This window comes from Pseudomonas sp. B3G-3 (assembly GCF_028640915.1).
Lineage (GTDB): Bacteria > Pseudomonadota > Gammaproteobacteria > Pseudomonadales > Pseudomonadaceae > Aquipseudomonas > Aquipseudomonas chlororaphis_I.
The window spans coordinates 111461-224601 of the sequence record NZ_JAQZAB010000064.1; the positions used below are offsets into that span (position 1 = coordinate 111461).

Genomic DNA, 113141 nt, shown 5'->3' on the forward strand with positions numbered 1-113141 from the left:
GAATGCTGATCAGGTGGATCAGGGTCAGCGTCAGGCCAATGGCAATCGGGGCAAAACCGGCTGGCGCGCGCTTGGCGGTGGCGCCCAGGATGATCAGGAGGAACATCGCGGTGAGCACGACTTCGGTCAACAGCGCAGCGAACATCGAGTAGCCGCCAGGGGAGTGTTCACCGTAACCGTTGGCTGCGAAGCCCGCCGAAGCGTCGAACCCGACCTTGCCGGAGGCGATCAGGAACAGTACGCCACCTGCGGCGAGTCCACCGAGCACCTGGGCGACGATATAAGGCAGCAGTCGGCTACCCGGAAAACGCCCGCTCAACCACAGGCCAACCGAGACCGCGGGGTTGAGGTGAGCCCCGGAAATCGGACCCAATGCGTAAGCCATAGTCAGGACGCTCAGGCCAAAGGCCAGGGCTACCCCCAGATAACCGATCCCGAATTGCGGAACGCCGGCCGCCAGCACGGCGCTCCCGCACCCGCCCAGGACCAACCAGAACGTACCGAAAAACTCAGCGCCGAATGTCTTCATCAGAGGCCTTCACAGATAAAAAATGAGGAATTGTTTGTTGGCTGGCGGCGCCGTGGGGCCGCGCGGGAGAGGAGGGATGACACATCCCTGTGTCGGAGCATTACGTCCTGAGGAGGCACTCCCTGTATTCCCCTGTACTGCAAACCGAAGACAAGCCCCGGCCTGACGTCCGCCAATCCGGCGGTTGACACTCCCTGTGTCGGAGCACTTCCGATTGCCCCTGTGTGCCACTCAGCGACTACGAATTTACCGGCATGCCGTGGAGGCCGGGCCGGTTTGCAATATTTGTTCAGAATTGTCTGATCTAGAACACCCAACGCTGCTGCTCCTGATAGACCATAGGCTGCGCCGTCTGTGTCTGTGGCGCGCTGATCGGGGCGAAGCCCTGGGAGTCGCTGAACCCGATAGTGGTTACGGACGGGCTGAAATAACGCTGCACCGGCAAGGCATAGTCCGAAGACGGCAGCGCAGGCTGCTCCGCGGTCGACCCCAGGCTCAGGCAAGCCGCGAGCATCAGAGTGGTAAATCGAGCCAGGTCCGCTGCCTGCGCAATGCCTGCGTAGAGCAACCGCCCCTTCCCCAGGATGTTCCCCATAGTTCTTTTCCTTGCACGTTCGAGCCGGTATCGTTCTGCAACGAATGCAGGCCGGATGGACAGTGCTCCTGTCGGCTACCGGCTATATGACATCAGCGTACCGAGCAAAGGTGTGAACCAGAGCAATTCGCCACAATTGTTCAGATTCGTCTGATCAGCCTAAACTCAGCGCCAGGAAAGGCCTCAAATAAAGCCATCAGCATTCTCTCGCGATAAAAGGAACTGCCCCGCATGCGTGTCGCAATACTGGATGACGAGCCCGCCGAACTGGCGCGGGTGGAACAGACACTGCGACAGATCCCCGGCCCCGGGGAACAACCATGGACGCTGCACAGCTTCGAGCGTGGCGAGGACCTGCTGCGGCAGCTGCGGCGCGAAACCTTCGACCTGCTGATTCTTGACTGGCAGTTGCCGGACCTCAGCGGACTCTCGTTGCTGCGCTGGACCCGCGAGCACATGGAGGCGCCACCGGCGGCCATCATGCTCACCAGCCGCGATGCCGAGAGCGATATCGTCCAGGCCCTGAATACCGGGGCCGACGACTATGTGAGCAAACCTTTCCGCCCCAACGAACTCAAGGCACGGGTGACCGCTGTCCTGCGTCGCCACGGCTTGCAGCGCTCGGCGGCCGTCGAGGTACAGACCTTCAACGACCTGGCCTTCGACGACGCCGAGCTGACCGTGACCCGCGCCGGCAACCCGATCAGCCTCACCGAACGCGAATACCGCCTGGCCCGCTGCCTGTTCGCCAACCTGGGTCGGCCGCTATCCCGGGAATACCTTTATGAGCGTTTCTGGACCCATGAGGAAATCGTCTCCTCCCGCCCCCTGGACACCCACATCTACCGCCTGCGCAACAAGCTGGGGCTGACCGCGGATCGTGGCTGGCAGCTGCTGACCATCTATGGTTATGGCTATCGCCTGGAAAGTGTTTCGGCGGCGGAGTAGAACGCCCCTTTTAGCCGGGCAATAAAAAAGGCCAACGCTGAGCGTTGGCCTTTTTTATTTCGGCGATGCAACCCGGATCAGAAGTCCAAGTTGGATACCGCCAGGGCGTTGCTTTCGATGAAGTCGCGACGAGGCTCGACCGCATCACCCATCAGGGTGTTGAAGATCTGGTCGGCGCCGATGGCATCTTCAATCGTGACCTTGAGCATACGGCGTACGCTTGGGTCCATGGTGGTTTCCCACAGCTGATCCGGGTTCATCTCGCCCAGACCTTTGTATCGCTGGATGGTGTGGCGCTTGGTGCTTTCGGTCATCAGCCAGTCCAGGGCTTCCTTGAACTCGGTCACCGCCTTCTTGCGTTCGCCACGCTGAATATAAGCGCCTTCGTCCAGCAGGGAGCTCAGTTGAGCGCCGAGGGTAACGACGGTCTTGTAGTCATTGCTACCGAAGAAGTCGCGGTTGAAGGTGACGTAGTTCGACAGGCCGTGGGAGATCAGTTCGACCTCTGGCAGCCAGACATTACGTTCACGGTCTTCACGCAGGCTGGCCTTGTAGACCAGGCCGGACTTCTCGACGGTGCGCAGGCGGACTTCATATTGGGCCAGCCAATCCTGCATGGCCGCGTGATCGGAGAGTTGCTCCAGGCTCACGGCCGGCAGGTAGATGAAGTGCTCGGTCAGTTCCTGAGGGTACAGGCGCGACAGACGCTTGAGGGTTTTCATGACCATGCGGAAGTCGTTCACCAGGCGCTCCAGCGCCTCGCCGGAAATGCCCGGTGCTTCTTCGTTCAGGTGCAGGCTCGCATCTTCCAGGGCCGACTGCGTCATGTACTCTTCCATGGCGTCGTCGTCTTTGATGTATTGCTCTTGCTTGCCTTTCTTGACCTTGTACAGCGGCGGTTGAGCGATGTAGATGTAGCCACGCTCGATCAGCTCCGGCAGCTGACGGAAGAAGAAGGTCAGCAGCAGGGTGCGGATGTGCGAACCGTCGACGTCGGCGTCGGTCATGATGATGATGTTGTGATAACGCAGCTTATCGATGTTGTACTCTTCGCGGCCGATGCCGCAACCGAGTGCAGTGATCAAGGTGCCGACCTCTTGCGAGGAAATCATCTTGTCGAAGCGCGCTTTCTCGACGTTAAGGATCTTGCCCTTGAGCGGCAGAATCGCCTGGGTCTTACGGTTGCGTCCCTGCTTGGCGGAGCCGCCAGCAGAGTCACCTTCCACCAGGTAGAGTTCGGAAAGGGCAGGGTCTTTTTCCTGGCAGTCCGCCAGTTTGCCCGGCAGGCCGGCGATATCCAGCGCGCCTTTACGGCGGGTCATCTCACGAGCCTTACGCGCCGCTTCACGGGCACGGGCGGCGTCGAGCATCTTGCCGACCACCAGCTTGGCTTCGTTCGGGTTTTCCAGCAGGAAGTCGGAGAAGTACTTGCCCATTTCCTGTTCGACCGCGGTCTTCACTTCGGAAGACACCAGCTTGTCTTTGGTCTGGGAGCTGAACTTCGGATCCGGCACCTTGACCGAAATGATTGCGGTCAGGCCTTCGCGGGCATCGTCACCGGTGGTGGCGACCTTGTGCTTCTTCGCCAGACCTTCCTGTTCGATGTAGTTGTTCAGGTTACGCGTCAGTGCCGAACGGAAGCCCACCAAGTGGGTGCCGCCATCGCGCTGCGGAATGTTGTTGGTGAAGCACTGCAGGTTTTCGTTGAAGCTGTCGTTCCACTGCAGGGCGATTTCCACGCCGATGCCATCTTCACGCTGCACATTGAAGTGGAACACCTGGTTGACCGCGGTCTTGTTGGTGTTCAGGTATTCAACGAACGCACGCAGGCCGCCTTCGTACTTGAACAGTTCTTCCTTGCCGCTGCGTTCGTCCTTCAGAACGATACCGACACCGGAGTTGAGGAAGGACAGTTCACGAATCCGCTTGGCCAGGATGTCCCAGCTGAAATGGATGTTCTTGAAGGTCTCGCTGGAAGCCTTGAAGTGAATCTGGGTACCGGTGGTTTCGCTGTCACCGACGATCGCCATAGGCGCCTGAGGCACACCGTGAACGTAGGTCTGTTCCCAGATCTTGCCGCTGCGGCGAACGGTCAGGACCAGTTCTTCGGACAGGGCGTTCACTACCGACACACCCACGCCGTGCAGACCGCCGGATACTTTGTAGGAGTTGTCGTCGAACTTACCACCAGCGTGCAGCACGGTCATGATGACCTCGGCCGCGGAAACGCCTTCTTCTTTATGCACGTCTACCGGGATGCCGCGACCGTTGTCACGCACGGTAATGGATTCGTCCGGGTGGATGATGATGCTGATGTCGTCGCAATGGCCGGCCAGAGCTTCGTCGATCGAGTTATCGACCACCTCGAACACCATATGGTGCAGACCGCTGCCATCGTCGGTGTCACCAATGTACATACCGGGACGTTTGCGTACGGCATCCAAACCTTTCAGCACTTTAATGCTGCTCGAGTCGTACGTGTTTTCTTCGCTCATGCCTTCACTCCCGATGGTCGTGGGTCTGGGTGATACGGCCCTGTTCCACGTGGAACAGGGCAACTGGCGTTTCCGTCTGCCAGCCTTCCCTCAATAATTCGTGGTCTACACAGGTGATGAACACCTGGCAGCGTAAGTCTTCCAACAAGCGACAAAGTGCGCGGCGATGCTGCTCGTCCAGCTCGGACGGCAAGTCATCCACCAGATAAATACACTGACCGCGCCGGGCCTGGCTGACCAGGTGCCCCTGGGCGATCCGCAAGGCACAGACCACCAACTTCTGCTGACCGCGGGACAAGATGTCCGCAGCGTTGTGTGCGCCCAATCTGAGACGCAAATCAGCACGTTGGGGGCCGGCCTGGGTATGACCCATTTGCTGATCACGATGGAGGGATGTCGCGAGCACTGCACTGAGCTCTCGCTCTTTATCCCAACCACGGTAATAGCTAAGCGTTAAGCCCTCGAGCTCTACCAGCTCGCTCAAGGTCCGCTCAAAGACTGGTTTCAAGGCTTTGATATAAGCGCGGCGGTATTCATCAATTTCAGCGCTGGCCTGACACAGTTCCCTATCCCAGGCTGCTTGCGAAGCGGCGTCAAGTGTACCATGCCGCAGCCATGAGTTCCGCTGCCGCAGGGCCTTCTGCAAGCGCTGCCAGGTTGACATGAAGCGGGGTTCCACGTGGAACACGCCCCAATCGAGGAACTGGCGCCTGATTTTGGGTGCGCCTTCCAGCAAGCGGAAACTGTCCGGGTTGATCAACTGCAGGGGCAGGATCTCCGCCAGCTGCGCGGCACTGCGGGCGTTCTGCCCGTCGATGCGGATCTGGAACTCACCCTGGCGGTCGCGAGATATCCCCAGGCTGCTATGTCCGCCTTCCGCCAGCTCGACCTGGCCGAACACCGTGCAAGCGAGTTGCTCGTACTGGATCACCGGCAATAAACGGGCGCTGCGAAACGAGCGAGCAAGCCCCAGCAAGTGGATGGCTTCCAGCACGCTGGTTTTGCCACTGCCGTTGGCGCCGTAGAGGATGTTGATGCGAGGGGAGGGGGAGAAGGTCACCGGGTGCAGATTGCGCACCGCGGTGACCGAGACGCGACTGAGGGACATCTAGCTTCTGCTGAGCATGATTACAGGCGCATCGGCATGACAACGTAGGCCGAGTCGTCGTTGTCGGATTCCTGCACCAGCGCACTGCTGTTGGAATCGGACAGGATCAGGCGTACCTGTTCAGTGGTCATCACGCCCAGCACGTCGAGCAGATAGCTCACGTTGAAGCCGATCTCCAGCGAACCGCCGTTGTATTCCACGCCTACTTCTTCTTCCGCCTCTTCCTGCTCCGGGTTGTTCGCCTGGATTTTCAGCTGACCGTTGGCCAGTTGCAGACGGATACCGCGGTACTTCTCGTTGGACAGGATCGCGGTACGGCTGAAGGCTTCGCGCAGCGCCTGACGGTCGCCCAGTACCAGCTTGTCACCGCCCTTCGGCAGCACACGCTCGTAGTCCGGGAACTTGCCGTCGACCAGCTTGGAAGTGAAGGTGAACTCGCCGGTGGTAGCGCGGATGTGGTGCTGGCCCAGCACGATGCTGACGTTGCCATCCGGCTCGGTGAGCAGACGGGCCAGTTCCAGGATGCCTTTGCGCGGCACGATCACCTGGTGACGATCCGGCTGACCGATATCGGCCTGCATCGAGCACATGGCCAGGCGGTGACCGTCGGTGGCCACGGCACGGATGATGCCGGCGGAGACTTCCAGCAGCATGCCGTTGAGGTAGTAGCGCACGTCCTGCTGGGCCATGGCGAAGCTGGTGCGTTCGATCAGGCGACGCAGCTTGCTCTGCTCCAGCTGGCAGGTCAGCGAGCCCGGGCCTTCTTCCACAGTCGGGAAGTCGTTGGCCGGCAAGGTGGACAGGGTAAAGCGGCTACGGCCAGCCTTGACCACCAGCTTCTGCTCGTCGACCTTGATGTCGATCAGGGCGTCGTTCGGCAGGCTCTTGCAGATGTCCATCAGCTTACGCGCCGGGACAGTGATTTCGCCTGGCTCCGCCGGCTCTTCCAACTGCACGCGACCGACCAGCTCGACTTCCAGGTCGGTACCGGTCAGCGACAGTTGCTGGCCTTCGACAACCAACAGCACGTTGGAAAGTACCGGCAAGGTCTGACGACGTTCGACGACGCCGGCGACCAGTTGCAGGGGTTTCAACAGGGCTTCGCGTTGAATGGTGAAATGCATGGTCTAGTCCCTTGCCTTAATAAGCTGCGCTGGAGTCATCAAGTGGTCAGAGTACGCAGCAGGTTCTTGTAGTCCTCGCGGATGTCCGCGTCGGATTCCTTAAGTTCATTGATCTTGCGGCATGCGTGCAAGACCGTGGTGTGGTCGCGGCCGCCGAACACATCGCCGATTTCCGGCAGGCTGTGGTTGGTCAGTTCCTTGGACAAGGCCATGGCCACCTGGCGTGGACGCGCGACAGAACGCGAGCGCCGCTTGGACAGCAGATCGGAGATCTTGATCTTGTAATACTCGGCGACAGTGCGCTGAATGTTATCCACAGAGACCAGCTTGTCCTGCAGGGCAAGCAGGTCCTTCAGCGATTCGCGAATCAGCTCGATGGTAATGTCGCGTCCCATGAAGTGCGAGTGAGCGATGACACGCTTGAGCGCCCCTTCCAGCTCACGCACGTTGGAACGAATTCGCTGGGCAATGAAGAACGCCGCATCGTGAGGCAGCTCGACTTTGGCCTGGTCGGCTTTCTTCATCAGGATCGCGACGCGGGTTTCCAGTTCCGGTGGCTCCACCGCCACCGTCAGGCCCCAGCCGAAGCGCGATTTCAGGCGTTCTTCCAGGCCTTCGATCTCCTTCGGGTAGCGGTCACTGGTGAGAATCACCTGTTGGCCGCCTTCGAGCAGGGCGTTGAAGGTGTGGAAAAACTCTTCCTGGGAACGCTCCTTGCGAGCGAAGAACTGGATATCGTCGATCAGCAACGCATCCACCGAACGGTAGAAGCGCTTGAATTCGTTGATCGCGTTGAGTTGCAGCGCCTTGACCATGTCAGCCACGAAGCGCTCGGAATGCAGGTACACGACCTTGGCATTCGGGTTCTTCTTTAATAGATGGTTACCCACAGCATGCATCAAGTGGGTCTTACCCAAACCTACGCCGCCATAAAGGAAGAGCGGGTTGTAACCATGCTTGGGGTTGTCGGCTACCTGCCAGGCCGCGGCGCGGGCCAGCTGGTTGGACTTACCTTCCACAAAGTTTTCGAAGGTGAAGGTGCGGTTCAGGTAACTGGTGTGCTTGAGCGCACCTTCCACCTGAACGGTGCGCTGTTCGGCGCGCACTGGAGCCTGCTGCGAGCTGGCCCCCGCCATCGGGTCGAAGCTGTCACGAGAGGGTTCTTCGCTGACTTCGGCGACTTTCTGGGTCGCCGCCTTGGTCGGGGCGGCCGGAGCCGGCGCAGCGACCGGGGCGGCAGCTGCTGCCTGCTGAACCTGAGAGGCAACCGCAGCGGCCAGCGGAGCATTGGGTGCCGCACGAGGAGCGGAACTGCGTTTGCTGCCTATTAATAAGGAAAGCGCCGGCGCCATGCCATTGCCATGCTCATCCAGCAGCTCGAGCACGCGGCCCAGGTACTTTTCGTTGACCCAATCGAGAACAAAACGATTCGGTGCGTATACACGCAACTCGTCGCCTTCGGCTTCGACCTGTAGCGGACGGATCCAAGTGTTGAATTGCTGGGCAGGCAGCTCATCACGCAGAAGCTCCACGCACTGCTGCCAAAGTTCCACTGACACGGATATCCCCTAAGTTGAAAGCCGGTGAGGCAAAAACAAGCCGCCATTGTAACGACCAGACGCACACTTATCCACATGTAGGTTGATCGCAGGCCACTATGAATCAACGCTTTATCCCGAAAAAACACGACCAATGGTATGTGCATAAGCTCTGTGGATAACCACACCTAAGGGCATTGCACAACTGGGGGCGAAAATCGGTGGATAACCCGCTTGTGGATAACTCGCCTTTCCACACACAGCTTTTCCGATAGCGCAGCACAGGCAAAGCACCGTTTCTCGACAGTGTTGTCATTCTCTGTACAGCACGTCCTATAAGGGCTCAATGTAGTTATCCACAGACAGGGACGTCCCTAGCCTTTATAAGCTTTACAGAAAAGCTTTAAATAATTCCCTTCTTTATTTTTATATCTGGCTGACCCGGTTCTTCAGCCTCAGAGGCGGACATACCCAGATAAAGGAAAAGCTGGTTGGAAATTGACCTAGAGGCTTGCTTTCTCTAGAATCGCCGATCTCTTAAAACGGGGGCCATTCCGGCCCGTTGTGGACGAACCAGGTAACACGACAATGAAACGTACTTTCCAACCAAGCACTATCAAACGCGCTCGTACCCACGGTTTCCGTGCTCGCATGGCTACCAAGAACGGTCGTGCCGTCCTGTCGCGTCGTCGCGCCAAAGGTCGTGCGCGTCTGGCAGTTTGATACTCCGGCACTGGAGGTGAGTCAGGACTTCAGTCGGGAAAAGCGTCTGCTTACCCCCCGGCATTTCAAGGCAGTCTTTGACTCCCCTACCGGCAAGGTTCCGGGGAAGAATCTCCTGCTCCTTGCGCGCAACAACGATCTGGATCATCCCCGTCTGGGGCTGGTTATCGGAAAAAAGAGCGTCAAGCTCTCCGTTGAGCGCAATCGCCTCAAACGTCTGATGCGCGAATCGTTTCGCCTGAACCAGGATGCTCTGGTCGGCTGGGACATCGTTATCGTCGCGCGCAAAGGTTTGGGCGATGTAGAAAACCCCGAATTGATTCAGCATTTCGACAAGCTCTGGAAGCGTCTGGCCCGTAACAAGCCGGCACCAGCAGTCAAAACCGAAACTGTAGGGGTAGACAGTACCAATGCGTAAACTGGCACTCGTTCCGATCCAGTTTTACCGCTATGCCATTAGTCCTTTGATGGCCAGTCACTGTCGTTTCTACCCCAGCTGTTCCTGCTACGCGTATGAAGCCATCGAAAATCATGGCCTTCTGCGCGGTGGCTGGCTGACCTTTCGTCGTTTAGGTCGCTGTCATCCGTGGAATCCCGGTGGTTATGACCCGGTTCCACCTATCCCTACCTCCCGTTCTTCTTCGATGGCCGAGTAATCATGGATATTAAACGCACGATCCTGATCGTCGCCCTGGCAATCGTGTCCTACGTCATGGTTCTTAAGTGGAACCAGGATTATGGCCAGGCTGCCCTGCCGACTCAGAATGTTGCTGCCAACACCGCCACCCCGGCTCTACCGGATACGCCTGTTGGTAACAATGCTTCCGCCAGTGCCGATGTACCCAGCGCGAATACCGATACCAGTACCCCTACCGAAACTCCGGTGGCGGCAAGCAAAGACCTCATCCAGGTAAAAACGGATGTGCTCGATCTGGCTATCGATCCTCAAGGTGGTGATATCGCCCAGCTGAAGCTGCCGCTGTATCCACGTCGCCAGGACCATCCGGAAATTCCGTTCCAACTGTTCGATAACGGTGGCGAACGTACTTATCTGGCGCAAAGCGGCCTGACCGGTGTCAACGGTCCGGATGCTCGTCCTGCAGGACGCCCGGTTTATTCGGCCGAGAAAAAGACTTATCAACTGGCTGACGGCCAGAACCAGCTGAATGTCGACCTGAAATTCAGCGACGCCGGCGTCAACTACATCAAGCGTTTCACCTTTACCCGCGGTCTGTACGATCTGAAAGTCACCTATCTGATCGACAACACCAGCGACAAGGCCTGGACTGGCAACCTGTTTGCCCAGCTCAAACGCGACGCCAGCTCCGATCCTTCTTCCAGCACCGCCACCGGCACCGCGACTTACCTGGGCGCCGCCCTGTGGACAAGTTCCGAGCCGTACAAAAAAGTGTCGATGAAAGATATCGACAAGGGCTCGCTGAAAGAAACCGTGCAAGGTGGCTGGGTTGCCTGGCTGCAACACTACTTCGTGACTGCCTGGATCCCGGCGAAGAACGAAAGCAACGTGGTGCAGACCCGCAAGGACAACCAAGGCAACTACATCATCGGTTTCACTGGCCCGGCGCTGACCGTTGCACCTGGTGCCAAGGCTGAAACCACCGCCACTCTGTACGCCGGTCCGAAGAGCCAGGCCGTTCTGAAAGAGTTGTCCCCAGGCCTGGAACTGACCGTCGACTACGGCATTCTGTGGTTCATTGCCCAGCCGATCTTCTGGCTGCTGCAACATATCCACAGCATTGTGGGTAACTGGGGCTGGTCGATCATCTTCCTGACCATGCTGATCAAGGGGATCTTCTTCCCGCTGTCGGCGGCCAGCTACAAATCCATGGCGCGCATGCGTGCGGTGGCGCCGAAACTGGCGGCTCTGAAAGAGCAACATGGCGACGACCGGCAGAAAATGTCGCAAGCCATGATGGAGCTGTACAAGAAAGAGAAGATCAATCCGCTGGGTGGTTGCTTGCCAATCCTCGTGCAGATGCCGGTGTTCCTGTCCTTGTACTGGGTACTCCTGGAAAGCGTGGAAATGCGCCAGGCGCCATTCATGCTGTGGATTACCGACCTGTCGATCAAGGATCCGTTCTTCATCCTGCCGATCATCATGGGCGCCACCATGTTCATCCAGCAGCAGCTGAACCCGACTCCTCCGGATCCGATGCAGGCCAAGGTGATGAAAATGATGCCAATCATCTTCACCTTCTTCTTCCTGTGGTTCCCAGCGGGCCTGGTGCTGTACTGGGTTGTGAACAACTGCCTGTCGATCGCACAACAGTGGTACATCACACGTAAGATCGAAGCCGCTACCAAGAAAGCAGCGGCCTGACCTACTCTGTGGATAACCACTCAAAACGCCCCCTAGTGGGGCGTTTTGCTATCTGTCACTTTTGTCTGCCTCTTTATGTCTGGAGCGGGTTATGAATGTCCCTCGTGAAACCATCGCAGCCGTCGCCACCGCCCAGGGGCGTGGTGGTGTGGGCATCGTGCGTATTTCCGGACCACTGGCCAGCGTCGCCGCCAAGGCCATCAGCGGCCGCGAGTTGAAACCGCGTTACGCTCATTACGGGCCGTTTTTCAGCGATCGGGACGAGGTCCTGGACGAGGGGATCGCCCTGTATTTCCCGGGGCCGAACTCCTTTACCGGCGAAGACGTACTGGAACTTCAGGGCCACGGCGGTCCGATCGTCCTGGATATGTTGCTGCAGCGCTGCCTGCAGTTGGGATGTCGCCTGGCCCGGCCGGGGGAATTCAGCGAGCGCGCCTTCCTCAACGACAAGCTCGACCTGGCCCAGGCCGAAGCCATCGCCGACCTGATCGAGGCCAGTTCCGCACAGGCCGCGCGTAATGCCTTGCGCTCTTTGCAGGGAGCGTTCTCCAAGCGTGTGCATAACCTGACCGAGCAATTGATCGCGCTGCGCATCTACGTCGAGGCGGCCATCGATTTTCCCGAGGAAGAAATCGACTTCCTGGCCGATGGCCATGTGCTGCAGATGCTCGACACCGTGCGCGACGAGTTATCCACCGTGGTCCGCGAAGCCGGGCAGGGCGCCTTGCTGCGTGACGGTATGACCGTGGTCATCGCTGGCCGACCGAATGCCGGCAAGTCCAGCCTGCTCAATGCCCTGGCCGGACGCGAAGCTGCCATCGTCACCGAGATCGCCGGCACTACTCGGGATGTGCTGCGCGAACATATCCACATCGACGGCATGCCGCTGCACGTTGTGGATACCGCGGGACTGCGCGATACCGAAGACCAGGTGGAAAAGATCGGTGTGGAACGTGCCCTCAAGGCCATTGGCGAGGCAGACCGCGTATTGCTGGTGGTCGACGCCACGGCACCGGAAGCGCTGGACCCCTTTGCCTTGTGGCCGGAGTTCCTGGAACAGCGGCCGGATCCGGCGAAAGTTACGCTGATCCGTAACAAGGCCGACCTGACCAGCGAAGCGATTGCCCTGGAAGTCAGCGACGATGGCCACGTGACTATCAGCCTCAGTGCCAAGGCGGGAGGCGAGGGCCTGGAGTTGCTGCGTGAGCACCTCAAGGCTTGCATGGGTTACGAGCAGACGTCCGAAAGCAGCTTCAGTGCACGCAGGCGTCACCTGGAAGCCCTGCACCACGCCAGTAAGGCACTTGAACACGGGCGTTCGCAATTGACCCTGGCCGTCGCCGGCGAGCTGCTGGCTGAAGACCTGCGTCAAGCCCAGCAATCCCTGGGAGAAATTACCGGCGCTTTCAGCTCGGACGACCTGCTGGGCCGGATTTTCTCCAGCTTCTGTATCGGTAAATAACCCCATCTTCCTGTAGGAGCAGCCGTTCAGCGGCTTGGTTGCTCGTGATGCTCAGTGGCGATGTTCTGCCCGACATCACGGGCGAACCCGCTCCTGCAATCCTTTGTACTTCCCACCATTTCCGAGTTTGCCGGGCGCCATCGAGCGCTTCGGTGGATTTCTCGTGGGCGCCCTTTGGTCGGCTGAGCCTTTTTTCTGTGGATTAAGCCCTGTGAATAACTGCCCTTAGGCTCAGTTGATAACAGAGCGTCAAAACTGAGGAAAACCCGCTCTGTGGATAAGCATCACTTTAATCCACAGGCTTACACCGGTTATCCAAGGGCCTCGTTGCCACCTAACCACAGACTTTTGAGTCGCTGTACACATTGAAAACAAAGGGCTGCATGAATCTATCCACAGATAGGTCGGTGCCTAAGAATAAACATAAAAACAAAGATTTAATAAATTTCTTTCTTTTTAATTTCTATTGTCCGTGAGTCATCCACAGCTGGTTAAATTTTGTGCAAAGGGTTCTTTAGGAAGGGCGAAGACCCTATACTTGTCCGTTATCCCAAGAACCCATCCTTTTTTACCCATATAAGCAGGCACGAGGTGCGTGGTGGATTTCCCTTCCCGTTTTGAAGTGATCGTCATCGGCGGCGGTCATGCCGGTACCGAGGCAGCACTTGCATCAGCACGCATGGGGGCAAAAACCCTGTTGCTGACGCACAACGTGGAAACCCTCGGAGCGATGAGCTGCAATCCCGCGATTGGCGGGATCGGTAAAAGTCATCTGGTCAAAGAAATCGATGCCCTCGGCGGCGCGATGGCCATGGCTACCGATAAAGGTGGTATTCAGTTTCGGGTGTTGAACAGCCGCAAAGGCCCAGCCGTGCGGGCTACCCGTGCCCAGGCCGACCGCATCCTGTACAAGGCCGCTGTCCGCGAAATCCTGGAAAACCAGCCGAACCTGTGGATATTTCAACAGGCGGCGGATGACCTGATCGTCGAACAGGACCAGGTTCGCGGCGTAGTGACCCAAATGGGTCTGCGTTTCTTCGCCGAATCCGTGGTGTTGACCACCGGTACCTTCCTCGGTGGACTTATCCACATCGGGATGCAGAACTATTCCGGCGGTCGCGCCGGCGATCCACCTTCGATCGCCCTGGCCCATCGGCTGCGTGAATTGCCGCTACGTGTCGGCCGCCTGAAAACCGGCACGCCGCCGCGTATCGATGGTCGTTCCGTGGATTTCTCGGTGATGACCGAACAACCGGGCGATACGCCGATTCCGGTGATGTCGTTCCTGGGCTCGAAAGAGCAGCATCCGCGGCAGGTCAGCTGCTGGATCACCCATACCAATGCCCGTACCCACGAGATCATTGCTTCCAACCTTGATCGTTCGCCGATGTATTCCGGGGTGATCGAGGGAATCGGCCCGCGCTACTGCCCGTCGATCGAAGACAAGATCCATCGCTTTGCCGACAAGGAAAGCCATCAGGTCTTCATCGAACCGGAAGGCCTGACCACTCACGAGCTGTACCCGAACGGGATATCCACATCCTTGCCGTTCGATGTGCAGTTGCAGATCGTGCAATCGATCCGCGGCATGGAAAACGCCCACATCGTGCGTCCTGGCTACGCCATCGAGTACGACTACTTCGACCCGCGCGACCTGAAGTACAGCCTGGAAACCAAAGTGATCGGCGGCCTGTTCTTTGCCGGCCAGATCAACGGCACCACCGGCTACGAAGAAGCCGGCGCCCAGGGTTTGCTCGCCGGCGCCAACGCCGCATTGCGCGCGCAGGGCAAAGACAGCTGGTGTCCGCGTCGCGACGAGGCCTACATCGGTGTGCTGGTCGACGACCTGATTACCCTGGGAACCCAGGAACCGTATCGAATGTTCACATCCCGTGCCGAATACCGCCTGATCCTGCGCGAAGACAACGCCGATCTGCGCCTGACCGAAAAAGGTCGGGAACTGGGTCTGGTCGACGATGTCCGTTGGGCTGCGTTCTGCAAGAAGCGCGAAGGCATTGCCCAGGAAGAACAGCGTTTGAAAAGCACCTGGGTTCGCCCGGGCACCGAACAGGGCGATGCGATCGCTGAAAAGTTCGGCACGCCGCTGACCCATGAGTACAACTTGCTGAATCTGCTGAGCCGTCCGGAAATCGACTACGCTGGTCTGGTCGCAGTGACCGGGCAGGGCGCAGAAGATCCACAGGTTGCCGAACAGGTCGAGATCAAGACCAAGTACGCTGGCTACATCGATCGCCAGCAGGACGAAATCGCTCGTCTGCGGGCCAGCGAGGACACCAAGCTGCCTGTGGATATCGACTACAGCACCATTTCCGGCCTCTCGAAAGAGATCCAGAGCAAGCTCGGCGCCACGCGTCCTGAAACCCTGGGCCAGGCTTCGCGGATCCCGGGCGTTACACCGGCGGCGATTTCCCTGTTGATGATTCACTTGAAAAAACGCGGCGCGGGCCGTCAGTTGGAGCAAAGCGCTTGAGTTCGCAGGTCACCTCGCAACATGCAGAAGAGTTATCCACAGGTGCTCGCCAACTCGGTGTCAACCTGACAGAAGCCCAGCACGAATTGCTGCTGGGTTATCTGGCCCTGTTGATCAAATGGAACAAGGCTTACAACCTGACCGCCGTGCGCGATCCGGATGAAATGGTCTCGCGTCATCTGCTCGATAGCCTGAGCGTGATGTCGTTCATCGAAAACGGTCGCTGGCTGGATGTGGGCAGCGGCGGCGGGATGCCGGGCATTCCATTGGCTATCCTGTTTCCGGATTCGCAAGTGACCTGTCTGGACAGCAATGGCAAGAAAACCCGCTTCCTGACCCAGGTCAAACTGGAACTGAAGCTGGATAACCTGAATGTTATCCACAGTCGTGTCGAAGCTTTCCAACCGCAGCAGCCATTCAACGGGATCATTTCCCGGGCGTTCAGCAGCATGGAGAACTTCACCAACTGGACTCGCCACCTCGGCGACCGCGATACACGTTGGCTGGCAATGAAGGGCGTTCATCCCGCCGATGAGCTGGTAGCATTGCCGGCAGACTTCCACCTCGATAGCGAACACGCCCTGGCCGTACCCGGTTGCCAAGGCCAACGCCATCTGCTGATACTGCGCCGCACGGCATGATTGGGAACACAAGCAAGAATGGCTAAGGTATTCGCGATAGCGAACCAGAAAGGTGGTGTGGGCAAGACCACCACCTGCATCAACCTCGCAGCATCGCTGGTTGCTACCAAGCGCCGGGTGCTGTTGATCGATCTTGATCCACAGGGCAACGCCACCATGGGTAGCGGTGTGGATAAACACGGCCTGGAAAATTCGGTCTACGACCTGCTGATCGGCGAATGCGACCTGGCCCAGGCCATGCACTACTCCGAGCACGGCGGTTATCAACTGCTGCCGGCGAACCGCGACCTGACCGCCGCGGAAGTCGTTCTGCTGGAAATGCAGATGAAAGAAAGCCGCCTGCGCAGCGCCCTGGCGCCGATCCGGGAAAACTACGATTACATTCTGATCGACTGCCCACCGTCACTGTCGATGCTCACGCTCAACGCCTTGGTCGCCGCCGATGGGGTCATTATCCCCATGCAGTGCGAGTACTTTGCACTCGAAGGGCTGAGCGACCTTGTGGATAACATCAAGCGCATCTCCGAATTGCTCAATCCGAACCTCAAGGTCGAAGGCCTGCTGCGGACCATGTACGACCCGCGGCTAAGCCTGATGAACGATGTTTCCGCGCAGCTCAAGGAACACTTCGGCGATCAGCTGTACGACACGGTGATCCCTCGCAACATCCGTCTGGCGGAAGCCCCCAGTTATGGCATGCCGGCGTTGGCCTACGACAAACAGTCCCGCGGTGCCATTGCCTATCTGGCCCTCGCTGGCGAGATGGTTCGTCGGCAACGGAAAAATTCACGTGCAGCCGCTGCCCAGCCAACTTAAGGAATCCCCATGGCCGTCAAGAAACGAGGTCTCGGACGTGGACTGGATGCACTGTTGAGTGGTCCGACTGTCAGTGCACTGGAAGAACAAGCGGTGCAAGCCGATGTGCGCGAGCTGCAGCATCTGCCGCTGGACCTGATCCAGCGCGGCAAGTATCAGCCGCGCCGGGACATGGACCCACAGGCCCTGGAAGAACTGGCGAGCTCGATCAAGAGTCAGGGCGTGATGCAGCCGATCGTGGTGCGTCCGATCGGCTCCGGCCGTTTTGAAATCATCGCCGGCGAGCGCCGCTGGCGCGCCAGCCAGCAGGCGGGCCAGGAAACCATCCCGGCGATGGTCCGCGATGTGCCGGACGAAACCGCCATCGCCATGGCGCTGATCGAGAATATCCAGCGCGAAGATCTCAATCCCATCGAGGAAGCGGTTGCCCTGCAGCGCCTGCAGCAGGAATTCCAGCTGACTCAGCAGCAGGTTGCCGAGGCTGTGGGTAAGTCCCGCGTCACCGTAGCCAACTTGTTGCGCCTGATCGCTTTGCCTGAAGTGATCAAGACCATGCTGTCCCACGGCGACCTGGAAATGGGTCATGCCCGTGCCCTGCTGGGTTTGCCGGAAAATCAACAGGTTGAAGGGGCGCGACACGTTGTCGCACGTGGCCTCACCGTACGCCAGACCGAAGCCCTGGTTCGCCAGTGGCTCAGTGGCAAACAGCAGCCTGCCGAACCGGTCAAACCCGACCCGGATATCGCGCGCCTGGAGCAGCGCCTGGCCGAGCGCCTAGGCTCTGCGGTGCAGATTCGTCACGGAAAGAAAGGGAAAGGTCAGTTGGTCATCGGGTATAACTCCCTCGATGAGCTTCAAGGCGTCCTTGCACACATCCGCTGAAACATTTCCTCATGTAGCGTGCAGTCGGAAATCACTACCCGGCAGTTGAATAGGGGCTGAACCGCCCCTATACTCTGCGCGCATTTTGTCGGCACAAATTATGCCAAGTTATTGAATTCTGGCAGCCGACCCATGAGGAGCAAGAGTGATGGAAACCCGCACGCCAAACCGCTTGCCGTTCCATCGCTTGGCGGTTTTCCCGGTTTTATTGGCTCAATTGGTCGTTTTACTGCTGGCCGCCTTGGCGCTCTGGCAATGGCATGGAGTCGTAGCCGGATACTCAGGCCTTTGCGGGGGACTGATAGCCTTGCTACCCAATGTGTATTTCGCTCATAGGGCATTTCGGTTTTCCGGCGCCCGAGCAGCTCAAGCCATCGTCCGGTCTTTTTATGCTGGCGAGGCGGGCAAACTGATTTTGACGGCAGTGCTCTTTGCATTGACGTTCGCAGGTGTGAAGCCATTGGCGCCGCTAGCTGTATTCGGCGTCTTCGTGCTGACCCAACTGGTCAGCTGGTTCGCTCCCCTGCTTATGAGAACAAGACTTTCGAGACCTTAGGGCGTTTGAGGCAACCATGGCAGAAACAACCGCTTCGGGCTATATCCAGCACCACTTGCAGAACCTGACCTTCGGTCAGCTACCTAATGGCGGCTGGGGCTTTGCCCACACCGCAGCAGAAGCCAAAGAAATGGGCTTCTGGGCATTCCACGTCGATACCCTCGGCTGGTCTGTGGCGTTGGGTCTGATCTTCGTTCTTCTTTTCCGCATGGCGGCCAAGAAGGCAACTTCCGGTCAGCCAGGTGCTTTGCAGAACTTCGTTGAAGTATTGGTCCAGTTCGTCGATGGCAGCGTGAAAGACAGCTTCCATGGCCGTAGCCCAGTGATTGCACCGCTGGCACTGACCATCTTCGTCTGGGTGTTCCTGATGAACGCCATCGACCTGATCCCGGTCGACTGGATTCCTCAGCTGGCCATCCTGATCTCCGGCGATGCGCACATTCCGTTCCGCGCCGTGTCGACTACCGACCCGAACGCCACGCTGGCCATGGCTTTCTCGGTGTTCGCACTGATCATTTTCTACAGCATCAAGATCAAGGGCATCGGCGGCTTCATCGGCGAACTGACCCTGCACCCGTTCGGCAGCAAGAACATCTTCGTTCAGGCGCTGCTGATTCCGGTGAACTTCCTGCTTGAATTCGTGACGCTGATCGCCAAGCCAATCTCCCTGGCACTGCGTCTGTTCGGCAACATGTACGCTGGCGAACTGGTGTTCATCCTGATCGCCGTGATGTTCGGCAGCGGCCTGCTCTGGCTCAGCGGCCTGGGCGTGGTGCTGCAATGGGCGTGGGCTGTGTTCCACATCCTGATCATCACCCTGCAAGCGTTTATCTTCATGATGCTGACCATCGTCTACCTGTCGATGGCGCACGAAGAGAACCATTAAGACCGGTCTCGATCAGTCTGATGTCCCTCCCGGTCAAACGGGAGGGGGCCCGTATAGGGCACGATGAAACGATTTGTTTTACCGCTTTAATCTAAAAAACCTAAACCATACGACGTAAAAGTCGGGAGGAAAGATGGAAACTGTAGTTGGTCTAACCGCTATCGCTGTTGCACTGTTGATCGGCCTGGGCGCACTGGGTACCGCAATTGGTTTCGGCCTGTTGGGTGGCAAGTTCCTGGAAGGCGCTGCGCGTCAGCCAGAGATGGTTCCAATGCTGCAAGTTAAAATGTTCATCGTTGCCGGCCTGCTCGACGCCGTAACCATGATCGGCGTTGGTATCGCTCTGTTCTTCACCTTCGCGAACCCCTTCGTTGGTCAACTCGCTGGCTAATCACTCGAATTTTCGAGTTGATTGGTGTGATGGACAACGAACGAGCGAGGTGTTGGCGTGAACATTAATGCAACCCTGATTGGCCAGTCCGTTGCGTTCTTCATTTTTGTACTGTTTTGCATGAAGTTCGTGTGGCCTCCGGTCATCGCGGCTTTGCACGAACGTCAGAAGAAGATCGCGGATGGACTGGACGCTGCCAGCCGAGCAGCTCGCGACCTGGAACTGGCCCAAGAGAAAGCGGGTCAGCAACTGCGCGAAGCAAAAGCTCAGGCAGCCGAAATCATTGAGCAAGCCAAGAAACGCGGTAACCAGATCGTCGAAGAGGCTGTTGAAAAAGCCCGTGTCGACGCTGACCGTGTGAAGGTTCAGGCTCAGGCCGAGATCGAGCAGGAACTGAACAGTGTCAAAGACGCGCTGCGTGCCCAACTGGGTGTGCTGGCCGTTGGCGGCGCCGAGAAGATCCTGGGCGCCACAATCGATCAAAACGCGCACGCGGAGCTGGTTAACAAACTGGCTGCTGAAATTTAAGCGAGGGCGATCATGGCAGAACTGACCACGTTGGCCCGACCTTACGCTAAGGCGGCCTTCGAGCACGCTCAGGCCCACCAGCAGCTGGCCTCTTGGTCAGCCATGCTCGGCCTGGCTGCAGCGGTGTCGCAAGACGACACCATGCGGCGCGTGCTCAAGGCCCCGCGACTGACGAGCGCAGACAAGGCCGCCACGTTTATCGACGTGTGCGGCGACAAGTTCGATGCCAAGGCACAGAATTTCATCCACGTCGTTGCCGAAAACGACCGTCTCCTGCTTCTGCCGGAGATCGCCGCTCTGTTCGACCTGTACAAGGCCGAGCAAGAGAAGTCGGTAGATGTGGAAGTCACCAGTGCTTTTGCGTTGAACCAAGAACAGCAAGACAAACTCGCCAAGGTTCTCAGTGCACGACTCGACCGGGAAGTGCGCCTGCAAGTTGCGGAGGACGCTGCCCTGATTGGTGGTGTCGTCATCCGCGCCGGCGACCTGGTTATCGATGGCTCGATTCGCGGCAAAATCGCGAAACTTGCCGAAGCATTGAAATCTTGAGTTTGAAGGGGCAGCAGAGCAATGCAGCAACTCAATCCTTCCGAAATAAGTGAAATTATCAAGGGCCGCATCGAAAAGCTCGATGTGACCTCTCAAGCCCGTAACGAAGGCACTGTCGTCAGCGTTTCTGACGGTATCGTGCGGATTCACGGTCTGGCCGACGTCATGTACGGCGAGATGATCGAGTTTCCGGGCGGTGTCTACGGTATGGCACTCAACCTCGAGCAAGACTCCGTAGGTGCCGTTGTACTGGGCGCATACACGACTCTGGCTGAAGGCATGAGCGCCAAGTGCACCGGCCGCATCCTCGAAGTTCCGGTTGGTAAGGAACTGCTGGGTCGCGTAGTCGACGCACTGGGTAACCCAGTTGACGGCAAAGGTCCGCTGAACAATACCGAGACCGACGCGGTCGAGAAAGTTGCTCCAGGCGTGATCTGGCGTAAGTCGGTAGACCAGCCTGTACAGACTGGCTACAAGGCTGTCGATGCCATGATCCCAGTCGGCCGTGGCCAGCGTGAGCTGATCATCGGTGACCGTCAGATCGGTAAGACCGCTCTGGCGATCGACGCGATCATCAACCAGAAAGACAGCGGCATCTTCTGCGTATACGTAGCAGTGGGTCAGAAGCAATCGACCATCGCCAACGTTGTTCGCAAGCTGGAAGAAAACGGCGCTCTGGCCAACACCATCATCGTGGCTGCCAGTGCTTCCGAATCCGCTGCCCTGCAATTCCTGGCACCGTACTCCGGTTGCACCATGGGCGAATACTTCCGCGACCGCGGTGAAGACGCGCTGATCGTTTATGACGATCTGTCCAAGCAAGCAGTGGCTTACCGCCAGATTTCCCTGCTGCTGCGCCGTCCACCAGGCCGTGAAGCTTACCCAGGCGACGTGTTCTATCTCCACTCCCGTCTGCTGGAGCGCGCATCCCGCGTTTCGGAAGAGTACGTAGAGAAGTTCACCAACGGCGCGGTAACTGGCAAGACCGGTTCCCTGACCGCACTGCCGATCATCGAAACCCAGGCTGGCGACGTTTCCGCGTTCGTTCCGACCAACGTGATTTCCATCACCGACGGTCAGATCTTCCTGGAATCGGCCATGTTCAACTCCGGCATTCGTCCGGCAGTGAACGCCGGTGTTTCGGTATCCCGTGTAGGTGGTGCCGCTCAGACCAAGATCATCAAGAAGCTGTCCGGTGGTATCCGTACCGCTCTGGCTCAGTACCGTGAACTGGCGGCATTCGCCCAGTTCGCTTCTGACCTGGACGAAGCGACCCGTAAGCAACTTGAACACGGTCAGCGCGTTACCGAGCTGATGAAGCAGAAGCAATACGCGCCTATGTCCATCGCTGACATGTCGCTGTCGCTGTATGCCGCTGAACGTGGGTTCCTGACTGACGTCGAAATCGCCAAGATCGGCAGCTTCGAACAAGCGCTGATTGCTTACTTCAACCGCGATCACGCCGATTTGATGGCGAAGATCAACGTGAAGGGTGACTTCAATGACGAAATCGACGCTGGCCTGAAAGCCGGTATCGAGAAGTTCAAGGCCACCCAAACCTGGTAAGCCGCAGCGGGGGCCGCGAGGCTCCCGCTTGCTAACCTGATAGGTGTTACATGGCAGGCGCAAAAGAGATTCGCAGTAAGATTGCGAGCATCAAAAGCACGCAAAAGATTACCAGCGCCATGGAAAAAGTGGCGGTCAGCAAAATGCGCAAGGCACAAATGCGCATGGCTGCTAGCCGTCCTTACGCGGAGCGCATCCGCCAGGTTATTGGTCATCTGGCCAACGCCAACCCGGAATATCGCCACCCGTTCATGATCGACCGTGCCATCAAGCGCGTCGGTTATATCGTGGTGAGCAGTGACCGTGGTCTGTGCGGTGGTTTGAATACCAACCTGTTCAAGGCTTTGGTCAAGGACATGGCGGTAAACCGCGAAAATGGCGTCGAGATCGATCTGTGCGTGGTTGGCAGCAAAGGTGCGGCTTTTTTCCGTAACTTCGGCGGTAACGTCGTCGCTGCAATCAGCCACCTGGGTGAAGAGCCGTCGATCAATGATCTGATCGGCAGCGTCAAGGTGATGCTGGATGCCTACCTGGACGGCCGGATTGACCGCCTGTCCGTGGTGTCCAACAAGTTCATCAACACCATGACGCAGCAGCCTACGGTGGAGCAGTTGATTCCGCTGGTGGCAACCCCGGATCAAGAACTCAAGCACCACTGGGACTATCTCTACGAACCGGACGCCAAAGAGCTGCTTGACGGCTTGATGGTTCGCTACGTGGAGTCGCAGGTCTACCAGGCGGTGGTCGAGAACAACGCGGCTGAACAAGCTGCGCGGATGATCGCGATGAAGAACGCTACCGACAACGCCGGTGATTTGATCAGCGATTTGCAGCTGATCTACAACAAGGCGCGTCAGGCTGCGATCACCCAAGAGATCTCGGAAATCGTCGGCGGCGCTGCCGCGGTTTAACGGTTCAAATATTCAGAGGATCCAGCTATGAGTAGCGGACGTATCGTTCAAATCATCGGCGCCGTTATCGACGTGGAATTTCCACGCGACAGCGTACCGAGCATCTACGACGCCTTGAAGGTTCAAGGCGCCGAAACCACTCTGGAAGTTCAGCAGCAGCTGGGCGACGGCGTGGTACGTACCATTGCGATGGGCTCCACCGAGGGCTTGAAGCGCGGTCTGGACGTCAACAACACTGGCGCAGCCATCTCCGTACCGGTCGGTAAAGCGACCCTGGGCCGGATCATGGACGTACTGGGCAACCCGATCGACGAAGCTGGCCCGATCGGCGAAGAAGAGCGTTGGGGCATTCACCGTCCTGCGCCGACCTTCGCTGAACAAGCTGGCGGCAACGACCTGCTGGAAACCGGCATCAAGGTTATCGACCTGGTTTGCCCGTTCGCCAAGGGCGGTAAAGTCGGTCTGTTCGGTGGTGCCGGTGTGGGCAAAACCGTAAACATGATGGAACTGATCCGTAACATCGCCATCGAGCACAGCGGTTATTCCGTGTTCGCCGGTGTGGGTGAGCGTACTCGTGAGGGTAACGACTTCTACCACGAGATGAAGGATTCCAACGTTCTGGACAAAGTGGCACTGGTATACGGCCAGATGAACGAGCCGCCGGGAAACCGTCTGCGCGTAGCTCTGACCGGCCTGACCATGGCCGAGAAGTTCCGTGACGAAGGTAACGACGTTCTGCTGTTCGTCGACAACATCTATCGTTACACCCTGGCCGGTACCGAAGTATCCGCACTGCTGGGCCGTATGCCTTCGGCAGTAGGTTACCAGCCGACCCTGGCTGAAGAGATGGGCGTTCTGCAAGAACGTATCACTTCGACCAAGCAAGGCTCGATCACCTCGATCCAAGCGGTATACGTACCTGCGGACGACTTGACCGACCCGTCGCCAGCGACCACCTTCGCCCACTTGGACGCCACCGTCGTTCTGTCCCGTGACATCGCTTCCCTGGGTATCTACCCAGCGGTAGACCCACTGGACTCGACTTCCCGTCAGCTGGACCCGAACGTGATCGGCACCGAGCACTACGAAACCGCTCGTGGCGTTCAGTACGTGCTGCAGCGCTACAAAGAGCTGAAGGACATCATTGCGATCCTGGGTATGGACGAACTGTCCGAAGCCGACAAGCAACTGGTATCCCGCGCTCGTAAGATCCAGCGCTTCCTGTCGCAGCCGTTCTTCGTGGCTGAAGTCTTCACTGGTTCTCCAGGCAAATACGTTTCCCTGAAAGACACCATCGCTGGCTTCAAAGGCATCCTCAACGGTGACTACGACCATCTGCCAGAACAAGCGTTCTACATGGTTGGTGGCATCGAAGAAGCGATCGAGAAAGCCAAGAAACTGTAATCCCGGCGCCCGGCAACGGGCGCTAATTTAGGTTGAGGCAAGCAGATGGCTATGACAGTCCATTGCGATATCGTCAGCGCGGAAGGAGAAATCTTCTCCGGTCTGGTCGAGATGGTGATCGCACACGGTGAGCTGGGGGATCTTGGTATCGCCCTGGGTCACGCTCCGCTGATCACTAACCTGAAACCAGGTCCGATCCGCTTGATCAAACAGGGCGGGGAAACCGAGGTGTTCTACATCTCCGGTGGTTTCCTCGAGGTTCAGCCGAACATGGTCAAGGTTCTTGCCGACACCGTGCAGCGTGCTGCCGACCTGGACGAAGCCTCCGCTCAGGAAGCCGTCAAGGCTGCCGAGAAGGCCTTGCATGAAAAAGGCTCGGAGTTCGACTACGGTGCCGCTGCTGCACGTCTGGCCGAGGCCGCAGCCCAGCTGCGCACCGTCCAGCAGATCCGCAAGAAGTTCGGCGGCTAAGCCGCGGGATTTCCGCGTGATTGATTAAAAAGGGTAGCCTCGGCTACCCTTTTTTCTTTTTTGTAATTCACCTCTTGGTCGCAGCCGCCGACCACCCAGGATTGGTAGCCAGTCATGTCTCTCGAAATCGTTATCCTCGCTGCCGGTCAAGGCACTCGCATGCGTTCGTCGTTGCCCAAGGTTCTGCACCCGGTGGCGGGCGACTCGATGCTTGGTCATGTTATCCACAGCGCCCGGCAACTCGATCCACAACGCATCCATGTCGTCATCGGCCACGGTGCCGATGCGGTGCGCGAGCGCCTGGCGGCGGATGACCTGAATTTCGTGCTGCAGGACAAGCAGCTCGGCACCGGCCACGCTGTGGCCCAGGCCGTGCCTTTCATTACTGCTGACACCGTGCTGATCCTGTACGGCGATGTGCCGCTGATCGAGGTGGAAACCCTGCAACGCCTGCTCAAGCAGGCGGGCCCTGAGCAACTGGGCCTGCTCACTGTCGAGCTGGCCGATCCGACCGGTTACGGCCGCATCGTGCGTGACGCTGCCGGCAAGGTGGCCGCCATCGTCGAGCAGAAGGACACCAACGAAGCCCAGCGCGCGATCACCGAAGGCAACACCGGCATTCTCGCGGTACCGGCCAATCGCCTCGGTGACTGGATGAGCCGACTGTCGAACAACAACGCCCAGGGCGAGTATTACCTGACCGACGTGATCGCCATGGCGGTCAGCGACGGCCTGGCGGTGGCCACCGAGCAACCCCACGACGCCATGGAAGTGCAGGGCGCCAACGATCGCAAGCAGTTGGCCGAGCTGGAGCGTCATTACCAGCTGCGGGCGGCCCGTCGCCTGATGGCCCAGGGCGTGACCCTGCGCGATCCTGCGCGTTTCGATGTGCGTGGCGAAATCAGCGTCGGCCGCGACGTGCTGATCGACATCAACGTGATTCTCGAAGGTCGCGTGGTCATCGAGGACGACGTGGTGATCGGCCCGAACTGCGTGATCAAGGACAGCACCCTGCGCAAGGGCGTAGTGATCAAGGCCAACAGCCATATTGAAGGCGCTGTGCTGGGCGAGGGCAGCGATGCCGGTCCGTTCGCTCGCCTGCGTCCGGGTACCGTCCTTGATGCCCGTGCCCATGTGGGTAACTTTGTCGAGTTGAAGAACGCGCACATGGGCGAGGGCGCCAAGGCCGGTCACCTGGCCTACCTGGGCGATGCCGAGATCGGTGCGCGCAGCAATATCGGCGCCGGCACCATTACCTGCAACTACGATGGCGCCAACAAGCATCGGACGGTGCTGGGCGAAGACGTATTCATCGGTTCCAACAACTCGTTGGTGGCACCTGTGGATATCCAGGATGGCGCCACTACGGCGGCCGGTTCCACCATCAACCAGACTGTGGAAAAAGCCCAACTGGCCGTGGCCCGTGCCCGGCAGAGGAACATCGACGGCTGGAAACGCCCGGTGAAAATCAAGAAGAGCTGAGTTATCCACAGTCCGATGCAAGGTCGGTGCTGTTCAATCTACCTATCGTGAGCAAACTCGCGGCTACAGGATTGATACCCATCCTCCTGTAGCCCGCGAAGCGCCATCCCTGTGGATAATTCCTTCAGCTTGTTATCCACAGTATTTTTTCATTTCCCTCGCTTGACGAATTTCCGGCAATAGGTTTTGATTACTTCCGTTATCTTTCGAATCGAAACTTAAGTGCTCATGTCGAAACGCAACACACCCCAACGCCGTCACAACATTCTTGCCTTGCTCAATGAACAGGGCGAGGTGAGCGTGGACGAGCTGGCTAAACGCTTCGAAACTTCGGAAGTTACGATCCGTAAGGACCTGGCAGCGCTGGAGAGCAACGGCCTGTTGCTGCGGCGCTACGGCGGCGCAATCACCATGCCGCAGGAACTGGTTGGCGATATTGGCCAGCCGGTCTCCCGCTATAAACAAGCCATCGCCCGCGCGGCGGTGGCGCGGATTCGCGAACACGCACGCATCATCATCGACAGCGGCAGTACCACCGCGGCCATGATCCCCGAACTCGGCCAGCAGCCGGGCCTGGTGGTGATGACCAACTCGCTGCATGTGGCCAATGCCCTGAGCGAACTGGAGCACGAGCCGGTGCTGTTGATGACCGGCGGCACCTGGGACCCGCATTCCGAGTCGTTCCAGGGGCAGGTCGCCGAGCAGGTATTGCGTTCCTACGACTTCGACCAGCTGTTTATCGGTGCCGATGGCATCGATCTGGTGCGCGGGACCACCACCTTCAACGAGTTGCTCGGCCTGAGCCGGGTGATGGCCGAGGTGGCGCGGGAAGTCGTGGTGATGGTCGAGGCCGACAAGATCGGCCGCAAGATTCCCAACCTGGAGCTGCCCTGGAGCAGCGTCCATACCCTTATTACCGATGATCGCCTGCCTGCAGAGGCCCGCGACCAGATTCAGGCCCGCGGCATCACGCTGATTTGCGCGGCAGTCATCTAGGAGAGAAACCATGTGTGGAATTGTCGGTGCCGTTGCTGAACGGAATATCACGCCCATCCTGCTCGAAGGCCTCAAGCGCCTCGAATACCGTGGCTATGACAGCGCCGGGGTGGCGGTCCTGACCAACGATGGCAAGCTTGAGCGCCTGCGTCGTCCGGGCAAGGTCAGCGAACTGGAACAGGCCCTGGCCAGCGAACCATTAATCGGTCGTCTGGGCATCGCCCACACCCGCTGGGCCACTCACGGCGCGCCGTGCGAACGCAACGCCCACCCGCATTTCTCCGGTGACCTGGCAGTTGTCCATAACGGCATCATCGAGAACCATGAAGCCCTGCGCGAGCAGCTCAAAGGCCTGGGTTACGTGTTCACTTCGGACACCGACACCGAAGTCATCGCTCACCTGCTGGACCACAAGATCAAGGACCTGGGCGACCTGACCGTGGCCCTGAAAGCCACCGTCAAGGAGCTGCATGGCGCCTATGGCCTGGCTGTGATCAGCGCCAGCCAGCCGGACCGCCTGGTCGCCGCCCGCAGTGGCAGCCCACTGGTGATCGGCCTGGGCCTGGGTGAGAACTTCCTGGCTTCCGACCAACTGGCCCTGCGCCAGGTAACCGACCGCTTCATGTACCTGGAAGAGGGCGATATCGCCGAGATTCGCCGCGACAGCGTGCAGATCTGGGATGTCGACGGCAAAGCGGTCGAGCGCGAAGCCGTGCAATACCGCGATGGTGCCGAAGCCGCCGAGAAAGGCGAATTCCGCCACTTCATGCTCAAGGAAATCCACGAGCAGCCAGCCGTGGTGCAACGCACTCTCGAAGGCCGCCTGAGCCCGAACCAGGTGCTGGTCCAGGCCTTCGGTCCACAGGCCGCCGAGTTGTTCGCCAAAGTGCGCAATGTGCAGATCGTCGCCTGCGGTACCAGCTACCACGCCGGCATGGTTGCCCGTTACTGGCTGGAAGAGCTGGCCGGGATTCCGTGCCAGGTCGAAGTGGCCAGCGAATTCCGCTACCGCAAGGTAGTGGTGCAGCCGGACACCCTGTTCGTGACCATCTCCCAGTCCGGCGAAACTGCCGACACCCTGGCCGCCCTGCGTAATGCCAAGGAGCTGGGTTTCCTCGCCAGCCTGGCGATCTGCAACGTCGGCATCAGCTCGCTGGTGCGTGAATCCGACCTGACCCTGCTGACCCAGGCCGGTCGCGAGATCGGCGTGGCCTCCACCAAAGCCTTCACCACCCAGCTGGTGGGCCTGCTGTTGCTGACCCTGTCCCTGGGCCAGGTCCGCGGCACCCTGGGCGAAGGCGTCGAAGCCACCCTGGTGGAAGAACTGCGGCGCTTGCCGACCCGCCTGGGCGAAGCCCTGGCGATGGACAGCACGGTGGAAAAAATCGCCGAACTGTTCGCCGAGAAGCACCACACCCTGTTCCTCGGTCGTGGCGCGCAATTCCCGGTGGCGATGGAAGGGGCACTCAAGCTCAAGGAAATCTCCTACATCCACGCCGAAGCCTACCCGGCCGGCGAGCTCAAGCACGGTCCGTTGGCCCTTGTGGATAACGACATGCCGGTGGTCACCGTGGCGCCGAACAACGAGCTGCTGGAAAAGCTCAAGTCCAACCTGCAGGAAGTCCGCGCCCGTGGCGGCGAGCTGATCGTCTTTGCCGACGAGCAGGCCGGCATGACCAACGGCGAGGGCACGCATGTTATCCACATGCCGCATATCCACGACATCCTGTCGCCGATCCTCTACACCATCCCGCTGCAACTGCTGTCGTATTACGTCGCGGTGCTCAAGGGCACTGACGTCGACCAGCCGCGCAACCTGGCCAAGTCGGTGACGGTGGAGTGAGTTATCCACAACCGGGCTGATTTTTTCGACCCGGTCGGCGCTTTGACAACGGGCCTATATGGCCCGTTGCCTTATGTCCGGATTGTTCAAAACAATATGATGAAACGATATAGCAACTGATTTGCGCTCCTAAAAAGGCTGATCTATACCTCCAAGCCACACATTGATGAGGTGTGTGGCAAGCAAGGGCTCACGGAACCGGAGCTCCTGCATAACAAGGATAAAACAGCGCTTCAAGGATGATTCAGCCATGCATGCGTATCGGCATTTCGGTCGTTGTTCCGTTTTTCAACGAAGCCACAATTCTTCGATCCAGGTTTTCGGCCAGGTAGCTCATTGCCACCAGCGCTCGATTCGACCTGATTCCCCTCCTACCTATCGCCTTCGCGGCGCTATCCCTTCTGCCCATCGCGCCTCTATGGCTCCTCGGTCTCAACCGGGTGTCGGCGTGTGGCGTGAAACATCCGAGTGTTCCACCCGGGTGACCCTGGGCAACAGCCCGAACGGACTCTGTAAAGGTGATCCGTTGTTCTGAGGCAATCCTGCCTCGATTGAAGCGAATGTCGGACCGGATCGGCTCACCCCGCAGGTGACCCGAGGCGGATCCCGTGTAGTCGTTCGTCCAACCTTTTCATGACGCAGTACCCACTTTTCCAGGATGGAGATGGTTATGACTGTACTCAGAGTTGGCATCGTCGGCCTCGGCGCGCAGATGCAAGAAAACCTGCTGCCTACGCTTCTGCAAATGCCGGATATTCGCATCGTCGCCGTGTGCGACAGCGACTTGAACCGCGCCGGACAGATTCACCGTTTCATCTCCGAGGTCGCAATCACCGACGACTTCGACGAGATGCTCGATACCGCTGCGCTGGATGCGGTGGTCATGGCTTGTCCGCCCCAGGCGCACCGCGACCTGGCGATCAAGGCAATGGCCAAGGGCGTGCATGTCTTTGTCGAGAAGCCGCCGTGCTTCACCCTCGCCGAGCTCGAATACCTGATCGGCGCGGCTCGCCAGGCCCAGGTGGTCACCGGTGTGGGGATGAACTTCAAATATGCCAAGCCGATGCGCCAGCTGCGCGATATGACGCGCACCGAGCAGTTCGGCAAGGTCGTGCACATCCAGCTCAACCACTATGCGAGCAAACCCACCGCGCCGCTGTGGGGGCTGGATTCCACCCTGCGTTCGTTCCTGCTGGCCCAGGCGATTCACACCATCGACCTTGGCGTGACCTTCGGCGGTGGCGAATTGCGCGATATCGAATCCCGGGTGCAGCGCCACGAGGACTCGTTGCTGGTGAGCCTGGAGCTCGGCTTCAGCTCCGGCGCGACGGTCAGCCTGCTGAGCGGGACCATGTTCCCGTACTTCGAATTCGACATGAAGATCGTCAGCTCCAATTCGATGATGGTCGAGCTCAACAACCTGTGGAACATCACCCTGCACGAGCCGGTGCATGGCACCGGGGCAACCGGCACCGCCAAGCGCTGGCGCGGCGCGTGGCAGCCAGGGCCGCTGGATTCGGGTTATGAGCGCAGCGGTTATTTCGGCGAACTGGAGAAGTTCTTCGACGCGGTGCGCAACCGTTCGCCTTACGAGGCCAGCTTCGAAAGCCTGCTGCCGACCTTCCGTGTGATCGAGCAGATCTGTCATGCCGACAGCGCCCGCGCCGATGTCGCCCCCGTGCTTGCCCTCCACTCCACCCATGCCGCCAAGTCCCCAGCCTTTCTCGGAGCCCAGACCAATGTCCTCTAATCTCTCCAGCGCTGCCCGCATTTCCGTTTCCGACAAGTACCGTCCGGTGTACGCCGACGATCTGCTGACCCTGCAGAACACCCTGGAACGGCCGCTATCCGGCACCAGCGATGTGGTGGGCGAATACGAGGCCAAGCTGGCGGCCTGGTTCGAGGCGCGGCATGCGATCGCGGTCTCCTCGGGTGGCGCGGCCCTGAGCGTGGCGATCTACGCCGCCGGCGTCGGTCCCGGCGACGATGTGCTGCTGACGCCGAGCTGCCCGCTGTGCACCATCTATCCGATCATGGCCGCGGGTGCCAACCCGATCTTCGTCGACACCCGCCGTCACGGTTTCGGCGCCGACCCGGAGTCGATCAAGGCCCGCATCACCCCGCGCACCCGGGCGATCATCGATATTCCGATGTGGGGCTACCCCACCGAAGTCGATGAGCTGCAAGGCCTGACCCGCGAGCTGGGGATCAAGCTGATCCTCGACCTGGCGCATTCCCATGGCAGCACCCTCAACGGCCGGCCACTGTCGGCCTATGGCGACCTGTCGTGCTTCAGCACCCACGAACGCAAGCCGCTGGCCACCGGCGAGGGCGGTTTCATCCTCACCGACGACGACCAACTGGCCCAGCGCTGCCGCGACTACAGCCGTTTCGGCAACCTCAACGGCAAGGACTTCGGCCTCAACTACAAGCTGGCCGCGCTGCCTGCCGCGCTGGGCGCCAACCGCCTGGATTCGCTGGCCGCGCAGATCGAGCAACGACGCGCCAATGCCAGCTACTTCCTGCAGCAGCTCGACCATAGCAAGGTGCGGGAAAAGGTCATCATCGAGGGCGGGCGGACCAACTACTACTTCCTCAACCTGGAGCTGCATTTCGCCGACAACCGGGCCTTCATCGATTACCTGGACGAGGCGGGCATCCCGTCGGACATCAAGCGCTACGGCTGCAAGGCACTCTACGAGTTCCCGGCGCTGGCCCAGTACCGCAACGACTGTCCAAACGCCGAGGCGCTTCTGGCCAGCATGACCACCATCCCGGTCCATCCGGACATCACCCGCGCCGAACTGGACTACATGGCCGAACGGATCAACCAGTACGGTGCGCCATGATGACGGACGTCCCCGATCGTTCGACCCTGGACCGGCATTTCACGGCCTCGGCGTTCGTGTTGAATCCGGACCGCAAGATGCTCCTGCTGCACCATCGCAAGCTGGGGGTCTGGCTGTACCCGGGCGGCCATATAGAGCAGGGGGAAACCCCTGATGTGGCAGTGCTGCGCGAGATCTACGAGGAAACCGGGATTCACGCCGCCCTGCTGGGCGAGCGTGACCTGGAACTGGCCGATGCCGAGACCGATGTCACGGTGTTGCACCAGCCTTACCGGATCCTCTGCGAGTTCATCGATGACAAGCGCGGGCCGCATTACCACCTGGACCTGATCTACCTTACCGCCACCGACCTGCGGGCTTGCCCGCCGGAGCGCGAGGTGGAAAACGCGCGCTTCTTCAGCCGGCAGGAAACTGCCGAGCTGAAGATGTTCCCCAACTTCCGGCGCATGGTGGACCGGGTGTTCGCCGATGCCGAGGTGTGGGACATGGTCGGCAGGAAGGTGGCGCCATGAACCAGGCCATCTCCCGACCCTCCCGGGTCATCGCGGACAAGTGCGGCCACGATACCGCCGACGATGTGCCCGAGCTGCAACGCGCCCTGGCGACAGGGCTGACCGGCACCTCGCAGATCGTCGAGGACTATGAGACCGCGCTCGCCGTGCTGTACGGCGTGCGCCACGTGATCGCCGTGTCGTCGGGGGCCGCTTCGGTCACCGCGGCCCTGGCCGGCGTGCGCTTCCAGCCGGGGGACGAAGTGATAGTCGCGCCCACGTGCCCGATCTGCACCGTCCTGCCGATCCTGTCCCTGGGCCTGGTCCCGGTGTTCTGCGATGTGGCGCCGGACAACTTCGGGCTCGACCCGGATGACCTGCAACGCTGCATCGGCCCGCGGACATGCGCGGTGATCGAGGTGCCGATGTGGGGCTATCCGATTGCCTCGCACACCACCTGGGCCACCGCGCGCCAGGCCGGCATCCCGCTGATCCAGGACCTGGCCCATGCGCACCTGACACGCCTGAACGGCAGCTGGTTGGCGCAGCATGGCGACATCAGCTGCTTCAGCACCCATGACTGCAAGTTCATGTCCACCGGTGAGGGCGGCTTTGTCATGACCGATGACGACGAGCGCGCCAGCCGTATCCGGGCCTACACCCGCTTCGGCAACCTCACCGGCGAAACCCTGGGCATCAACCTCAAGCTCGGTGGCCTGCAGGCCGCCCTCGGGCTGGCGCGTTCGCGGCAGCTGGAAAGCCGTCTGCACCAGCGCCAGGACAACCGCCGGCGGCTGCTGGAGCAACTGGACAACCCGGCGCTGCGCGAGCTGCCGCTGACCCCCGGTGGAGAGGCCAACGCCTATGCCTTGCTGTTGCAGGCGGTGGGGCACGACGGGCGTGAACTGGTGCATTACCAGCAGCGTCATGGCATCCCTTCGGACATCGGCAAGTACGACAACCAGCCGCTGTACCAGTTGCCGCTGCTGGCGCAGTACCGCCGCGATTGCCCCAACGCCGCCCGGTTGCTGCGTTCGCTGACTACGGTGCCGCTGCACCCGGGCCTGGCGGACGACGACCTGGCCTACATTGCAAAGGTGCTCAATGACTACTCCCCAGCCTGATACCGCCGCGGGCGGTCGCCATGCCGTGGTCATCGGCGGCAGCGTGACGGGCTGCCTGACGGCCGCGGTCCTGGCCCGGCGTTTCCAGCGGGTCACGGTGATCGAGAAGAGCGATTTCTTCGACGAGACCGGGCCGCGCCAGAGCCTGCCCCAGGAGCATCACGTCCACCTGTTGTTGCTGCGCGGCAAGCAGATCATCGAAGGCATCTTCCCCGGCACCCTGAGCGCCCTGGAGCAGGGGGGCGCGCAAGTGGCCGACCTGGGCCATGACGTGAAGTGGTACCAGGGCGGGCGTTGGAAGAACCGCTACCGCAGTGGCATCTATGCCCATTACTGCAGCCGGCGGCTGATCGACAACCAGCTGCGCCGGGCCTTGCTCGGCGTGCTGAACGTCGAGGTGCTGTCCAGCACCCGGGTCACACGAATCGAGTTCACCGGGGCCGATCCGTCCCGGCGGGTCGAGGCGGTGACCGTCGACGATGGGCATGGCGAGCGGACGCTGCGCTGCGACCTGCTGGTGGACGCCAGCGGGCGTGGCACGCGCTTGCCGACGTGGCTGAAAGAGGCCGGCTTCGGCGAGGTCGAGACCAGCGTGGTCAAGACCGAGCTGGGTTATGCGTCGCGCATCTACCGGCGCCTGCCGGCCTATGCCGAGCAGTGGCAAGTGCTGCTGGTGCTGCCCAAGGCGCCGTTGCAGCGTTCCATGGGGGTGATCAGCCCGATCGAAGGCGACCGCTGGATGGTCACCACCGGCGGCTGGTTCGGCCACTTTCCCGGCAACGACCCGCAGGAGTTCCTGCAGGCGCTGGCGGCGCTTCCGGTGCCGGACATCCATGAGGTGATTCGCGACGCCGAACCGCTGTCGCCGGTCCATACCTTCAAGATGCCCGGCAGTCGCCGCACCCACTTCGACCGGGTCGAGCACTGGCCCGCCGGGCTGCTGGTGGTCGGCGACGCCCTGAGCAGCATGAACCCGCTGTACAGCCAGGGCATGACCATCGGCGCGCTGGAGGCCGATTGCATCGACCGCCACATCGACGAGGTATTGCTGCAGGGAGGCCAGGGCTTTCGCCAGTTGCAGGGCCGCCTGTGCGGGGTGGTCGATGGCGCCTGGAGCATGGCCACCACCGAAGACTTCCGCTTTCCCGAAACCGTCGGCCAGCGCAGTTGGCGCACCCGTTTCCATCATTGGTACGGCGCCGGCCTGGGCCAGGTCTCGGCGAACAATCGGCGGGCCCTGGAAACCCAGATTGGCGTGACCAACCTGGTGATGGAGCCCAGCAAGCTATACACACCGGCGATCGCCTCGCGCATCGCCCTCAACGCCCTTCTTGCGGAGAAAACCCGACCATGATCGATGATCGACTGCACTTCTCGGGGATCGAACACCTGGTATTCGACTGGAACGGCACCCTGATCGACGACATCGCCCTGGCGGTCAGCGCGGTCAATCGCTGTGGCGAGCGCTATGCGGTGCCGCCCATCGATGCCGTTCGTTACCGTGCGCTGTTCGACTTTCCGATTGCCGATTTCTACGCCTCCCTGGGGTTCGATCTGCAGCGCACGCCCTTCGCGCAAATCGTCGAACACTACCTGGAGCACTTCGATACGAATGTCGCGCAGTGCCCGCTGCACGATGGGGTGTTCGAGGTATTGGAGGCGGCGCGCAATGCCGGCATCGGCGTCTCCATCGTGTCCGCCTCGCATTGCGACGTGCTGCTCCAGACCCTGGAGGCCAAGGGCCTGCGCGGGCATTTCGAGCATGTCGTGGGGCTGAGCCACAACCAGGCCACCAGCAAGACCGCCGAGGCCCTGATGCTCCAGGAGAAGCTCGGCACGCCGGCCGGGTGCACCCTGTTCATCGGCGACACCCTGCACGACTACGACGTGGCGCGGGCCGTCGGCTGGAAGCCGCTGCTGGTCAGCACCGGCCATCAGGACATCGACCGCCTGCGGCAGGCCGACGCCCCGGTCTTCGGCGGGCTGGGCGAATTGCTGGGCCATTACGCCAGCGCCGAGCGGCGCGCCGTCGTTCGCGAGGGGGCCTGATCATGGACACTGCGCACATTGTCCTGCTTGGCCTGATCGCTGTTTCGCTGCTGTTGCGCGGGCTGGTGGCGTTCTATTACCGGGATGCGCAGCGGGTGCTGCGCCTGCTCAAGCTGATACCGCGCCTGGAAGGGCGGCGGGAGCAGTACTACCGTCCGCTGGATACCTGGTTCGCGCCGCTGCCCTTTGTCTGGACGTGGCTGGACATAGTCGCCGCGGTGCAGGCGGCGTCGATCTACTCGTCGCCGCTGGCCTGGCTGGCCGTGCTGTTGTGGAGCGGCGGGCGCATGCGCGCGTTGCAGGAGTTCGGGCACAACGCGGTGCACTTCGCCCTGTGTCGCCACCATGGCTGGCAGTGGTGGCTGAGCAACCTGTTCTACCAGTTCCCGATGTTCAAGCGCGACATGCGCAGCCGGCACCAGACCCATACCCTGGAGCACCATCGCCACCCCAACCATCCCGAACTTGATCCCAACCGCGCCCGGGTGCAGGCCGGCGGCTACGTTGCCGGCCTGTCGCCCAGCGGTTTCTATGGCCTGTTGCTGTACCCGCTGACCCCTCGCGGGGCCTGGGTGAATCTCACCACCCTGGTGCGCAGCAGCCTGCTCAACCACTCCCGCCTGACCACCCTGGCGCGCTGCCTGAGTGTGGCGGCGGTGGCGGCGTTGCTGTACGCCTTCGGCGGCTGGAAAGGCGTGTTGTTCGGCTGGTTGCTGCCGTTGCTGACGTCCTATCCGGTGTTTGCCTGGATCTCGCTGCTGACCGAGCACCGCTGGTTCATCGAAGGCAGCGCGCGCAACCGCCGCGAGCTGGAATACCTGGCGGGACGACCCACCGATTACTTCGGGGTATCCGGCTGGCTGGTGCGGGTGTTCATCGCCCCGACGTCCGACGCCTATCACCTGGCGCATTCCCTGTACCCCGGCGTGCGCTGGAACTACCTGCCGGCGATCGACCGGCACCTGAAAATCCACGAACCGCGCTACAGCACCAACGCCAGCGAAGGGTTGCTGTTGCCCCGCGGCAATGCGCCCACGGCCCTGTCCGAACTCTATGAACGCCTGGTGTGCAGCGAACACGAACCGTCCCCCCTGAAGTCGAGAGGTAGCCTGTGACCCATTCCACTCCAACCCCGCACGTTCAACGTATCGGCATCATCGGCGGCAGCGGCCTGCAACAGCTGCCGGGCCTGCAGGACATTCAGCAGGTGGAGTGCACGACCGCCTTCGGCACGCCGTCCTCGCCGCTCACCCTGGGCACGCTCAATGGCGTGCCCGTGGCCTTTGTCCAACGGCATGGCGTGGGCCATGTGATTCCGCCGGCCTCGATCAATGCCCGCGCCAACATCGCCGCGCTGCGCAGCGTCGGTTGCACGCAACTGCTGTCGGTCAGCGCGGTAGGCAGCCTGACCCACGATGCGCCTCCAGGCAGCTTTGTGCTGATCGACCAATACATCGACCGCACCATCCAGCGTGACAAAACCTTTTTCGGCCCCGGGCTGGTCGGCCATGTGCCCTTCGGCGAGCCGGTCTGCGCGCGCATGCGCGGCGTGCTCGCCGAGAGTGCCGAGGCCAGCGATATCCAGGCACGCAACGGCGGCACTTACGTGGTCATGGAAGGCCCGCAGTTCTCGACCCGCGCCGAGTCTCACCTGTACCGCCAGTGGGGCGGCACGGTGATCGGCATGACCGCGATGCCCGAAGCCAAGCTGGCCCGCGAGGCCGAGCTTTGCTACGCGATGATCGCCATTCCGACCGATTTCGACTGTTGGCACGAATCCCACGAGCCGGTGAACGCTACGCTGGTGGCGCAACGCATGGCGGAGACCTTCAACCTGACCCGACGCCTGGTGACCGAAGCCGTGACCCGTTTGGGCCGGCACGCCGGGGCCTGCCCCTGCGGTTGCGACCGCGCCCTGGACACCGCGGTGATGACCGCTCCCGAGCACCGCGACCCGCGCATGGTCGAGCGCCTGTTGAGCGTTGCGCCCAATGCCACTCATTTGTCCGCGAACAAGGAATGAATCGATGAACCAGGCCATCCCCACCAAGGACCGTGTGCGGATCCATCAGGTCGAAGTGCTTTCGGACAACTGGTACGTGTTGCGCAAGACCACCTACGACTTCCAGGGCCGCGACGGCGTCTGGCGCACCCTGGACCGGGAAACCTACGACCGCGGCAATGGCGCCACCATCCTGCTGTACAGCCGGGCCAAGCAGACGGTGGTGCTGACCCGGCAGTTTCGCTTCCCGGCCTTCGTCAACGAACACGACGGCATGCTGATCGAAACCTGCGCCGGGCTGCTGGACAAGGACGATGCCCGTACCTGCATCCACAAGGAGACGGAGGAGGAAACCGGCTACCGCATCCGTGAGGTGCGCAAGGTGTTCGAGGCCTTCATGAGCCCGGGGTCGGTCACCGAGCGCCTGCACTTTTTCGTCGGCGAATATTTCGACGAAGACAAGCAGAGCGAGGGCGGTGGCCTGGAACACGAGGGCGAAGAGATCGAAGTGCTGGAGCTGCCGATCGACCGTGCCCTGGCCATGATCGACAGCGGCGAGATCTGCGACGGCAAGACCATCATGCTGCTGCAGTACGCCAAGCTGCACCGTTTGCTGGAGGCCGCCGATGACTGAGCTCAACGCCATCAGCTCGATGGAGCATGCCGAGCTGGCCGAATTCATCGCCGGCATCAGCCAGCACATCGGCATGCCGGTGCGCCTGACCCGTTGCTCCACCTCGGAGCTGATCGAACGCCTGCACAGCGGCAGCGCCGGGGCCTGGGACCTGTTGCTGGGCACGGCGGCCACCGCCTTGCTCGACCCCGCCCTGGCCTGGCAATTGATGCCACTGACGGACATCGAATTCGCCGGCCTGCCGGAGGCGGCGGTGGCCACGGATCGCCGCTGGTTCGCGGCATCGGGTTTCGTCCCGGCCTTCTGTTATGACCCCAAGGTCCTCGCCCGCGAGGGCCTGGCGGTGCCGACCCGTTGGCAGAACCTGACCGCTCCCGAGTGGTCCGGGCGGCTGGCCTTGCCCGACCCCGGGCGCTCCGGCGCCGGCTACCTGCACCTTGGCGCGCTGCTCGAACATTACGGCGAGCAGGCCTGGGCGCTGCTGGCCCAGGTGGCCAGGCAAGCCCCTTCGATCAGCGGTTCCTCCACGGCGCCGATCGAGGCGGTCGTGCAGGGGCAGGCCTGGCTGGGGGTAACGGTGTCGACCGCGGCCACTCGCGCCGCCGAACAGCACCCGCACCTGCGCTGGTGCGTGCCGGAAGATGCGCGCTGTTATGAGGACGAGGTGTTCGCCTGTCGGGCCGGCTCGCCCAACGCCGCCCATGCGCAGCAGGCGTTGCAGTGGATGCTCACGCCTGCCGCGGCGGCGATCAGCCAGCGTTATGGCAAGGTGGTGCCGGGCCAGGCCCATCCGACCGGAGCGCTGCAACCGCTGCCGGCCGTGCAGGCCAGTCGGGACAAGGCCGCGCGCTGCCGGCAATGGCAGGCGCTGTTCTCCCGGGAGACGGCTCATGGCTGAAGCCGCGCGGGATTCCAGTCAGGCGCTCGGCCGCCAGGAGCAGGTCCGTGAAGCGCGCCCGTGGTTCGTTTACCTGCTGTTCGGGTTGTTCGGCGCCCAGCAAGGGTTGCTCGGGCCGATCATGCCGTTCCTGCGCGAAACCCTGGCGCTCGACCTCGGTTGGGCCGGCCTGCATTTCGCCGCCTATGCCGCCGGCCTGGCGCTGGTCGGCTGGCCCTATCGCTGGCTGGAGCGACGGGCGCGGTCGACGAGCATGAGCACCATCGCCTGCCTCTCGGTGGTGATCGCCAGCAGCCTGTTCGCGCTGGCCGGGCACTGGTCGCTGACCTTGCTCGCCGCCGGGGCGATGGGCCTGTCGGGTGGGTTTGTGCTGGCGGTGGGGCAGGCGGCCCTGGGCGAGCGTTATCGCGAGCAGGCCGCGCCGAGGCTGGTGGAGGCGCACATAGTCGCCGGGCTGTGCGTGCTCGGCGGCGCCTTGCTGGTGGGGAGCATGACCGGCCTGGGGCTGTCCTGGCGCCTGGTGCCGGGCAGCATCGCCGCCATCGCGCTGCTGGTGACCGTGCTCTCGCTGAGTACCTGGAACGCCCCGGCGATACTCGCCGCCGCCCATCAAGCCAGCGAGAGCGGGCAGAGCCTCATGACCCGGCGGGTTCAGCTGAGCCTGTGGGCCTTGGTGCTGCTGGGGATCTCCGCGGAATGGGGCGTCGGTTTCTGGGGCGCGGAATACCTGGCCGTGCACGTCCAGGTCAGCGCCTCGGCCGCGGCCACGCTGATGAGCCTGTATTTTGCCGGCACGGTGTGCGGGCGCCTGGCCAGCCGTTATGCGTTGAGCCGCATCAGCCCGTTGCCGCTGCTGGTCGGCGTGATGCTCGGGGCCATCGCCACCCTGGTGCTGCTGTACTTCAGCCAGACCCAACTGCTCACTGCCTTGTTGATCTTTGTCCTGGGTGCCTGCCTGGGCAATTTCTTCCCGTTGATCCTCGGTTCGGCGATGCGTGTCGCGCCCCGGGCCAGTTCGGCCATCAGCGCCCAGGCCTCCCAGGCGGTGGGCGTGGCGCTGTTGCTGGCGCCGTTCCTGCTCGGCTTGCTGTCCGCGCGGATCGGTGTCGAAGCGGCTTTCAGCCTGTTGATCGTTTATCCCTTTCTCATGCTGCCGATCGCGCGCGGTCTGCATTTTCCCGGAGCACGCCCTTGAAGCTTTCTGCCCTGCTGTTCGATCTCGACGGCACCCTCATCGACACCGATGACCTGCACCTCAACGCCTACAACCAGTTGCTGGCGCGCTGGGGCAAGTCCATGAGCCTGGATTACTACAAGGCCCATGTGATGGGCTTTCCCGACGACATGATTTTCTCCGGCCTGTTTCCCAATGCTCCGGCAGCGCAGTACCCGGAGCTGGCGGCGCAGAAGGAGGCCATGTTCCGCGCCCAACTGCGCGAGACCACGCCGGTGCCTGGCGTATTGCGCACCCTGGATTATGCCCAGGCGGCCGGCATCCCCATGGCGGTGGTGACCAACGCACCCCGGGAAAACGCCGAAGCCATGCTCCAGGGCCTGGGGATTGCCGAGCGTTTCGATGCGCTGGTGATCGGCGGTGAGCTGGCGCGCGGCAAGCCCGACCCGCTGCCTTACCTGACCGCCCTGCAACTGCTGGAGGTGAGCGCCGATCAGGCGCTGGCCTTCGAGGACTCGCTGGCCGGTGTGCGCTCCGCGGCGGCGGCGGGCATCCACACCTTCGGCATGCTGTCGGGGCTCGAGGAAACTCAGCTTCGCGAGGCGGGTGCGCGGAGTATCATCCGGGACTTCAACGATGAGGCCTTGTGGCAGCGACTCCAGGTCCCTGCCTGAGCCCGGGCGGTCCATGCGGGACGGTGCCGGGGCAGGGCGCCGTACTGCGAGGACCGCCATGGACCGATTCCAGGAAATGCAGGTGTTCATCAGCGTCGCCCAGGAGCAGGGCTTCGCTGCCGCGGCCCGGCGCCTGGGGCTGTCCGCGCCCAGCGTGACCCGGGCGGTGGCGGCGCTGGAGCAGCGTATCGGCACCCAATTGCTGACCCGCACCACGCGCAATGTGCTGCTGACGGAAGCCGGCCAGCGTTACCTGGAAGACAGCCGGCGCATCCTCGCCGAGTTGCAGGACGCCGAGGCCTCGGCCGCCGGCATCCATGCCCTCCCGCGCGGCCAACTGACGATCACCGCGCCGGTGCTGTTCGGCGAGTTGTTCGTGACCCCGCTGATGGTGGATTACCTGGAACGCTTTCCCGAGGTCAGCATCAATGCCCTGCTGGTCGATCGGGTGGTGAGCATGGTCGAGGAAGGCATGGACGTCGCGGTGCGCATCGGCGAGTTGCCCGACAGCGGCCAGCACGCCATGCGCGTCGGCGAGGTGCGGCGGGTCATCTGCGCGTCCCCGGCTTTCCTGGCCCGGCATGGGCGGCCGCGCCATCCGCAGGAGTTGCGCCAGGCGCCGCTGATTGCGCCGTCGTCCATCGGCCAGTCCAGGAGCTGGCTGTTCAACGAGGGCGGAACCCCCTTGAGCGTTCGTCCGGAGCCGCGGCTGGTGGTTACCGCCAACCAGGCGGCGATCAGTGCCGCGTGCCTGGGGCTGGGCCTGACCCGGGTGCTGTCGTACCAGGTCGCGGGCAAGGTGGCGGCTGGTGAGCTGGAGATTGTTTTGGCTGAGTTCGAATTGGCGCCGCTGCCGATCCATGTGGTGTATCAGGGCGGGCGCAAGGCCCCGGCGCGGGTGCGCAGTTTCGTCGACTTCACGGTGCAGGCGCTGCGCGAACATCCGGCGTTGCAGTCGTAGCGTGGATCATTACGCTGGCTGAAATGATGGATTGTGTTTTCTGGTGATTCTGTTGTTTTGACCTGAGAGAGAAGATGGCGTCCGTCAGTGCCGCTCTTGTGAGCCGCACCCCTGCCCAGCGGAGTCTGCCATGCACGCCATCAAGCTCTACAACTTCCCCCGTTCCGGTCATGCCCATCGCGTCGAACTGATGTTGTCGCTGCTGGGGTTGCCTTTTGAGCTCATCTTCGTCGATCTGGCGAAAGGCGAGCACAAGCAGGCGGCCTTCCTGGCGCTGAACTCTTTTGGCCAGGTGCCGGTGATCGACGACCAGGGCGTGGTGCTGGCCGACTCCAACGCGATCCTGGTGTATCTGGCGCAGAAGTACGGCCAGGGCCGTTGGTTGCCCAGCGATCCGGTTGGCGCGGCACGGGTCCAGCGCTGGTTGTCGGTGGCGGCGGGACCGATTGCCTTCGGCCCGGCGGTGGCGCGGCTGATCACCGTATTCGGCGCGCAGCGCAACGCCGAGGAGGCCATCGACCGCTCCCATGCGTTGCTCAAGGTGGTCGAGCAGGAACTGACGGCCAGCCCTTACCTGGCGGGCAGCGAACCGACCATCGCCGATATCGCCGGCTACAGCTACATCGCCCACGCCCCCGAGGGCAATGTGTCGCTGGCGGATTATCCACAGGTCCGCGCCTGGCTGGCGCGCATCGAAGCCTTGCCCGGCTTCGTCGGCATGCCGCGCACCGCGGTGGGCCTGCAAAGCGCCTGAATCTGGCGGCCCGGCACCTCCCGGGCCCGCTGACTGCTGCGTCATCGACGCAGGGGAGACTCATGATGAATACCGAATCCCCCTGGCACGCAGGCGAAACCCGCCTGCAAGCCCAGGCCGGCGTGGCCGAGCGCATGGAAGTCGTCGGGCGCAAGGTCATCCGCAGCGAGATGCCCGACCAGCACCGGCAGTTTTATCAACAGCTGCCGTTCATGCTGCTCGGGGCTGTGGATAACCAGGGCAACCCCTGGGCCAGCGTGCTCGAAGGGGCTGTCGGTTTCGCCCACTCGCCAACCCCTGGGCGGCTAAGGCTCGACAGCCTGCCAGCCGCCGAAGACCCCGCCCAGCTGACGCCGGGCGCGGCCATCGGCCTGCTGGGCATCGAGCTGCACACCCGGCGGCGCAACCGCCTCAACGGGCGGATCGTCGAGCTGGACCACAGCGGTTTTGCCCTGGGGGTCGAGCAGTCCTTCGGCAACTGCCCGCGCTACATCCAGCTGCGTCAGTTCGAGTCGGTGCCGCTGGCCGCGCACCGGCCGGTACAGCGCCTGAACGTGCTGGATGAAGAGGCGAGGGCGATGATCCGGAGCGCCGATACGTTTTTTGTCGCCAGTTACGTGGAGGTCGAGGGACGGCTCTGGGTCGATGTTTCCCACCGCGGCGGCCCGGCCGGTTTCGTGCGGGTCGAGGGCAACCGCCTGAGCATTCCGGATTTCGCCGGCAACCTGCACTTCAACACCCTGGGCAACCTGCTGCTCAACCCCCGCGCCGGCCTGCTGTTCATCGACTTCAGCCGTGGCGATCTGCTGCAGCTCAGCGGGCGCACTGAAGTCGTGCTCGACGACCCGCAGATCGCAACCTTCCCGGGCGCCGAGCGCCTGTGGCGCTTCGAGGTCGAACAACTGGTGCGCCGGCCCGCGGCGCTGGCCCTGCGCTGGCACCAGAGCACAAACCTGTAGGAGCGAGGCTTGCCCGCGATGGTCGTTAACGATGACGCGTGTTGACTGGGTAAACGCGGCGCTCTCAAGTCCATCGCGGGCAAGTCGGATCGCCGCCCGCTCGCTCCTACAGACCAACATCAGGCATAGGACAGGGCTTTTTCCTCCAGCAGCTCCTGGTACAGCTCGCTCCACCTGCGACCCATCTCGTCGGCGGTGAACAGCTGCCGGTAACGGGCTTCGGCCTTGAGGCCCATTTGCGCAGCCTGTTCGATACCATCGATCGAGTCAGGCAAATGGTTTTGAAAAAAGTAAGGCACCCTTTTCAGCCTCCCATGGCCTGACGATAAGCACGAGCGGTGATCTGCGCACAGTATTTCCAGGAAAACCGCCCGGCTTGTTGCAAACCCGCTTCGCGGCATGCCTGCCAATGGGGCTCATCGTCGATCAAGCGAAGCATAGTGCTGTTCAAGCCATGCACATCGCCAGGCTCGACATAATTGCCGGCCATACCCGCGACTTCCGGCATGGCCGAACGCCGCGTCACTACCACCGGCGTGCCACTGGCCATGGCTTCCAGGACCGGAAGACCGAAGCCTTCATACAGCGATGGAAAGATCAGCGCCCTGGCTCCGGCCACCAACTGCGCCACCTGTTCGTCCGGCAGGTAGCCCAGCAGTCGTACATGGCCGCTGGCCAGGGCCTTTTGCAGGGTGTCGCTGAATTGTCCTTGCTCCCAACCCGCCATGCCGACGATCAGCAACGGATAACGTTGGCGCAGCGCTGGCGGCAGCTGTTCGTGGGCCTGCAGGGCCTGGGACAGGTTCTTGCGTGGTTCCAGCGTGCCGACGCACAGGAAGTAGCCTTGAGGCTGCAGGCCATGGACTGCGAGGCTGTGTTCCAGCTCGGCATGCTCACGTGGATGGAAGCGCGGGGCGACGCCCAGTGGCGCCACGACAAAGCGATCGCGCGGCAGGCCGAAGTAATCCTGGGCTTCATCGGCGATGAACTGCGAGTCCGTCAGGATCAGCCGCGCCTGTTCCACGCCTGCGCCAAGACGCCGCTCGATTTCCTTCAAGCGGGCCGGCGGCTGGGTTGAGGGGTAATGCAGGTGAGTCAGGTCATGCAGGGTCATCACGGTCGGGCCTTCGAACTCCAGCGGCCACAGGCTGGGCTCATGGTAGAGATCGATCGCTGCAGGCTGCCCCTGGTCGAAACGTCGTTGTTCCAGCCAGCGCCGGGCCTGGTAGGCCCCGGGGATCTGTCGCAGCCAAGGGGCCACTTGGGAATAACCCGGCATGGCCGCCGCCGGCAGCTCGGGGCTCCAGCCCCAGCCGTGGAACAGCGACAATTCCAGCCCCTGTTCGGTGGCCAGGGCCGAGGCCAGTTCCGCTACGTAATGACCGATACCGGTGCGGGGCGACTGGAGAATGCGCGCGTTAAGGGCTATCCGCATCGTGCGTCTCCATGACCGTGGGGGCGTGGTTCCTGTGGAACACAATGCGTTCGACCAGTTGGGTACTGGCTTCTCGCCAACCCAGCCAGCGCCAGTCATCGACATGGCGGGCCGCGGGAAACACGCCGCTGGTTTCCTGCTGGATGACCAGGTCGGCCAGGCTCTGCGGATTGTTCAGGTCGAAATAGGCCATGAACTCGCCGCCGATCTCGCGAAATACCGGGATGTCGCTGCCCATGGCGGGCAAGCCGCGCTGCATGGCCTCCACCAGAGGCAGGCCGAACCCTTCGACATAGGAGGGGAACACCAGCGCCGTCGCCTTGGAATAGGCGTACTCCAGGCTGTTGTCGTCCAGGGAGTTGAACATGAACAGGCGCCGGTTCAACTCCGGGTGCCGGCGAATCCGCTCGATCAGCGCCTCGCACTTCCAGCCGATGCGCCCGGCGATGCACAGGCGAGCCTGGGAACCGCTGGCCCAGACGCGCTCGAAGGCGTCGAGCAGGAACCCGTGGTTCTTGCGGGGTTCGATGGTGCTGACCATCAGGAAGACCGCTGCCTGGCCCTTGAACAGCTGGGCCAGGTCCGGGTTGATCCGAGCGTTTTCACTGCACTGGTCCAGTTCCGAACCCAGGTGGAAATAGTCGAACCAGCGCTGTGCCACCTGTTGGCGCCCGACCCGGCGGAGCATCTCTTCGCGGACCTGGTCGCGGATGGTCGCGGAAATGGCGATGTAGCCGTCGGCGGTGCGCGCTATCCAGTCGAACCAATGGTTGAACACCCGGACCAGCCCGGCGTCGCAGAACTGCGGGTGGGTCAGGGGGATCAGGTCGTAAATCACCGAGACGATACCCACGCCATCGCGCTTGAGTTGTTCGGCCAGGGGAAAGAAGTCGGCATGCCAGGATGAGTCCAGCAACACCAGTTGATCGCCCGGTTGATGTTGCAGCGGTACGCAGCGCTGGGGGATTTCCTGCTCGTTCAGAAAGCGGTTGCACAACTGGAGAGGAATACTGATAAAAGCGAAGGCCGTCAGGCGACACGCTACATAAAGTAATCGGCGAGCGAAGTGTGAATTGGCAAAGGGTTTGCGTCGCTCCAGTGCACGGTGACGTAACCAGAAGACGTTGGCGATCTGTTCCAGACGTACTCGTAGGTCTATCAGATTCCAGCGCTCTGTTTTCAGAGGTTTCAGGCTTACTACCCGGTAGAGCCTGCCCTTAAGCATGACCACCGGAATGCATTCCACTGAGGCGGTGTTCTCGGGCAGTTCGCGAACGACGTTACGCACTACGCGTTGGATGCCTGAGTTGGCCTCGGGGTGTTCGAACACATAAGTGCATTCAATCAACAGTCTGGTCATGGTTCCACTCGTTGAGTGATCGATTGAGCTGGCTCCAGAGATTCCAGAGGTGTCCGGAGGATACTGGTCCGCGCCTGCAGCCAGGAACAGCCGACGAAGTCTTCCTGGCGGTTGTTGATGACGTGGAAGACCAGGCCGTAGTCGCGCCATTCGAAGTTGCGATCCAGATGCGAATCCAGCCGCGACAGGCTCAGGGCCACCGAGTAGTTACCCTTGCCCAGGCCCATGGTGAAGGCAAAGCGGAAGGTGACTTTCTCGCCGGCACTCAAGTCGGTCAGGGCCTGGTCCAGGCGATGGGTGTTGATGCCATACATGGGCTGGCCGAGACGGTCCTTGATCATGAAACCCAGTACCAGCCGTTCGATGTCCTGGCGTACCTCGACCTGTACTTCCAGCACCACCGGCTGGCCGACTTCGGCCATTTCGATCGAGCGCTCGCGCTCGTCACGCAGGTGCACACTGAGGATCCCGGCTTCGCCGGTGCCGGAAATGGTCCGCACCTGGCCGTTGGCGAGCATTTCCTGGCGCACCGTCTGGCCTTCGCGTTCGGCGAGCATGGCGTTGTAGTAGTCCATCACCTCTTCCGGCTTGCCGTGCATGGCCACGCGGCCCTGTTCGAGCAGGATCGCGGTGTCGCAGATCGACTGGATCGCCGAGCGGTCGTGGGAAACGATCAGCAGGGTGGTGCCGGCGCGGCGAAAGCTGCGAATGCGCTCGAAACTCTTGTGTTGGAAGTAGGCGTCGCCCACCGACAGTGCCTCGTCGACGATCAGGATGTCCGGGCGCCGGGCCGTGGCCACGCTGAACGCCAGGCGCATCTGCATGCCGCTCGAATAGGTGCGTACCGGGTGATCGATGGCCTCGCCAATTTCGGCGAAGGCTTCGATTTCCGCCATCAGGGCCTCGATTTCCTCGACCTGCATGCCCAGCAGCTGGCCGGCCATGACCGCGTTCTGGCGCCCGGTGAAGTCCGGGTGAAAGCCCATGCCCAACTCCAGCAACGCCGCCACCCGGCCTCGCAGGTGGATCTCGCCGCAGGTCGGCTGGGTGGTGCCGGTGATCATTTTCAGCAAGGTGCTTTTGCCGGCGCCGTTGACCCCGACTATGCCCACGGCCTGGCCCGGCTCGATCTCGAAGTCGACGCCCTGCAGCACCCAGTGCAGGTGATGGCGCGGCCTGGAAAACGGAATCATCCACTCGAACAGCCGGCTCCAGCGGTTCGGGTACTGCTTATAGGCCTTGCCCAGGCCGCTGACGCGTATATGTCCCATCAGAGCTCATCCACCATTTCACCGACGCGCTGGCGGAAAAGCCGCAGCCCCATGCCACAGAACAGCAGGCTGATCACCAGCATCGGGGTCAGCGAACTCCATTGCGGCCACTGGTCGTACAGGAACAGGTTCTGGTAGCTGTGCATCAGCGCGGTCAGCGGGTTGAGCGCCAGCAGGCGCTGGATCGCCTCGGGCAGGATGCTGATGGGGTAGACGATGGGCGTCAGCCAGAACCAGAACTGCAGGAAGATGCCGAAGAACTGCGCTACATCGCGAAAGAACACGTTCAGCACCCCGAGGATCATCCCCAGGCCGGTGCAGAACAGCACCTGCAACAGCAGCAGCGGGATCAGCGCCAGCAGCGCCAGGCCCGGCAGGCGCCCGGTGATCAGCAGGAAGCCGAGGAACAGGCCGAGGATGATCGCGAAGTTGATGCCGGCGTTGAGCAGCACGATCACCGGCAGGCAGATGCGCGGGAAGCTGATCTTCTTCAGCAGGTTGGCGTTTTCCAGGAACATGCTCTGGCTGCGCAGGGTCAGCTCGGAAAACAGGCCCCAGGTCAGCAGCCCGGCACAGAGGTAGACGCTGTAGGCCAGGCCGTCCTCCACCCCTGGCAGGCGGGCGCGCATCACCTGGGAAAAGATCACCGTGTAGACGACGATCATCGACAGCGGGTTGAGCACGGTCCACAAGGCGCCGAACAGCGAGTTGCGATAACGCGCCTGGAACTCGCGCTGCACGCTGCCGAGGATGAAGCCCCGGTAGCTGCGCAGCGAGCGGTACAGATTGAGCAGCATCAGGCCGTCCTGCTTTCTTCGAGCATTGTCTTGTTCCTATGCGAGCCACGGTTACGATGCGCTACCAACCCATGGGCCTGGTAGCTGTTATCCAGCGGAAATATGGTCAGATAGACCCCGAACGGTGCGACTTTTGTCATTCTTGTAGCACTCTGGTTTCCCAGTCAGTGAGGATCGCTCGCAAGGATTGTTCTATTGGCGTTTTGGGCATCCACCCTGTGGCTTGTTGCAGCTTGGCGGCACTTCCGCAGACGCGACGCTGTTCTGATCGGCGTAGGCGAGCAGGGTCCTCAACCAATTCCATTTCTACCTGAGCGATGTCGGCTAGCTGCTCTATCAGATTACGGATGCTCTGCTCCTTGCCGGAACAGATGTTGTAGATCTGGCCTGGTATCCCGCTGTGCAGCAACGCCAGGTAAGCGCTAACTACATCGCTTACATCGAGAAAGTCACGGGTGACGTCGATATCGCCTACATACACTTGTGGACCTTGCAATCCGAGCTTGATACGGGCGATCTGTCGGGCAGCACTAGTGATGGCGAAGCTGTTCTGCTGCCCGGTGCCGATGTGATTAAAGGGACGAGCAATCATCACTGGCCAGTCTTCGCTCATGCCCCATTGCAGGCTCAGCAATTCGGCTGAATCCTTGCTCACTGCATAAGGGTTACGCGGGCAGGGCGGCTGGCGTTCGTTGATAGGTAGATCACTTTCGTTGACCAGGCCATAAACGTCACCCGAACTGACATACAGAAAACGGCCGTTGAAACCACGTATCTTGAGAGCCTGCAACAGGTTGAGCGTGCCCAGCAGGTTGATCTGGAATGTATTGGTAGGATCGCGGAAGGCTTCGGGGACGAAGGTCTGGCCAGCCAGGTGAATCACCGCATCCGGCAACTCGGGCCACAGGTCTTGCAGGCTTTGCGGTTGGGTCAGGTCGAAGGGCGGCGCGGGCAACAGGTCCCAGCCTGAATCGGCGGCGCCCAGGCGGGAGCGTAGATGACGTCCCACGAATCCATTCAGGCCCGTTACAAACAGACGCTTTTTCAAGCAGCAGCCTCTTTAGACGGAGGCTTCGGCAATATTTGGACACATAATTCATGTGAGAAATACGAAAACTCTGCTATTTCCCAGGGCCTTTCTATTGACGAAGCTTGTTGTAGTTGTTTGGCGGTCAATCTGTGCCAATTGCGTTGGAATTTCAATAAGTCCTACCGTGACCGGTAAGTTCTCGTTTTTCAGCATAGGAAAAATCTTGTTCGGAGGTTCCCGAATCTTAAACGGATGTGTTTAGAATGCCCCTCGTCTCGACCCCAAAACGATCAGGATGGCTGTCTCGGCGCCATGCAAAACTGACCAATAGAACAAGAACGTAGACGGGCATGAGAACGATGGATGCACGCCCACAACACCGGCGTGGTGCCATGGCTCTACCGTCATTGTGTGAAGGTGCCAGGATGGCGGCTTCATCGTGAGATGCCATGAATTTCATTCTTTATTCGGATGTGAACGACGGCTCCATCAGCCAGAGCCTCGGGCGTCCGGAATACAGCTATTACTTCGTGCTCAAGGCCTATCGCCCGGTGCTGGAAAGCCTTGGGCGCGTTCATGTGGTGCAGACGCCCGCCGAGGTCGATCGGCTGTATCACGAGCTGCGGCTCAAGGGCGAAGACAGCCTGTTTCTTTCGTTCACCCCACCCCAGAAAACCCCGGCCGACCTGGACTGCCCGACCCTGTGCGTGGTGGCCTGGGAGTTCGACTCGATCCCCCACGAATACTGGGATAACGACCCGCATCAGGACTGGAGCCGCACCCTTGGCCGCCATGGCCGGGTGATCACCTTGTCCAGCCATACGGCCCGGGCGGTGCGTCGGGTGCTGGGTGAGCATTTCCCGGTGCTGGTGCTGCCTACCCCGTTGTGGGAGCGCTTCGACGGCGTCCGCGGGCAATACCCCAACGTCCCGGTCAACGCCGGCACTACCTTGCAAATCAAGGGCTGCATCATCGACAGCCGGACGCTGGGGCTTTCCGCCGATGGCCTGATCGCGCCGGTACTGGAAGAAGTGCCACCGTCTCCTGCTCCAGTCGAAGTCGAGGCCGAAATCGTCGCAGCCCCGCCGCTGACCGCCAGGCGCCGGCTGTTCATCGCCAAGCACTATCTGCGCGAATGGTATCGGGCGCTGGCCGGCGGCGAATGGCGCCGGCCGTTGTTCATCAGCAAGCACTACATTCGTGAATGCTGCCGCGAGGGGTTGCGTGACCGGGTCCCCGAACGCCTGCGGGCGTTGATGGCCAAGCCAGGTCCGGAGCACGTTGTGCCAGCGCCACCTGCGACCGAGCCAGAACATCCCCAGGCCGTCCTCCCGGCCACCGACCAGCAGGTGGAGTTCCAGGTCGATGGCGTGGTCTATGTCAGCGTGTTCAACCCCGACGACGGCCGCAAGAACTGGCATCAGTTGATCACCGCGTTCTGCTGGGCGATGCGTGACACCGAAGACGCCACCCTGGTGTTGAAGATGACCCAGAACGACCTGTCGACCTATTACGTCGAAATGCTGACCCTGCTGTCGCAGCTGTCTCCGTTCAGCTGTCGGGTGGTGGCCATGCACGGTTATCTGGACGGCGAGCAATTCGCCCGGTTGTACGGCGCGGCCAGTTTCTACGTCAACGCCTCGCGCTGCGAAGGCCTGTGCCTGCCGCTGATGGAGTTCATGGCCTGTGGCAAACCGGTGATCGCGCCGCTGCATACGGCCATGCTGGATTACATCGACGAAGAGGTGGCCTTCGTCGTCAAGTCCAGCCAGGAGCCGGCGATCTGGCCGCAGGACTCGCGCATCCTGTTTCGCACCCTGCGCCACCGCCCGGACTGGGGCTCGTTGAAAACCGCCTACCAGGACAGCTACCGCATGGCCAAGGAAAACCCCGTGGGCTACCAGTCGATGTCCCTGGCCGCGGCCCGGCGCATGCAGGAATACAGCAGCTTCGCCAGCGTGCAGGGGCGCCTGCGGGACTTCTTCGCCCTGACCCCGCTGACCGAGGCTGACGGCGCGTCCTCCCTGGCTGTGGCGGGTAACGCCTGATGCTGATCCTCATCCATTCGGAAACCAATAAGAGCAACATCCAGCAGAACCTCGGCCGCCCCGAATACAGCTACTACTTCGTGCTCAAGGAGTTCCGGCCGGTGCTGGAGCGCCTGGGCCAAGTGCTGGAGGTCAGCAACCCCGACGAGTTGGTGGACCGCCTGTATTTCGACTGCCAGAGCCGCGGCGAGGCGTGCATTTTCCTGTCGTTCTCGCCGCCCCATCGCACGCCCAACCATTACGCCTGCCCGACCATCCCGGTGTTCGCCTGGGAGTTCAGCACCATTCCCACCGAAAGCTGGCAGGGCGAGCCGCGGCATGACTGGCGGCTGGTCCTGGGCACCGCGGGCGCGGCAATCACCCACTCCAGCTTTACCGTGCGAGCGGTGCGCGATGTGATGGGCGAGGACTATCCGATCTGTGCGATCCCGGCCCCGGTCTGGGATCGCTTCGCCCGCCGTGGCGAGCAACTGGGCAAGCAGGCGCGGGCGTCCCGGGTGACCCTCAATCTGCATGGTCTGTTGCTCGACAGCCGCACCCTGGACCTGAACGCCTACGGTCCGAGCACGCTGCGCGAAGGCACGCCGCTGGTGCTCGATACCCAGGCCCGCGATTGCCAACTGCTGCTCGACGGGGTGGTCTACACCTCGGTGTTCAACCCCTACGACGGGCGCAAGAACTGGCAGGACATGATCAGCGCGTTCTGCACCACCTTTCGCGACTGTGCCGACGCCACCCTGGTGCTGAAACTGACCCACCACGATATCGGCAACGCGCTGGCCGACATGCTGCACCACCTCTACAAGAACCAGTCCTACCAGTGCCGCATCGTGCTGATCCACGGCTTCCTGTCCGATCCGGACTACGAGCGGCTGGTGGAGGCCACCTGCTATGTGGTGAATTCCTCGTTCGGCGAAGGGCAGTGCCTGCCGCTGATGGAGTTCATGTCCTGCGGCAAGCCGGCGGTGGCGCCGTGCAACACCGCGATGGCCGACTACATCGACCACGACAACACCTTCATCGTCGACTCCACCGACGAACTGACCGCCTGGCCCCACGATCCGCGGGCCGCCTATCGGACCCTGCGCTATATCACCAACTGGGATTCGCTGTGCTGGGCCTACCGCGCCAGCTACGATGTCGCCCTGCAGGACCCGGATCGTTATGCACGGATGTCGACCCATGCGATCGAAAGCCTGCGGCGTTTCTGTAGCCAGGCCATGGCCGAACAGCGCCTGGGTGAGTTCTTCCAGCAGGTGCTGGAGCGGCGCAAGGCACCTGCCACCCCCGGGCTTCCCACGTGATGCGGGCGTTTCTGCGACGTTTGCGCAGGGGCGCGCCGTTGCCTGCGCCGCTGCTGGCCGAAGCGCCCAAGGTGGCGGTTTCTCCCCGCGATTGCGGCTTGCGCGACGCCCTGCTCGACGGCTGGTTCCGTTCTGAAACCGGCGAGCTGCTCAAGGGCTTTGCCATCAGCGCTGAAGACACCCTGCTCGATGTCGGCTGTGGCGAGGGCGTGGCGACGCTGTTCGCCATGCGCCAGGGCGCTTCGGTGATTTTTACCGACAGCGAGTTCGACAAGGTGCGCGAGCTGGCCCGGCAAGTCGCCGAGCAATCGGACGTAGCCGCCCTGGGGCTGGTCAGCAACAGCCTGCCATTGCCGCTGGCCCAGGGCTGCGCCAGCAAAGTGGTGTGTATGGAAGTGCTGGAACACATCGAACAACCCGCGCCGTTTCTCGCCGAGCTGGTGCGCATGGGCCGCCCCGGCGCGCAATACCTGATCAGCGTTCCGGACCCGGTGGGCGAGCATCTGCAGAAGGGCATCGCGCCGCCCGGCTATTACCGCGCGCCGAACCATGTGCAGATCTTTTCCCGCGAAGGCTTTGGCCAGATGATCGAGGCCGCCGGGCTGGTCATCGAACACCGGCAGGCCACGGGCTTTTTCTGGGTCATGGGCATGATCTTCTTCTGGGCCAGCGAACGGGCTGCCGGCCGCGAGCCGCCGGGCGCCGTGCGCGACCGGATCCAGGCGCCGTACCCGGCGCTGATGGAAGGCTGGGCACGGACCTGGGAAGAACTGCTGGCGCAACCCGACGGGCTGGCGATCAAGCAGGTGCTGGATGGCTTCATGCCGAAAAGCCAGGTCATCATCGCCCGCAAGCCGCTGTCTGGCGCAGTGGCTGAGCCGTCTTGAACGACAAGCGGATCATGGACATCGAGCTGCTGCGGGGCATCGCGGTGCTGGGTGTGGTGTTCCATCATCTGCAAGGCAGTCTGTTTCGCGACGGGCTCGCCTGGCTGGGCAGCGTCGCGGCCTACGGCCAGTTCTGGTGGGGTGTGGACCTGTTCTTCGCCATCTCCGGCTTTGTCATCGCCCGCAGCCTGGTCCCGCAACTGCGCGCCTGCACCAGCGCCGCGCAGTTCTGGCAACGGACCCGCGACTTCTGGATTCGCCGCGCCTTCCGCCTGTTGCCCTCGGCCTGGTTGTGGTTGCTACTGATGTTGCTGGCGACCCTGTTTCTCAATCGTTCGGGGGCCTTCGGCAGCCTGCACGCCAACCTGTGGGCCACGGTTGCCGGCCTGTTGCAGTTCGCCAATTTGCGGTTCGCCGACAGCTTTTTCCACTATGAGTACGGCGCCAGTTTCGTCTACTGGAGCCTGTCGCTGGAGGAGCAGTTCTACCTGTTGCTGCCGCTGCTGGTGCTGTTATGCCGCAAGTACCTGGCCTGGGCGTTGCTGGCGCTGGTACTGGTGCAGATCCTGACCCTGCGCTCGGCGCTGCTGATGGTCATCCGGACCGACGCCATGGCCCTCGGCGTATTGCTGGCGCTGTGGACGGCCCGCGGCAGCTACCGGCACTGGGAGCCAAAGTGGCTGGGACGGTATCCGGGGCTCGGCCCGCTGCTGTTGATCCTGTCGTGCCTGGGCCTGGGCTGGTTGGCGACCGATGGTTTTAATGTCACCCGTTACCGGGTTGGCGCCCTGGCGGTGCTCTGCGCGCTGTTGGTATGGATCGCTTCCTACAACCGTGACTACCTGTTGCCCCGCGGCCTGCTGAAAAGCCTGTTGGCCTGGGTCGGCAGCCGTTCCTACGGGATCTACCTGATCCATGTCCCGGTGTTTCTGCTGGTCCGCGAAGCCTGGTTCCGCCTGGCGCCCCTGGGCACGACCGGGCTGAACGAGCAGCCGCTGCTGGCAATGGCCTGCGCCGCGGGCCTGCTGCTGTTGCTGAGCGAACTCAACTACCGTGTCATCGAGTTGCCCCTGCGCAATCGGGGCGCCGAGCTGGTGCAGCGCCTGGGGGCAGCCCGCTCTCCCGTTCCTTCCACTGGAGTCACTTCATGCTGAGCCTTCTGAAAAAACTCACGGCGAGCGCTCCTGCGGCCGTGACGCCCGAGACCCCGCCGCCGGCCAAGGTCGATCCGTACATGCTGGGCCTGCAGGACGCCATGCTCAGCGGCTGGTTCAACCAGGAAAACGGCGAGTTGTTCACCGGCTTTCCGGTGACGGCCGAGGACACCCTGCTGGATGTCGGCTGTGGTGATGGCGGTAACGTGCATTACTGCGCGATGCGCGGGGCGAAGATCATCATTGCCGACATCGATGCGGCCAAGGTCGAGGCGACGCGCCAGCGCCTGAGCGATACGCCGGCCCGCGGCGTCGAATGCCATGTCACCGACTGCAATCCGTTGCCGATCGCCGATGGCTCCGCCAGCCGTGTGGTGTCCACCGAGGTCATCGAGCATGTGGACGACCCGGCGCAGTTTCTCTCCGAACTGGTGCGGGTCGGCCAGCCAGGCGCGCTGTACCTGTTGAGCGTGCCGCACCCGAGCTCCGAGGACCTGCAAAAGGACATCGCCGCGCCGGAGTATTTCCAGAAGCCCAACCATATCCGCATCATCAGCGAAGAACAGTTCAAGCAGATGGTCGGCGACGCCGGGCTGGAGGTGCTCAGCCATAGCCAGTACGGCTTCTACTGGTCGATGTGGATGCTGCTGTTCTGGGAAGCCAAGGTCGAGTTCAGCAACCCTGATCACCCGTTGCTCGACCAGTGGGCGAACACCTGGCAGACCATCCTCAACTCGCCGCGTGGCGTACAGATCAAGCACGCGCTGGACGCCGTGGTCGCCAAGAGCCAGGTCATCATTGCCCGCAAGCCGGCCTGAACCGGCGCGAGCTTTTGCCCGCTTGAATGAGGCAGGACGCTGGCTTTTGTAGCCGCTGCCGCAGGCTGCGATAAGGCCGCAGGCCTTCAGCGGTCTTTCGGTCTTGCGTGCCCTGCGGTCGCGATCGTCCGAACGCGGCCCGAGCCTGCGGCAGCGGCTACAGAGTTCAGGCCTGTTGCACGAAAGTCAGGCGCAGGGCGAAGCCGATCAGCAGGCTGCCGAACAGCCATTGCTGGACCCGCTGGGCGGCGCGGTTGTGCGCCAGCCAGCGGCCGATCCAGGCGCCGGCCAGGGCGTAGGTGCTGTCGAACAGCAACCCCACCAGCACCAGCAGCAGGCCGAGGCTGGCGAACTGCGCGGCCACGGGGCCGGCCTGCGGGTCGATGAACTGTGGCAGCAACACCGAGCAGAACAGCAGCGCCTTGGGGTTGAGCAGGTTGGTCAGCAGGCCGCGGCGGATCGCTTCGCGCCAGCGCAATGCGCTCGCGGCTTCGCCGTTTTGCAGGCTGGGCAGCAGGTTGGCCCGCAGGCACTGCACGCCAAGCCACAGCAGGTAGGCGGCCCCGCCCAGGCGTACCACTTCGAAGGTCCAGGGCGCGGCCTTGAACAGGGCGGCCAGGCCCAATGCCGCCAGCGCCACATGGCAGCCCCGGGCGATCGCCAGGCCTGCCGCGGTGGCCAGCGCCAGGCCCTTGCCCTGGCGAGCTCCGGTTTGCAGCAGCAGGATCATGTCGGGGCCGGGCAGCAGATAGACCACCGCCAGCGCCAGGAAAAACATCCAGAGTTGTGCCACCTTGCCACCCCCTTTCGTTGTCGATTCGGTAGCCAGAGTCTAGGGCCGAAGGGCAGGGCAGGTGCTTGCGTAGTCAGCCAGCATGAGGGCGGAAATTGGCATAATCTTCCGTCTGGACATGGAGTGACTATCGGAAAATGCCAAAAATGAAACTGGACGCCTACGACCGCAAGATTCTCGCCGCCCTGCAGCGCGACGGCCGCCTGAGCAACGTGCAACTGGCGGAGGAGATCGGCCTGTCGCCCTCACCCTGCCTGCGCCGGGTACGGATGCTGGAAGAAGCCGGGGTGATTCGCGGCTACCAGGCCAACCTCGATCGCGATGAAGTGGGCCTGGGGCTGACGGTGTTCGTCGGGGTCAAGGTCGAGCGGCACACCGACGAGCATTCCGAAGCCTTCCACAAGGCGGTGACGGCGCTGCCGGAGGTGCTTTCGGCGTTCCTGGTGTCCGGCGAGTCGGACTTTCTGCTGCAGGTGGTGGTGCCGGACCTGCGCGCCTACGACCGCTTTCTCACCGGCAGCCTGCTGAAACTGCCGGGCGTCAGCGATATCCGCAGCAACTTCGCGATCCACACGGTGAAGACCCCGGGGGCGCTGCCGCTGGGGCATCTACCGGCCTGACGCGATCATCTGTAGCCGCTGCCGAAGGCTGCGATCGCGACCGAAGGGCGCGCAGGATCTGAAGATCGCTGAAGGCCTTCGGCCTTATCGCAGCCTGCGGCAGCGGCTACAGGGGCGGGACCGGGCTCTACATCTGCGTCGCCATCCCCTCGACATCCATCGCCGCCTGGCGCAATGCCTCGGAGCGGGTCGGGTGCGGGTGGCAGGTCAGGGCGATATCTTCGGCCGAGGCGGAAAACTCCATGGCCACGCAGTATTCGCCGATCATTTCGCTGACGCTCGGTCCTACTAAATGCACGCCGAGGATTTCATCGGTCTGCGCGTCCGCCAGGACCTTGGCGAAACCTTCGGTCTCATGGTTGATCTTGGCCCGGCTGTTGGCCGTGAAAGGGAACTTGCCGGCCTTGTAGGCCCGGCCCTCGGCCTTGAGCTGCTCTTCGGTCTTGCCGACGCTGGCCAGCTCCGGTTTGGTGTAGATCACACTGGGGATCAGGTTGTAGTTCACTTCACCGGCCTTGCCGACAATCTGTTCGATACAGGCCATGGCCTCGTCCTCGGCCTTGTGGGCGAGCATCGGCCCGGACGTGACGTCGCCAATCACCCACACGCCAGGGGCCTCGGTGCGGTGCTGGCGGTTGGCGAGCATGCCTCGCGAGTCGGTGCTCAGGCCGACGTTCTCCAGCCCCAGGCCCTGGGTATAAGGCCGGCGTCCGATGGCCACCAGCACGTAGTCGGCTTCCAGCAGCTGCGCCGTGCCGCCCGCCGCCGGCTCGATGCTCAATTGCACGCCGTTGGCCGAGGTGCTGGCGCTAGTGACCTTGGTGCCGAGCTTGAAGGCGATCCCCTGTTTGCCCAGGGCCCGTTGCAGGGTCTTGCCGGCTTCGCCATCGACGCCGGGGCAGATGCGGTCCAGGTACTCGACCACCGTCACCTGGGCCCCCAGGCGCCGCCAGACCGAGCTCAGCTCCAGGCCGATCACCCCGGCGCCAATCACCACCAGGTGCCGGGGCACTTCGCTGAGGGACAGCGCGCCGGTGGAGTCGAGGATGCGCCGGTTGTCGATCTCCACCCCGGGCAACGGTGTCGGCTCGGAGCCGGTGGCGATCACGATGTCCTTGGCCTGCAACCGGGTCTTGCCGCCGGCGCTGTCGGTCACCGTGACCTGGCCCGGGCCGTCGATATGGCCCCAGCCCTTGATCCAGTCGACCTTGTTCTTGCGGAACAGGAACTCGATGCCCTTGGTCAGGCCCGCCACGCTGTCATCCTTCTGCTTCATCATCTGGGCCAGGTTGAGGCTGGGCTTGACCTCGATGCCCAGTTCGGCGAATTCCTTGCCCATGGCCGCGTCGTACAACTCCGAGGCATGCAGCAAGGCCTTGGACGGCATGCAGCCGACGTTCAGGCAAGTACCGCCGAGGGTGGCGCGGCCTTCGACACAGGCGGCCTTGAGCCCCAGCTGGCCGGCGCGAATGGCGGCGTTGTAGCCACCGGGACCCCCACCGAGGATGACGACGTCGTAGCTGCTCATGGCTGTTCTCCTGCGATCGCAAAGACGGGTTTAAAGGTAGTCGAGCAAAAAATTATGACCGTAATATGAGCGTGCAAAGGGCTGGCGGTCAAGCAGGGGTGTTCACATTCCTTGTAGGAGCAGCCGGTCGACGCTCGATTGCTCGCGATGGCATCGACGCGGTCCTGCCGTTGAATCGCGTTGGCCGCATCGCGAGCAAGCTTCGCTCCTACAGAAGAAGAGGGGGTGGGGTGTTCAGGTCCACCAGTAGCGCACGAGGTGGAAGAAGATCGGCGCGGCGAAACACACCGAGTCCAGGCGATCGAGCATGCCGCCGTGGCCTTCGATCATATGGCCCCAGTCCTTTACCCCGCGGTCGCGCTTGATCGCCGACATGACGATGCCGCCGGCAAAGCCCAGCAGGTTGATCAGCAGGGCGATCAGGAACGACTGCCAGATAGTGAACGGGGTGATCCACCACAGCGCGCCGCCGATCAGCGAGGCCAGCAGGATGCCGCCGACAAAACCTTCCACGGTCTTGGACGGCGACAGCCGGGGGGCGATCTTGCGTTTGCCGAAGAGTTTTCCACAGACGTACTGCAGCACGTCCGACATCTGCACCACGATCACCAGGTAGGCGATCAGCAGCAGGTTGCGCCCTTCGTAGCCGGCGATATCCAGGGTCAGCAGCGCCGGCACGAACGACACGCAGAACACCGCGATCATCAGCCCCCACTGGACCTTCGAGGCACGCTCCAGGAAGTGCGTGCTGTCGCCGCCCAGGGACGCGAGGATCGGCAGCAGCAGGAACACATAGACCGGGATGAAGATCGAGAACAGCCCGTACCAGTCGAAGTAGATCAGCAGGTATTGCACGGGCAGGGCCAGGTAGAACGCCGCCACCAGCGCCGGGTAGTCGCTGCGCCGGGTCGGCATCAGGGTCAGGAACTCGCGCAGGGCGTAGAAGGACACGGCGTAGAACAGCAGGATCACCGCGCTGGTGCCGAGCCAGAAGGCGACGCCGATCACCAGCACCATCACCCACCAGGCGTTGATGCGCGCGTTGAGGTTGTCGATCACCGAGCTCGGCGCGCCACGGGTGCGCAGCTTGAGCAGAAAACCGATCAGCGAGGCCAGCACCAGTACCGCGCCGATCCCGCCGAACAACATCAGGGTTTGCCTATCCATCTCAAGAATGCTCCGGGGCCATGGCCAGCAGCGCTGCGCGGCTGCGTTCGAGGAATTGCTCTTTGCTTTCGCCGTCCTCCAGGGACAGCGGCGCGCCGAAGCTGGTGGTGCACAACAGCGGCAGGGGCAGGAAGCGGCCCTTGGGCATCACGCGGTTGAGGTTGGCGATCCACACCGGAATCACCTGGGCCTGTGGGTAACTTTTCGCCAGGTGATAGATGCCGCTCTTGAACGGCAGCAGGCCTTCCTCCTCCAGGTTGCGCGTGCCTTCGGGGAAGATGATCAGCGAATCGCCGTTGGCCAGGGCGTCGAGCATCGGCTGCAAGGGGTTATCCACAGGCTCCTTGCGCTCGCGGTCGATCAGCACGCCGTTGAACACCCGGTTGATGATGTAGCGGCGCAGAGGGCGGGTCTGCCAGTAATCGGCGCCGGCCACTGGCCGCGTCACCTTGCGCAGCGCGGGCGGCAGCGAGGCCCAGAGCAGCACGAAGTCGCCGTGGCTGCTGTGGTTGGCGAAGTAGATGCGTTGCACCGCCTGCGGCCCGCAACCGAGCCACAGGCTGCGCGCCCCGGTGATGGTGCGGGCGGCGGAGGTGATGAGGGTGGCGACCAGGGGTTCGAGCATGAGAATTCCTTATCCGGCGATGGCCAGCCAGGGGCTGGCCAGGATGAAGCCCAGTGTCAGCAGTACTTGCGCCGCCAGCAGCCAGGCCTGGCGACGCAACAGGTTGAGGGCGCCGCGGCTGCGTTGTTGCCACGGGCGGCCGCCGGCGGTCGCCGGTTGCAGGCCGAGGGCGCTCAGCGCCTGGTCCAGCGCGGCGCTGCGTTCGGCCAGCGGCAGCGGGCTGTCCGCCACTCGCTGGAACAACTCGGCATCGAAGGCCACCCGCAGCGCCCAGTACTTTTGCAGCACTCCCAGGAGCAGCAGGGCGACGCTCAGGGCAATGGCCCAGGGGGCGGACACGCCGAGCAACCATTGGCCGAGGCCAAGCAGGGCACCGAGCAGTGTCAGGCCTGTGGATAACAGGTCCAGCGAATGCCCGCGGCGCAACAGGCTCGCCACCGCATGCAGTTCCATATCAGTGGCCATGCACCTTCCCCTGGGCTGTGGATAAAGGCTCCAGGGCCCGGCGGTGCGCGGGTTGCAGGACGATCTGCGGGCGTGCGCGACGGATCTGCACGATGGCCGCATCGACGCTGGCGGCACGGCCTGTGTACAACAGCCAGGCGGCCACGGCGGTGGCACTGCGCGAATAGCCCAGGGCGCAGCAGACCAGCAGCGGCGCATGCTCGCGCAGGCTTTCGATGGCTTGCGCGGCCTCGCGGCATTGCGCGGTGGTGGGCGCGGTCAGGTCGAGCACCGGCACGCAGCGATAGGCCAGGTGGCGACCGTCCATGGACAGCTCGGCGCACAGGTCGACCACCGCGCTGAACGGACTGTCCTGCAGCTCGCCCGGGGTCGGCACGCGCCCGAGCCAGACGTTATCCACAACCTCGTCGGGCTGTGGATGCTTGCGTGTCCACAGCCGGGAATTGGTCCAGGCCGCCGCCAGGTAAGGCGCCAGCAGCCAGCGCGTGGCGTTGCTAAGGCGGCCGTCCGCGCCTTTCTGGAAACCCTTGGCGTCGAACAATCCGTAGTTCAGCGCCACCAGCAGAAGGGCCACGGCGGGCCACAGCAGCCACAGCCAGGTTGCGGCGAAGGCCAGGGCCGGCACGGCAAACAGCAGTGCCCCCAGGGCATAACGCAACGCCAGACGCCAGCGCTGGCGATCGCGAGCCAGGCGCAGGTTCTGCAGCATGCCGGGACGGTCCAGCGGCCACAGCCAGACGCACAGCCAACCGGCCAGGGCGCCTGTGGGCAGGTCGATAAAGTGGTGTTGATAAGTGGTCAGCACCGATACGCCGATCAGCGCGAACCAGCCGTGCACCAGCCAGCGCCAGGCGCCCTGGACATGCCGCGCATAGCAGACCCACAGCACCACCAGCAGCGCGATGTGCAGCGACGGCGCCTGGTTGAACGGCTTGTCGAAGCCGGCCAGCACGTCGAACAGCCAGCCGAACAGGCCATCCAGCTCCGGGCGCTGGAAGGTGAAGCGCAACGGCCAGAGCAGGAAGCAGCTGACCGCGATGACTTGCGCGGTCAACAGGCGCAAGGCGTGGCGCTTGAGTTCTTCGCGGCTGGTGGGCAGCAGCAGGGAAAAGCCGTACAGCAGGTCGATCGACCAGTAGGGCACGATGCTCCAGGCCCAGAACGGCATCTGCCGCTCCCAGTCGAACACCAGGCTGCCGACCTCGGCCCGTTGCGAAGTAACCCAGGTGGCGAAGCCGTAGGTGCCGAAAAACAGCGGCGCCAGCAGCAACAGCCAGAGCACCGCGGGTTTCAGCAGGCCGGGCTCACGGGTGTATGTCGCGGCGACCGTCATCATTGCACCCGCTGCGCCAGCGACACGCTGAAAATGCCCCACTGGTCGACGCGCAGGGTGATCCGGCGGAACCCCGCGGCTTCCACCAGTTGGTCCATCTCGGCCTGGGTCCGCCGGCGCATGACCCAGGCCTGCCCCGCGCGATGGCTGGTCAGGGCGCGGGCGATCAGCTCCAGCTGCGGGTGCCACGGCTGCCCGGTGTAGACCAGGTAACCGCCGGGCTCCACGGCGGCGGCCAGGCCCGCCAGGGAGTCGCTGACCATCTGGTTGTCGGCGAACAGCTCGTACAGGCCGGACACCACCGCCAGCGTCGGCTTGGGCTTCAGGGCTGCGAGGTCGTTGCGGTCGAAGGCGTCGGCCTTGACGAAGCGGGCAATCTGGCCCAGGCCTTTCTCGGCGATCAGCGCGCTGCCGTCGCGCACGTTGATGTCGCTGTAGTCGCGCAGCAGGATCGATTCCGGCAGCGGGCTGACGCCCTGCAAGGCTTCGAGAATGTAGCGCCCGTGGCCGGCGGCGATGTCGACGATGCGCACTTCGCGCTGCTGGGCGCGCAATTTCTCCATGGCCAGGCGCAGCAGTTCTTCCACATGCAGCTTGCGTTGGCGAATGCCGCGCCAGCCGATGGAGTCCAGGTAGTTGCGGTCGATCATCCGGCCCAGGGCCGAGGTGCCGGTCGCTTGGTTGCGGTACACGTAGTCCAGGGTGCTGCCGGAGTCGAAACCGGTGTCGAAGCCCAGCTTGACCCCGGCCGAGAGCTGGCTGCCCAGGCGCATGCTGGCGCGGGTCAGGCGCCAGTAGAGGTCGCGCAGGGAGTTGCGTGGCAGGGGCGCCGCCAGTGCCTCGGATTCGGCGCAGGTCAGGCCCAGGCGGTCGGCGTCGAGCAGGGAAGGGCGGTTCAGCGGCCGCGCGAAGTTCTGCAGGATGAACCGCCGGGCGCTGGCGACGGCCGGGGCCCGGGCCTTCTCGCCGAGGGTGTCGTGGAAGAAGCCCGGCAGGATGTGTTTTTCCTTGTGCAGGCTGCCCAGGCGCTCGAAGAACTGCTCCTGGGGCCGGCGATGGACGACGAAGTCGGCGCCGGAGATCAACAGCTGGGTCGGCACCTGGATCGCCTGGGCGTCGGCCACCACCCGTTCGGCAGCTTCGTACAGGCCGAGCAGCACGTTCACCGAGATCGCCTTGGTGATCAGTGGATCGCTGTCATAGGAGGCCACCCGCGCCGGGTCGTGGCTGAGGAAGCGCGCCTTGACGTAGCTGTTGACGAAAAAGTTGCCGCGAAACCGCCGCATCAGCGCCAGGCCCGGGCGGGCGAAAGGCACGTAGAGCTTGACCTTGAACGCCGGCGACGCCAGCACCAGGGCGCGGATGCGCGGTGCGTAGTCATGGACCCAGGTGGATGCGATCACCGCGCCGACGCTCTGGGCCACCACGGCCATGTGTTCTTCGTCGATGCCGTGGCTGGCCCGCAGGTGATCGCAGAAGGTCTGCACGTCGCGCACGCTGGTGGCGAAGCTCGGGCTGTCGCCCCGGGCGCCGGGCGACTGGCCATGGCCGCGGGCGTCCCAGGCGAAGAAATCGAAGGCCGGCAGGTCCAGTTCGTCCACCAGATGGGCGATGCGCGCGGAGTGTTCGTGGCCGCGGTGGAACAGCAGCACGGCCTGGCGCGGGCCGTCCGCGGGGGCGGCGGTGGCCGGCCAGTGGCGGTAGAACAGCTCGACGCCGTCGTGAGTGGTGAAGGTCTGGTGGAGAGCTTCGCGCATGGCAACTTCCTTATTCCGAGGGGGCGTTTTGCTGCACTTGTTGTGGTGCTTCTGGTTGTGGCACGTCTTGCTGTCGTGCTTCGAGCAGGCCCTGGCGAACCCGGTTGATCAAGGTGTAGACCAACAACGCGGCGACCACCGCCAGCAGGCCATTGATCCAGGCGGCGCTGAGCCAGCCCAGGGCGATGCCGGTGGCCAGCACGCCGAGTACGAACGCCCGGTCGCTCTTGCCCATGGGGCCGTCGTAGCGACGCGAGGCGCCGATCATCGGCCCGAGCACGCCGGCGTATTCGCTGAACAGCGCCAGCAGCGTCACCAGCAGGACCAGCGGCAGGCTGACGCCGGCAATCAGCGCGAAAGGCAGGATCAGCGCGCTGTCGGCAATCACATCGCACAATTCGTTGAGGTAGGCACCCAGGCGCGATTGCTGGCCGAATTCCCGGGCCAGCATGCCGTCGATGGCGTTCAGCGCCATGCGCAGGATCATCCACAGCGGGATCAGGATGAACAGCCAGAGGTGGTTGGCGAAACTGCCGATCAGGGCCCCCACCAGCACCGAAATCACCCCTGCCAGCACGGTGATCTGGTTGGCCGTGGTGCCGTTGTCGTACAGGCGCTGGACCCAAGGCCGCAGCAGATTCTGGAAGCGCGGTTTGAGCTGGTAGATGGAGAGCATGGCTGGACGTTTCCTTGTCACAAAGTGGGCCACGGATTATGGCCACAGATCTCGCGGGCTGGCATCAGCGCAGCAGCGGTTTTCCCCGGCTTTGTGACGCGCTCATGGCAAATAAAGGCATAGGTAAGCGACGAAAATTTCACTACTATCGTTATATCGTAACGATTTGTGACAAATACAGCGGCCTGCCGAAGAGTTATCCACAGGCCGGAACGGGTTAACGACCAGCGTTGGGGTGGTATGCAAGTCGATCTTGAGACTGAAGGGGCGGGGGTCGAAGCCTTGCCGAGGTTTCAGCGGGCGGCCTTTCACGAGCGCCGTCTGAAGCGTTGGGGCATCGGGCTGGCGGGGCTGGCCGGGGTGGGGTTGGTGCTGGCGTTTTTCGTCGACCTGTTTGCCCCGCAATCCTTGTGGCCGGCGTTGCTGGTCAATCTGGCGGCGGCTTTGCTGGTGCTGGTCGGCGGCCTGCAGGCGGCGGGCTGGGTCAGTGCCTGGCGCGCGGGTGTGTTGCGCGCGCCAGATGTGGCGCCGAGCCCGGAGCCGGTTGTGGACGAACCCTTGCCCGATGACGGCTGGTACGAACGCTTGCTGGACGGCATCAGCCAGCGTTGGTCCGGGCTGCTGGCGCAGATCGGCGCGCCGACCCTGTGGCTGGGTGGCTGGGCCTTGCTGGTGCTGTTGGTCATCGAGCAGGCGTGGAACCTGAGCCTGTCCGCCGCGGCCCTGGGCCTGGCGGGCAATGTCGGCGCGGTGCTGGCGCTGTTGCTGGCCTTCGGCTTGCTGGTGTTCGAGCGCCAGCTGAGCCAGGAACACCCCGGCGAATGGCCGGAAGCCGAGGCGCTGGCACAGTTGGCGCGAGTGGCGATCATCAGCCTGGTACTGGCCGCGCTGTGCCTGTTGTTCAGCAGCGACACGGCGCTCTGGCCGGTGCGCCTGGGCGTGTTGATCGGGGTATTGCCGGCGCTGGTGGCCCTGGAGTTCCTGCTGCGCGCGGTGCTGTCGTTGTTCAGCCCGCGGCGCGCGCAACTGGAACCGCGCATGTTGGCCCACAGCGTGATTGCCGATTTGTTGCGCTGGCCGCCGCAGCCTTTGCTGGCCTTGCAGCACGAATTGCACAACCGCTTCGGCATCGATCTGCGGCAGATCTGGGCCTTCACTTATATGCGCCGGGCGTTCCTGCCGGTACTGCTGGTGGTGCTCGGGGTGGGCTGGCTGCTCACCGGCCTGCATGAAGTGCCGTTGCAGGGGCGAGGTATCTACGAACGTTTCGGCAAGCCGGTGGCGGTCTTTGGCCCGGGTTTGCACGCGGGTCTGCCCTGGCCGCTGGGGCGGGTGCTGAGTGTGGAGAACGGCGTGGTGCATGAACTGGCCACCAGCGTCGGCGAGGCGCCTACCGTAGTCGAACCGGCATCCGCCGAAGGGCCGCCGCCATTGGTGGCCAACCGCTTGTGGGACGCCAGCCACGTGAACGACAAGTCCCAGGTGATCGCCAGCGGCAGTGCCGACAAACAGAGTTTCCAGATCGTCAACATGGATGTGCGCTTCGTCTATCGCATCGGCCTGAGCGATCAGGCGGCGCTGGCGGCGACCTACAACAGCGCCGACATTCCGATGCTGATCCGCAGCACCGCCAGCCGCATCCTGGTCCACGACTTTGCCTCGCGCACCCTCGATGGCCTGTTGGGCGAAGACCGTACCAACCTGGCCGAGGATATCGGCCGCGCGGTGCAGGCCGACCTGGAGAAGCTCGACAGCGGGGTGGAGATTCTCGCCACCGTGGTCGAAGCCATTCACCCGCCGGCGGGCGCCGCCAATGCTTATCACGGTGTCCAGGCCGCGCAGATCGGCGCCCAGGCGCTGATTTCACGCGAGCGCGGCGCGGCCAGCGAACAGACCAACCAGGCGCAGTTGCAGGCCAGCATTGCCCGCGACCAGGCCCAGGCCTCGGCCCATGAAGTGCAGGCCACGGCGCAAGCGGCCGACCTGCGTTTCTCCGCCGAGCAAAAGGCCTATGCCAGCGCCGGCCAGGCATTCGTTCTGGAGCAGTATTTGAGCCAGCTGAGCCAGGGCCTGCGCAACGCCAAGTTGCTGGTACTCGATCATCGCCTGGGCGGCGCCAACGCACCGACCCTCGACCTGCGTACATTCACTTTGCCAACCGAGCCTTCGGTGCCGGGTAACACCGCTCAGCCAGGAGCCGTCCATTGAGCCAGTCCCATTCCCACGATCATCAGGATCACGCCGGCCACGATCACGGCCACGGTGGTCATCACCACCACGGGCACCATCACCACCACGGCGCGCCGGAAGAGGCGGGGCCCTTTCCCTGGCGGCGCATGGCCTGGGCGCTGTTGCTGGTGCTGTTCGCCGTCGCTGCGGCGAGCCTGGTGCAAGTGCGTTCCGGCGAAGCCACGGTGATCACCCGTTTTGGCAACCCGGCGCGGGTGCTGCTGGAGCCGGGCCTCGGCTGGCGCTGGCCGGCACCGTTCGAGGCGGCGATCCCAGTGGACCTGCGCCTGCGCACCACGTCCAGCGGTTTGCAGGATGTCGGCACCCGCGACGGTCTGCGCATCATCGTCCAGGCCTATGTGGCGTGGCAGGTGCAGGGCGACCCGGACAACGTGAAGCGCTTTATGCGCGCGGTGCAGAACCAGCCGGACGAAGCGGCGCGGCAGATCCGTACCTTTGTCGGCTCGGCCCTGGAAACCACCGCCAGCAGTTTCGACCTGGCCAATCTGGTGAACACCGATGCGAGCAAGGTGCGCATCGCCGACTTCGAAGCCCAGTTGCGCAAACAGATCGAACAGCAATTGCTGAGTACCTATGGCGTGCGCGTGCTGCAAGTCGGCGTGGAACGCCTGACCCTACCCTCGGTGACCCTGACCGCCACCGTCGACCGTATGCGCGCCGAGCGTGAAACCATCGCCACCGAACGCACGGCCATCGGCAAGCGCGAAGCGGCGCAAATCCGTTCCGCCGCCGAGCGCGATGCGCGCATCGTCCAGGCCGACGCCACGGTGAAGGCCGCGGATATCGAAGCGCAATCCCGGGTGCAGGCGGCGGAGATTTATGGCCGCGCTTATGCCGGTTCGCCGCAGCTGTACAACCTGCTGCGTTCGCTGGACACCTTGGGCACGGTGGTGACCCCGGGCACCAAGCTGATTCTGCGCACCGATGCCGCACCGTTCCGGGTGCTGGTGGACGGGCCGCCGACCCTCGGCAATAAAGCCGCCGGGTCGCAACCATGAGTTTGGTTCCACGTGGAACACATGAACTTGGCAGCCCGTGGATTCAGGCCGGTCGCCTGGCGTTTCTCGCCCTGTATGCGGTGACCGTGCTGGCGGCACTGGCCTGGGCGTTTTCCAATGTGCGGCAGATCGATCCACAGAACCGTGCGGTGGTCCTGCATTTCGGCGCTCTGGATCGCATTCAGAACGCTGGATTGTTGCTGGCCTGGCCGAAACCGTTCGAACAGGTGGTGCTGTTGCCCGCCGCGGACCGGGTGATCGAGCGCCGGGTGGAAAGCCTGCTGCGTTCCGATGCGGCCCTAAAGGGTGACAAGGTGGCGAGTTTCGCCGTACCGCTGAGCGATGCCCTGGCCGGTTCCGGTTATTTGCTGACCGGCGACGCCGGGGTGGTGCAGCTGGATGTGCGGGTGTTCTACAAGGTCACCGAGCCCTATGCCTTCGTGTTGCAGGGCGAACATGTGTTGCCGGCGCTGGATCGGCTGGTGACCCGCAGTGCCCTGGCCCTGACCGCCGCCCGCGATCTCGACACGATATTGGTGGCGCGTCCGGAACTGATCGGGGCCGACAATCAGGCCGCCGAGCGTCGCGAACGGTTGCGTGGCGATCTGGTGCAAGGTATCAACCAACGGCTGGCGGATCTGGCGGCGACCGGGCAGGGGATCGGCATCGAGGTGACCCGGGTCGACGTCCAGTCCAGTTTGCCGGGGCCGGCGGTCAGCGCCTTCAACGCGGTGCTGACCGCCAGCCAGCAAGCCGACAAGGCGGTGGCCAACGCCCGCACCGACGCCGAAAAGCTCACGCAAACCGCCAACGAACAGGCCGACCGTACCTTGCAGGTGGCGCACGCCCAGGCCGGTGAACGCCTGGCCAAGGCCCAGGCCGACACCGCGACCATCCAGAGCCTGGCCCAGGCGCAACGCAATGGCACCGACCCGGAAATGCTCCTGCGCATCTACCGCGAACGCCTGCCGAAGATTCTCGGTCAGGCCGGCTCGGTGACCACGGTCAATCCCAAAGACGATTCCCGCCTGATCATTCAGGGAGCCCAACCATGACTGCTCACACCCATGCCGCCGCGCCGGCGAGCATGCTGACTTCCGCCGAACAACGCAGCGCCGCGCGCCAGCTGACCCTGGCCATGCTGGCCTTGGGGCTGCTCGGCCTGGGCCTGGTCTGGCGCTGGCTGGCCCCGGAACAGACCGGCGTCAGCCAGTTGCTGCTGGGTTTTGCCTCGTTGCTGGTGGCGCTGCCGGTGATGCGTTCGGCCTGGTACAGCCTGCGTTACCCGAGCCTGCACGGCATTACCGACCAGTTGATCGCCCTGGCCATGCTCGGCGCCTGGGCCACCGGCGACCTGCTGACCGCGGCGCTGTTGCCGATCATCATGATCTTCGGCCACGTGCTGGAAGAGCGCAGCGTCATCGGTTCCCAGGAAGCCATTCATGCCCTGGGCCGTTTGACCCGCAGCCATGCGCGGCTGGTGCAGGCCGACGGCAGCATTGGCGAGGTGGACAACGCCACGCTCAAGGCCGGCGATATCGTCGAGGTGCGCGCCGGCGACCGGGTGCCCGCCGACGGCCTGGTGCTGTCCGGGCAAGCCAGCCTTGACACTGCGCCGATCACCGGCGAGTCGGTGCCGTTGGAGGCCGATGTCGGTATGCAGGTGTTCGGCGGGGCGATCAATCTCGACGGCCTGTTGCGCCTGGAAGTGACCCGCACTGGCCACGAATCGACCCTGGGCAAGGTCATCGCGCTGATGCAAAGCGCCGAGCGCTCCAAGCCGCCGATCACCCGGTTGCTCGAACGTTACGCCGGCAGCTACATGGTGCTGGTGTTGCTGCTGGCAGCGGTGACCTGGTTCATCACCAACGATGCCCAGGCGATGCTCGCGGTGCTGGTGGCGGCCTGTCCCTGCGCCCTGGTGCTGTCCGCGCCGGCCACGGCGATTGCCGGGATCGCCGTGGCAGCGCGTCATGGCATCCTGATTCGCAGCTCGGCGTTCCTCGAGGAGCTGGCGGACCTGACCTCGCTGGTGGTGGACAAGACCGGCACCCTGACGTTTGGCACCTTGCGCCTGCAATCCATCGACAGCCCGCGGGAAGATCGCCAGGCCTTGTTGAACCTCGCGGCCAGCCTCGGTTCGGCCAGCAGCCACCCGGTCAGCCGCGCGCTGGCCGGGTTGGTGGCCCAGGAGCATTTCCTGGTGTTGTCGGATATTCACGAGCGCCAGGGCCTCGGCGTGGTGGCGCAGACCGAGCAGGGCGAAGCGGCCCTGGGGCGTCCCGAGTTGTTCAGTCAACTCGGCATCGCCACCACCGCGGTACCGGAACATGACGGACCGATTGCCGGGCTGGCGTTGAACGGCGAATTTCTCGCCTGGCTATTGCTGGCCGACAGCGTCAAGCCGGAGGCGCGTTTTGCCCTCGACGAACTGCGTGAACTGGGGCTGGGCCGCCAGCTGTTGCTGACCGGTGACCGCCAGAGTGTCGCCGACAGCCTGGCGCGGGATGTTGGCATCGGCGATGTCGAAGCCCAGGCGCTGCCGGAAGACAAACTCAAACGCGTGCTGGGGGAAATCGACAGCGGTTTCCGGCCGATGGTGGTGGGCGACGGGATCAACGATTCCCTGGCGCTCAAGGCTGGCGTGGTCGGCGTGGCCATGGGCGCAGGCGGAGCGGACATCGCCCTGGCCTCGGCCGATATCGTGCTGATCGGCAGCGACCTGCGGCGCCTCGGCACCTGTGTGCGCCTGAGCCGCCAGTGCCGCCAGACCCTGCAAGTCAATGTGATCATCGGCCTGGGCTGGACCCTGGCCATCGTCGCCTTCGCCGCGTTCGGCTGGCTCGGCGCGGCGGGGGCGATGATTGCGGCGGTGCTGCATAACCTCAGCACCTTGCTGGTGCTGGGCAACGCCGGGCGTTTGTTGCGTTTCCAGGAGCCGTTGCTCAAGTTGTAGAGGCGGAAAATGGCGGCGCTGAGGGAGCGCCGCTTGTGGCTGTTGCCCCTCGAGCCGCGACCGGCTGCTTCTATATATAGAGAGGAGGGCCAGGGTATGAAGCGCGGGCATGAGCGTCTGCAGCTAGACTTGAAACCAGGTCGAACTGTGGGCCCGCCTGGCGGTCATCTGTGAAGAGGGCCCAGCCCCCGGGACGGTCGGCTGGCTGTTCACCAGGGATTGTTGCAATGCCGGCACTGATGAATTTCAGCTATCAGATCGATAGCCTGCTATTTTTTCAGTATGGTCTAACCTCACTCAGACGTCTGAAACAAGGGGGATAATCCATGCTCGCGCAACTTCCACCGGCCTTACAGAATCTGCAACTACCGCTACGCCTGCGGCTCTGGGACGGCCATGAATTCAACCTGGGGCCGGCGCCCAGCGTCACCATTGTGGTCAAGGACCCGCAACTGGTCACCCAGCTCACCCATCCCACTCTCGACGCGCTGGGGGCGGCGTTCGTCGAGGGCAAACTTGAACTGGAAGGCTCGATCAGCGAAGTCATCCGGGTTTGCGATGAGCTGACCCAGGCGCTGCTGGACGGCGATGAACAAGTGCTGCCGGTACGCTCCCTGCACGACAAGGCCACCGACGCGGCCGCTATCTCTTACCACTACGACCTTTCCAACGAGTTCTACCAGCTGTGGCTCGACAGCGACATGGCCTATTCCTGTGCCTATTTCGAGACCGGCAGTGAAAGCCTGGAACAGGCCCAGCAAGCCAAATTCCGCCACCTGTGCCGCAAGTTGCGCTTGCAGCCCGGCGAGTACCTGCTGGACGTCGGTTGTGGCTGGGGCGGGCTGGCGCGTTACGCGGCGCGGGAATTCGGGGCCAAGGTATTCGGTATCACCCTGAGCAAGGAACAACTGGCACTGGCCAAGGAGCGGGTGATCGCCGAAGGCTTGCAGGACCAGGTGGAACTGCAACTGCTGGACTACCGCGACCTGCCCCAGGACGGCCGCTTCGACAAGGTGGTGAGTGTCGGCATGTTCGAGCACGTGGGCCACGCCAACCTGGCGCAGTACTGCAAGACGCTGTTCGGCGCGGTGCGCGAAGGCGGGCTGGTGATGAACCACGGGATCACCGCCAAGCACACCGATGGACGTCCTGTGGGCCGTGGGGCCGGCGACTTCATCGAGAAGTACGTGTTCCCCAACGGCGAGCTGCCGCACCTGGCGATGATCTCGGCCGAGATCAGCGAAGCGGGGCTGGAGATCGTCGACGTGGAAAGCCTGCGCCTGCATTACGCCCGCACCCTGGACCACTGGAGCGAGCGCCTGGAAGACAACCTGGAAGCCGCCTCCCGGCTGGTGCCGGAACAGGTCCTGCGCATCTGGCGCCTGTACCTGGCCGGCTGCGCCTATGCCTTCGCCCGCGGCTGGATCAACCTGCACCAGATTCTCGCGGTCAAGGCTCACGCCGATGGCAGTCATGAACTGCCCTGGACTCGCGACGACTTGTATTACTCGTGAGTTAAAGGATCGGTGAAATAAGCCGGGCTACCCGCATGCCAAGCTGTTGCAGGCGGTGGGTTTCCCGGCTTTCTTCTTTGGCGATTTCGCGCGAGCGTTCGAAGTCGAGGTTGAGCATCTGTTCCACCTCCCTGGCGAAGGCTTCGTCCACGGTCAGCAACATCACCTCGAAATTCAGACGGAACGAGCGGTTGTCCAGGTTGGCGCTGCCGATCGCGCTGATTTCGCTGTCGATCAGCACCACTTTCTGGTGCAGGAAACCCGGCTGATAACGGAACACCCGCACCCCGGCGCGTACCGCTTCGAAGGCGTACAGGCTGGACGCGGCGTAGACGATCCGATGGTCCGCGCGCGACGGCAGCAGGATCCGCACGTCCACCCCGCGCAGGACGGCCAGGCGCAGGGCGGAAAACACTGCTTCGTCGGGGACGAAATAGGGGCTGGTGATCCAGATCCGTTCGGTCGCCGCGTGGATGGCTTCGACGAAGAACAGCGAGCAGGTTTCGTAAGGGTCCGCCGGGCCGCTGGCCAGCACCTGGCACAGCACGCCGTCGTCGGGGTAAGTGTCCGGCAGGATCAGCGGCGGCAGTTGCCGCGAGGCCCAGAACCAGTCTTCGGCGAAGGATTCCTGCAGGCAGGCCACCACCGGGCCGCTGACCGAAACATGAGTGTCGCGCCAGGGCGCCAATGGCGGTTTTTTCCCCAGGTATTCGTCGCCGACGTTATGCCCGCCGACAAACCCCAGCAGGCCATCCACCACCACAATCTTGCGGTGGTTGCGGAAGTTGATCTGGAAGCGATTGAGCCAGCCGCTGCGGGTGGCGAAGGCATGTACCTGGATGCCGGCATCGCGCAGTGGTTGCACATAGGAGTGGGGCAGGGAATGGCTGCCGATGCGGTCGTAGAGCAGGTGGATCGCCACGCCTTCGCTAGCCTTTTTCAACAGCAGGTTTTGCAGGCGTCGGCCAAGGTCGTCGTCGTGGATGATGAAGAACTGGATCAGCACTGCCGTGCGGGCGCGCTCGATGGCCTGGAAAATCGCGGCGAAGGTGGCATCGCCGTTGACCAGCAGCTGTACATGGTTGCTGGCCAGGCAGGGCATGCGTCCCAGCTTGGGCATGGCCCGCAGCGAGGTGTAGGCGGCCGAGGCGCGGGCACTCAGGGCCTCCTCGACCCAGGGGCGCCAGTTCAGCTCGTTGATCGCCTTGCGCATCTCCAGGTTGGCCTGGCGCCGGGCCTTGATATAGGCATCGAAGGTGCTGCGGCCGAATACCAGATAGGGAATCAGGGTCAGGTACGGCATGAACAGCAGCGACAGGGCCCAGGCGATGGAGCCTTGGGCGGTCCTGACGGTCAACACGGCGTGGATGGCGGCGATCAGGCCGAGAATGTGCAGGGTGGCAATCAGATAGCCAAAGATGTGCGGGCCAAAATAATCCATGGGGCAGCCTTGCTCCTGAAGATTCAATGCTTAGGGGCTGTACGAAAAGTGGCTGCGCGCTGGGCGCTGTCGACGCTACGCAGGCCTGGTGCGAAAACAGGCTCGACCTTCGCTCGCCGACTTTTCATGCAGACCTTAACAGACCATGTTCCACAGCGATTGTCGCTAATTAATTCGCCATGCAACGCCGCTGCATTTTTGGCGTCTAACGGGCCACTACTGTCTAGGAGTCATTCGATGAAGCTTCGTCTACTGGGTTTGGCCATGGCTGCCGTTGTCTCGCTTCCGTTGGCCGCGCAGGCCCAGATGCTGCAACCGGGCCTGTGGGAACTGACCACCAGCAACATGAAGGTCGATGACCAGAGCCTGCCGGATCTGTCGTTGATTCTCGGCCAGTTGCAACAACAGCTGACCCCCGAGCAACGGGCGCAGCTGGAGAAGCAGGGCGTGACCATGGGCGGCAAGGGCATCCGCGTGTGCCTGACGCCGGAGCAGGTGAAGTCCGACACCATTCCGCTGCAAGACCCGCAATCGGGCTGCCGCCAGGAGGTCACCGACCGTACTTCCAACCAATGGAAATTCCGCTTCAGCTGCCCGAAAGCCCAGGGCTCGGGCGTGGCGAAATTCCTCAGCGATCGCGAGTTCACCACCAACGTCATCGGCACCTTCAATGCCACCGGCTTCCAGCAGAAGGGCAGCATGGACACCCGCGCGGTATGGCTGGGGCAGGATTGCGGGACTGTTAAACCAAGGGCTTAAAAGCATCGCGGGCAAGTCGGATCTGCGGGCGTTCATACCTTTCATGAACGCCCGCAGTTCTGTAGGAGCGGAGCTTGCCCGCGATAGCGTCCGCCCAGGCGCTGCCGCTACAACGCCGAGCGCATCCGCTCGGCCACCTCGCTCACTGGCCACCGCCCCAGATCCTCGCCATGGCGGCTGCGCAAACTGACAAATCCCCCATCCTTTTCCTTGTCGCCCACCACCAGCAGGTACGGCACCTTTTGCAGGCTGTGTTCGCGGATCTTGTAGCTGATCTTCTCGTTGCGCAGGTCGGCGCCGATCCGCAAACCCTGGCGCTGCAGGGTGTCGGCCACCGATCGGGCGTAGTCCGCCTGGCCTTCGCTGATGGTGATCACCACCGCCTGCCGTGGCGCGAGCCAGCACGGCAGGGCGCCGCTGTAATGCTCGATGAGGATGCCGATAAAACGTTCCAGGGAACCGAACAGCGCACGGTGCAGCATCACCGGGCGCTGACGTTCGCCGTGCTCGTCGATGTAGCTGATATCGAAACGTTCCGGCAGGTTGAGGTCGACCTGCAGGGTGCCGCATTGCCAATCGCGGCCGATGGCATCGCGTAGCACGAACTCCAGTTTCGGGCCGTAGAACGCGCCTTCGCCGGGGTTGATCCGGTAGTCGATCGCCATGGTTTCCAGGGCGCCGGACAAGGCACCTTCCAGCTGGTCCCACACTGCGTCGCTGCCGATGCGATGGGCTGGCCGGGTGGAGAGCTTGACCGCGACCTCGTGGAAGCCGAAGTCGCGATAGATGTCGAACACCAGGGCGATGGTGCTCTCGCATTCCGCCTGCATTTGCGCCGGGGTGCAGAAGATGTGTGCGTCGTCCTGGGTGAAGTGGCGCACCCGCAGCAACCCGTGCAACGCACCGGAGGGTTCGTAGCGATGCACCTTGCCGAACTCGGCGATGCGCAGCGGCAGGTCGCGGTAGCTTTTCAGGCCACGGCTGAAGATCGACACCGCGCCGGGGCAGTTCATCGGCTTGAGGGCGAACACCCGCTGGTCCTCGGTGGTGGTGCTGAACATGTGGTCGCGATAGTTCTGCCAGTGCCCGGAGGTTTCCCAGAGGCTGCGGTCCATCACGTCCGGGGTATTCACTTCCTGATAACCGGCCTGATCCTGGCGCTGGCGCATGTAGCCGATCAGTTGCTGGAACAGGGTCCAGCCCTTGGCGTGCCAGAACACCGAGCCCGGCGCGCAGTCGTCGAAATGGAACAGGTCCAGTTGCTGCCCAAGCTTGCGGTGGTCGCGCTTGCCGGCTTCTTCCAGGCGGGTCAGGTAATCCTTGAGGTCTTTCGGCGTAGCCCAGCAAGTGCCGTAGATCCGTTGCAGCGGCGCGTTCTTGGCATCGCCGCGCCAGTAGGCGCCGGCCACCTTGGTCAGCTTGAACGCCTGCAAGATTCCAGTGAACGGCACGTGTGGGCCCCGGCACAGGTCTTCGAAATCGCCCTGGCGGTACAGCGACAGGACCTGGTCTTGCGGGATGTCGCGGATCAGTTCGGCCTTGTAGTGCTCGCCGAGGTTGCCGAAGTATTCCAGGGCGTCGTCACGGGACAGCTCGCGTCGGCGCACCGCATGGTTGGTCGCGGCCAGCCGGGTCATGCGCGCTTCGATGCGCTCCAGGTCGTCGGGGGTGAAGGGCCGTTCGTAGGCAAAGTCGTAAAAGAAGCCGTCCTCGATCACCGGGCCGATGGTGACCTGGGCCGAGGGGTACAACTCCTTCACCGCCATGGCCAGCAGATGCGCGCAGGAGTGGCGCAGGACCTCCAGGCCTTCGGGCTCGCGGGCGGTGACGATGCTGACCCGGGCATCGCCCTCGAGCACAAAGGAGCAATCCACCAGTTGATCGTTCACCCGGCCGGCGACGGCCGCCCTGGCCAGGCCGAGGCCGATGCTCGCGGCCACCTCGTACACGGAAAGCGGCTGGTCGTACTCGCGTTGCGAGCCGTCGGGCAGGGTGATGTGAATCATCGGGTGTTCCTTGGTGTTCCTTGGTGTTTCAGGGGGATTCGGGGAAAGGGCTCAGCGGGTAAAACGCAGCGGCAAACCCTGGCAGTTGTCGTACAGGCGCCCGGCGTGCCAGGCCAGTTGCCCCGACACCAGGGTGGTAGCAACGCTGTGCCGGAAATGCCGTTCGGCGAAGGGCGTCCAGCCGCATTGGGCGAGGATCGGCTGCTGGGCCACGGCGATGCCCTCGGGTTCGGGCCTGATCAGCACCAGGTCGGCCCAGTAACCCTCGCGCAGGTAGCCACGGTCGGGAATGGCGAACAGGTCGGCGACCCGGTGGCTGGTTTTCGCCACCAGGGTGGTGATGGGCAGCACGCCGTCGGCCACCAGTTCCAGCAGGGCGGGCAGGGCGTGTTGCACCAGCGGCAGCCCGGCAGGTGCCTGGCGGTAGGGCAGTTGTTTCTGCGCCCAGGTATGCGGCGCGTGATCGCTGCCGATCACATCCAGGCGGTTACCGAGCAGAGCCTGGCGCAGGGCGTCGCGATCGGCGCGGGTCTTGATCGCCGGGTTGCATTTGATCAGGTGTCCGAGGCGCGCGTAGTCACGGTCATCGAACAGCAGATGGTGCAGGCAGACTTCGGCGGTGATGCGCTTTTGCGCCAGCGGCTTGTCTTCGAACAGCCCCAGCTCGCGGGCAGTGGTCAGGTGCAAGACATGCAGGCGAGTGCCATGCCGCCTGGCCAGGTCCACGGCCAGCGACGAGGAGCGGTAGCAGGCTTCGGCATCGCGGATCAGGGAGTGGGCCACGGCGGGAATCGCTTCGCCGAAACGCTCCTGCATGCGCCGCTCGTTGGCCTGGATGCTGGGCGTGTGTTCGCAGTGCGCCAGGAGAAGGGTCGGCACCTCGGCGAACAAGCGCTCCAGGACCTGCGGATCGTCCACCAGCATGTTGCCGGTGGAGGCGCCCATGAACACTTTGACCCCGGCCACCAGGCACGGGTCGAGGGCGGCGACTGTGTCGAGGTTGTCGCGGCTGACGCCGAAGTGAAAGCCAAAGTTCGCCACTGAATTGATGGCCGCGCGGCGTTTCTTGTCCTCCAGCGCGGCCAGGGTCAGGGTCGCGGGCTGGGTGTTGGGCATGTCCATGAAGCTGGTGATGCCACCCGCCACGGCCGCCCGCGACTCGCTGTAGAAGCTGCCTTTCTCCGGCGCGCCGGGATCGCGGAAATGCACCTGGTCGTCGATCATGCCCGGCACCAGCCACTGGCCCTGGGCATCGATCTCGGTGCGGGCATTCTCGCCTTCGATGCTGCTGGCGATCTTCACGATGCGCCCATGGTCCACCAGCAGGTCGGCGTCGAACTCGCGTCCTTCATTGACCAGCCGGGCGTTGCGAATCAGCACGCTGCTCATGTTCAGAACTCGTTCTGCAGGGCTTTGTAACCGCGCACCAGATCGACATTGGTGCGCGCCACGTCTTCGGAAAACTCCGAGGCGCTGACGCTGACCGGCGGGAACTGCGAGAGGTTGGTATTGGGCCCGATGCGGGTGGTGGAGGGCACGTAGAAGCCTTGCGGCAGGTCGCGGCCATCGACCACCGAGTTGTGCCGCACCACGCTGCCGTTGCCGACCGCGCAGTTGAACAGCACGCTGTTGAAGCCGATGAATACCCGGTCGCCGACCGTGCACGGGCCATGGACGATGGAGCGGTGGGCGATGGAGGTGAATTCGCCGATGGTCACCGCCGCGCCGGATTTGGAGTGGATCACCACGCCGTCCTGGATGTTCGAATTGGCGCCGATGATGATCGGGTCCATGGCGCCATGTTCGTTGACTTCGTCGGCGCGGATCACCGCGTAGGGGCCGACGAAGACGTTCTCGCCGATCACCACCTTGCCGCAGATGATGGCGGTCTTGTCGACGTAGGCCGACTCGGCGATGACCGGCAGATCGCCGGAAGGGTTTTTGCGAATCATGCTGGGGTTTCCTGTAGCGGTGCGCTGATGACCTGCACCGCGCCGTCGCGAATGGCGTTGTAGAAACAGTTGGGGCGCCCGGTGTGGCAGGCCGGGCCTTGCTGATCCACCAGCAGCAGGACGGCGTCGCCGTCGCAGTCCAGGCGTGCTTCGAGCAAACGCTGGTGATGCCCCGAGCTTTCGCCCTTGCGCCACAGTTGCCGGCGCGAGCGCGACCAGTAGCAGACCTGCCCGCTGGCCAGGGTCTCGGCCAGCGCCCTGCGGTTCATCCAGGCCAGCATCAGCACCTCGCCGCTGTCGTGCTGCTGGGCGATGGCGGCGATCAGGCCGTCGGCATTCCATGGCAGGGCATCGAGCACGCTGGTGAGCGGCCAACGGCTGCCCAGGGGCGCGCTTTCCAGGTCGAGCATCGACAGTGGAGGGCGCTTGTTCATGGCTGGCTCAGGGCGTCGTACAGGGTGTTCAGGTTGTATTCGAACAACCCGGTGAACGTGCTGGCCGGCCCCTTGGCGGCGAGGGCGTCGGAGTACAGGGTGCCGCCGATCTGGGCGCCGCTTTCGTCGGCGATCTGCTTGAGCAGGCGTGCGTCCTTGATGTTCTCCATGAACACCGCCTTGACCTTGGCGTTGCGGATCTGGGTGATCAGCGCGGCGACTTCGGCGGCCGAGGGTTCGCGCTCGGTGGACAGGCCTTGCGGGGCCATGAAGTCGATGCCGTAGGCCTGCCCCAGGTAACCGAAGGCGTCGTGGGAGGTGACGATCTTGCGGTTGCCCGGCGGCAGCGCGCCGAACTTGGCCTTGGCTTCGGCCAACAGCGCGTAGATCCGTTTCAGGTAGGCCTGGCTGTTGCGTTCGTAGTCGGCCTTGTTCGCCGGGTCGGCGGCCACCAGCGCCTTGGTGATGTTGCTCACATAGAGTTCGGCGTTCGCCAGGTTGTGCCAGGCGTGAGGGTCGGGAATGGTCTCACCGTCCTCATCCAGCGAACGAGGGATCACCCCGCGACTGGCGGTGATCACCGGAGCCCGGGTGGCGGTACTGGCCACCAGGCGATCCAGCCAGGGCTCGAAACCCAGGCCGTTCTTGATGATCAGCCGGGCCTTGAGCAGGGCCTTGGCATCGTCCGGCGTTGGTTCGTAGGTGTGGGCGTCGGCGTCCGGGCCGACCATGTCGGTGATCTGGATGTGCTCGCCGCCGACCTGTCGGGTGATGTCGGCGAGGATGCTGAAGCTGGTGACCACAGCGAGTTTGTCCGCGGCCTGGGCGGGTGACAGCGACAACGGCAGCAACAGACTGAAGAGCACGAGTAGAGCGCGCATCGGGGAACACCTCATGAGGATGTGAGCAAAGGCGGGCGGCGCAGCAGACCGTGCACCGGACCGAACACCACGGACAGCAGGTACAGGCCGCCAGCCACCAGGACGATGGCCGGGCCGCTGGGCAGCGAGTAGTGGAACGACAGCAACAGACCGAGCCATACCGAGAGGCAGCCGAGCAGCGCGGCGATGCCGATCAGCACCGGCAGGCGGCGACTCCAGAAGCGTGAGGCGGCGGCCGGCAGCATCATCAGGCCGACCACCATCAAGGCGCCGATGGCCTGGAAACCGATCACCAGGTTCAGCACCACCAGGGTCAGGAACAGGCCGTGGGCGAGGGGGCCGAGGCGGCTGACGCTGTTGAGGAACAGCGGGTCGAGGGTGTCCAGCAGCAACGCTTTGTAGATCAGCGCCATGGCCACCAGGCTGAACCCGGAGACCCAGAGCATGCCGTCGAGGGTCGGCCCATCCACCGCCAGGGCCGAGCCGAACAGCAGGTGCAGCAGGTCCAGGCGCTTGCCGGCGAGGCCGAGAATCAGCACGCCGCTGGCCAGGGAAATCGGGTAGATCGCGGCCAGGCTGGCGTCTTCGCGCAAACCGGTGCGCCGGGTAATCCAGGCGGCCAGCCCGGCCATGCCCAGGCCGGCACCGAGGCCGCCGAAGGTCAGCGCTGGCAGGCTCAACCCGGCGAACCAGAAGCCCAGCGCAGCGCCGGGGAGGATGCCATGGGCCACGGCGTCGCCGATCAGGCTCATGCGCCGCAGGATCAGAAACACCCCCAGCGGCGCGGTGCTGCACGCCAGCACCAGGCCGCCGAGCAACGCCCGGCGCATGAACACGAATTCGTGGAAGGGTTGCCAGAGCTGGGCAGCGGCGAGCATCAGGCCACCTGCATCCGCAGGGGCTGGACGATCAGTTCCTCGCTGCCGCCGAACAGGCAACCGCTGGCTTTGATCACCAGGGTCTGGGGGATGTGTTGGCGCACGGCGGCGAGGTCATGGCAGACCACGATTTGCGTGCGGCCTTGCTGCTGCCAGCTGTGGATGTGTTTCCACAACAGGGCCTGGCCCAGTTCGTCCAGGGCGGCATGGGGTTCGTCCAGCAGCAACAGCGGGGCATCGGCGAGGCTCAGGCGGGCGAGCAGGGCGCGTTGCAATTCGCCGCCGGACAGGGCCATCAGCGGGCGTTGTTCCAGGCCGCTCAGGCACCAGTCTTCGAGCACCCGCTGCAGGCGTTCGGCACGCTGTTGCGAGCTTTGCCGATCGCCCCAGAAGCCGGCGGCTACCAGCTCTTGCAGAGTGATGGGGAACTGCCGGTCGAGGTATTGCTGCTGCGGCAGAAAGGACAGGCCGCCACGGCGGGGAACCTGCAACCTGACTTTCCCGGCCAAGGGTTTTTGCAGGCCGGTGATGACCTTCAGCAGGCTGCTTTTGCCCGAGCCGTTGGCACCGATGATGGCGGTCAGGCTGCCGGGTTTCAGCTCGAGGTCGAGCGCTGGCGTCAGCGGTTGGCCGGGCGCGCCCCAACGCAGCGATTGCAGGTCGATCATGCGGCCTCCCAGTTCCAGCGGCTTTCCGCTACGGCGTCGTGGGCGTGCAGGCTTTCGGCGTGAACCACGCGCACCTGGAAGGCGCGGATGCCGGGCGAGCGTTGCAAGGCGAGGTTCAGGCGGCGCGCGGCGTCTTCGCAGAACATCAGGTTCTGCCCGTTGGCCAGGGCGAAGGCTTGTTCGTCGGCGCGTTTCACCGCGGTTTGCACGGCGGTACCGAGGGCGGCTTCGGCGTCGTTGATCGCTGCCATCAGCGGCAACTCATCGAGAAAGTCGTCCAGGCGCAGCTGCAATTGCGCACTGCTGCGCTGACTGTGGGGCGTGGCGACTATGCCTTTCGAAGAACCGAGCCAGGCCAGGATGTCTTCGTGTTGCAGCTGCCGGTTGGCGAAGTCATCGATGAATTGCTGTTGAATCAGCTGCCTGGAAAGCGCGGCGGAACAAGGGCAGGTGGAGGAATAAGGCACCTCGATTTTTAGTTCCACGTGGAACATTGCGTTTTTCAGATGCGCTTCGATGCTCACCGGATAGGTTTTCCAGCCGGTCAACGGGCTGATCAAGGCCGGGCGTTTCAGCAGCAGATCGGCATGAATTCGCAGGTAGGCGCTGCTGGACAGACCGTCGTGGCTGTCGAGAAAACGTTGCAGTACCTGGCGCATCAGGCCCGGGGTGAGGTTTTCCTGTTCGAGCATTTCCAGCGCCAGATACAGGCGCGACATATGAATGCCGCGTGCTTCGCCATCGTCGAGGCTGACGCCGGCATCCGCTTTTGCGCCAATCCGCTGGCCATCAAACAACACAGGTAAGGCAATGCCACACATGCCCACCCACTCAAGGGGCAGGGCCTGGCGTGCGGCCTGCGCGGCGATATCCGGCAGAGTCAGCGCATTCATGAGCAGGTCCATCGTTGGAAACAATTCGCCATGTTATATTATAACAATGCGGTCGATGAAACCTTTTTCCTGAACGTTTTTTCACCAAGCCTTATCGAGCATGGATGCTCCTCAATCTGCGGTGTAAGTCATGCACAGACGTCAGTTGCTCAACCTGCTGTTGGCCAGCGCGGCCTTGGTTCTGCCTTTGGGGGTGTCCGCCACCCAGATCCGCAACCTGCGGTTATGGAATTCGGCCGACAAGCTGCGCCTGGTGCTCGATCTGAGTGGGCCGGTGCAGTACAAGACCTTCACGCTCAGCGCGCCGGAACGCCTGATCATCGACCTCAGCGGCGCGCAGCTCAGCGGGGATTTCAGCCAGCTGGCCCTGGCCAACACGCCGATTCGCTCGATCCGTTCCGGGCACTTTGGCCAGGGCGATACGCGGATCGTTCTCGACCTGGCCGAACCGCTGCGGCTCGACAGCTTTTTGCTGCCGCCCCAGGACGGCCAGGGTCACCGTCTGGTGCTCGACCTGAGCAACGCCAGCCATGTTCCACAGCAGATTGCGGCGGTCGCCGCCCCGGCTTTGTCGCGTGAAACACCGACGGACCGGGCGCATCCCAAGCGCGACATCATCGTCGTGGTTGACCCGGGCCATGGCGGCAAGGACCCGGGGGCGGTCGGCGCCCGGGGCGAACGGGAGAAGGATGTGGTGCTGGCGATCGCCCAGCTGCTGGCCAAGCGGCTGAAGCGGGAGAAGGGCTTCGATGTGAAGCTGGTGCGCAACGACGATTTCTTCGTGCCGCTGCGCAAGCGGGTGGAGATCGCCCGCAAGCACAAGGCCGACATGTTTATCTCGGTGCACGCCGATGCGGCGCCGCGCCTGACGGCGTCCGGGGCTTCGGTGTATGCATTGTCTGAAGGTGGCGCGACCTCGGCCACCGCGCGTTTCATGGCGCAGCGGGAGAACGGCTCCGACCTGCTGGGCGCCACCAGCCTGCTCAATCTGAAAGACAAGGACCCGATGCTCGCCGGGGTGATTCTCGACATGTCGATGAACGCGACCATCGCCGCCAGCCTGCAGTTGGGCAGCACCGTGCTGGGCAGCCTGGCGGGCATCACCACCCTGCATCAGAAGCGCGTGGAACAGGCCGGTTTCGCGGTGCTCAAGTCCCCCGACGTGCCCTCGATCCTGGTGGAGACCGGCTTCATCTCCAACAGCCGCGACAGCCAGCGCCTGGTGAACGCGCGGCACCAGCAGGCGATTGCCGACGGGTTGTTCGCGGGCTTGCAGAGCTACTTCCAGAAGAACCCGCCGGTGAACAGCTACATGGCCTGGTTGCAGGAGCAGAAAAAAGCCCAGGTCTGACGCCGCCCAGGCTTCTGTAGGAGCACAGCTTGCGTGCGATGAAGACGCTGCGGTGTATCCGCTATACCGCGTAAGCGTTCATCGCGGGCAAGTCGGATCGCCGCCCGCTCGCTCCTACAAAATACTCTGCTTAGCAGCCAGTGATCCGGCTGCAAGTGAACTTACCGCTGCTACCGCCGGAGCTGGAAAAACGGTTGCGGGTGGTCCAGCCGACGCGCTGGCTGTAGCCGACCCAGGCTTCGCCATCGGAGGCCAGGCCGGTAAAGAAAGTCAGTTGACCGTAGCGGCTATTGGTCTGCGCCCAATAACGTTTGCCGGCCACTTCGAAGCCTCGCAGATAGGTAGTGCTGCCCGCGGCCGCGACGCTGTAGGCATTGCCTTCGGCATCCACGCAGGCCAGCAGATTGGCGCTGCGGGTGCAGGTGGCCAGGGCGCTGGGTACTTGCGCGTTGGCGGCATTCGCGACCAGCAGGGACAGGCTCAGCAGCGTGTATTTCAGGGCATTGCGCATCGGCGTTCTCGGCAAGGGACGCTCAAGCATCCCGCCCTTCGTCGTGGGCGGCAAGAGAGGGTTGGCTTATTTGTATTGTTATACTATAACATTAAATAAAGCCTGATCCGTGACCCGCCATGACTGAACGCCCGATGACCGAAGCGCAACTTCTCGCCCAACCCGAGGCGGACTACATGAACGACGTCCAGCAGGCCTATTTCCGTGAGCTGCTGCTGGCCCAGCGCGTCGAGCTGCAAGAGCGCATCGACGGTGAATTCGAGGTGCTGCGCGAGCAGGAGCCCCACAGCGACCCCGCCGATATCGGCAGCGCCGAAGAACAGCGTCAGTGGCAACTGCGCCTGCTGGAGCGGGAAAAGAAGCTGCTGGACAAGATCGACGAAGCCCTCGAACGCCTGGCCCGCGGCGAGTACGGCTGGTGCCGTGAAACCGGCGAGGCCATTGGCCTCAGGCGCCTGCTGCTGCGGCCCACCGCCACTCTGTGTATCGAAGCCAAAGAACGCCAAGAGCTGCGCGAACGCCACCAACGGGCGATCTGACCCAGCCCCCGATGAGGATCACCTGATGACCGACCGTCTCCCCGTTACCGTGCTGTCCGGCTTTCTCGGCGCCGGCAAAAGCACGCTGCTCAACTACGTCCTGCGCAACCGCGACCACCTGCGGGTGGCGGTGATCGTCAACGACATGAGCGAAATCAACATCGATGGCAGCGAAGTGCAGCGCGATGTCAGCCTCAACCGCGCCGAAGAAAAACTGGTGGAAATGAGCAACGGCTGCATCTGCTGCACCCTGCGCGAAGACCTGCTGGAAGAGGTCGGCAAGCTGGCCAGGGACGGGCGTTTCGACTACCTGCTGATCGAATCCACCGGCATCTCCGAACCGCTGCCGGTGGCCGAGACCTTCACCTTTCGCGACGAGGCGGGGCAGAGCCTGGCTGACATTGCGCGGCTGGACACCATGGTCACCGTGGTCGATGGCATGAACTTCCTGCTCGATTACCAGGCCGCGGAAAGCCTGGCATCCCGTGGCGAAACCCTGGGTGAGGAGGACGAGCGCTCGATCACCGACCTTTTGATCGAGCAGATCGAGTTCGCCGACGTGATCTTGATCAGCAAGATCGACCTGATCGGCAGCGACGAGCGCCAGGAGCTGATCGCCATCCTTGAGCGCCTCAATTCCCAGGCGGAAATCATCCCCATGGTGATGGGCGAAGTACCGTTGGCGAAGATCCTCAACACCGGCCGTTTCGACTTCGAGCGGGCCGCCCAGGCGCCGGGCTGGTTGCAGGAACTGCGCGGCGAGCACGTGCCGGAAACCGAGGAGTACGGCATCGCCTCCAGCGCCTATCGGGCGCGGCGGCCGTTCCATCCGCAGCGCTTTTTCGACTTCATCAACCGCCCCTGGATCAACGGCAAGCTGTTGCGTTCCAAGGGCTTTTTCTGGCTCGCCAGCAAGCATCAGGAGGCGGGCAGTTGGTCTCAGGCTGGCGGTCTGATGCGTCATGGTTTCGCCGGGCGCTGGTGGCGTTTCGTGCCCAAGCAGCACTGGCCGCAGGACGCGGAAAGCACCGCGGCGATCATGCACAACTGGACCGCCGCCACCGGCGACTGCCGCCAGGAACTGGTGTTCATCGGCCAGAACATCGACTTCGCCCGGCTCACCGCCGAACTCGACGACTGCCTGCTGACTGACGACGAAATGGCCCTGGGCGTGGAGGGCTGGGGCCTGATGCGCGACCCGTTCGGCCCCTGGCATGAAGAGGCTGCTGCTTGATGCCTTACCTGTCCCTGAGCCCTGTGAGAGCGACCGGCCGACGTTCGATTGCCGGTGCGGAAGTCCTGCGGCCAATCCTGCAAAAGCCGACACGCCGTCAGGCCTCCGGCCCGGCGCCCATCGTCCTGGCCGAGGTGCTGGACGATGAGGTCAACCTGGCCCTGTGGCAGCGCCGGTTGCCGGCGCATATCGCCGATTTTGGTGCCTTGCTGCTGTCGCTGAACGAGCCTTTGGCCGAATCGCTGTCGCTGGAACTCGACACTGAGGACGCCGAGCCTAACCTGCGCGGCCTGGCCTCCGGCTTCAGCGATCTGCAGGGATACGACGGCTTTATCGCCGATGTCGCCTGGCTGGTCAGCGCCTTCGCCTGCCTGTTGGGCGCTAAGCGTGTAGGCCTGCGCTTGCGGGGGCTGGATAAGGCCATGTGCCCGCGTTTTCATGTCGACCATGTGCCGGTACGGCTGATCACCACCTATGCCGGTGTCGGCAGCCAGTGGCTGCGCGAGGGAGCGATGGACCGCCGGCAACTGGGCCAGGCCGAGGCCGAACCCACGGATGCCGCGCTGATCCAGCAGATCGCCAGCGGCGAGGTGGCCCTGTTCAAGGGCGAGAAATGGCTGGGCAACGAGGGCTTCGGCCTGATCCACCGCTCGCCGCAACCGGCTCCCGGCGAACGCCGGCTGATCCTCACCCTGGACTGGCTTGGCTGACTTTGTAGCCGCTGCCGCAGGCTGCGATAAGGCGCGTGGCGCCTTTGACGTCCTCAAGAACACGTCAGCTTCGCTGCCGATCGCAGCCAGCGGCAGCGGCCATGGGAATTTCGCTGCCGCGGCTTAGCGCGTAGGATCAATCACCTCCTTTCCGAGCGCCTCACCCATGCTGCACAACATCCCCACCCACGTCATCGCCGGCCCCCTCGGCGCGGGCAAGACCAGCCTGATCCAGCACCTGTTGGCGCAGCGTCCGGCCCATGAGCGCTGGGCGGTGCTGATCAACGAGTTCGGCCAGATCGGCCTGGACGCGGCGCTGCTGACCCGGGACGAGGACGGTATCGCCCTGGGCGAGGTGGCCGGTGGCTGCCTGTGCTGTGTCAACGGTGCGCCGTTCCAGGTGGGCCTGGGGCGCCTGTTGCGCAAGGCCCGGCCCGATCGCCTGTTTATCGAACCTTCCGGCCTGGGGCACCCGGCGCAGCTGCTCCAGCAATTGCGCGAGGCGCCCTGGCAACAGGTCCTGGCCGTGCAACCTTGTGTGCTGGTGCTCGATGCCCAGGCATTGGCGGCCGGCAAGCCGCTGCCGCGGGCCCAACAGGAGGCGCTGCCCAGCGCTGGCCTGTTGCTGCTGAACAAGGAGGAGGGGCTCGACGCGGTGCAGCGTCAGGGCATTCTCGAGCAGTTGCCGGCCTGTCCGGTGCTCTGGAGCACCCGCGGGGCCTTGCCGCTGGACCGTTTGCCTGGCGCGGACGTTCAGGCGGGGGCGGCTGTAGAGGCCTTCGAAGTACCCAAGGGATTGGCGCAGTTGCCGGCGATCTGGACCGATCCGGCCCAACCCATCTGCCTGAGCCAGGCCCAGGAGGGCGGCTGGAGCATCGGTTGGCGCTGGCACCCAAGCCGGGTGTTCGAGGTCGGGCTCGTCGAGCAATGGCTGGCGAGCCTCGACTGGCGTCGGGCCAAGCTGGTGATTCACGGCGCCGATGGCTGGGTCTCGGGCAACGCCCTGGATAACGCGGCGTTGCACTGGCAAGCCAGCGAATGGCGCCGCGATTCACGGATCGAGCTGATCTTCAGCGAGCCGCAAGACGTGGCCGTCCTGCAACAATCCCTGGCCGAGTGCTGCCAATAATCCAACGTGGTCCGATGCTTCTGTAGGAGCGAAGCTTGCTCGCGATAGCCGCGAAGCGGTGATTTATCCTGGTAAACCGCGTCATCGTTGACGTCTTTTTCGCGGGCAAGCCTCGCTCCTACAGGATTGCATAGGCGGTTGGCGCTACTTGCTACGCTCTTCACGCCACTGGCTCAGCTCGATCACCTCGGCGCTGCGGGTCGGCACGGGTGGGGGCGCCGGCGTTGCAATCGGGTAGGGCGCCAGCTCGATCTGCGCGCTGTGGGCGCCGAACTGGGTGATGGTCCCCGCATGGCGGGTTTCGCCGGTGACGGTGAATTCGAAGTTGTAGATCCGGGCCAGGCGCCGGCGACCACTGGCGTCCCTGACGAAGCCGATGCGCTTCAACGCCACGTTGCCGTCCAGCAGCTCGATATCGAGCCGCGCGCAATGCTGCTTGACCCTCTCCAGCGCCCGTTCGCGCAGGCCGTGGTTGTGCCATAGCCAGGCGGCGCCGGTCGCCAGCAGCATCAGCACGAAAATGTTTCCAAGGGTCAGCATGAGGTGCGCTCCAACGAAGTCGCACCAGCTTAACTGCGTCTTCGGTCTGTCGTACAGGTTGCGTTTAGTCGCATACTGCGCGGCTCGAATTTCAATCGTTTTACGGAATGACCCGAATGAAACGTACGCCTCATCTGCTCGCGATCCAGTCCCATGTGGTCTTCGGCCATGCCGGCAACAGCGCCGCGGTGTTTCCCATGCAGCGGGTCGGGGTGAATGTCTGGCCGCTCAATACCGTGCAGTTCTCCAACCACACGCAATACGGCCAGTGGGCCGGCGAAGTGCTGTCGCCGCATCAGATTCCGGAGCTGGTGGAAGGCATTGCCGCCATCGGCGAGCTGGGTAACTGCGATGCGGTGCTGTCCGGCTACCTGGGCAGCGCGGCACAGGGGCGGGCGATCCTCGGTGGCGTGGCGCGGATCAAGGCGACCAACCCCAAGGCCCTGTACCTGTGCGACCCGGTGATGGGCCACCCGGAAAAGGGCTGCAGCGTGCCGCAGGAGGTCAGCGACTTCCTCTTGGAAGAAGCGGCGGCCGTAGCGGACTTCCTCTGCCCCAACCAGCTGGAGCTGGACAGCTTCGCCGGGCGCAAGCCGCAGTCGCTGTTCGACTGCCTGGCCATGGCTCGGGCGCTGCTGGCTCGTGGGCCGAAAGCGGTGCTGGTCAAGCACCTGGATTACCCGGGCAAGCTGCCGGACGGCTTCGAGATGCTGCTGGTGACCGCCGAAGGCAGCTGGCACCTGCGTCGTCCGCTGCTGGCATTCCCGCGTCAGCCGGTGGGCGTAGGCGACCTGACTTCGGGCCTGTTCCTGGCCCGGGTGCTGCTGGGCGACAGCCTGGTGGCGGCGTTCGAGTTCACCGCCGCGGCGGTGCATGAAGTGCTGCTGGAAACCCAGGCTTGCGCCAGTTACGAGTTGCAGCTGGTACGGGCCCAGGACCGGATCACCCATCCACGGGTGCGGTTCGAGGCGGTGCCGATCGAGCTGTAACGGGTTGCGTGGGGCTTATCACGAACAGGCTCGCTCGGTAGCGGCGAGCCTGTCTTGGACGCATCAGGCGTCGGCCTTGATTTCCTGATAGCGCTTTTCCAGCTCCTGGCGGATCTGCCGGCGTTGCTGGGCCTGCATGAAGCGGCGCTTGTCTTCGCTGGTTTGTGGTTGCAGGGGCGGTACGGCGGCGGGTTTGCGCTGGTCGTCCACGGCCACCATGGTGAAGAAGCAGCTGTTGGTGTGGCGCACCGAGCGCTCGCGGATGTTCTCGGTGACTACCTTGATACCGACTTCCATCGAGGTGTTGCCGGTGTAGTTGACCGAGGCCAGGAAGGTCACCAGTTCGCCGACGTGGATCGGCTCGCGGAAGATCACCTGGTCCACCGACAGGGTCACCACATAACGGCCGGCATAACGGCTGGCGCAGGCGTAGGCGACTTCATCGAGGTACTTGAGCAGGGTGCCGCCGTGGACATTGCCTGAGAAGTTGGCCATGTCAGGGGTCATCAATACCGTCATCGACAGCTGGGCGTTTCCGGGTTCCATAGCACACTCACGGGTTAAGGCAGGGTTGCGGGGCGCACCTCTGCGGGTGCTTAGGTCAGCGTTTCAAACCATCGATAACGGGACGCTGCGCCCGCGGTCGCCGTCACGCGGCGATCTATCTGTTTCCATATATTGCACCGCCTTTCTGGCACAAGTCGCGATGTTAACCTTCAAAAGCCCGTCCCAAGGGCTTTTCCCGCTGGCCGGCAGGTTGCGTAACAAGCCGCGTCGCACGCAACAAAACGACCCCAAGGAGCCCCACGCCATGCATGCCATCAGCTTTATTCAGGACCTGGCAGTGATCATGCTGGTCGCAGGCGTGGTGACCATTCTCTTCCACCGGCTCAAGCAGCCGGTGGTCCTCGGCTATATCGTCGCCGGCTTCATCATCGGCCCGCACACCCCGCCGTTCGGCCTGATCCACGACGAAGACACGATCAAGACCCTGGCCGAGCTGGGGGTGATTTTCCTGATGTTCTGCCTGGGCCTGGAGTTCAGCCTGCGCAAGCTGTTCAAGGTCGGCGCCACGGCCTTTATCGCGGCGTTCATGGAAATTGTGCTGATGATCTGGATCGGCTACGAGATCGGCCGCTGGTTCGACTGGAACACCATGGACTCGCTGTTCCTCGGCGCGATCCTGGCGATTTCCTCGACCACCATCATCGTCAAGGCGCTCAACGACCTGAAGATGAAGAACCAGCGTTTCGCCCAGCTGATCTTCGGCGTGCTGATCGTCGAGGACATCCTCGGCATCGGCATCATCGCCTTGCTCTCGAGCATCGCGGTCAGCGGCACCGTCAGCTCCGGAGAAGTGTTCTCCACCGTCGGCAAGCTCTCGCTGTTCATGATCGTCGCCCTGGTGATCGGCATCCTGCTGGTGCCGCGGCTGTTGGCTTACGTTGCCAAGTTCGAAAGCAACGAGATGCTGCTGATTACCGTGCTGGGGCTGTGTTTTGGCTTCTGCCTGCTGGTGGTCAAGCTGGAGTACAGCATGGTGCTCGGCGCCTTCCTGATCGGTGCGATCATGGCCGAGTCGCGGCAATTGCTGAAGATCGAGCGCCTGATCGAGCCGGTTCGCGACATGTTCAGCGCCATTTTCTTCGTCGCCATCGGCCTGATGATTGACCCGCAGATCCTCCTGCAATACGCCTGGCCGATCGCGGTGATCACCGTCGCGGTGGTGCTGGGCAAGATGCTGTCCTGCGGCCTGGGCGCCTTTATCGCCGGCAACGATGGCCGCACCTCGCTGCGGGTCGGCATGGGCCTGTCGCAGATCGGCGAGTTCTCCTTCATCATCGCGGCGCTGGGCATGACCCTGCAGGTCACCAGCGACTTTCTCTACCCGGTGGCGGTCGCCGTGTCGGCCATTACCACCTTGCTCACGCCTTACCTGATCCGCGCCGCCGACCCGCTGTCGCTGAAGCTCGCCGCCGTGATGCCGACCCGCCTGAGCCGGGTGCTGGGCCTGTACGGCGAATGGCTGCGCAGCATCCAGCCGCACGGCGAGGGTGCGCTGCTGGCGTCGATGATCCGGCGGATCCTGTTGCAGGTCGGGGTCAACCTGGCGCTGGTGGTGGCGATCTTCTTCTCCGGCGGTTATTTCGCCGCGCGCATCGGCGAATACCTGCAGGACTGGATCGGCGATCCGAGCTGGCAGAAGGCGCTGATCTGGGGTGGGGCGCTGCTGCTGTCGCTGCCGTTCCTGATCGCTGCCTATCGCAAGCTCAAGGCCCTGTCGATGCTGCTGGCGGAGATGGGCGTGAAGCCGGAAATGGCCGGGCGCCACACCCAGCGCGTGCGCCGGGTGATCGCCGAGGTGATTCCGGTGCTGTCGTTGCTGGTGATCTTCCTGCTATTGGCGGCGCTGTCTTCGAGTATCCTGCCGACCACCGAGCTGCTGGTGCTGATCGCGGTGGTGACGGCGGCGGTGGCCGCGCTGCTGTGGCGCTGGTTCATCCGTGTGCACACCCGGATGCAGGTGGCGCTGCTGGATACCCTGGATAACCACAAGCAAGACAACGGGCACTAATTGCCGGGTGATGCACAACTCAAGGGCTGGTCGCGCCAGTATTGCCAGGCTTCGAGCCAGCCCTGGTCGTGGGTGACTCCGGGCAGGCTGACGGACTGCACACACACACACGGCTTTCGTCCCCAGCGCCTGTCGATAGGTGGGTTAGAGGCTGGCAGGCACGCTGCGGTCGGCCTGGCCGAGCAAATGCCGTTGCGCTACCCGTGCCAGCTTGGGTGCCTGGTCCAGCGGCTCGAGGGAGCCGTGCAACGGGCTCAGCCCCAGCGCATTGGCCCATAGCCGAGGGCTCAGGTTGCCGGCCAGGGTTTGCACCTGGGCAGTGTCGTCTCGCCGCGCGGCCAGCAACAGGGCCAGTGCCGCGCCACCGGAATAGCCGATCAACTCGAAATCCTGATTGCCGTAACGCTGCTTGAGGCGGTCGAGGGCCTGATCGAGGCTAATGCGGCGATCGACCCGCTGGGGCGACCGCTTGTGAACGTCACGCAACGGGCGGCAGTCGATCCATGCGCCTGCGCCCGCGGGGCGAAACCGCGCAAGGCCGATCAGCTTTCCAGCCAGACGTCCCGCGCCCAGTGCCATACCGACTCCCAGGACTCTTCGGTGATCAGCTCTTCTTCGCCGGACCAGAGCACCACGGTGCCGTCTTCCTCGACGCAGTAGTAGTCGTCACCGTCCTGGCAGATTGGGATCAGCTCGCGCGGCACGCCCATGTCCCAGGCGGTGGCGGCCACTTCCGGCAGGTAGGTGTGGGATTGCGGGTCGGTCACGGTGACCGGCTCCAGGCTGCCGTAGACGACATCGCTCACGGTCAACAGGAACTCTTTGAAGACGAAGGGGATATTGATGAACAGCTGTTCTTCGATTTCCACCAGCAGGTCTTCATCCGGCAGTTCCAGGGGAACGGGTACCGGTTCGTTTGCTTCACGGAGTTGCTCGATGACTTCTTCCACGGCCTGGGTCCTCTTAGCTCTATGGCGCGGTTTAATAGACGGCGGTTTATACAGTAGCTCGCTATAAGTGCAATCGTGAAATGCAAAACCCCGACCTGGGCCGGGGTTTTGCGATTAGCGATGTGACACTGGAGAGGATCAGCCGTTCTGGCGGATACCTGCAACCAGCCAAGGCTGGTTTTCGCCCTGGGCGCGCTCCATGTTCCAGCTTTCGCTGAACACTTCGCCCTGGTCGAAACGCGAGCTCTTCGACACGCCGGTGAAGGTCAGGGTCGCGATGGTCTTGTCGGCGCGGTCGTCGACGCCTTCAAGCTGCACATTGAGGTTGTCGATGTAGGTCGACTGGAAGCCGTCGCCCAGATCGGCACGTTCCTGCTTCAGGAACTGCAGCATCTGCGGGGTCACGAACTCGGCGATCTTGTCCATTTCGTTGGCGTCCCAGTGTTGCTGCAGGGACTGGAAGTGGTTGCGCGCGGCTTCGACGAAACGCTCTTCGTTGAACCAGGCTGGCGCGTTGATCACCGGACGGGCCGCGGCGGCAGGTGCAGCCGAACCGCCGAAGATCGAACCGGAGGCCGGTTTTGGCTCGAAGGCTTCACGCTGCATCGGCGCGTGGCCGGCTGGAGCGTACTGCTCCTGCTGCTTGCGACGACGGGCGGCGATGAAGCGGAAGACCAGGAAGGCGATGACCGCCATGATCAGGATGTCGAAGATCTGCATGCCCTGGAAGCCGTCGCCCATGAACATGGAGGCCAGCAGGCCGCCTGCGGCGATACCGGCCAATGGGCCGAGCCAGCGCGAAGCACCGCCGGCTTTGGCGGCAGCACCCGCGGCACCGGCAGCCCCTGCGGTCGCAGCGGCAGGACCCATACCGGAAGAGGACGGAGCCATTTGGCTGGTCTGGTGGGTCGGCGCAGCGCCGGCGCTTTTGCCGCCACCAAAGCGCTTGGCGTTGGCGTCGAGGCTCATCGTCAGGCCGATGCACAACGCCATGGCGATGCTAAGAAAACGTTTCATAAAGGGAATTCCCATTTGTGGATGGCACGCGCGCCATGTTGCACAGGTGAAGTGTCACTGGCTAGCGGCAGAGTGTTTCGGGCTTTTGCCTGACAGCCGCGGTTCAGCTTCGGTCGAGGCAAGTGGGCCCTGTACAGGTTTGTCCGTTGGGCGGATGCGATGGTTCAGTGGCAAAACATCCCGGCGCCAGCAGTCTCACTGCCGGCGCCGGTCGGGTCGATTGCGCCCCATGTCGCGGGTCGCTTCTCGTTCAGAAACATCGCCCTTGCATGGCGAAGTCGGAGTCGAGGCTTCAGATGGCTTCGAGCTTGGCGTAGCCGAGCATCAGCCACTTGCTGCCTTCGCTGAAGTTCACCTGGACCCGGGCCTGGGCGCCGGCGCCTTCGAAGTTGAGGATCACGCCGTCGCCGAATACCGAGTGGCGTACCGCCTGGCCGAGGCTGAGGCCGGTGTCCGGGATCTCGCTGCCACCGAACAGGCTGCTGGTGCTCTGCGACTGGCCACCGCCGAACGGACGGCTGACGCTGTTGGACAGGCGCACTTCCTGGATCAGCCCCTTCGGAACTTCCCGTACGAAACGCGACACCTTGTTGTAGGTCTCGCTGCCGTACAGGCGTCGGGTTTCGGCGTAGGTCATCACCAGGTTCTGCATCGCCCGGGTGATGCCGACGTAGGCCAGGCGCCGTTCTTCTTCAAGGCGGCCGGGTTCTTCCAGGCTCATCTTGTGCGGGAACAGGCCTTCTTCCATGCCCACCAGGAACACGTAAGGGAATTCCAGACCCTTGGCGCTGTGCAGGGTCATCAGCTGGATGCTGTCTTCGTGCTCGTCGGCCTGGGTGTCGCCGGCTTCCAGCGAAGCGTGGCCGAGGAAGGCCGCCAGTGGCGTCAGTTCCTGGTCTTCTTCGGTGTGCTCGAAGTTGCGCGCGGCGCTGACCAGCTCCTCAAGGTTTTCTACCCGGGCCTGGCCTTTCTCGCCTTTTTCCGCTTCGTGGTAGGCGATCAGGCCGGACTGCTCGATGACGGTCTGGGTCATCAGGTGCAACGGCATCTCGGCGGTCACGGTCGCCAGATGCTCGATCAGTTCCATGAAGGCGCCCAGGGCACCGGCGGCGCGTCCGGTCACACCTTTATTGGCCACCAGCTGGCGCATCGCTTCCCACATCGATACATGGCTGTGGCGCGCATGTTCGCGAATCGCTTCGACGGTCTTTTCGCCAATGCCGCGGGTCGGCACGTTGATCACCCGCTCCAGGGCCGCGTCGTTGCCGCGACCTTCGAGCAGGCGCATGTACGCCATGGCGTTCTTGATTTCGGCGCGTTCGAAGAAGCGCTGGCCGCCGTAGATGCGATACGGAATGCGCTCGCGCAGCAGTGCTTCTTCCAGCACCCGCGACTGGGCGTTGGAGCGATAGAGGATGGCGATATCGCTGCGGGCCAGGCCGGTCTTCAGGGCGCTTTCGATGGTTTCCACCACGTAGCGCGCTTCATCGTGTTCGTTGAAGGCGGCGTACAGGTTGATCGCTTCGCCTTCGCCGCCGTCGGTCCACAGTTCCTTGCCCAGGCGCCCGGTGTTATTGGCGATCAGGGCGTTGGCGGCCTTGAGGATGCCGGCGGTGGAGCGGTAGTTCTGCTCCAGGCGGATCACTTCGGTGTCCGGGAAGTCTTCGGAGTACTGGTGGATGTTCTCGATCTTCGCCCCGCGCCAGCCGTAGATCGACTGGTCGTCGTCGCCCACCACCATCAGGCTGTCGCCGCCCTTGGCCAGCAGGCGCAACCAGGCGTACTGCACGGCGTTGGTGTCCTGGAACTCGTCCACCAGCACATGGCGGAAACGCTTCTGGTAGTGCGCCAGCAGGCCCGGGTGGTCGCGCCACAGGTCCAGGGCGCGCAGCAGCAGCTCGGAGAAGTCGATGACCCCGGCGCGCTGGCAGGCGGCCTCGTAGGCTTCGTAGATGCCGCGCATGGTGGCCAGGAACAGGTCGCCGCTGGCTTGAATGTGTTGCGGACGCAGGCCTTCGTCCTTCTGCCCGTTGATGAACCACTGGGCCTGCCGGGCCGGCCAGCGCTGCTCGTCCAGGCCGAGGTCGCGGATCACCCGCTTGACCAGGCGTTGCTGGTCGTCGCTGTCGAGGATCTGGAAGGTCTGGCTCAGGCCGGCCTCTTGCCAGTGCGCCCGCAGCAGGCGGTGCGCCAGGCCGTGGAAGGTGCCGACCCACATGCCGGCCGGGTTGATCCCCATCAACTGCTCGATGCGCTGGCGCATCTCGGCAGCGGCCTTGTTGGTGAAGGTCACCGACAGGATCGAGTGGGGCGAGGCGTTCTCGACCTGGATCAACCAGGCGATACGGTGCACCAGCACTCGGGTTTTACCGGAGCCAGCACCGGCCAGGACCAACTGACGACCCAAGGAGGCAGCTACGGCCTGGCGTTGGGCATCGTTGAGGGAGTTCAGCAGAAGGGAGAGATCATCGCGCATCGGGGCATTCTAGGGGGCTGGCGCACACCGGGCAAACCAAGCTTTGGTTTAGCCGATAAAAGAACGCTGGGGACGACCGGTCGGTCACGGGCTGCAGCCGTTGGCCGGGCTTGGCCGGAGGAATTTCAGCGGGATCGGCGCTCGAGCCGATTTGCCGATTTTATGATTCCAGGCTGTTTGGTCCGGGCGGTTGCTTGTGTATGCTCCGGCGACGTTTCGGGCTCAATCATTATAAGAACACTGCCTATGACACTCAGCACTGGCCCGTCCGGACCCTTCGTGGAGCCTCGGGTTGTTCGCAAGCAATACGCCATGGAGATGGCGGTAGAGCGCACGCGCCTGCTTTATCAGGGCTCCCTGTTGCCCACTCTGTTCATGCTGCTCAACGGCCTGGTCTGCGCCTGGCTGCTGTGGAGCCCCGAGCGTTATTGGCTGGTCAGCGTGTGGATGGTCTGGCTGCTGGCCCTGGTCGCCCTGCGGGTGATCCAGGTGGCGGCGTTCGACTCGGCGATTCCCAGCCGCCAGGCGCAACCGGTCTGGCGCCGCATGTTCCTGCTCGGCTCCGCCGTCAGCGGCCTGACCCTGGCCTGCGCCGGCATCGCCCTGATGCCCACCGACAATTTCCTGCAGCAGGCCTGGGTCTTCGGCCTGATCGGCGCGGCGATCCTTTCGGCCAGCGTGGCCTATGCGGTCAGCCTGCCGGCCTTCCTGTCCTTTACCTTGCCCTGTTTGCTACCGGCGATCGGCTACCTGTTCTGGGGCGGCGACGAGCAGCAGCGAGGCTGGGGCTGGCTGGGCTTGATCCTGCTGGTGTCGCTGAGCGTGGTGGCCTGGCAGGTCAACCGTTTGATCCAGATGGGCTTGCTGCGGCGCTTCCAGAACCAGGCCCTGATCGAACATCTGCAACAGGCGCAGAGCCGTAGCGAACAGCTCAACAGCGAGCTGCTGCGGGAAGTCGAGCAGCGCCGCCGCGCCGAAGAAGAGTTGCGCGAAGCCCAGGTCGGCCTGGAAAGCCGGGTGGCCCAGCGCAGCCTTGAGCTGGACGCGGCCAACCAGGCCCTGAGCAAGAGCGAGGCGCGCCTGGCCCTGGCCCTGAAGGCCAGTCAGCTGGGGCTGTGGGACTGGAATCTGCAGACCGACGAGGTCCATCACAGCCATATCAAGGAGCTGTTCGGCCTGGAGCCGGAGTTCGTGCGGGCGATGCTCAGCCACCTCAAGCCGCTGCTGCACCCCGAAGACCTGCCGCTGCTCAAGCGCGCGCTGGTTGAGCACCTGAAGGGGCGCACCGAGGATTACCTGGTGGAATACCGCGTGCGCCACGGCGATGGCCACTGGGTCTGGATCGAGGACCGTGGGCGCGCCGTGGAGCGCGGCCCCGGCGGACGGGTGCTGCGTATGGTCGGCACCCGGCGTGATATCAGCGCCAGCAAGCAGCAGGAAGAGCAACAACGCTTGTCGGCGATGGTGTTCGAGGCGGCCAGCGAAGGTATCGTGATTCTCGACCCGGATTACGTGCTGCTGGCGGCCAACCAGGCGTTCAGCCGGGTCACCGGTTACCAGATCGAGGACATGCTCGGGCGCAATGTGGTCGACCTGCCATGCAGCCGCGACGCGCGGCGGCACTATCCGGTGATTCATCAGGCTCTCGAACAGCACGGCAGCTGGCAGGGCGAACTGGTGGAGGCGCGCAAGAACGGCGAGCTGTACCCGCAGTGGCTGCAGTTGAATGTGGTGCGCGATACGCGGGGAAATATCAGTCATATTGTGGGCTTCTTCGCCGATCTGTCGGCGCGGCGCGAATCCGAAGAGCGCATGCGCTACCTGACCCATTACGACGAACTCACCGGCCTGGCCAACCGTTCGCTGTTCCGCGAACGCTTGCGCGAAGCCCATCAACGGATGCGCCAGGGCGGCCGCAGCCTGGCCCTGGTGCATATCAACCTGGACCGTTTCAAGCTGCTCAACGACAGCCTGGGCCACGACGTCGCCGACCAACTGTTGCAGAAAATGGCGCGGCGACTGGTCAATGCGCTGCCGGAAGCCGACACCATTGCCCGGTTGTCCGGCGATGAGTTCGCGGTGCTGTTCGACGCCTATGGCAGCCTGTCGAGCCTGACCCGGGTGGCCACCCGCCTGTCGGCGAAGCTGCGTTTGCCGATCACCGTGGAAGGCCATGAGCTGGTGGTCAGCGCCTCCATGGGCATCAGCATGCTGCCCGACAGCGCGCGGGAAATTCCGGCGCTGATCAGCCAGGCGAACATCGCCATGCAACACGCCAAGCACCTGGGCGGCAACAACTTCCAGTTCTACACCGCCAGCCTGCAAGCCAGCACCCTGGAGCGCCTGCAATTGGAGAACCAGCTGCGCAAGGCGGTCGAGGAGAGCCAGCTGAAGGTGTTCTACCAGCCGAAACTGTGCCTCGCCACCGGCCGCCTGAATGCCGCCGAAGCCCTGGTGCGCTGGGACCATCCCGACCTGGGGCGGGTGCCGCCGGGGGACTTTATCGGCCTCGCGGAGGAGATCGGGCTGATCGGCCCGATCGGCGAATTCGTATTGCGCCAGGCTTGCTGGCAAGCCTGTGAGTGGCAGCGCCAGGGGCTGCCGGCGATTCGGGTGTCGGTGAACCTGTCGGTGCATCAGTTGCGCCAGGGCAAGCTGGTCAGCCTGGTGCGCAGCGTGCTGGAAGAGACCGGGCTGGCACCGCATTTCCTTGAGCTGGAGCTGACCGAAAGCCACCTGCTCGACAGCGTCGAACACATCGTTTCGACCTTCCAGCAACTGCGTGACCTGGGGGTGAAGCTGGCCATCGACGACTTCGGCACCGGTTATTCCTCGCTGAGTTACCTCAAGCGGATTCCGGTGGACTACGTGAAGATCGACCAGGCGTTCATCCGCGGCCTGAGCGAAGGCGGTGCCGACGCGGCGATCACCCGGGCGATCATCGCCATGGCCCACGGGCTGTCGCTGAAGGTGGTGGCCGAAGGGGTGGAACATCCGGGGCAGCTGGCGTTTCTCAAGGAGCAGAAATGCGATGAGGTGCAGGGCTACCTGATCAGCCGGCCGGTGGAAGCCGAGGGCCTGGCGGCGCTATTGAGGGCCGAGACCTTGTAGCAATCGCAAGGGAGCAAGAGGTTTTCAGGAATATCCGAGATTCGGCTTTCACCGAAGCAGCGGTGGCGATACAGCCCAGTGTGAGCGTGGGCTGCGCCAGCAGCTACAAAGAGCACGCGAGGCTGAAACAGTGGGGTGCAAAGGTGATTCAGTTACGCATTGAGCAGGCAAAAAGCGAATTCATGTAGTATAACTACAAAATTGCTACATCCTTGGGCGTCTGCCCCATAACAACGAGTCCAGCCCTTTGAATCTGTTGCAGCACATCGCCCAATCACGCCATCTCTTGCGCAAGTCGGAGCTCAAGGTCGCCGATCATGTGCTGCTCGACCCTGCGGCTGTGATGCACAGTTCCATGGCCGACCTGGCCCACAGCGTGGGTATCAGCGAGCCGACCATTGTGCGCTTCTGCCGGGCCATCGGCTGCTCGGGTTTCCAGGACCTGAAGCTCAAGCTGGCCCAGAGCCTGGCTGCCGGGGCGAGCTTCGGCCAGTTCGCGATTCATGAAGACGACTCGGTCGCCGACTACAGCCTGAAGATCTTCGACACCACCCTGCACACCCTGATGGAGGTTCGCGAGAAGCTCGATCCGGTGGAGTTGCAGCGGGCGGTGACCCTCATGTCCCAGGCCCAGCGCGTGGAGTTCTACGGCTTCGGCGCTTCCGGCGCGGTGGCGGCGGATGCCCAGCACAAGTTCTTCCGCCTGCTGCTGACCGCGGCGGCCTATTCCGACCCGCATATGCAGGCAATGTCGGCGGTGACCCTCAAGCCCACCGACGTGGCGATCTGCATTTCCCAGTCCGGGCGTTCCAAGGACCTGCTGATCACCGCCAACCTGGTGCGTGAAAGCGGCGCCTCGCTGATCACCCTGTGCCCGAGCCAGACCCCGCTGGCCGAGCTGTCGACCGTGAACCTGGCGATCGACGTGCACGAAGACACCGAGATCTACACCCCGCTGACCTCGCGTATCGCCCACCTGGTGGTGATCGACGTCCTGGCGATGGGCGTGGCCATGGCCCGCGGCCCGAGCCTGGTCAACCACCTCAAGAGCGTCAAGCGCAGCCTTCGCAGCCTGCGCCTGTCGCCCAAGTCGGTCAAAGCGCTTGACGATTGAACGCTGCACCTCATCGTCGGGCGTCCTCCTGTAGGAGCGAGCTTGCTCGCGAACAATCATCAACAATGATGCGGTGTCGCGGGATGAACCGCCGCTTCGCGGCTATCGCGAGCAAGCTCGCTCCTACAAGGGAATCGGGCGTCATACGGCAGCTTTCATCGTCCTGTCATGGAGCCGCCGCCAAACCGTAACGCCTGACGTCCATCGTGAAGCTCCCGTACTCGCATTGGGAGACTCGAAATGGCCCGGCCTTACGAAGAGAGCAGCAGCGCAGTCAAAACCCGTCGTCAGCAGGAAGACCAGCGCCGCATGGAATTTCGCCGCGCGATCGAACATCGCTGTGAGCTGCGCCGTCTGCAGCAGGAAATCAACGACTACCCCGAGCTGGACGCCGTCAATTACTGGCAGGCAGCCTCGGCAGCTTCCCGTCAAAACGTTCAACAAGCCCGCTGATCTGCACCCGTTCGCTGCGGATAAACCCCAGGAACGCATGCGCTACCGGTGACAGGCGTTTAGCCTTGGCCTGCACCAGGCACCAGCTGCGATACAACGGCAGCTCTTCGACCGGCAACTCGACGAGTCCCCCGGTCGCCAACTCAAGGTTCAGGGCGTGGCGCGTCAACAGCGCCACGCCCAGACCCGCCAGCACACACTCGCGCTGCGCCTCGGCCGACGACACTTCCAGGGTCTGGGTGAAGTGCACGCGCTTTTCCTTGAAATACTCCTCGCAGGCCAGGCGCGTGCCCGAACCCTGTTCGCGCACCAGCAGGTTGTAGGGCTCCAGGTCCTGCAGGCGCAGCGGCCCCAGGTGGCACAGCGGGTGGTCGGGCGGCGCCACGGCGACGATCGGGTTGTTGAGGAACGGCAGGAATTCCAGGCCCATGTCCTGCGGGACCATCGACATGATCACCAGGTCGTCGCGGTTGTCCGAGAGGCGGCGGATCACCTGGCCCCGGTTGACCACCGTCAGTTGCAGGTTGACCTCAGGGTGCTGGCGCTTGAAGGCGGCGAACAGGTGCGGCACGAAGTACTTGGCGCTGGATTCCACCGCCAGCTTCAGCTGGCCCTGCAAGGAACCCTGCATGTCCGACAGCTGCATGTCGAGGTTCTCCAGGCGTCCGAAGATGTCGCGGCTGGCCCGCTGCAGCGCCTCGGCGGCCTCGGTCATGTAGAGCTTCTTGCCGACGTAATCGAACAAGGGCTGGCCGATCAGCTCTTCCAGCTGGCGAATCTGCAGGCTGACAGCGGGCTGGGTGAGAGACATTTCGTCGGCCGCCCGGCTGTAGGAGCGCAGATCGCAGACCTCATTGAAAATCTGCAATTGGCGTAATGTCATACGCATCAAGGACTTACGCATTATCTAAGGTCTCGCGCCGAGGGCTGTCGGATCAACTATAAGTCTTTGCTTATGAGCGACCCAATAATTATTGATTTTTGTTAATTCATCGACAGGAATAGTGTGGGCCTGCGACTGGCTTGAAACATTTGGTCACGCGCCGACCCGGTCTAGCGGGTCGTCTGTTCCAACGGCTCAAGGGTACCTCCAAGTGATAAAAAAGATCCTGATCGCCAACCGTGGTGAGATTGCCGTACGAATCGTGCGTGCCTGCGCCGAGATGGGCATTCGCTCGGTCGCGATCTTCTCCGACGCCGATCGCCATGCCCTGCATGTGAAGCGCGCGGATGAAGCCCACAGCATCGGTGCCGAACCCCTGGCCGGCTACCTGAACCCGCGCAAGCTGGTGAACCTGGCAGTGGAAACCGGCTGCGACGCACTGCACCCCGGCTACGGCTTCCTTTCGGAAAACGCCGAACTGGCGGACATCTGCGCCGAACGTGGAATCAAATTCATAGGTCCATCGGCTGAAGTGATTCGCCGCATGGGCGACAAGACCGAAGCCCGCCGCAGCATGATCAAGGCTGGCGTGCCGGTTACCCCGGGCACCGAAGGCAACGTCGCCGATATCCACGAAGCCCTGAGCGAAGGCGACCGCATCGGTTACCCGGTGATGCTCAAGGCTACGTCCGGCGGTGGCGGCCGCGGCATTCGTCGCTGCAACAGCCGGGACGAACTGGAACAGGCCTTCCCTCGGGTGATTTCCGAGGCGACCAAGGCGTTCGGCTCCGCCGAAGTGTTCCTGGAAAAGTGCATCGTCAACCCCAAGCACATCGAGGCGCAGATCCTCGGCGACAGCTTCGGCAACGTGGTGCACCTGTTCGAGCGCGACTGCTCGATCCAGCGCCGCAACCAGAAACTCATCGAGATCGCCCCGAGCCCGCAACTGACCCCGGAACAGCGCGCCTACATCGGCGACCTGTCGGTGCGTGCGGCCAAGGCCGTGGGCTACGAGAACGCCGGTACCGTGGAGTTCCTGCTCGCCGACGGCGAGGTGTACTTCATGGAGATGAACACCCGGGTGCAGGTGGAACACACCATCACCGAGGAAATCACCGGCATCGACATCGTTCGCGAACAGATCCGCATCGCTTCCGGCCTGCCGCTTTCGGTGAAGCAGGAAGACATCCATCACCGTGGTTTCGCCCTGCAGTTCCGGATCAACGCCGAAGACCCGAAAAACAACTTCCTGCCGAGCTTCGGCAAGATCACCCGTTACTACGCGCCCGGCGGCCCTGGCGTGCGTACCGACACGGCGATCTACACCGGCTACACCATTCCGCCGTTCTACGACTCCATGTGCCTGAAGCTGGTGGTCTGGGCCCTGACCTGGGAAGAGGCGATGGACCGTGGCTTGCGCGCCCTGGACGACATGCGCCTGCAAGGGGTCAAGACCACCGCCGCGTATTACCAGGAAATCCTGCGTAACCCGGAATTCCGTAGCGGCCAGTTCAACACCAGCTTCGTCGAGAGCCACCCTGAACTGACCAACTACTCGATCAAGCGCAAACCCGAAGAGCTGGCCCTGGCCATCGCCGCCGCCATCGCCGCCCACGCAGGCCTTTGAATGCAGCGGCAAGCTGTGAGCGGCAAGCTGCAAGTAGAAGCAGATCAGCTTTTTCTTGCGGCTTGTAGCTTGAAGCTTGTCGCTATGAGGAGATAAGAATGTCCAAGAAGATCTTTGTTACTGACACCATCCTGCGCGACGCCCATCAATCGCTGTTGGCGACCCGCATGCGCACCGAAGACATGCTGCCGATCTGCGACAAGCTCGACAAAGTCGGCTACTGGTCGCTGGAAGTCTGGGGCGGCGCGACCTTCGACGCCTGCGTGCGCTTCCTCAAGGAAGACCCGTGGGAGCGCCTGCGCAAACTGCGCGCCGCGTTGCCCAACACCCGCCTGCAAATGCTCCTGCGCGGGCAGAACCTGCTGGGCTACCGCCATTACAGCGACGACGTGGTCAAGGCCTTCGTTGCCAAGGCGGCGGTCAACGGCATCGACGTGTTCCGCATCTTCGACGCGATGAACGACGTGCGTAACCTGCGAGTGGCCATCGAAGCGGTGAAAGCCGCCGGCAAGCACGCCCAGGGCACCATCGCCTACACCACCAGCCCGGTGCACACCATCGAGGCGTTCGTGGCCCAGGCCAAGCAGATGGAATCCATGGGTTGCGACTCGGTGGCGATCAAGGACATGGCCGGCCTGCTGACCCCTTACGCCACCGGCGAGCTGGTCAAGGCGCTGAAGGCCGAGCAGTCGCTGCCGGTGTTCGTCCACTCGCATGACACTGCTGGTTTGGCCGCGATGTGTCAGCTCAAGGCCATCGAGAACGGTGCCGACCACATCGACACCGCGATCTCCAGCTTCGCCTGGGGCACCAGCCACCCGGGCACCGAGTCGATGGTCGCCGCCCTCAAAGGCAGCGAATTCGACACCGGCCTGGACCTGGAACTGTTGCAGGAAATCGGCCTGTACTTCTACGCCGTGCGCAAGAAGTACCACCAGTTCGAAAGCGAGTTCACCGCGGTCGATACCCGGGTGCAGGTCAACCAGGTGCCGGGCGGGATGATTTCCAACCTGGCCAACCAGCTCAAGGAGCAGGGCGCCCTGAACCGCATGAACGAAGTGCTGGCGGAGATCCCGCGGGTACGTCACGACCTCGGCTACCCGCCGCTGGTGACCCCGACTTCGCAGATCGTCGGCACCCAGGCGTTCTTCAACGTGCTGGCCGGCGAGCGTTACAAGACCATCACCAACGAGGTGAAGCTGTACCTGCAAGGCGGCTACGGCAAGGCGCCGGGCGCGGTGGACGAGAAGCTGCGGCGCCAGGCCATTGGCAGCATCGATGCGATCGACGTGCGCCCGGCCGACCTGCTGAAGCCGGAAATGACCAAGTTGCGCAATGACATCGGCGCCCTGGCCAAGTCCGAAGAAGACGTGCTGACCTACGCCATGTTCCCGGACATCGGGCGCAAGTTCCTCGAAGAGCGTGAAGCCGGCACCCTGACGCCGGAAGTGCTGCTGCCGATTCCGGAAGCGGGCGGCGTGAGCTCGGCCGGCGGCGAAGGCGTACCGACCGAGTTCGTCATCGACGTGCACGGCGAGACCTACCGCGTCGACATCACCGGTGTCGGGGTGAAGGCCGAAGGCAAGCGCCACTTCTACCTGTCCATCGACGGCATGCCGGAAGAAGTGGTGTTCGAGCCGCTCAACGAGTTCGTCGGCAGCGGCAGCAGCAAGCGCAAGCAGGCTAGCGCGCCGGGCCACGTCAGCACCACCATGCCGGGCAACATCGTCGACGTGCTGGTCAAGGAAGGCGACACCGTCAAAGCCGGCCAGGCCGTATTGATCACCGAAGCCATGAAGATGGAAACCGAAGTCCAGGCGGCCATCGCCGGCAAGGTCACCGCCATCCACGTGGCCAAGGGCGACCGGGTCAACCCGGGCGAAATCCTGATCGAGATCGAAGGCTGAGTTCAGGCCTTCATCTGCAACGTTTTACCTCGGGGGGGCTACGGCCTCCCTTTTTTTGCCTGTTGCCGGGCGCTGGCGGAACAGTCCGGCGTGCCGCCGCAAGCCGCCTGAGGGGGCATTTTCAGCCTTTGGGAGGATGTTAGTTAAGTGCAATTTAATACACTTATTTCATCCTGAAGTTAATCTATCTGCATTAGAATGCACGTAATTGCCATGCGGCTCATTGAAAGTGCATCAAATTGCAGGTGATACAGTGCTTCGGCTGACGTTGCAGCTCTACCGCGCAGGGGCATGGAGCGACGCCATGACCCTGACCTTCGACAGGCCTGAACAGGGCTTCGCCAGCCCCTGCAGTTTTGGTTATGTGCAGCAGTACCTGGTGGATAACCTGGAGGCTGTTGGCAGTCCGCTGGCCCGGTCGGTCAGTGCGCAGATCCCATTGGGTTGGGAGCCTTGGCGCGAAGACCGGGCCCCGGCCTTTCTCTATGACCTTGCCCCGACAGCGGCGGCCGGGCGCTTCCTGCTGCGCCAGATTGGCCACGAGCGGCCGGACGGCATGGGCGTCGAATTGTTCCTGTTGGCCCGCTCCACGGCGGCGCCCCTCGGCAACCTGCGGGTCAAGGAGTCGCTGGCGGGGCTGCGCCGGCGTCCGGCGCTGGGGTTTTCCCGGGACCAGGTGATCGCCCTCGATAACCGCTTTCTCGAGTACGCCCATGAGCAGGGCGTGGCTTTCGGCGGTACCGCGAGCATCGGTGACCAGGCCCCCAGGCTGTTGCTGACACAGAACCCTGAGGGCCTGCTGTACCCCGACGCACTGCTCGACGATGTCTCGGCGGCGCGCCACTGGTGGGTGAAGTTCCCGCGTAACCCGGCCACGCAGAATGCCGGCGACATCCTCAGGAGCGAGTTCCACTATTACCGGGCGCTGCAGCAACTGGGCATCGATACGCTGCCGGCCGAGGGCCTAGCCCTGGAAGAGGGGCCCAGGCCCAGCCTCTGGATGCAGCGCTTTGACCGCCGGGTGACGCAGGCGGGTGTCGAGCGCCTGGCGGTGGAGTCGATCTATTCCCTGGCGGGGCTGGTGGGCCATGGCCAGGGAATGCGGCACACCGAGGTGTTGGGGATTCTTGCCGAGTTGTGGCGGTCCACGGGCCAGGAGTCGTCGATCCCAGAGCTGGTGGCGGATTACCTGCGCCGGGATCTGCTCAACAAGATCCTCGGCAACTCGTCCAACCATGGACACAACATCTCGATCATCCGCACCGAAGCTGCGGTGCAACTGGCGCCAATCTACGATCTGGCGCCCATGGTCATGGACGACGAGGGCATTACCCGGACCATCAAATGGCCCGGGCGCATGGAGGTGGCGGGTGACGTGGACTGGCGCCTGGTGTGCGCGAGCCTGAAGCCGCTGATCGACCCTGAAGCCGCCCTGGCGCGCCTGCGGGAGGATGCCGAACGGCTGCGGGCCCTGCCGGACCTGTTGAGCGCCAGTGGCTTGCCCGATGCCACCCTGAATCACCCGCGCATTCACTTGCGCCACTTGGACCGACGCCTGCAGGAGTGGGGACTGCGATGACTACAACCCTGGAAGAGCGCGGCGCGCTGATCGACAACATCCAGCAGGAGCTGGCTGCCGGCCGGTTGCCGCTGGGCGATGCGGTCAGGCGCCTGCGCACCGAAGTCACGGGGCTGCACCAGAGCCAGTTCGCCAGGATGTGCCGGCTTTCCCTGCGCACCCTGATCCACATTGAACACGGTGACGGCAATCCGACCCTCAAGTCGCTGAACGCGGTGTTCAAGCCCTTCGGTTTGCAGATGGGGGTGGTGAATGTGCAGAAAGCCAGTCGCGCCCGCTCGCTGCTCAATGATCTGGAGCGCCTGGAAAAGGGCCCGGGCATACCCGGGCCCTCGGCGCTCAACTGAGCTTCAACCGCGCTGGGCGTAAGCCTTGCCGTAATGCCTTTCCATCCGCGCCTGGATCAGTTCCAGGCCGATCGACAGCAGCCAGTAGATGATCGCCGCGGTGCTGAGCATTTCGATGTAGCGGTAGCTGGAGCGGCCATAGGACTGGGCCAGGAACATCACTTCCCAGACGCCCATCACCGAGATCAGCGACGAATCCTTGAGCATCGAGATGAACTGGTTGGTGGCCGGCGGAATGATGGTGCGCATGGCTTGCGGCAGGGTCACGCGCCAGAAGATCACGCTGTCGCGCATGCCCAGCGCCAGGGAGGCCTCGCGCTGGCCGTGAGGCACGCCGAGGATGCCGGCGCGGAAGATCTCGCTGAGGTAGGCGCCGTAGTTCAGCGACAGGGCGATGATCCCCGCGGCGATGGCGCCCGGCACCACGCCCAGCTGCGGCAGGCCGAGATAGATCAGCAGGATCTGGATCAGCAGCGGTGTGCCGCGAAAGAACGAGGCGTAGAAGCTGGCGATGCCAAAGGCCACGGCGCTTTTCGACAGCCGGGCGAGGGCGGTGACGAAGCCCAGCAGCGACGACAGCGCGATCGAGCAGAGGCAGAGGAACAGGGTCAGCGCCGCGCCTTGCAGAAAGCCGTTGGGGGCCAGGGTCACCCCGAGCAGGTTGGGCAGTTTGTCGAGGATGATCGAGAACTTCAGGTCGAAGCTCAGGAAAAAACTGGCGAACAGGCCGAACAGCACCGCCCAGGTCAGGTACAGGCGGGTGCGGAAACCGAAGAGGCGTTTGAGCGGCGGCTCGGCCAGCGTTTGTGGTGGCCGAGGTGGTTGGGAAAAAGAAGTCATTGGCTGATGTCGGCGCCGATCCATTTCTGCGAGAGCTTGCTCAGGGTGCCGTCCTGCTTCAGCTGGGCGAACACTTCACGGACCTTGGCATGCCACTGGGCGTCGCCTTTCTCGATGGCCACCGAGTTGGGCTCGGCGTACAGCGGCTCGCCGGCGAGCTTGAAGCGCGGGTCCTGGGCCAGACGCGGCTGGGCGGTCACCAGGTTGGTGAGGATCGCGTCCAGGCGCACGCCAGCGCCCAGGCCGAGGTCCTGGAAGGCCACGTTGTCGGTGTCGTAGGGGGCGATCTGTACGTTGTCGAACGGGTACTGCAACCGGGTGTCCTCGGCGCCTTCGATCACCAGGTTCTTGTTCAGGTAGCTCTCGTAGCTGGAAGCGCTGGTCAGGCCGACCTTCTTGTCGCTCAGGTCCTTGGCACCGTGGATACGGTCGTCCTTGGCGTTGACCACGATCACCGCGGGCGAGGCGTAGTACTGCACCGGGAAGTCGAAGACTTCGGCGCGGGCCTTGCTCGGGGTCATGGAGCAGATGCAGATGTCGTAGCGACCGCTCCAGCGGCCGGCGGCGATCACGTCCCAGGACGGTGTTTCCAGGCGCAGCTTCACCCCCAGTTTGTCAGCCACGGCCTTGGCCACGTCGACGTCGAAGCCATCGAGCTGGTTCTGATCGTTGAGGAAGGAGAACGGCGGGTAACTTTCCATCAGTACGCCCACCAGCTCTTTTTTCTGTTCGATACGGTCCAGGGTAGCGCCGGCAAAAGCCTGGCTGGAGGCAGCGAGAATCGTCAGGCCGAGGGCCAGCAGCGGTTTGAAATTCATGGAAGTCCCGAGCAGAAAAAAGGTTGTTATTAACCGAATGGTGCGTATTAAATAGTTATAAGAACGACTCAGATAGTGAGTTATTTTCATAAGCATATGAGTAAAGAGCATATGGGCGCAGACAGCAGGGTAATTCTGGATGGCGGCATGGGTCGTGAACTGCAACGCCGTGGGGCGCCGTTCAGGCAGCCCGAGTGGTCGGCGCTGGCCCTGAGCGAAGCGCCGCAGGCGGTGGAAGCGGTGCATGCGGCATATATCGAAAGCGGTGCCGACGTCATCACCAGCAACAGCTACGCGGTGGTGCCGTTCCACATTGGCGAAGCGCGGTTTGCCGCAGAAGGGCAGGCGCTGGCGGCCCTGGCCGGCGAGCTGGCGCGGCGTGCGGTCCAGGCTTCCGGCAAGCCGGTGCGGGTCGCCGGTTCGCTGCCGCCACTGTTCGGCTCCTATCGCCCGGACCTGTTCGAGGCCGCTCGCGCCGCGGAGTTGCTGGCGCCGCTGGTCAACGGCCTGGCCCCGCATGTCGACCTGTGGCTGGCGGAAACCCAGAGCTCCACGGTCGAGGCGCGGGCGATCCATGCCGGCCTGCCCAAGGACGGCAAGGCCTTCTGGCTATCGTTCACCTTGCACGATGAGAACCCTGACGAGGTGCCGCGCTTGCGCTCCGGCGAGCCGGTGGCGGACGCGGCGGCGGTGGCCGCCGAACTGGGGGTGGAAACCCTGCTGTTCAACTGCAGCCAGCCGGAAGTGATAGGCGCGGCGATCGACGCGGCGCGGGTAACCTTCGAGCGGCTGGGGGTGAAGATCAATATCGGCGCCTATGCCAACGCCTTCCCGCCGCAGCCGAAAGAAGCCACGGCCAACGATGGCCTCGACCCGCTGCGCGAAGACCTCGACCCACCGGGCTACCTGCAGTGGGCGGCCGACTGGCGGCAACGCGGCGCCAGCCACCTGGGCGGTTGCTGCGGTATCGGGCCGGAGCACATTGCCGTGCTGGCGCAGAAGCTGACTTAAAAGCATCGCGGGCAATCGAGCGTCGACCGGCCGCTCCTACAGGTTCAGCACCCGGCCTTAGTAGGAGCGAGGCTTGCCCGCGATGACGTCAGATCAAACACCACGGGACAAGGGCGTTACCCCCGGCACTCCACCAACCCCTTCACCTGCCCCGAACCGCTCTGGTTGTCCTCGCTCAACCAGCGCTCGAACCCGGCGCCGACCTTCGGCCACTCGGAATCGAGGATCGAATACCAGGCGGTATCGCGGTTCTGGCCCTTGACCACCATGTGCTGGCGGAACACGCCCTCGAAGCTGAAACCCAGGCGCTCGGCCGCATAACGCGAGCGGGCGTTGGCGTTGTTGCACTTCCATTCCAGGCGGCGATAACCCAGGGCGAAGGCTTCCTTGGCCAGCAGGTACACCGCTTCGGTGCTCTTGGGCGAACGCTGCATGGGCGCGCCGAAGGTGACGTGGCCGATCTCGATGCGGCCCTGGGCCGGGACGATCGACATCAGGCTGAGCAAGCCCTGCACCTGGCCGCTGGCCCGGTCGATCACGCTGAAGAAATACGGGTCGCTGTTGGCCGCGTGGTTGTTCAGCCAGTCATTGAAGGCGCTGCGTTCGGTAAAGGGGCCGTAGGGCAGGTAGTCCCACAGTTTGGGGTCGGCGCCCGGGCCCTGGAAGGCTTGCCACAGGTCGTCGGCGTGGCGCGCCGGGTCGAGTTTTTCCAGGCGGATGAAGCGCCCTTCGAGCAGGGTGGTCGACGGTGGCGGCACGCCTTGCCAGTCAGCGAGTGAGGTCGGCATGGGAATCTCCTTGAACGCTTAAAGGGCTTTGCGAAATTGAATGAAACCCGGGCGTTCGGCAATCCGTTCGTAGAGCTGGATGGCGGTGGCATTGGTTTCGTGGGTCAGCCAGTGGACCTTGCAGCAGCCGTCGGCCTTGGCGGTGGCGTAGACGAATTCGATCAGTTGGCGACCGACGCCGGTGCCGCGTTGCTCCGGGATCACCAGTAGATCCTGCAGGTAGCAGGAATTCTCGATGCTCCAGTTGGAGCGGTGGTAGATGAAATGCACCATGCCCACCGCCTGCTCGCCGTCCCAGGCCAGGGCGGCGTGGGTCGGCTCGGCGGCATCGAGGAAGCGCTGCCAGGTGCTGCGGGTGACCGCGTCGGCCAACTCGGTGTCGTAGAACCGCAGGTAGGCCTGCCACAGCGGCAGCCAGGCTGCGTGATCATTGGCGGTGACGGGACGGATCTGGATCTGGCTCATGGCTGCTCCTGGCGCATCAGTTGGGAAATGCTCTGGTCATGGGGATCGGCGCTGGCGGCCAGTCCGTCGCGCACGCCGTCGATGTCGGCGGCGGTGCGGTTCTGGCTGAGTTTGCGTTTGCCCTCCAGGCGCTGGATCGGCAGGGCGAAGCCGACGATGGCGCGCAGCATGCTGTCCATGAACTCGGCGGGGGCATCCTCGAATTTCCAGGGGCTGGCGCGGCCGGCTTCATGCTGGTTGGTCAGGGCGCTGACCACTTCGCGGATGCGCTGCGGCTCATGGAACACCTCGGCCACGCCATAGGCATGCACGCTCACGTAGTTCCAGGTCGGCACCACTTTGCCGTGCTCGGCCTTGCTCGGGTACAGCGACGGGCTGACGTAGGCCTCGGCGCCCTGGAAGATCAGCAGCGCCTCGGCGCCGTCGGCCAGTTCCTGCCATTGCGGGTTGGCCCTGGCCAGATGGCCGTAGAGGGTGCCGTACGGGCCCTGGTCCGGGGCGAACAACAGCGGCAGGTGATTGGCCTGCAGGCCGCGTTCCCCGTAGGTCACCAGGGTGGCCAGGCGGGTTTCCCCGATCAGCTGGTGCAGGGTGGGCAGGTCTTCTTCGGCGAAAGCGCGGGGTAGGTACATGGAAAAATATCCTTGGCGAATGGCTGCATCCTAGGCAGGCTATTGGTCTGTTGTAAGAGCCATCTTTGGTCATTTTCATAGGTCCATTTGATCGCTCTATCCCGCCGCTCAGAGGGGCAAGCCCATGAACAGCCCGACATTGCCGCTTTCCTTCAACCCCGCCGGTATCGAGCTGGACCGCGGCCAGGGGCTCAGCCGCCAGCTGTACCAGGCGTTGCGCCAGCGGGTGCTGGACGGCCGGCTGGCCAGCGGCACGCGGCTGCCGGCCAGCCGCGATCTGGCGGCGGCTCTGGAGATTTCCCGCAACAGCGTGGTGCGCGCCTACGACCAGCTGTACGCCGAGGGTTTTATCGAAGGCCGGGTCGGCGACGGCACCTATGTGGCGCAATTGCCCGAGAGCCGGCTGCCGATCAAAAAGTCGGCGAAAAATTTATCCACAAAAGTGTCCACAGGGTTATCACCAGGCTTACCCACAGGGTTATCCACAAAAAGCGCGAATTTACCTGGGATTACATCCAGTAAAGTTATCCACAGTGAGGCGTTGGAGCGGGTCGAACAGCATCATCTGTCGACTCCGCAAAGCGGTCTGCCACGGGCTTTTCGGGTGGGGATTCCGGCCTTCGATCTGTTTCCGTTCGAGGTCTGGGCCAAGCTGAATGCGGCTTTCTGGCGCAAGCCGGATCTGGGCCAGCTGTGTTATGGCGATTCGGCCGGCGAAGAACGTCTGCGCGGGCTGATCGCGGCTTACCTGCGCAGTTCGCGCGGTATGCAATGCAGCGCTGAACAAATTGTGATCACCAGTGGTGCACAACAGGGCATAAGCCTTTGTGCACAGTTGCTGGTGAACCCCGGCGACGGCGTGGCTGTGGAAAACCCCGGCTATCGGGCGGCGGGGCATGCCTTCGCGATTGCCGGCGCGCGCCTGCACGGGGTGGCGGTGGACAACGAGGGCTTCGACTGTGCAGCCCTGGCGGGCCTGAGCGATTGCCGCCTGGCCTATGT

General features: G+C 63.1%; 105 protein-coding genes and 2 pseudogenes (2 of these 107 running past the window's edge). 65 read left to right on the forward strand and 42 right to left on the reverse strand.

From position 1 onward, the window contains the following. Positions 1-529: the 5' portion of an aquaporin Z gene (gene aqpZ, locus PVZ80_RS04440; RefSeq protein ID WP_007921032.1), read on the reverse strand. The gene continues 161 nt to the left of window position 1, outside the view; only the first 529 of its 690 coding nucleotides appear in the window; the start codon lies at positions 527-529; the stop codon falls past the left edge of the window. 304 nt (positions 530-833) lie between these two features. Next, complete coding sequence (locus PVZ80_RS04445; protein ID WP_016703945.1) at positions 834-1124, reverse strand: hypothetical protein; 291 nt, start codon at positions 1122-1124, stop codon at positions 834-836. A 231-nt stretch (positions 1125-1355) separates the two neighbouring features. On the opposite strand from PVZ80_RS04445, the gene PVZ80_RS04450 reads away from it, so the two are divergent. Further along, positions 1356-2072, forward strand: a complete 717-nt coding sequence (locus PVZ80_RS04450) for a response regulator transcription factor (protein WP_009041468.1) — start codon at positions 1356-1358, stop codon at positions 2070-2072. Between the two features lie 77 nt (positions 2073-2149). Here PVZ80_RS04450 and gyrB read toward each other — a convergent pair whose 3' ends face one another. The 4 genes from gyrB to dnaA are packed head-to-tail and all read right to left on the reverse strand — an operon-like array spanning position 2150 to position 8358. Continuing rightward, positions 2150-4567, reverse strand: a complete 2418-nt coding sequence (gene gyrB, locus PVZ80_RS04455; RefSeq protein ID WP_007924471.1) for a DNA topoisomerase (ATP-hydrolyzing) subunit B — start codon at positions 4565-4567, stop codon at positions 2150-2152. A 4-nt stretch (positions 4568-4571) separates the two neighbouring features. Next, on the reverse strand, positions 4572-5675 hold the full coding sequence (recF, locus tag PVZ80_RS04460) for a DNA replication/repair protein RecF (protein WP_273863463.1): 1104 nt from the start codon (positions 5673-5675) through the stop codon (positions 4572-4574). Positions 5676-5695: 20 nt separating this feature from the next. After that, positions 5696-6799: a DNA polymerase III subunit beta gene (dnaN, locus tag PVZ80_RS04465; RefSeq protein ID WP_009046209.1), complete on the reverse strand. Its 1104-nt coding sequence runs from the start codon at positions 6797-6799 to the stop codon at positions 5696-5698. A 38-nt stretch (positions 6800-6837) separates the two neighbouring features. After that, on the reverse strand, positions 6838-8358 hold the full coding sequence (gene dnaA / locus PVZ80_RS04470; protein ID WP_016703949.1) for a chromosomal replication initiator protein DnaA: 1521 nt from the start codon (positions 8356-8358) through the stop codon (positions 6838-6840). 567 nt (positions 8359-8925) lie between these two features. On the opposite strand from dnaA, the gene rpmH reads away from it, so the two are divergent. The 36 genes from rpmH to PVZ80_RS04650 all read left to right on the forward strand — a co-directional run bounded on the left by rpmH (position 8926) and on the right by PVZ80_RS04650 (position 43845). Beyond that, positions 8926-9060: a 50S ribosomal protein L34 gene (rpmH, locus tag PVZ80_RS04475; protein ID WP_003213577.1), complete on the forward strand. Its 135-nt coding sequence runs from the start codon at positions 8926-8928 to the stop codon at positions 9058-9060. A 16-nt stretch (positions 9061-9076) separates the two neighbouring features. Further along, on the forward strand, positions 9077-9478 hold the full coding sequence (gene rnpA / locus PVZ80_RS04480; protein ID WP_016703950.1) for a ribonuclease P protein component: 402 nt from the start codon (positions 9077-9079) through the stop codon (positions 9476-9478). Continuing rightward, positions 9471-9716, forward strand: a complete 246-nt coding sequence (gene yidD, locus PVZ80_RS04485) for a membrane protein insertion efficiency factor YidD (RefSeq protein ID WP_010465488.1) — start codon at positions 9471-9473, stop codon at positions 9714-9716. Before rnpA ends, yidD begins: the two co-directional genes overlap by 8 nt. Before the next feature lie 2 nt (positions 9717-9718). Beyond that, complete coding sequence (gene yidC, locus PVZ80_RS04490; protein WP_009051704.1) at positions 9719-11401, forward strand: membrane protein insertase YidC; 1683 nt, start codon at positions 9719-9721, stop codon at positions 11399-11401. A gap of 91 nt (positions 11402-11492) precedes the next feature. After that, positions 11493-12863 carry a tRNA uridine-5-carboxymethylaminomethyl(34) synthesis GTPase MnmE gene (gene mnmE, locus PVZ80_RS04495; RefSeq protein ID WP_038635703.1) on the forward strand — a complete coding sequence of 457 codons (1371 nt, stop codon included), beginning with the start codon at positions 11493-11495 and terminating at the stop codon, positions 12861-12863. Between the two features lie 598 nt (positions 12864-13461). Then, positions 13462-15354 (forward strand): tRNA uridine-5-carboxymethylaminomethyl(34) synthesis enzyme MnmG, encoded by a 1893-nt coding sequence (gene mnmG / locus PVZ80_RS04500; RefSeq protein WP_009051702.1) that lies wholly within the window; start codon positions 13462-13464, stop codon positions 15352-15354. After that, positions 15351-15995 (forward strand): 16S rRNA (guanine(527)-N(7))-methyltransferase RsmG, encoded by a 645-nt coding sequence (rsmG, locus tag PVZ80_RS04505; protein ID WP_009051701.1) that lies wholly within the window; start codon positions 15351-15353, stop codon positions 15993-15995. Before mnmG ends, rsmG begins: the two co-directional genes overlap by 4 nt. Before the next feature lie 18 nt (positions 15996-16013). Next, complete coding sequence (locus tag PVZ80_RS04510) at positions 16014-16811, forward strand: ParA family protein (RefSeq protein ID WP_009051700.1); 798 nt, start codon at positions 16014-16016, stop codon at positions 16809-16811. Positions 16812-16820: 9 nt separating this feature from the next. Then, positions 16821-17693, forward strand: coding sequence for a ParB/RepB/Spo0J family partition protein (locus PVZ80_RS04515; RefSeq protein ID WP_009051699.1), 873 nt, complete (start codon positions 16821-16823; stop codon positions 17691-17693). A gap of 148 nt (positions 17694-17841) precedes the next feature. Then, the gene (locus PVZ80_RS04520) at positions 17842-18249 is read left to right on the forward strand and encodes a F0F1 ATP synthase subunit I (protein WP_016703952.1); all 408 of its coding nucleotides are present in this window, start codon (positions 17842-17844) and stop codon (positions 18247-18249) included. Between the two features lie 16 nt (positions 18250-18265). Next, the gene (atpB, locus tag PVZ80_RS04525; protein ID WP_007924498.1) at positions 18266-19135 is read left to right on the forward strand and encodes a F0F1 ATP synthase subunit A; all 870 of its coding nucleotides are present in this window, start codon (positions 18266-18268) and stop codon (positions 19133-19135) included. 133 nt (positions 19136-19268) lie between these two features. Then, complete coding sequence (gene atpE, locus PVZ80_RS04530; RefSeq protein WP_002555987.1) at positions 19269-19526, forward strand: F0F1 ATP synthase subunit C; 258 nt, start codon at positions 19269-19271, stop codon at positions 19524-19526. Between the two features lie 57 nt (positions 19527-19583). Then, positions 19584-20054 (forward strand): F0F1 ATP synthase subunit B, encoded by a 471-nt coding sequence (locus PVZ80_RS04535; RefSeq protein ID WP_007924504.1) that lies wholly within the window; start codon positions 19584-19586, stop codon positions 20052-20054. 12 nt (positions 20055-20066) lie between these two features. Next, positions 20067-20603 carry a F0F1 ATP synthase subunit delta gene (locus PVZ80_RS04540; protein ID WP_007924505.1) on the forward strand — a complete coding sequence of 179 codons (537 nt, stop codon included), beginning with the start codon at positions 20067-20069 and terminating at the stop codon, positions 20601-20603. Positions 20604-20624: 21 nt separating this feature from the next. After that, positions 20625-22169: a F0F1 ATP synthase subunit alpha gene (gene atpA / locus PVZ80_RS04545; protein WP_009051698.1), complete on the forward strand. Its 1545-nt coding sequence runs from the start codon at positions 20625-20627 to the stop codon at positions 22167-22169. A gap of 50 nt (positions 22170-22219) precedes the next feature. Continuing rightward, on the forward strand, positions 22220-23080 hold the full coding sequence (gene atpG, locus PVZ80_RS04550; RefSeq protein ID WP_007924507.1) for a F0F1 ATP synthase subunit gamma: 861 nt from the start codon (positions 22220-22222) through the stop codon (positions 23078-23080). A gap of 27 nt (positions 23081-23107) precedes the next feature. Then, a complete protein-coding gene (gene atpD / locus PVZ80_RS04555) occupies positions 23108-24484 on the forward strand; it encodes a F0F1 ATP synthase subunit beta (RefSeq protein ID WP_009051697.1) in 1377 nt (458 codons plus the stop codon). A 45-nt stretch (positions 24485-24529) separates the two neighbouring features. Next, positions 24530-24955 (forward strand): F0F1 ATP synthase subunit epsilon, encoded by a 426-nt coding sequence (locus PVZ80_RS04560; RefSeq protein WP_009051696.1) that lies wholly within the window; start codon positions 24530-24532, stop codon positions 24953-24955. Between the two features lie 114 nt (positions 24956-25069). After that, positions 25070-26437, forward strand: coding sequence for a bifunctional UDP-N-acetylglucosamine diphosphorylase/glucosamine-1-phosphate N-acetyltransferase GlmU (gene glmU, locus PVZ80_RS04565; RefSeq protein WP_273863464.1), 1368 nt, complete (start codon positions 25070-25072; stop codon positions 26435-26437). Positions 26438-26665: 228 nt separating this feature from the next. Continuing rightward, entirely contained in the window at positions 26666-27433 is a 768-nt protein-coding gene (locus PVZ80_RS04570; RefSeq protein ID WP_007924514.1) for a DeoR/GlpR family DNA-binding transcription regulator, read from the forward strand. Positions 27434-27443: 10 nt separating this feature from the next. Beyond that, positions 27444-29276, forward strand: a complete 1833-nt coding sequence (gene glmS, locus PVZ80_RS04575; protein ID WP_273828322.1) for a glutamine--fructose-6-phosphate transaminase (isomerizing) — start codon at positions 27444-27446, stop codon at positions 29274-29276. A 670-nt stretch (positions 29277-29946) separates the two neighbouring features. Continuing rightward, positions 29947-31026 carry a Gfo/Idh/MocA family protein gene (locus tag PVZ80_RS04580; RefSeq protein ID WP_009051693.1) on the forward strand — a complete coding sequence of 360 codons (1080 nt, stop codon included), beginning with the start codon at positions 29947-29949 and terminating at the stop codon, positions 31024-31026. After that, entirely contained in the window at positions 31016-32125 is a 1110-nt protein-coding gene (locus tag PVZ80_RS04585) for a DegT/DnrJ/EryC1/StrS family aminotransferase (RefSeq protein ID WP_009051692.1), read from the forward strand. The genes PVZ80_RS04580 and PVZ80_RS04585 overlap by 11 nt, the downstream gene beginning before the upstream one ends. Beyond that, on the forward strand, positions 32125-32637 hold the full coding sequence (locus PVZ80_RS04590; RefSeq protein ID WP_226303174.1) for an NUDIX hydrolase: 513 nt from the start codon (positions 32125-32127) through the stop codon (positions 32635-32637). Before PVZ80_RS04585 ends, PVZ80_RS04590 begins: the two co-directional genes overlap by 1 nt. Next, on the forward strand, positions 32634-33740 hold the full coding sequence (locus PVZ80_RS04595) for a DegT/DnrJ/EryC1/StrS family aminotransferase (RefSeq protein WP_257371736.1): 1107 nt from the start codon (positions 32634-32636) through the stop codon (positions 33738-33740). Before PVZ80_RS04590 ends, PVZ80_RS04595 begins: the two co-directional genes overlap by 4 nt. Then, a complete protein-coding gene (locus PVZ80_RS04600) occupies positions 33721-35094 on the forward strand; it encodes an NAD(P)/FAD-dependent oxidoreductase (RefSeq protein WP_009051689.1) in 1374 nt (457 codons plus the stop codon). Before PVZ80_RS04595 ends, PVZ80_RS04600 begins: the two co-directional genes overlap by 20 nt. Then, positions 35091-35789 (forward strand): HAD family hydrolase, encoded by a 699-nt coding sequence (locus PVZ80_RS04605; RefSeq protein WP_273863465.1) that lies wholly within the window; start codon positions 35091-35093, stop codon positions 35787-35789. Before PVZ80_RS04600 ends, PVZ80_RS04605 begins: the two co-directional genes overlap by 4 nt. A 2-nt stretch (positions 35790-35791) precedes the next feature. Further along, positions 35792-36904: a fatty acid desaturase family protein gene (locus PVZ80_RS04610; RefSeq protein WP_009051687.1), complete on the forward strand. Its 1113-nt coding sequence runs from the start codon at positions 35792-35794 to the stop codon at positions 36902-36904. Beyond that, the gene (gene mtnP / locus PVZ80_RS04615; RefSeq protein WP_028683596.1) at positions 36901-37812 is read left to right on the forward strand and encodes an S-methyl-5'-thioadenosine phosphorylase; all 912 of its coding nucleotides are present in this window, start codon (positions 36901-36903) and stop codon (positions 37810-37812) included. Before PVZ80_RS04610 ends, mtnP begins: the two co-directional genes overlap by 4 nt. Before the next feature lie 4 nt (positions 37813-37816). After that, entirely contained in the window at positions 37817-38425 is a 609-nt protein-coding gene (gene nudK / locus PVZ80_RS04620) for a GDP-mannose pyrophosphatase NudK (protein ID WP_009051685.1), read from the forward strand. Beyond that, the gene (locus tag PVZ80_RS04625; RefSeq protein ID WP_028683597.1) at positions 38418-39323 is read left to right on the forward strand and encodes an ABC transporter substrate-binding protein; all 906 of its coding nucleotides are present in this window, start codon (positions 38418-38420) and stop codon (positions 39321-39323) included. Before nudK ends, PVZ80_RS04625 begins: the two co-directional genes overlap by 8 nt. Next, complete coding sequence (locus PVZ80_RS04630) at positions 39316-40518, forward strand: MFS transporter (RefSeq protein WP_053267931.1); 1203 nt, start codon at positions 39316-39318, stop codon at positions 40516-40518. The genes PVZ80_RS04625 and PVZ80_RS04630 overlap by 8 nt, the downstream gene beginning before the upstream one ends. Beyond that, positions 40515-41171 (forward strand): HAD family hydrolase, encoded by a 657-nt coding sequence (locus PVZ80_RS04635; RefSeq protein ID WP_009051682.1) that lies wholly within the window; start codon positions 40515-40517, stop codon positions 41169-41171. Before PVZ80_RS04630 ends, PVZ80_RS04635 begins: the two co-directional genes overlap by 4 nt. A gap of 58 nt (positions 41172-41229) precedes the next feature. Next, complete coding sequence (locus PVZ80_RS04640; RefSeq protein ID WP_038635714.1) at positions 41230-42132, forward strand: LysR family transcriptional regulator; 903 nt, start codon at positions 41230-41232, stop codon at positions 42130-42132. Between the two features lie 130 nt (positions 42133-42262). Next, positions 42263-42886, forward strand: a complete 624-nt coding sequence (locus tag PVZ80_RS04645) for a glutathione S-transferase family protein (protein ID WP_016703962.1) — start codon at positions 42263-42265, stop codon at positions 42884-42886. Positions 42887-42951: 65 nt separating this feature from the next. Continuing rightward, positions 42952-43845, forward strand: coding sequence for a pyridoxamine 5'-phosphate oxidase family protein (locus PVZ80_RS04650; RefSeq protein WP_028683600.1), 894 nt, complete (start codon positions 42952-42954; stop codon positions 43843-43845). A 119-nt stretch (positions 43846-43964) separates the two neighbouring features. Here PVZ80_RS04650 and PVZ80_RS04655 read toward each other — a convergent pair. The 6 genes and pseudogenes from PVZ80_RS04655 to PVZ80_RS04680 form a co-directional block, all read right to left on the reverse strand. Then, a pseudogene (locus tag PVZ80_RS04655) lies at positions 43965-44096 on the reverse strand (glycosyl transferase family 1); the annotation flags it as partial. A gap of 53 nt (positions 44097-44149) precedes the next feature. Then, positions 44150-45280: a glycosyltransferase family 4 protein gene (locus PVZ80_RS04660; RefSeq protein ID WP_273863467.1), complete on the reverse strand. Its 1131-nt coding sequence runs from the start codon at positions 45278-45280 to the stop codon at positions 44150-44152. Continuing rightward, the gene (locus tag PVZ80_RS04665; protein WP_273863468.1) at positions 45264-46640 is read right to left on the reverse strand and encodes a glycosyltransferase family 4 protein; all 1377 of its coding nucleotides are present in this window, start codon (positions 46638-46640) and stop codon (positions 45264-45266) included. The genes PVZ80_RS04660 and PVZ80_RS04665 overlap by 17 nt, the downstream gene beginning before the upstream one ends. Beyond that, complete coding sequence (locus tag PVZ80_RS04670; RefSeq protein ID WP_198919556.1) at positions 46637-47911, reverse strand: ABC transporter ATP-binding protein; 1275 nt, start codon at positions 47909-47911, stop codon at positions 46637-46639. The genes PVZ80_RS04665 and PVZ80_RS04670 overlap by 4 nt, the downstream gene beginning before the upstream one ends. After that, positions 47911-48708, reverse strand: a complete 798-nt coding sequence (locus PVZ80_RS04675) for an ABC transporter permease (protein WP_016703967.1) — start codon at positions 48706-48708, stop codon at positions 47911-47913. The genes PVZ80_RS04670 and PVZ80_RS04675 overlap by 1 nt, the downstream gene beginning before the upstream one ends. A 136-nt stretch (positions 48709-48844) precedes the next feature. Beyond that, entirely contained in the window at positions 48845-49756 is a 912-nt protein-coding gene (locus tag PVZ80_RS04680) for a GDP-mannose 4,6-dehydratase (RefSeq protein ID WP_273863469.1), read from the reverse strand. 431 nt (positions 49757-50187) lie between these two features. Between PVZ80_RS04680 and PVZ80_RS04685 the strand changes: the two genes are divergently transcribed. The 5 genes from PVZ80_RS04685 to PVZ80_RS04705 are packed head-to-tail and all read left to right on the forward strand — an operon-like array spanning position 50188 to position 55949. After that, positions 50188-51786 (forward strand): glycosyltransferase, encoded by a 1599-nt coding sequence (locus tag PVZ80_RS04685; RefSeq protein ID WP_273863470.1) that lies wholly within the window; start codon positions 50188-50190, stop codon positions 51784-51786. Further along, the gene (locus PVZ80_RS04690; RefSeq protein WP_273863471.1) at positions 51786-53090 is read left to right on the forward strand and encodes a glycosyltransferase; all 1305 of its coding nucleotides are present in this window, start codon (positions 51786-51788) and stop codon (positions 53088-53090) included. The genes PVZ80_RS04685 and PVZ80_RS04690 overlap by 1 nt, the downstream gene beginning before the upstream one ends. After that, positions 53090-53977: a class I SAM-dependent methyltransferase gene (locus PVZ80_RS04695; protein ID WP_016703971.1), complete on the forward strand. Its 888-nt coding sequence runs from the start codon at positions 53090-53092 to the stop codon at positions 53975-53977. The genes PVZ80_RS04690 and PVZ80_RS04695 overlap by 1 nt, the downstream gene beginning before the upstream one ends. Then, positions 53974-55131, forward strand: a complete 1158-nt coding sequence (locus tag PVZ80_RS04700; RefSeq protein WP_016703972.1) for an acyltransferase family protein — start codon at positions 53974-53976, stop codon at positions 55129-55131. The genes PVZ80_RS04695 and PVZ80_RS04700 overlap by 4 nt, the downstream gene beginning before the upstream one ends. Further along, positions 55125-55949, forward strand: coding sequence for a class I SAM-dependent methyltransferase (locus tag PVZ80_RS04705; RefSeq protein WP_273863472.1), 825 nt, complete (start codon positions 55125-55127; stop codon positions 55947-55949). The genes PVZ80_RS04700 and PVZ80_RS04705 overlap by 7 nt, the downstream gene beginning before the upstream one ends. Positions 55950-56115: 166 nt before the next feature. On the opposite strand, the gene PVZ80_RS04710 is transcribed toward PVZ80_RS04705, so the two are convergent. Continuing rightward, positions 56116-56742, reverse strand: a complete 627-nt coding sequence (locus PVZ80_RS04710; protein WP_009051666.1) for a LysE family translocator — start codon at positions 56740-56742, stop codon at positions 56116-56118. 146 nt (positions 56743-56888) lie between these two features. On the opposite strand from PVZ80_RS04710, the gene PVZ80_RS04715 reads away from it, so the two are divergent. Beyond that, positions 56889-57362, forward strand: a complete 474-nt coding sequence (locus tag PVZ80_RS04715; protein ID WP_009051665.1) for an Lrp/AsnC family transcriptional regulator — start codon at positions 56889-56891, stop codon at positions 57360-57362. 127 nt (positions 57363-57489) lie between these two features. On the opposite strand, the gene lpdA is transcribed toward PVZ80_RS04715, so the two are convergent. The 7 genes from lpdA to PVZ80_RS04750 all read right to left on the reverse strand — a co-directional run bounded on the left by lpdA (position 57490) and on the right by PVZ80_RS04750 (position 64913). Beyond that, positions 57490-58890 (reverse strand): dihydrolipoyl dehydrogenase, encoded by a 1401-nt coding sequence (gene lpdA / locus PVZ80_RS04720; protein WP_273863473.1) that lies wholly within the window; start codon positions 58888-58890, stop codon positions 57490-57492. Between the two features lie 234 nt (positions 58891-59124). Then, the gene (locus PVZ80_RS04725; RefSeq protein WP_009051663.1) at positions 59125-60057 is read right to left on the reverse strand and encodes a phosphatidate cytidylyltransferase; all 933 of its coding nucleotides are present in this window, start codon (positions 60055-60057) and stop codon (positions 59125-59127) included. Between the two features lies 1 nt (position 60058). Next, on the reverse strand, positions 60059-60682 hold the full coding sequence (locus PVZ80_RS04730) for a lysophospholipid acyltransferase family protein (protein WP_009051662.1): 624 nt from the start codon (positions 60680-60682) through the stop codon (positions 60059-60061). A gap of 9 nt (positions 60683-60691) precedes the next feature. Beyond that, the gene (locus PVZ80_RS04735) at positions 60692-61147 is read right to left on the reverse strand and encodes a hypothetical protein (RefSeq protein ID WP_016703975.1); all 456 of its coding nucleotides are present in this window, start codon (positions 61145-61147) and stop codon (positions 60692-60694) included. Further along, positions 61137-62480 carry a phosphatase PAP2/dual specificity phosphatase family protein gene (locus PVZ80_RS04740; protein WP_135007128.1) on the reverse strand — a complete coding sequence of 448 codons (1344 nt, stop codon included), beginning with the start codon at positions 62478-62480 and terminating at the stop codon, positions 61137-61139. Before PVZ80_RS04740 ends, PVZ80_RS04735 begins: the two co-directional genes overlap by 11 nt. Then, positions 62480-64237: a bifunctional alpha/beta hydrolase/class I SAM-dependent methyltransferase gene (locus PVZ80_RS04745; RefSeq protein ID WP_273863474.1), complete on the reverse strand. Its 1758-nt coding sequence runs from the start codon at positions 64235-64237 to the stop codon at positions 62480-62482. The genes PVZ80_RS04740 and PVZ80_RS04745 overlap by 1 nt, the downstream gene beginning before the upstream one ends. A gap of 10 nt (positions 64238-64247) precedes the next feature. Continuing rightward, a complete protein-coding gene (locus PVZ80_RS04750) occupies positions 64248-64913 on the reverse strand; it encodes a CDP-alcohol phosphatidyltransferase family protein (RefSeq protein WP_016703978.1) in 666 nt (221 codons plus the stop codon). Positions 64914-65153: 240 nt separating this feature from the next. On the opposite strand from PVZ80_RS04750, the gene hflK (PVZ80_RS04755) reads away from it, so the two are divergent. The 5 genes from hflK (PVZ80_RS04755) to cfaB all read left to right on the forward strand — a co-directional run bounded on the left by hflK (PVZ80_RS04755) (position 65154) and on the right by cfaB (position 72631). Then, complete coding sequence (gene hflK / locus PVZ80_RS04755) at positions 65154-67121, forward strand: protease modulator HflK (RefSeq protein ID WP_135007067.1); 1968 nt, start codon at positions 65154-65156, stop codon at positions 67119-67121. After that, entirely contained in the window at positions 67118-68161 is a 1044-nt protein-coding gene (gene hflC / locus PVZ80_RS04760; RefSeq protein ID WP_028683618.1) for a protease modulator HflC, read from the forward strand. Before hflK (PVZ80_RS04755) ends, hflC begins: the two co-directional genes overlap by 4 nt. Beyond that, entirely contained in the window at positions 68158-69216 is a 1059-nt protein-coding gene (hflK, locus tag PVZ80_RS04765) for a protease modulator HflK (protein ID WP_257371774.1), read from the forward strand. Before hflC ends, hflK (PVZ80_RS04765) begins: the two co-directional genes overlap by 4 nt. After that, the gene (locus PVZ80_RS04770) at positions 69213-71117 is read left to right on the forward strand and encodes a cation-translocating P-type ATPase (RefSeq protein WP_110177304.1); all 1905 of its coding nucleotides are present in this window, start codon (positions 69213-69215) and stop codon (positions 71115-71117) included. Before hflK (PVZ80_RS04765) ends, PVZ80_RS04770 begins: the two co-directional genes overlap by 4 nt. Before the next feature lie 326 nt (positions 71118-71443). Continuing rightward, on the forward strand, positions 71444-72631 hold the full coding sequence (gene cfaB / locus PVZ80_RS04775; RefSeq protein ID WP_016703983.1) for a C17 cyclopropane fatty acid synthase CfaB: 1188 nt from the start codon (positions 71444-71446) through the stop codon (positions 72629-72631). Between the two features lies 1 nt (position 72632). Here the strand turns inward: cfaB and cls are convergent, their stop codons facing one another. Continuing rightward, on the reverse strand, positions 72633-74072 hold the full coding sequence (cls, locus tag PVZ80_RS04780) for a cardiolipin synthase (RefSeq protein ID WP_009051652.1): 1440 nt from the start codon (positions 74070-74072) through the stop codon (positions 72633-72635). 237 nt (positions 74073-74309) lie between these two features. Between cls and PVZ80_RS04785 the strand changes: the two genes are divergently transcribed. Then, on the forward strand, positions 74310-74831 hold the full coding sequence (locus PVZ80_RS04785; RefSeq protein WP_007927620.1) for a DUF3617 domain-containing protein: 522 nt from the start codon (positions 74310-74312) through the stop codon (positions 74829-74831). Between the two features lie 107 nt (positions 74832-74938). Here PVZ80_RS04785 and thrS read toward each other — a convergent pair whose 3' ends face one another. From thrS to folE2, 8 genes are read right to left on the reverse strand one after another with little or no spacing between them, the layout of a single operon-like run. Further along, positions 74939-76837, reverse strand: a complete 1899-nt coding sequence (thrS, locus tag PVZ80_RS04790; RefSeq protein WP_273863475.1) for a threonine--tRNA ligase — start codon at positions 76835-76837, stop codon at positions 74939-74941. Between the two features lie 51 nt (positions 76838-76888). Next, a complete protein-coding gene (locus PVZ80_RS04795; RefSeq protein ID WP_273863476.1) occupies positions 76889-78226 on the reverse strand; it encodes a dihydroorotase in 1338 nt (445 codons plus the stop codon). A gap of 2 nt (positions 78227-78228) precedes the next feature. After that, the gene (locus PVZ80_RS04800; protein WP_063433451.1) at positions 78229-78789 is read right to left on the reverse strand and encodes a gamma carbonic anhydrase family protein; all 561 of its coding nucleotides are present in this window, start codon (positions 78787-78789) and stop codon (positions 78229-78231) included. Continuing rightward, complete coding sequence (gene hisI, locus PVZ80_RS04805) at positions 78786-79223, reverse strand: phosphoribosyl-AMP cyclohydrolase (protein ID WP_273863477.1); 438 nt, start codon at positions 79221-79223, stop codon at positions 78786-78788. The genes PVZ80_RS04800 and hisI overlap by 4 nt, the downstream gene beginning before the upstream one ends. Next, positions 79220-80104: a metal ABC transporter substrate-binding protein gene (locus PVZ80_RS04810; protein ID WP_016703987.1), complete on the reverse strand. Its 885-nt coding sequence runs from the start codon at positions 80102-80104 to the stop codon at positions 79220-79222. The genes hisI and PVZ80_RS04810 overlap by 4 nt, the downstream gene beginning before the upstream one ends. A gap of 11 nt (positions 80105-80115) precedes the next feature. Beyond that, positions 80116-80982, reverse strand: coding sequence for a metal ABC transporter permease (locus PVZ80_RS04815; protein ID WP_273863478.1), 867 nt, complete (start codon positions 80980-80982; stop codon positions 80116-80118). Next, entirely contained in the window at positions 80982-81650 is a 669-nt protein-coding gene (locus PVZ80_RS04820) for a metal ABC transporter ATP-binding protein (protein WP_273863479.1), read from the reverse strand. Before PVZ80_RS04820 ends, PVZ80_RS04815 begins: the two co-directional genes overlap by 1 nt. Next, positions 81647-82543 carry a GTP cyclohydrolase FolE2 gene (gene folE2, locus PVZ80_RS04825; protein WP_020371219.1) on the reverse strand — a complete coding sequence of 299 codons (897 nt, stop codon included), beginning with the start codon at positions 82541-82543 and terminating at the stop codon, positions 81647-81649. The genes PVZ80_RS04820 and folE2 overlap by 4 nt, the downstream gene beginning before the upstream one ends. A 130-nt stretch (positions 82544-82673) precedes the next feature. Here folE2 and PVZ80_RS04830 point away from each other — a divergent pair, with 130 nt between their 5' ends. Next, a complete protein-coding gene (locus PVZ80_RS04830) occupies positions 82674-83894 on the forward strand; it encodes an N-acetylmuramoyl-L-alanine amidase (protein WP_273863480.1) in 1221 nt (406 codons plus the stop codon). A 130-nt stretch (positions 83895-84024) separates the two neighbouring features. Here the strand turns inward: PVZ80_RS04830 and PVZ80_RS04835 are convergent, their stop codons facing one another. After that, entirely contained in the window at positions 84025-84405 is a 381-nt protein-coding gene (locus PVZ80_RS04835; protein ID WP_016703991.1) for a hypothetical protein, read from the reverse strand. A gap of 134 nt (positions 84406-84539) precedes the next feature. Here PVZ80_RS04835 and dksA point away from each other — a divergent pair, with 134 nt between their 5' ends. The 4 genes from dksA to PVZ80_RS04855 all read left to right on the forward strand — a co-directional run bounded on the left by dksA (position 84540) and on the right by PVZ80_RS04855 (position 88017). Further along, the gene (gene dksA / locus PVZ80_RS04840) at positions 84540-84944 is read left to right on the forward strand and encodes an RNA polymerase-binding protein DksA (RefSeq protein WP_009051641.1); all 405 of its coding nucleotides are present in this window, start codon (positions 84540-84542) and stop codon (positions 84942-84944) included. Positions 84945-84969: 25 nt separating this feature from the next. Beyond that, positions 84970-86178 carry a zinc metallochaperone GTPase ZigA gene (zigA, locus tag PVZ80_RS04845; RefSeq protein WP_028683623.1) on the forward strand — a complete coding sequence of 403 codons (1209 nt, stop codon included), beginning with the start codon at positions 84970-84972 and terminating at the stop codon, positions 86176-86178. After that, positions 86178-86888, forward strand: coding sequence for a DUF1826 domain-containing protein (locus PVZ80_RS04850; RefSeq protein WP_273863481.1), 711 nt, complete (start codon positions 86178-86180; stop codon positions 86886-86888). The genes zigA and PVZ80_RS04850 overlap by 1 nt, the downstream gene beginning before the upstream one ends. Before the next feature lie 166 nt (positions 86889-87054). Further along, positions 87055-88017: a CobW family GTP-binding protein gene (locus PVZ80_RS04855; RefSeq protein ID WP_273863482.1), complete on the forward strand. Its 963-nt coding sequence runs from the start codon at positions 87055-87057 to the stop codon at positions 88015-88017. A gap of 144 nt (positions 88018-88161) precedes the next feature. Here PVZ80_RS04855 and PVZ80_RS04860 read toward each other — a convergent pair whose 3' ends face one another. After that, on the reverse strand, positions 88162-88557 hold the full coding sequence (locus PVZ80_RS04860) for a DUF3301 domain-containing protein (RefSeq protein ID WP_009051637.1): 396 nt from the start codon (positions 88555-88557) through the stop codon (positions 88162-88164). A gap of 116 nt (positions 88558-88673) precedes the next feature. Here PVZ80_RS04860 and pdxY point away from each other — a divergent pair, with 116 nt between their 5' ends. Then, complete coding sequence (gene pdxY / locus PVZ80_RS04865) at positions 88674-89546, forward strand: pyridoxal kinase PdxY (RefSeq protein WP_009051636.1); 873 nt, start codon at positions 88674-88676, stop codon at positions 89544-89546. 63 nt (positions 89547-89609) lie between these two features. Here the strand turns inward: pdxY and PVZ80_RS04870 are convergent, their stop codons facing one another. Beyond that, complete coding sequence (locus tag PVZ80_RS04870; RefSeq protein ID WP_007927601.1) at positions 89610-90092, reverse strand: acyl-CoA thioesterase; 483 nt, start codon at positions 90090-90092, stop codon at positions 89610-89612. A 265-nt stretch (positions 90093-90357) separates the two neighbouring features. Between PVZ80_RS04870 and PVZ80_RS04875 the strand changes: the two genes are divergently transcribed. Next, positions 90358-92121: a cation:proton antiporter gene (locus PVZ80_RS04875; RefSeq protein ID WP_038635779.1), complete on the forward strand. Its 1764-nt coding sequence runs from the start codon at positions 90358-90360 to the stop codon at positions 92119-92121. 144 nt (positions 92122-92265) lie between these two features. Here PVZ80_RS04875 and PVZ80_RS04880 read toward each other — a convergent pair whose 3' ends face one another. From PVZ80_RS04880 to uvrD, 4 genes are all read right to left on the reverse strand, one after another. Then, positions 92266-92607 carry a hypothetical protein gene (locus PVZ80_RS04880; RefSeq protein ID WP_337960717.1) on the reverse strand — a complete coding sequence of 114 codons (342 nt, stop codon included), beginning with the start codon at positions 92605-92607 and terminating at the stop codon, positions 92266-92268. 56 nt (positions 92608-92663) lie between these two features. After that, positions 92664-93071: an SMI1/KNR4 family protein gene (locus PVZ80_RS04885; protein ID WP_007927598.1), complete on the reverse strand. Its 408-nt coding sequence runs from the start codon at positions 93069-93071 to the stop codon at positions 92664-92666. A 138-nt stretch (positions 93072-93209) separates the two neighbouring features. Beyond that, positions 93210-94088, reverse strand: coding sequence for a Tim44 domain-containing protein (locus tag PVZ80_RS04890; RefSeq protein WP_009051633.1), 879 nt, complete (start codon positions 94086-94088; stop codon positions 93210-93212). Between the two features lie 292 nt (positions 94089-94380). Continuing rightward, entirely contained in the window at positions 94381-96564 is a 2184-nt protein-coding gene (gene uvrD, locus PVZ80_RS04895) for a DNA helicase II (RefSeq protein ID WP_009041397.1), read from the reverse strand. A gap of 246 nt (positions 96565-96810) precedes the next feature. Between uvrD and PVZ80_RS04900 the strand changes: the two genes are divergently transcribed. From PVZ80_RS04900 to PVZ80_RS04910, 3 genes are all read left to right on the forward strand, one after another. After that, positions 96811-99675 (forward strand): putative bifunctional diguanylate cyclase/phosphodiesterase, encoded by a 2865-nt coding sequence (locus tag PVZ80_RS04900; RefSeq protein WP_273863483.1) that lies wholly within the window; start codon positions 96811-96813, stop codon positions 99673-99675. Between the two features lie 247 nt (positions 99676-99922). Then, entirely contained in the window at positions 99923-100789 is an 867-nt protein-coding gene (hexR, locus tag PVZ80_RS04905) for a transcriptional regulator HexR (protein ID WP_007927594.1), read from the forward strand. Between the two features lie 240 nt (positions 100790-101029). Then, positions 101030-101242, forward strand: coding sequence for a PA3496 family putative envelope integrity protein (locus PVZ80_RS04910; RefSeq protein WP_007927592.1), 213 nt, complete (start codon positions 101030-101032; stop codon positions 101240-101242). Here PVZ80_RS04910 and PVZ80_RS04915 read toward each other — a convergent pair. Beyond that, on the reverse strand, positions 101184-102146 hold the full coding sequence (locus tag PVZ80_RS04915) for a LysR family transcriptional regulator (RefSeq protein WP_028683627.1): 963 nt from the start codon (positions 102144-102146) through the stop codon (positions 101184-101186). The two genes, PVZ80_RS04910 and PVZ80_RS04915, sit on opposite strands and share 59 nt — an antisense overlap. A gap of 190 nt (positions 102147-102336) precedes the next feature. Between PVZ80_RS04915 and PVZ80_RS04920 the strand changes: the two genes are divergently transcribed. The 4 genes and pseudogenes from PVZ80_RS04920 to PVZ80_RS04935 form a co-directional block, all read left to right on the forward strand. After that, the gene (locus tag PVZ80_RS04920; RefSeq protein ID WP_007927582.1) at positions 102337-103752 is read left to right on the forward strand and encodes an acetyl-CoA carboxylase biotin carboxylase subunit; all 1416 of its coding nucleotides are present in this window, start codon (positions 102337-102339) and stop codon (positions 103750-103752) included. Between the two features lie 98 nt (positions 103753-103850). Next, a complete protein-coding gene (gene oadA / locus PVZ80_RS04925) occupies positions 103851-105659 on the forward strand; it encodes a sodium-extruding oxaloacetate decarboxylase subunit alpha (protein ID WP_009051629.1) in 1809 nt (602 codons plus the stop codon). Positions 105660-105963: 304 nt separating this feature from the next. Then, a complete protein-coding gene (locus tag PVZ80_RS04930) occupies positions 105964-107238 on the forward strand; it encodes a type II toxin-antitoxin system HipA family toxin (RefSeq protein WP_009051628.1) in 1275 nt (424 codons plus the stop codon). Next, positions 107235-107498, forward strand: a pseudogene (locus PVZ80_RS04935) (helix-turn-helix domain-containing protein); the annotation flags it as partial. The gene PVZ80_RS04930 and the pseudogene PVZ80_RS04935, both read left to right, overlap by 4 nt. Positions 107499-107588: 90 nt before the next feature. Here the strand turns inward: PVZ80_RS04935 and PVZ80_RS04940 are convergent. Next, positions 107589-108425, reverse strand: a complete 837-nt coding sequence (locus tag PVZ80_RS04940; RefSeq protein WP_028683631.1) for an amino acid ABC transporter permease — start codon at positions 108423-108425, stop codon at positions 107589-107591. After that, complete coding sequence (locus tag PVZ80_RS04945) at positions 108422-109243, reverse strand: ABC transporter substrate-binding protein (protein ID WP_009051625.1); 822 nt, start codon at positions 109241-109243, stop codon at positions 108422-108424. The genes PVZ80_RS04940 and PVZ80_RS04945 overlap by 4 nt, the downstream gene beginning before the upstream one ends. 111 nt (positions 109244-109354) lie before the next feature. On the opposite strand from PVZ80_RS04945, the gene PVZ80_RS04950 reads away from it, so the two are divergent. Further along, positions 109355-110254, forward strand: coding sequence for a homocysteine S-methyltransferase family protein (locus PVZ80_RS04950; protein WP_009051624.1), 900 nt, complete (start codon positions 109355-109357; stop codon positions 110252-110254). Between the two features lie 116 nt (positions 110255-110370). On the opposite strand, the gene PVZ80_RS04955 is transcribed toward PVZ80_RS04950, so the two are convergent. Genes PVZ80_RS04955 through PVZ80_RS04965 form a run of 3 tightly spaced genes read right to left on the reverse strand, consistent with a single transcriptional unit; the run spans position 110371 to position 112139 of the window. Then, entirely contained in the window at positions 110371-111042 is a 672-nt protein-coding gene (locus PVZ80_RS04955) for a GNAT family N-acetyltransferase (RefSeq protein ID WP_009051623.1), read from the reverse strand. Between the two features lie 18 nt (positions 111043-111060). Beyond that, positions 111061-111507 carry a GNAT family N-acetyltransferase gene (locus PVZ80_RS04960; RefSeq protein WP_009051622.1) on the reverse strand — a complete coding sequence of 149 codons (447 nt, stop codon included), beginning with the start codon at positions 111505-111507 and terminating at the stop codon, positions 111061-111063. Next, positions 111504-112139, reverse strand: a complete 636-nt coding sequence (locus PVZ80_RS04965) for an FMN-binding negative transcriptional regulator (RefSeq protein WP_103331572.1) — start codon at positions 112137-112139, stop codon at positions 111504-111506. The genes PVZ80_RS04960 and PVZ80_RS04965 overlap by 4 nt, the downstream gene beginning before the upstream one ends. A gap of 124 nt (positions 112140-112263) precedes the next feature. Between PVZ80_RS04965 and pdxR the strand changes: the two genes are divergently transcribed. After that, positions 112264-113141, forward strand: partial view of a MocR-like pyridoxine biosynthesis transcription factor PdxR gene (gene pdxR / locus PVZ80_RS04970; RefSeq protein ID WP_273863484.1) — the 5' portion only. Its footprint extends 685 nt past the window's final position; the window shows 878 of its 1563 coding nt (coding positions 1-878); the start codon lies at positions 112264-112266; its stop codon lies off the right edge, out of view.

Excerpts from the sequence above, each read along its gene's own strand:
- PVZ80_RS04745 (WP_273863474.1), bottom strand. The coding sequence starts at position 64,237 with ATGCGCGAAGCTCTCCACCAGACCTTCACCACTCACGACGGCGTCGAG.
- PVZ80_RS04900 (WP_273863483.1), top strand. The coding sequence starts at position 96,811 with ATGACACTCAGCACTGGCCCGTCCGGACCCTTCGTGGAGCCTCGGGTT.
- PVZ80_RS04740 (WP_135007128.1), bottom strand. The coding sequence starts at position 62,480 with ATGACGGTCGCCGCGACATACACCCGTGAGCCCGGCCTGCTGAAACCC.
- PVZ80_RS04605 (WP_273863465.1), top strand. The coding sequence starts at position 35,091 with ATGATCGATGATCGACTGCACTTCTCGGGGATCGAACACCTGGTATTC.
- cls (WP_009051652.1), bottom strand. The coding sequence starts at position 74,072 with ATGGATTATTTTGGCCCGCACATCTTTGGCTATCTGATTGCCACCCTG.
- PVZ80_RS04725 (WP_009051663.1), bottom strand. The coding sequence starts at position 60,057 with ATGGATAGGCAAACCCTGATGTTGTTCGGCGGGATCGGCGCGGTACTG.
- PVZ80_RS04870 (WP_007927601.1), bottom strand. The coding sequence starts at position 90,092 with ATGGAACCCGGAAACGCCCAGCTGTCGATGACGGTATTGATGACCCCT.
- zigA (WP_028683623.1), top strand. The coding sequence starts at position 84,970 with ATGACCGACCGTCTCCCCGTTACCGTGCTGTCCGGCTTTCTCGGCGCC.
- PVZ80_RS04965 (WP_103331572.1), bottom strand. The coding sequence starts at position 112,139 with ATGTACCTACCCCGCGCTTTCGCCGAAGAAGACCTGCCCACCCTGCAC.
- hflK (WP_257371774.1), top strand. The coding sequence starts at position 68,158 with ATGAGTTTGGTTCCACGTGGAACACATGAACTTGGCAGCCCGTGGATT.
- thrS (WP_273863475.1), bottom strand. The coding sequence starts at position 76,837 with ATGATTCACATCACCCTGCCCGACGGCTCGCAACGCGAGTACGACCAG.
- atpB (WP_007924498.1), top strand. The coding sequence starts at position 18,266 with ATGGCAGAAACAACCGCTTCGGGCTATATCCAGCACCACTTGCAGAAC.
- PVZ80_RS04510 (WP_009051700.1), top strand. The coding sequence starts at position 16,014 with ATGGCTAAGGTATTCGCGATAGCGAACCAGAAAGGTGGTGTGGGCAAG.
- dksA (WP_009051641.1), top strand. The coding sequence starts at position 84,540 with ATGACCGAAGCGCAACTTCTCGCCCAACCCGAGGCGGACTACATGAAC.
- PVZ80_RS04640 (WP_038635714.1), top strand. The coding sequence starts at position 41,230 with ATGGACCGATTCCAGGAAATGCAGGTGTTCATCAGCGTCGCCCAGGAG.
- PVZ80_RS04590 (WP_226303174.1), top strand. The coding sequence starts at position 32,125 with ATGACGGACGTCCCCGATCGTTCGACCCTGGACCGGCATTTCACGGCC.
- PVZ80_RS04445 (WP_016703945.1), bottom strand. The coding sequence starts at position 1,124 with ATGGGGAACATCCTGGGGAAGGGGCGGTTGCTCTACGCAGGCATTGCG.
- PVZ80_RS04800 (WP_063433451.1), bottom strand. The coding sequence starts at position 78,789 with ATGATTCGCAAAAACCCTTCCGGCGATCTGCCGGTCATCGCCGAGTCG.
- PVZ80_RS04705 (WP_273863472.1), top strand. The coding sequence starts at position 55,125 with ATGCTGAGCCTTCTGAAAAAACTCACGGCGAGCGCTCCTGCGGCCGTG.
- atpD (WP_009051697.1), top strand. The coding sequence starts at position 23,108 with ATGAGTAGCGGACGTATCGTTCAAATCATCGGCGCCGTTATCGACGTG.
- pdxY (WP_009051636.1), top strand. The coding sequence starts at position 88,674 with ATGAAACGTACGCCTCATCTGCTCGCGATCCAGTCCCATGTGGTCTTC.
- lpdA (WP_273863473.1), bottom strand. The coding sequence starts at position 58,890 with ATGAGCAGCTACGACGTCGTCATCCTCGGTGGGGGTCCCGGTGGCTAC.
- glmS (WP_273828322.1), top strand. The coding sequence starts at position 27,444 with ATGTGTGGAATTGTCGGTGCCGTTGCTGAACGGAATATCACGCCCATC.
- atpA (WP_009051698.1), top strand. The coding sequence starts at position 20,625 with ATGCAGCAACTCAATCCTTCCGAAATAAGTGAAATTATCAAGGGCCGC.
- PVZ80_RS04835 (WP_016703991.1), bottom strand. The coding sequence starts at position 84,405 with ATGCGCAATGCCCTGAAATACACGCTGCTGAGCCTGTCCCTGCTGGTC.
- PVZ80_RS04600 (WP_009051689.1), top strand. The coding sequence starts at position 33,721 with ATGACTACTCCCCAGCCTGATACCGCCGCGGGCGGTCGCCATGCCGTG.
- glmU (WP_273863464.1), top strand. The coding sequence starts at position 25,070 with ATGTCTCTCGAAATCGTTATCCTCGCTGCCGGTCAAGGCACTCGCATG.
- yidC (WP_009051704.1), top strand. The coding sequence starts at position 9,719 with ATGGATATTAAACGCACGATCCTGATCGTCGCCCTGGCAATCGTGTCC.
- PVZ80_RS04955 (WP_009051623.1), bottom strand. The coding sequence starts at position 111,042 with ATGCCGACCTCACTCGCTGACTGGCAAGGCGTGCCGCCACCGTCGACC.
- uvrD (WP_009041397.1), bottom strand. The coding sequence starts at position 96,564 with ATGCGCGATGATCTCTCCCTTCTGCTGAACTCCCTCAACGATGCCCAA.
- PVZ80_RS04585 (WP_009051692.1), top strand. The coding sequence starts at position 31,016 with ATGTCCTCTAATCTCTCCAGCGCTGCCCGCATTTCCGTTTCCGACAAG.
- gyrB (WP_007924471.1), bottom strand. The coding sequence starts at position 4,567 with ATGAGCGAAGAAAACACGTACGACTCGAGCAGCATTAAAGTGCTGAAA.
- hisI (WP_273863477.1), bottom strand. The coding sequence starts at position 79,223 with ATGAACAAGCGCCCTCCACTGTCGATGCTCGACCTGGAAAGCGCGCCC.
- PVZ80_RS04560 (WP_009051696.1), top strand. The coding sequence starts at position 24,530 with ATGGCTATGACAGTCCATTGCGATATCGTCAGCGCGGAAGGAGAAATC.
- PVZ80_RS04860 (WP_009051637.1), bottom strand. The coding sequence starts at position 88,557 with ATGCTGACCCTTGGAAACATTTTCGTGCTGATGCTGCTGGCGACCGGC.
- PVZ80_RS04595 (WP_257371736.1), top strand. The coding sequence starts at position 32,634 with ATGAACCAGGCCATCTCCCGACCCTCCCGGGTCATCGCGGACAAGTGC.
- PVZ80_RS04695 (WP_016703971.1), top strand. The coding sequence starts at position 53,090 with ATGCGGGCGTTTCTGCGACGTTTGCGCAGGGGCGCGCCGTTGCCTGCG.
- PVZ80_RS04450 (WP_009041468.1), top strand. The coding sequence starts at position 1,356 with ATGCGTGTCGCAATACTGGATGACGAGCCCGCCGAACTGGCGCGGGTG.
- PVZ80_RS04770 (WP_110177304.1), top strand. The coding sequence starts at position 69,213 with ATGACTGCTCACACCCATGCCGCCGCGCCGGCGAGCATGCTGACTTCC.
- PVZ80_RS04785 (WP_007927620.1), top strand. The coding sequence starts at position 74,310 with ATGAAGCTTCGTCTACTGGGTTTGGCCATGGCTGCCGTTGTCTCGCTT.
- PVZ80_RS04810 (WP_016703987.1), bottom strand. The coding sequence starts at position 80,104 with ATGCGCGCTCTACTCGTGCTCTTCAGTCTGTTGCTGCCGTTGTCGCTG.
- recF (WP_273863463.1), bottom strand. The coding sequence starts at position 5,675 with ATGTCCCTCAGTCGCGTCTCGGTCACCGCGGTGCGCAATCTGCACCCG.
- PVZ80_RS04670 (WP_198919556.1), bottom strand. The coding sequence starts at position 47,911 with ATGGGACATATACGCGTCAGCGGCCTGGGCAAGGCCTATAAGCAGTAC.
- PVZ80_RS04750 (WP_016703978.1), bottom strand. The coding sequence starts at position 64,913 with ATGCTCTCCATCTACCAGCTCAAACCGCGCTTCCAGAATCTGCTGCGG.
- PVZ80_RS04610 (WP_009051687.1), top strand. The coding sequence starts at position 35,792 with ATGGACACTGCGCACATTGTCCTGCTTGGCCTGATCGCTGTTTCGCTG.
- PVZ80_RS04890 (WP_009051633.1), bottom strand. The coding sequence starts at position 94,088 with ATGAAACGTTTTCTTAGCATCGCCATGGCGTTGTGCATCGGCCTGACG.
- mnmE (WP_038635703.1), top strand. The coding sequence starts at position 11,493 with ATGAATGTCCCTCGTGAAACCATCGCAGCCGTCGCCACCGCCCAGGGG.
- PVZ80_RS04915 (WP_028683627.1), bottom strand. The coding sequence starts at position 102,146 with ATGCGTAAGTCCTTGATGCGTATGACATTACGCCAATTGCAGATTTTC.
- PVZ80_RS04930 (WP_009051628.1), top strand. The coding sequence starts at position 105,964 with ATGACCCTGACCTTCGACAGGCCTGAACAGGGCTTCGCCAGCCCCTGC.
- PVZ80_RS04910 (WP_007927592.1), top strand. The coding sequence starts at position 101,030 with ATGGCCCGGCCTTACGAAGAGAGCAGCAGCGCAGTCAAAACCCGTCGT.
- PVZ80_RS04675 (WP_016703967.1), bottom strand. The coding sequence starts at position 48,708 with ATGCTGCTCAATCTGTACCGCTCGCTGCGCAGCTACCGGGGCTTCATC.
- PVZ80_RS04795 (WP_273863476.1), bottom strand. The coding sequence starts at position 78,226 with ATGAGCAGCGTGCTGATTCGCAACGCCCGGCTGGTCAATGAAGGACGC.
- PVZ80_RS04735 (WP_016703975.1), bottom strand. The coding sequence starts at position 61,147 with ATGGCCACTGATATGGAACTGCATGCGGTGGCGAGCCTGTTGCGCCGC.
- PVZ80_RS04625 (WP_028683597.1), top strand. The coding sequence starts at position 38,418 with ATGACTGAGCTCAACGCCATCAGCTCGATGGAGCATGCCGAGCTGGCC.
- PVZ80_RS04950 (WP_009051624.1), top strand. The coding sequence starts at position 109,355 with ATGGGCGCAGACAGCAGGGTAATTCTGGATGGCGGCATGGGTCGTGAA.
- PVZ80_RS04715 (WP_009051665.1), top strand. The coding sequence starts at position 56,889 with ATGAAACTGGACGCCTACGACCGCAAGATTCTCGCCGCCCTGCAGCGC.
- PVZ80_RS04850 (WP_273863481.1), top strand. The coding sequence starts at position 86,178 with ATGCCTTACCTGTCCCTGAGCCCTGTGAGAGCGACCGGCCGACGTTCG.
- nudK (WP_009051685.1), top strand. The coding sequence starts at position 37,817 with ATGAACCAGGCCATCCCCACCAAGGACCGTGTGCGGATCCATCAGGTC.
- PVZ80_RS04645 (WP_016703962.1), top strand. The coding sequence starts at position 42,263 with ATGCACGCCATCAAGCTCTACAACTTCCCCCGTTCCGGTCATGCCCAT.
- yidD (WP_010465488.1), top strand. The coding sequence starts at position 9,471 with ATGCGTAAACTGGCACTCGTTCCGATCCAGTTTTACCGCTATGCCATT.
- atpG (WP_007924507.1), top strand. The coding sequence starts at position 22,220 with ATGGCAGGCGCAAAAGAGATTCGCAGTAAGATTGCGAGCATCAAAAGC.
- cfaB (WP_016703983.1), top strand. The coding sequence starts at position 71,444 with ATGCTCGCGCAACTTCCACCGGCCTTACAGAATCTGCAACTACCGCTA.
- PVZ80_RS04855 (WP_273863482.1), top strand. The coding sequence starts at position 87,055 with ATGCTGCACAACATCCCCACCCACGTCATCGCCGGCCCCCTCGGCGCG.
- PVZ80_RS04665 (WP_273863468.1), bottom strand. The coding sequence starts at position 46,640 with ATGACCAGACTGTTGATTGAATGCACTTATGTGTTCGAACACCCCGAG.
- PVZ80_RS04945 (WP_009051625.1), bottom strand. The coding sequence starts at position 109,243 with ATGAATTTCAAACCGCTGCTGGCCCTCGGCCTGACGATTCTCGCTGCC.
- PVZ80_RS04520 (WP_016703952.1), top strand. The coding sequence starts at position 17,842 with ATGGAAACCCGCACGCCAAACCGCTTGCCGTTCCATCGCTTGGCGGTT.
- PVZ80_RS04875 (WP_038635779.1), top strand. The coding sequence starts at position 90,358 with ATGCATGCCATCAGCTTTATTCAGGACCTGGCAGTGATCATGCTGGTC.
- PVZ80_RS04630 (WP_053267931.1), top strand. The coding sequence starts at position 39,316 with ATGGCTGAAGCCGCGCGGGATTCCAGTCAGGCGCTCGGCCGCCAGGAG.
- oadA (WP_009051629.1), top strand. The coding sequence starts at position 103,851 with ATGTCCAAGAAGATCTTTGTTACTGACACCATCCTGCGCGACGCCCAT.
- atpE (WP_002555987.1), top strand. The coding sequence starts at position 19,269 with ATGGAAACTGTAGTTGGTCTAACCGCTATCGCTGTTGCACTGTTGATC.
- PVZ80_RS04660 (WP_273863467.1), bottom strand. The coding sequence starts at position 45,280 with ATGCGGATAGCCCTTAACGCGCGCATTCTCCAGTCGCCCCGCACCGGT.
- PVZ80_RS04730 (WP_009051662.1), bottom strand. The coding sequence starts at position 60,682 with ATGCTCGAACCCCTGGTCGCCACCCTCATCACCTCCGCCGCCCGCACC.
- PVZ80_RS04820 (WP_273863479.1), bottom strand. The coding sequence starts at position 81,650 with ATGATCGACCTGCAATCGCTGCGTTGGGGCGCGCCCGGCCAACCGCTG.
- PVZ80_RS04960 (WP_009051622.1), bottom strand. The coding sequence starts at position 111,507 with ATGAGCCAGATCCAGATCCGTCCCGTCACCGCCAATGATCACGCAGCC.
- PVZ80_RS04690 (WP_273863471.1), top strand. The coding sequence starts at position 51,786 with ATGCTGATCCTCATCCATTCGGAAACCAATAAGAGCAACATCCAGCAG.
- PVZ80_RS04940 (WP_028683631.1), bottom strand. The coding sequence starts at position 108,425 with ATGACTTCTTTTTCCCAACCACCTCGGCCACCACAAACGCTGGCCGAG.
- PVZ80_RS04580 (WP_009051693.1), top strand. The coding sequence starts at position 29,947 with ATGACTGTACTCAGAGTTGGCATCGTCGGCCTCGGCGCGCAGATGCAA.
- PVZ80_RS04515 (WP_009051699.1), top strand. The coding sequence starts at position 16,821 with ATGGCCGTCAAGAAACGAGGTCTCGGACGTGGACTGGATGCACTGTTG.
- PVZ80_RS04570 (WP_007924514.1), top strand. The coding sequence starts at position 26,666 with ATGTCGAAACGCAACACACCCCAACGCCGTCACAACATTCTTGCCTTG.
- folE2 (WP_020371219.1), bottom strand. The coding sequence starts at position 82,543 with ATGAATGCGCTGACTCTGCCGGATATCGCCGCGCAGGCCGCACGCCAG.
- PVZ80_RS04830 (WP_273863480.1), top strand. The coding sequence starts at position 82,674 with ATGCACAGACGTCAGTTGCTCAACCTGCTGTTGGCCAGCGCGGCCTTG.
- rpmH (WP_003213577.1), top strand. The coding sequence starts at position 8,926 with ATGAAACGTACTTTCCAACCAAGCACTATCAAACGCGCTCGTACCCAC.
- dnaN (WP_009046209.1), bottom strand. The coding sequence starts at position 6,799 with ATGCATTTCACCATTCAACGCGAAGCCCTGTTGAAACCCCTGCAACTG.
- hflK (WP_135007067.1), top strand. The coding sequence starts at position 65,154 with ATGCAAGTCGATCTTGAGACTGAAGGGGCGGGGGTCGAAGCCTTGCCG.
- PVZ80_RS04685 (WP_273863470.1), top strand. The coding sequence starts at position 50,188 with ATGAATTTCATTCTTTATTCGGATGTGAACGACGGCTCCATCAGCCAG.
- PVZ80_RS04650 (WP_028683600.1), top strand. The coding sequence starts at position 42,952 with ATGAATACCGAATCCCCCTGGCACGCAGGCGAAACCCGCCTGCAAGCC.
- PVZ80_RS04540 (WP_007924505.1), top strand. The coding sequence starts at position 20,067 with ATGGCAGAACTGACCACGTTGGCCCGACCTTACGCTAAGGCGGCCTTC.
- PVZ80_RS04815 (WP_273863478.1), bottom strand. The coding sequence starts at position 80,982 with ATGCTCGCCGCTGCCCAGCTCTGGCAACCCTTCCACGAATTCGTGTTC.